At 35.0% G+C, this 115,343-nt stretch carries 81 protein-coding genes, 3 tRNA genes and 1 other RNA gene (2 of these 85 cut by a window edge); 40 read left to right on the top strand and 45 right to left on the bottom strand.

Translation table 11 applies throughout. The features are described 5' to 3' along the window. The 6 genes from LNP19_RS09830 to LNP19_RS09805 all read right to left on the bottom strand — a co-directional run. A protein-coding gene (locus LNP19_RS09830; RefSeq protein WP_230061755.1) for a sulfotransferase family protein crosses the window boundary here: on the bottom strand, positions 1-725 show its 5' portion. 235 nt of this gene lie to the left of the window's left edge; 725 of the gene's 960 nt are visible here — the first part of the coding sequence; it begins with the start codon at positions 723-725; its stop codon lies beyond the left edge, outside the window. 10 nt (positions 726-735) lie between these two features. Then, positions 736-1,419, bottom strand: coding sequence for an aspartyl/asparaginyl beta-hydroxylase domain-containing protein (locus LNP19_RS09825; protein WP_230061754.1), 684 nt, complete (start codon positions 1,417-1,419; stop codon positions 736-738). Between the two features lie 122 nt (positions 1,420-1,541). After that, positions 1,542-2,075: an adenylyl-sulfate kinase gene (gene cysC / locus LNP19_RS09820; protein WP_230061753.1), complete on the bottom strand. Its 534-nt coding sequence runs from the start codon at positions 2,073-2,075 to the stop codon at positions 1,542-1,544. A gap of 374 nt (positions 2,076-2,449) precedes the next feature. Next, positions 2,450-2,523 (bottom strand) — tRNA-Arg (locus LNP19_RS09815). A 39-nt stretch (positions 2,524-2,562) separates the two neighbouring features. After that, positions 2,563-2,637 (bottom strand) — tRNA-Pro (locus tag LNP19_RS09810). A gap of 14 nt (positions 2,638-2,651) precedes the next feature. After that, positions 2,652-2,735 (bottom strand) — tRNA-Ser (locus tag LNP19_RS09805). A 241-nt stretch (positions 2,736-2,976) separates the two neighbouring features. On the opposite strand from LNP19_RS09805, the gene LNP19_RS09800 reads away from it, so the two are divergent. Next, entirely contained in the window at positions 2,977-4,155 is a 1,179-nt protein-coding gene (locus LNP19_RS09800; RefSeq protein WP_230061752.1) for an acetyl-CoA C-acyltransferase, read from the top strand. Between the two features lie 84 nt (positions 4,156-4,239). Next, positions 4,240-5,001: a C40 family peptidase gene (locus tag LNP19_RS09795; protein ID WP_230061751.1), complete on the top strand. Its 762-nt coding sequence runs from the start codon at positions 4,240-4,242 to the stop codon at positions 4,999-5,001. 58 nt (positions 5,002-5,059) lie between these two features. Here LNP19_RS09795 and LNP19_RS09790 read toward each other — a convergent pair whose 3' ends face one another. Next, complete coding sequence (locus tag LNP19_RS09790; RefSeq protein WP_230061750.1) at positions 5,060-6,328, bottom strand: tetratricopeptide repeat protein; 1,269 nt, start codon at positions 6,326-6,328, stop codon at positions 5,060-5,062. 53 nt (positions 6,329-6,381) lie between these two features. Continuing rightward, positions 6,382-9,003, bottom strand: coding sequence for a DNA gyrase subunit A (gene gyrA, locus LNP19_RS09785; RefSeq protein WP_230061749.1), 2,622 nt, complete (start codon positions 9,001-9,003; stop codon positions 6,382-6,384). Between the two features lie 254 nt (positions 9,004-9,257). Here gyrA and LNP19_RS09780 point away from each other — a divergent pair, with 254 nt between their 5' ends. From LNP19_RS09780 to LNP19_RS09760, 5 genes are all read left to right on the top strand, one after another. Further along, positions 9,258-11,807 carry an ATP-dependent Clp protease ATP-binding subunit gene (locus tag LNP19_RS09780; RefSeq protein ID WP_230061748.1) on the top strand — a complete coding sequence of 850 codons (2,550 nt, stop codon included), beginning with the start codon at positions 9,258-9,260 and terminating at the stop codon, positions 11,805-11,807. A gap of 139 nt (positions 11,808-11,946) precedes the next feature. Then, a complete protein-coding gene (rimK, locus tag LNP19_RS09775) occupies positions 11,947-13,317 on the top strand; it encodes a 30S ribosomal protein S6--L-glutamate ligase (protein ID WP_230061747.1) in 1,371 nt (456 codons plus the stop codon). Positions 13,318-13,392: 75 nt separating this feature from the next. Then, the gene (locus tag LNP19_RS09770; RefSeq protein ID WP_230061746.1) at positions 13,393-13,908 is read left to right on the top strand and encodes a DUF421 domain-containing protein; all 516 of its coding nucleotides are present in this window, start codon (positions 13,393-13,395) and stop codon (positions 13,906-13,908) included. Positions 13,909-14,100: 192 nt separating this feature from the next. Further along, positions 14,101-14,991, top strand: a complete 891-nt coding sequence (locus LNP19_RS09765) for a pirin family protein (RefSeq protein ID WP_230061745.1) — start codon at positions 14,101-14,103, stop codon at positions 14,989-14,991. Next, positions 14,988-15,386, top strand: coding sequence for an OsmC family protein (locus LNP19_RS09760; RefSeq protein WP_230061744.1), 399 nt, complete (start codon positions 14,988-14,990; stop codon positions 15,384-15,386). The genes LNP19_RS09765 and LNP19_RS09760 overlap by 4 nt, the downstream gene beginning before the upstream one ends. A 177-nt stretch (positions 15,387-15,563) precedes the next feature. On the opposite strand, the gene LNP19_RS09755 is transcribed toward LNP19_RS09760, so the two are convergent. Genes LNP19_RS09755 through hutH form a run of 3 tightly spaced genes read right to left on the bottom strand, consistent with a single transcriptional unit; the run spans position 15,564 to position 19,148 of the window. Continuing rightward, entirely contained in the window at positions 15,564-16,910 is a 1,347-nt protein-coding gene (locus LNP19_RS09755) for an inorganic phosphate transporter (protein ID WP_230061743.1), read from the bottom strand. A 30-nt stretch (positions 16,911-16,940) separates the two neighbouring features. Then, a complete protein-coding gene (locus tag LNP19_RS09750) occupies positions 16,941-17,585 on the bottom strand; it encodes a DUF47 domain-containing protein (RefSeq protein ID WP_072937988.1) in 645 nt (214 codons plus the stop codon). Positions 17,586-17,633: 48 nt separating this feature from the next. Beyond that, positions 17,634-19,148, bottom strand: coding sequence for a histidine ammonia-lyase (gene hutH / locus LNP19_RS09745; protein ID WP_230061742.1), 1,515 nt, complete (start codon positions 19,146-19,148; stop codon positions 17,634-17,636). 614 nt (positions 19,149-19,762) lie between these two features. Here hutH and thrA point away from each other — a divergent pair. The 4 genes from thrA (at position 19,763) to LNP19_RS09725 (ending at position 26,473) form a co-directional block, all read left to right on the top strand. Then, positions 19,763-22,210, top strand: coding sequence for a bifunctional aspartate kinase/homoserine dehydrogenase I (gene thrA / locus LNP19_RS09740; protein ID WP_230061741.1), 2,448 nt, complete (start codon positions 19,763-19,765; stop codon positions 22,208-22,210). 101 nt (positions 22,211-22,311) lie between these two features. Continuing rightward, the gene (locus LNP19_RS09735; RefSeq protein ID WP_230061740.1) at positions 22,312-23,232 is read left to right on the top strand and encodes a homoserine kinase; all 921 of its coding nucleotides are present in this window, start codon (positions 22,312-22,314) and stop codon (positions 23,230-23,232) included. A gap of 66 nt (positions 23,233-23,298) precedes the next feature. Then, the gene (gene thrC, locus LNP19_RS09730) at positions 23,299-24,588 is read left to right on the top strand and encodes a threonine synthase (RefSeq protein ID WP_230061739.1); all 1,290 of its coding nucleotides are present in this window, start codon (positions 23,299-23,301) and stop codon (positions 24,586-24,588) included. A gap of 460 nt (positions 24,589-25,048) precedes the next feature. Next, the gene (locus LNP19_RS09725; protein WP_230061738.1) at positions 25,049-26,473 is read left to right on the top strand and encodes a hypothetical protein; all 1,425 of its coding nucleotides are present in this window, start codon (positions 25,049-25,051) and stop codon (positions 26,471-26,473) included. Positions 26,474-26,556: 83 nt separating this feature from the next. Here LNP19_RS09725 and LNP19_RS09720 read toward each other — a convergent pair whose 3' ends face one another. Further along, positions 26,557-27,465 carry an SH3 domain-containing protein gene (locus tag LNP19_RS09720; RefSeq protein WP_230061737.1) on the bottom strand — a complete coding sequence of 303 codons (909 nt, stop codon included), beginning with the start codon at positions 27,463-27,465 and terminating at the stop codon, positions 26,557-26,559. A gap of 369 nt (positions 27,466-27,834) precedes the next feature. Between LNP19_RS09720 and LNP19_RS09715 the strand changes: the two genes are divergently transcribed. Next, a complete protein-coding gene (locus LNP19_RS09715) occupies positions 27,835-28,344 on the top strand; it encodes a GNAT family N-acetyltransferase (protein ID WP_230061736.1) in 510 nt (169 codons plus the stop codon). Positions 28,345-28,425: 81 nt separating this feature from the next. Here LNP19_RS09715 and LNP19_RS09710 read toward each other — a convergent pair whose 3' ends face one another. The 3 genes from LNP19_RS09710 to LNP19_RS09700 form a co-directional block, all read right to left on the bottom strand. Next, entirely contained in the window at positions 28,426-28,809 is a 384-nt protein-coding gene (locus LNP19_RS09710) for a DUF3037 domain-containing protein (protein ID WP_230061735.1), read from the bottom strand. After that, on the bottom strand, positions 28,787-29,581 hold the full coding sequence (locus LNP19_RS09705; protein ID WP_230061734.1) for a HipA family kinase: 795 nt from the start codon (positions 29,579-29,581) through the stop codon (positions 28,787-28,789). The genes LNP19_RS09710 and LNP19_RS09705 overlap by 23 nt, the downstream gene beginning before the upstream one ends. Before the next feature lie 75 nt (positions 29,582-29,656). Continuing rightward, the gene (locus tag LNP19_RS09700) at positions 29,657-30,514 is read right to left on the bottom strand and encodes an NAD(P)H-hydrate dehydratase (protein ID WP_230064225.1); all 858 of its coding nucleotides are present in this window, start codon (positions 30,512-30,514) and stop codon (positions 29,657-29,659) included. 216 nt (positions 30,515-30,730) lie between these two features. Between LNP19_RS09700 and LNP19_RS09695 the strand changes: the two genes are divergently transcribed. From LNP19_RS09695 to LNP19_RS09675, 5 genes are all read left to right on the top strand, one after another. After that, the gene (locus LNP19_RS09695) at positions 30,731-32,266 is read left to right on the top strand and encodes a S10 family peptidase (protein ID WP_230061733.1); all 1,536 of its coding nucleotides are present in this window, start codon (positions 30,731-30,733) and stop codon (positions 32,264-32,266) included. A gap of 187 nt (positions 32,267-32,453) precedes the next feature. After that, the gene (gene gcvT / locus LNP19_RS09690; RefSeq protein ID WP_230061732.1) at positions 32,454-33,536 is read left to right on the top strand and encodes a glycine cleavage system aminomethyltransferase GcvT; all 1,083 of its coding nucleotides are present in this window, start codon (positions 32,454-32,456) and stop codon (positions 33,534-33,536) included. 93 nt (positions 33,537-33,629) lie between these two features. Next, on the top strand, positions 33,630-35,663 hold the full coding sequence (locus LNP19_RS09685) for a S41 family peptidase (protein ID WP_230061731.1): 2,034 nt from the start codon (positions 33,630-33,632) through the stop codon (positions 35,661-35,663). A 105-nt stretch (positions 35,664-35,768) separates the two neighbouring features. After that, on the top strand, positions 35,769-36,482 hold the full coding sequence (locus LNP19_RS09680; RefSeq protein ID WP_230061730.1) for a YebC/PmpR family DNA-binding transcriptional regulator: 714 nt from the start codon (positions 35,769-35,771) through the stop codon (positions 36,480-36,482). An 82-nt stretch (positions 36,483-36,564) separates the two neighbouring features. After that, entirely contained in the window at positions 36,565-37,422 is an 858-nt protein-coding gene (locus tag LNP19_RS09675) for an EamA family transporter (protein WP_230061729.1), read from the top strand. A gap of 108 nt (positions 37,423-37,530) precedes the next feature. Here the strand turns inward: LNP19_RS09675 and capA are convergent, their stop codons facing one another. Then, a complete protein-coding gene (gene capA, locus LNP19_RS09670) occupies positions 37,531-38,571 on the bottom strand; it encodes a cysteate synthase (RefSeq protein WP_230061728.1) in 1,041 nt (346 codons plus the stop codon). 69 nt (positions 38,572-38,640) lie between these two features. Continuing rightward, a complete protein-coding gene (locus LNP19_RS09665) occupies positions 38,641-40,716 on the bottom strand; it encodes a S9 family peptidase (protein WP_230061727.1) in 2,076 nt (691 codons plus the stop codon). 125 nt (positions 40,717-40,841) lie between these two features. Between LNP19_RS09665 and LNP19_RS09660 the strand changes: the two genes are divergently transcribed. Continuing rightward, the gene (locus LNP19_RS09660) at positions 40,842-41,162 is read left to right on the top strand and encodes a YbaB/EbfC family nucleoid-associated protein (protein WP_230061726.1); all 321 of its coding nucleotides are present in this window, start codon (positions 40,842-40,844) and stop codon (positions 41,160-41,162) included. Positions 41,163-41,269: 107 nt separating this feature from the next. On the opposite strand, the gene LNP19_RS09655 is transcribed toward LNP19_RS09660, so the two are convergent. Continuing rightward, positions 41,270-42,289, bottom strand: a complete 1,020-nt coding sequence (locus tag LNP19_RS09655) for a threonine aldolase family protein (protein ID WP_230061725.1) — start codon at positions 42,287-42,289, stop codon at positions 41,270-41,272. An 88-nt stretch (positions 42,290-42,377) separates the two neighbouring features. Between LNP19_RS09655 and prfB the strand changes: the two genes are divergently transcribed. Then, a protein-coding gene (prfB, locus tag LNP19_RS09650; protein WP_230061724.1) for a peptide chain release factor 2 occupies positions 42,378-43,476 on the top strand; the annotation gives its coding sequence in 2 pieces (ribosomal slippage) (positions 42,378-42,440 and positions 42,442-43,476; 1,098 coding nt in all). A gap of 204 nt (positions 43,477-43,680) precedes the next feature. Here the strand turns inward: prfB and LNP19_RS09645 are convergent. Then, a complete protein-coding gene (locus tag LNP19_RS09645) occupies positions 43,681-44,286 on the bottom strand; it encodes a hypothetical protein (protein WP_230061723.1) in 606 nt (201 codons plus the stop codon). 457 nt (positions 44,287-44,743) lie between these two features. Here LNP19_RS09645 and lpxD point away from each other — a divergent pair, with 457 nt between their 5' ends. From lpxD to LNP19_RS09625, 4 genes are all read left to right on the top strand, one after another. Then, positions 44,744-45,742, top strand: coding sequence for a UDP-3-O-(3-hydroxymyristoyl)glucosamine N-acyltransferase (gene lpxD / locus LNP19_RS09640; RefSeq protein WP_230061722.1), 999 nt, complete (start codon positions 44,744-44,746; stop codon positions 45,740-45,742). Positions 45,743-45,906: 164 nt separating this feature from the next. Beyond that, positions 45,907-47,535, top strand: a complete 1,629-nt coding sequence (locus LNP19_RS09635) for an acyl-CoA carboxylase subunit beta (protein ID WP_230061721.1) — start codon at positions 45,907-45,909, stop codon at positions 47,533-47,535. Between the two features lie 364 nt (positions 47,536-47,899). Next, entirely contained in the window at positions 47,900-48,520 is a 621-nt protein-coding gene (locus LNP19_RS09630; protein WP_230061720.1) for a hypothetical protein, read from the top strand. A gap of 153 nt (positions 48,521-48,673) precedes the next feature. Then, a complete protein-coding gene (locus LNP19_RS09625) occupies positions 48,674-49,096 on the top strand; it encodes a DoxX family protein (RefSeq protein WP_072938035.1) in 423 nt (140 codons plus the stop codon). Between the two features lie 57 nt (positions 49,097-49,153). On the opposite strand, the gene LNP19_RS09620 is transcribed toward LNP19_RS09625, so the two are convergent. Further along, positions 49,154-50,200: an AMP-binding protein gene (locus LNP19_RS09620; RefSeq protein WP_230061719.1), complete on the bottom strand. Its 1,047-nt coding sequence runs from the start codon at positions 50,198-50,200 to the stop codon at positions 49,154-49,156. 21 nt (positions 50,201-50,221) lie between these two features. After that, a complete protein-coding gene (locus LNP19_RS09615; RefSeq protein ID WP_230061718.1) occupies positions 50,222-51,142 on the bottom strand; it encodes a CPBP family intramembrane glutamic endopeptidase in 921 nt (306 codons plus the stop codon). A 111-nt stretch (positions 51,143-51,253) separates the two neighbouring features. Between LNP19_RS09615 and arsC the strand changes: the two genes are divergently transcribed. Further along, the gene (gene arsC, locus LNP19_RS09610) at positions 51,254-51,595 is read left to right on the top strand and encodes an arsenate reductase (glutaredoxin) (protein WP_230061717.1); all 342 of its coding nucleotides are present in this window, start codon (positions 51,254-51,256) and stop codon (positions 51,593-51,595) included. A gap of 98 nt (positions 51,596-51,693) precedes the next feature. Continuing rightward, positions 51,694-54,156: a TonB-dependent receptor gene (locus tag LNP19_RS09605; RefSeq protein ID WP_230061716.1), complete on the top strand. Its 2,463-nt coding sequence runs from the start codon at positions 51,694-51,696 to the stop codon at positions 54,154-54,156. Between the two features lie 143 nt (positions 54,157-54,299). On the opposite strand, the gene LNP19_RS09600 is transcribed toward LNP19_RS09605, so the two are convergent. Then, positions 54,300-54,464 (bottom strand): hypothetical protein, encoded by a 165-nt coding sequence (locus tag LNP19_RS09600; protein ID WP_106357380.1) that lies wholly within the window; start codon positions 54,462-54,464, stop codon positions 54,300-54,302. 191 nt (positions 54,465-54,655) lie between these two features. Here LNP19_RS09600 and fumC point away from each other — a divergent pair, with 191 nt between their 5' ends. After that, positions 54,656-56,041, top strand: a complete 1,386-nt coding sequence (gene fumC, locus LNP19_RS09595; RefSeq protein ID WP_230061715.1) for a class II fumarate hydratase — start codon at positions 54,656-54,658, stop codon at positions 56,039-56,041. A 68-nt stretch (positions 56,042-56,109) separates the two neighbouring features. On the opposite strand, the gene LNP19_RS09590 is transcribed toward fumC, so the two are convergent. Next, entirely contained in the window at positions 56,110-57,312 is a 1,203-nt protein-coding gene (locus LNP19_RS09590) for an NAD(P)-dependent oxidoreductase (protein WP_230061714.1), read from the bottom strand. A gap of 244 nt (positions 57,313-57,556) precedes the next feature. Between LNP19_RS09590 and LNP19_RS09585 the strand changes: the two genes are divergently transcribed. From LNP19_RS09585 to LNP19_RS15495, 3 genes are all read left to right on the top strand, one after another. Continuing rightward, complete coding sequence (locus LNP19_RS09585; protein WP_230061713.1) at positions 57,557-58,756, top strand: serine hydrolase domain-containing protein; 1,200 nt, start codon at positions 57,557-57,559, stop codon at positions 58,754-58,756. Positions 58,757-58,843: 87 nt separating this feature from the next. Then, positions 58,844-59,240, top strand: a transfer-messenger RNA (tmRNA) gene (gene ssrA / locus LNP19_RS09580). A 246-nt stretch (positions 59,241-59,486) separates the two neighbouring features. Next, complete coding sequence (locus LNP19_RS15495; protein ID WP_428979027.1) at positions 59,487-59,624, top strand: hypothetical protein; 138 nt, start codon at positions 59,487-59,489, stop codon at positions 59,622-59,624. On the opposite strand, the gene LNP19_RS09575 is transcribed toward LNP19_RS15495, so the two are convergent. From LNP19_RS09575 to LNP19_RS09550, 6 genes are all read right to left on the bottom strand, one after another. Then, entirely contained in the window at positions 59,611-62,052 is a 2,442-nt protein-coding gene (locus tag LNP19_RS09575) for a DUF4982 domain-containing protein (protein ID WP_230061712.1), read from the bottom strand. The genes LNP19_RS15495 and LNP19_RS09575 overlap by 14 nt on opposite strands. Before the next feature lie 60 nt (positions 62,053-62,112). Further along, positions 62,113-63,360, bottom strand: coding sequence for a glycoside hydrolase family 27 protein (locus LNP19_RS09570; protein WP_230061711.1), 1,248 nt, complete (start codon positions 63,358-63,360; stop codon positions 62,113-62,115). Positions 63,361-63,445: 85 nt separating this feature from the next. Next, a complete protein-coding gene (lacZ, locus tag LNP19_RS09565; protein ID WP_230061710.1) occupies positions 63,446-66,562 on the bottom strand; it encodes a beta-galactosidase, LacZ type in 3,117 nt (1,038 codons plus the stop codon). A 526-nt stretch (positions 66,563-67,088) separates the two neighbouring features. Continuing rightward, on the bottom strand, positions 67,089-68,450 hold the full coding sequence (locus LNP19_RS09560; protein WP_230064224.1) for an amidohydrolase: 1,362 nt from the start codon (positions 68,448-68,450) through the stop codon (positions 67,089-67,091). 18 nt (positions 68,451-68,468) lie between these two features. Further along, a complete protein-coding gene (locus LNP19_RS09555) occupies positions 68,469-69,062 on the bottom strand; it encodes an ankyrin repeat domain-containing protein (protein WP_230061709.1) in 594 nt (197 codons plus the stop codon). Between the two features lie 229 nt (positions 69,063-69,291). Continuing rightward, positions 69,292-70,164 carry an AraC family transcriptional regulator gene (locus LNP19_RS09550; protein ID WP_230061708.1) on the bottom strand — a complete coding sequence of 291 codons (873 nt, stop codon included), beginning with the start codon at positions 70,162-70,164 and terminating at the stop codon, positions 69,292-69,294. A 761-nt stretch (positions 70,165-70,925) separates the two neighbouring features. Here LNP19_RS09550 and LNP19_RS09545 point away from each other — a divergent pair. The 10 genes from LNP19_RS09545 (at position 70,926) to nagA (ending at position 87,091) form a co-directional block, all read left to right on the top strand. Beyond that, on the top strand, positions 70,926-74,297 hold the full coding sequence (locus LNP19_RS09545) for a SusC/RagA family TonB-linked outer membrane protein (RefSeq protein ID WP_230061707.1): 3,372 nt from the start codon (positions 70,926-70,928) through the stop codon (positions 74,295-74,297). 11 nt (positions 74,298-74,308) lie between these two features. Continuing rightward, positions 74,309-75,805, top strand: a complete 1,497-nt coding sequence (locus tag LNP19_RS09540) for a RagB/SusD family nutrient uptake outer membrane protein (protein ID WP_230061706.1) — start codon at positions 74,309-74,311, stop codon at positions 75,803-75,805. 227 nt (positions 75,806-76,032) lie between these two features. Then, positions 76,033-77,265, top strand: a complete 1,233-nt coding sequence (locus LNP19_RS09535) for an ROK family transcriptional regulator (protein WP_230061705.1) — start codon at positions 76,033-76,035, stop codon at positions 77,263-77,265. A 379-nt stretch (positions 77,266-77,644) separates the two neighbouring features. Continuing rightward, a complete protein-coding gene (locus LNP19_RS09530) occupies positions 77,645-78,565 on the top strand; it encodes a dihydrodipicolinate synthase family protein (protein ID WP_230061704.1) in 921 nt (306 codons plus the stop codon). 77 nt (positions 78,566-78,642) lie between these two features. Further along, the gene (locus tag LNP19_RS09525) at positions 78,643-79,776 is read left to right on the top strand and encodes a galactose oxidase (RefSeq protein ID WP_230061703.1); all 1,134 of its coding nucleotides are present in this window, start codon (positions 78,643-78,645) and stop codon (positions 79,774-79,776) included. Positions 79,777-79,851: 75 nt separating this feature from the next. Then, on the top strand, positions 79,852-81,096 hold the full coding sequence (locus LNP19_RS09520) for an MFS transporter (RefSeq protein ID WP_230061702.1): 1,245 nt from the start codon (positions 79,852-79,854) through the stop codon (positions 81,094-81,096). A 162-nt stretch (positions 81,097-81,258) separates the two neighbouring features. Next, complete coding sequence (locus tag LNP19_RS09515; protein WP_230061701.1) at positions 81,259-83,349, top strand: GDSL-type esterase/lipase family protein; 2,091 nt, start codon at positions 81,259-81,261, stop codon at positions 83,347-83,349. Between the two features lie 102 nt (positions 83,350-83,451). Further along, positions 83,452-84,636: an AGE family epimerase/isomerase gene (locus tag LNP19_RS09510; protein WP_230061700.1), complete on the top strand. Its 1,185-nt coding sequence runs from the start codon at positions 83,452-83,454 to the stop codon at positions 84,634-84,636. 117 nt (positions 84,637-84,753) lie between these two features. After that, positions 84,754-85,899 (top strand): sialidase family protein, encoded by a 1,146-nt coding sequence (locus LNP19_RS09505; protein ID WP_230061699.1) that lies wholly within the window; start codon positions 84,754-84,756, stop codon positions 85,897-85,899. A gap of 73 nt (positions 85,900-85,972) precedes the next feature. Continuing rightward, positions 85,973-87,091 (top strand): N-acetylglucosamine-6-phosphate deacetylase, encoded by a 1,119-nt coding sequence (gene nagA / locus LNP19_RS09500; protein ID WP_230061698.1) that lies wholly within the window; start codon positions 85,973-85,975, stop codon positions 87,089-87,091. Positions 87,092-87,187: 96 nt separating this feature from the next. On the opposite strand, the gene LNP19_RS09495 is transcribed toward nagA, so the two are convergent. The 16 genes from LNP19_RS09495 to LNP19_RS09420 form a co-directional block, all read right to left on the bottom strand. Beyond that, positions 87,188-88,417, bottom strand: a complete 1,230-nt coding sequence (locus LNP19_RS09495) for a purple acid phosphatase family protein (RefSeq protein ID WP_230061697.1) — start codon at positions 88,415-88,417, stop codon at positions 87,188-87,190. A gap of 383 nt (positions 88,418-88,800) precedes the next feature. Further along, complete coding sequence (locus LNP19_RS09490) at positions 88,801-90,465, bottom strand: sodium/sugar symporter (protein ID WP_230061696.1); 1,665 nt, start codon at positions 90,463-90,465, stop codon at positions 88,801-88,803. Between the two features lie 109 nt (positions 90,466-90,574). Further along, entirely contained in the window at positions 90,575-91,591 is a 1,017-nt protein-coding gene (gene galE, locus LNP19_RS09485) for a UDP-glucose 4-epimerase GalE (protein WP_230061695.1), read from the bottom strand. A 79-nt stretch (positions 91,592-91,670) separates the two neighbouring features. After that, positions 91,671-92,723, bottom strand: coding sequence for a UDP-glucose--hexose-1-phosphate uridylyltransferase (locus LNP19_RS09480; RefSeq protein WP_230061694.1), 1,053 nt, complete (start codon positions 92,721-92,723; stop codon positions 91,671-91,673). A 1-nt stretch (position 92,724) separates the two neighbouring features. Then, complete coding sequence (galK, locus tag LNP19_RS09475; RefSeq protein WP_230061693.1) at positions 92,725-93,894, bottom strand: galactokinase; 1,170 nt, start codon at positions 93,892-93,894, stop codon at positions 92,725-92,727. Positions 93,895-93,951: 57 nt separating this feature from the next. Continuing rightward, positions 93,952-94,959: an aldose epimerase family protein gene (locus LNP19_RS09470; RefSeq protein WP_230061692.1), complete on the bottom strand. Its 1,008-nt coding sequence runs from the start codon at positions 94,957-94,959 to the stop codon at positions 93,952-93,954. Between the two features lie 455 nt (positions 94,960-95,414). Next, positions 95,415-96,791, bottom strand: a complete 1,377-nt coding sequence (locus LNP19_RS09465) for a Gfo/Idh/MocA family protein (RefSeq protein ID WP_230061691.1) — start codon at positions 96,789-96,791, stop codon at positions 95,415-95,417. Positions 96,792-96,891: 100 nt separating this feature from the next. After that, the gene (locus LNP19_RS09460; protein ID WP_230061690.1) at positions 96,892-98,217 is read right to left on the bottom strand and encodes a DUF3472 domain-containing protein; all 1,326 of its coding nucleotides are present in this window, start codon (positions 98,215-98,217) and stop codon (positions 96,892-96,894) included. A 340-nt stretch (positions 98,218-98,557) separates the two neighbouring features. After that, on the bottom strand, positions 98,558-100,753 hold the full coding sequence (locus tag LNP19_RS09455; RefSeq protein ID WP_230061689.1) for a TonB-dependent receptor plug domain-containing protein: 2,196 nt from the start codon (positions 100,751-100,753) through the stop codon (positions 98,558-98,560). 48 nt (positions 100,754-100,801) lie between these two features. After that, positions 100,802-101,311 (bottom strand): hypothetical protein, encoded by a 510-nt coding sequence (locus LNP19_RS09450; protein ID WP_230061688.1) that lies wholly within the window; start codon positions 101,309-101,311, stop codon positions 100,802-100,804. A gap of 125 nt (positions 101,312-101,436) precedes the next feature. After that, complete coding sequence (locus LNP19_RS09445) at positions 101,437-102,129, bottom strand: hypothetical protein (RefSeq protein WP_230061687.1); 693 nt, start codon at positions 102,127-102,129, stop codon at positions 101,437-101,439. Continuing rightward, the gene (locus tag LNP19_RS09440; RefSeq protein WP_230061686.1) at positions 102,126-106,154 is read right to left on the bottom strand and encodes a discoidin domain-containing protein; all 4,029 of its coding nucleotides are present in this window, start codon (positions 106,152-106,154) and stop codon (positions 102,126-102,128) included. The genes LNP19_RS09445 and LNP19_RS09440 overlap by 4 nt, the downstream gene beginning before the upstream one ends. Before the next feature lie 308 nt (positions 106,155-106,462). Beyond that, positions 106,463-107,884 carry a DUF4998 domain-containing protein gene (locus LNP19_RS09435; protein ID WP_230061685.1) on the bottom strand — a complete coding sequence of 474 codons (1,422 nt, stop codon included), beginning with the start codon at positions 107,882-107,884 and terminating at the stop codon, positions 106,463-106,465. A 21-nt stretch (positions 107,885-107,905) separates the two neighbouring features. Further along, positions 107,906-109,099: a DUF5000 domain-containing lipoprotein gene (locus LNP19_RS09430; protein ID WP_230061684.1), complete on the bottom strand. Its 1,194-nt coding sequence runs from the start codon at positions 109,097-109,099 to the stop codon at positions 107,906-107,908. 29 nt (positions 109,100-109,128) lie between these two features. Then, positions 109,129-111,021, bottom strand: a complete 1,893-nt coding sequence (locus tag LNP19_RS09425; RefSeq protein ID WP_230061683.1) for a RagB/SusD family nutrient uptake outer membrane protein — start codon at positions 111,019-111,021, stop codon at positions 109,129-109,131. A 9-nt stretch (positions 111,022-111,030) separates the two neighbouring features. After that, entirely contained in the window at positions 111,031-114,252 is a 3,222-nt protein-coding gene (locus LNP19_RS09420) for a SusC/RagA family TonB-linked outer membrane protein (RefSeq protein WP_230061682.1), read from the bottom strand. Between the two features lie 857 nt (positions 114,253-115,109). Between LNP19_RS09420 and LNP19_RS09415 the strand changes: the two genes are divergently transcribed. Beyond that, on the top strand, positions 115,110-115,343 hold the beginning of the coding sequence (locus tag LNP19_RS09415) for a sugar-binding protein (protein WP_230061681.1). It continues 417 nt past the right edge of the window; 234 of the gene's 651 nt are visible here — the first part of the coding sequence; it begins with the start codon at positions 115,110-115,112; its stop codon lies beyond the right edge, outside the window.

The raw sequence follows: 115,343 nt of genomic DNA, 5'->3' as shown, positions 1-115,343 counted from the left end.
AAAACATTTTGATCTGTTGCATAAAAATCAAGAAATGCCTGGAAATATTTCTCTAAAACTAATGCACCATACTGTTTGTAGCTAATTTCTGTAATAATCAGAGAGGGAATACCAAAAACACTGTGCGGTATTAATCCGGGAACCATATGCATTCCAATCATTTTTTGATGAGATTTTAAGACCTCTGCTGGTTCTCTATAAAGCAACATAAAAGGTAATTCCGGAAAGATCAATCTAAATTGGGCAACATTAAATATATGCCACGCGTCCAACTTTATAATTAAATTTTTTTGTTCTGGAAATCGTTTTTGACCTAGAAGCCTTATAACTGCTTCAACAAGAACACACTTTTGTTTGAAATCAAAAACAGTAGCACGTAAAATTTGATCTATAAGCGGAGCTTCAGAAATCATTATATTTCCTGAAGAAGTAACTAAAGACTGACTCACCATGGTAGAGCCGCAGCGCGAAACATGAAATACTAACGCTTTTAATTCGATAGAAATCAATTGCTTAGACCAATCCAAAAGATTCTCTATAGTACTTACTACTCTAACTACTTTTGAATTATAGGGATGGCTTTTACATTTAGAAATAGTTTCTTCAAAAAACGGATCCGTATATTTTCTATCTCCTAGATAGATCCATTCAAAATATACATCATTATCTTTTTCAATTAACTTATAAGGAATCCAATGTAAAAGAGGATGATCTATGTTTTCCATTTTATTAAATCTATTTAGCTTGCAGACTTGCTATAATTTTGGCATTTATCTCAGATGGAGTTCTGGAGAGTTCAGCAATAATTTGTCGTTTAACTTCGTCTGAATACTGGTTTTTCTTTGAAGAATAATGAATATCAAAACCCATTTTTGTAAATAAGTCATCTGACCACGCGTTTCTGACACAATCCAGAGTGAGGTGAATTCTGGGTTTCAATCCCTTATTTTGCACACTATGAGGAAGCTGAAAATTGGCGTACCAGCACTCACCCATCCTCATAGGAACAAGTTCATGGTTAACATAAAAAAAAACTTCAGAATTTGTTACAATAGGTATGTGAATTCTAAAAAAACCATCCTCATAGGAAGTATCATTATCTACGTGCTCTTTTATTTCACTTTGTGGATCTAAACGAAGTAACCGTATAGCTTCTTTGTCACATTTAAACCAATTTATAATTTCGGTAAAATAAGGACAATGATCAAGTAAACTAGTATTATGGTATTCTTTATTTGCAAAAGATAAAATGTCATTTACCTCGCCAGAAGCTGATCTCAAAGAAATACTGGTCCAACTGCCTTCATAGCGTTGTGTATTGAAATGGGGAGTCCACAGATCATTTTCACATACAGCTAATTCACTTTGCAATTTATCTATCGAAAAGGAAATTGGGAGTTTAATAGAAAAAGGATTCATATTCTTTTAAAAGATTAAATTAGAAATCATTTCTTTTGCGCTGTAAATATATAAATTTTGTGAAGGCTTTGTCAACGAAGAAATTAATATTTTTTTCGTTTCATACATCTGCTTTTTAACAATTAAGAGCAATTGTATAAATTTTCAATGATAAAATTATACAGTTTATTAGTAGATAAAGACACGGTTTCTAAATCCGTTTTTAATACCAAGTCTGCTCTTAAAGGGATCTCAAAAACAGCACTAATTCCTGTGAAATTATTTATTTTATTACTATCATTATCTGGCAGTAATGCCTTTTTATACAATCCTTTAGGGTCTCTTTTGATCAAATTTTCTATCGAACACTCCAAAAATACAGTCCTGACAAATTTATGTGCTCTCAATTCATTTCTTAGATTTTCGTATGGATTAATTACCGACATCAAAACGATAGTATCTGCTTTAACAAAATCTCGTCCTACTTCAAAAAGACGTCTGATATTTTCACATCGATCTTCTTTTGAAAATCCTAAATCTTTACAAATAGTTGTTCGATAAACATCACCATCAATGACTTCAACTTTATAGCCTTCTGCTACTAACAACTGATGAACATTTTCAGCTAATGTTGTTTTACCCGAACCAGATAATCCTGTAAATTGTATTAGTACCATCCTACGAATAAATTTTTATGATCAAAAAAATATTTTTTCACCACATTAAGTAGCAATTAAAATATAATCTCGCAATTATTAAAAAGAGTTTTTACCATAAATTAGAAGGATTAAACAGATTTTTAAAGCTTGATTAATATAGCAAGACCAAAAAAAAACAAACGAGCGAAGATCCAAAAGAAAAATAGCATGTGAATTAGCCAAAACAAAACATAAACTTCAATGCTTTTCATAATTATTAATCTTAGTTTACTCAAACATAAGAAAAAATAATTATAGAATCAATTACTTTATTTGACTATAATGTTCGTCAAATGTTCGTTACAAGGCATAAAAAAAGCCCTTACAGATTTGTAAGGGCTTGATTTTCAATGTGAAGGCAGAAGGATTCGAACCTTCGACCGCCTGCTTAGAAGGCAGGTGCTCTATCCAGCTGAGCTATGCCTCCATTTTTCTTTTAAAACTTAAATGGAAAAAGTTTATTTAGTCGGGGTGGCAGGATTCGAACCTGCGGCCTCCTGCTCCCAAAGCAGGCGCGATAACCGAGCTACGCTACACCCCGAGTGTACAATTAAGCGGAGAGACAGGGACTCGAACCCTGGCGACGATTACTCGTCGACAGATTAGCAATCTGCTCCATTACCGCTCTGGCACCTCTCCAAGCTCAAAGAACGTGTCTTGTTTTGCGGTTGCAAATCTAACACTTCATTACGTTTCTCACAACTATTTAGAGTACTTTTTTCAATATTTTTTCATTTTTTTACAAAATCAATTCACAATCAAACACATAGGCCTCAATAAAAATTGCATTTATTTTTGAGAAAAATATAATACCCAAATCAAAATCAGATTTTATCTAAAAATGATTAAATTTGCTAGATAAACTAACATAATATAAATCATGAACAAAAGAGTTGTTATCGTTTCTGCCGTTAGGACACCCATAGGAAGTTTTATGGGAGGATTATCCACTGTTTCTGCCCCAAAACTAGGTGCAGCAGCTATTAAAGGTGCTATAGACAAAATAAAATTAGATCCGAATTTAGTTGACGAAGTATATATGGGTAATGTTGTTCAAGCAGGCTTAGGACAAGCTCCAGCTCGTCAGGCAGCTTTGTTTGCCGGTTTACCAAATTCTGTTAGTTGTACTACTGTAAATAAAGTTTGCGCCTCAGGGATGAAATCTGTGATGATGGGAGCACAAGCCATTCAATGCGGAGATGCTGAAATCGTCATTGCTGGAGGCATGGAAAACATGAGCTTGATACCACATTACATGCATTTGAGAAACGGAACTAAATTTGGACCTACCACAATGGTTGATGGCATGCAAAAAGACGGCCTCACGGACGCTTATGATAACAATGCAATGGGTGTATGCGCTGATTTGTGCGCCGCTGAGTACAACTTCACCAGAGAAGATCAAGATCAGTTCGCCATCCAATCCTATGAGCGTTCTGCAAAAGCATGGGAAAACGGAAAATTTGACAACGAAATTATCCCTGTAGCTGTACCACAACGAAAAGGAGATCCAATAATAATATCTAAGGACGAAGAATTTACCAACGTAAAATTGGATAAAATCCCAACATTAAATGCTGTTTTCACCAAGGACGGAACCGTAACCGCAGCCAATGCTTCAACAATCAATGACGGAGCTGCAGCAATGGTACTAATGAGCGAAGAAAAAGCACTATCATTAGGACTAAAACCTTTGGCTTACATACGAAGTTATGCAGATGCCGCACAGGAGCCAAAATGGTTTACCACAAGTCCCGCAAAAGCTCTTCCTAAAGCCTTAGACAAAGCCGGAATAAGTATTGGCGATGTAGACTACTTTGAGTTCAACGAAGCTTTTGCTGTGGTAGGATTAGCTAATTCTAAAATTTTAGGTTTAGACAATGATAAAGTCAACGTTAATGGAGGTGCTGTTTCATTAGGACACCCTCTTGGCTGTTCTGGAGCAAGAATCATTGTTACTTTATTAAACGTTTTGGAACAAAATAATGCAAAAACCGGAGCTGCAGCTATATGCAATGGTGGCGGTGGAGCTTCAGCAATTGTTATCGAAAGAATTTAAAAATAAACATTATGGTCTTTGGCTTTGTTCCTACTAATGGAAACAAAAACAAAGACCATTTTTTTTCAATATAAAAACATCTAAATGTTCGGAATTTGTAATCTGGCTATAATCCCGCTTCGGTTTGAACCTAGCGATAAAAGCGAAATTGTCTCCCAAGTCTTGTTTGGTGAACATTTTGAAATTTTGGAAAAGGCAAAACAATGGTCTCGTATTAAAACACAATATGACGCTTATGAAGGCTGGGTAGATTCTAAACAATACCAATTAATCTCTGAAGAGAACTACAATCAACTATCCGATGAAGAGATTGTATTGAACTTAGATTTAATAGAATACATCACCGCTCCTTCTAATTTATTATTGCCAATTCCATTAGGTTCCTCCTTATCTTTTTTAAAAAATAAGGAAATAAACACCGCTCAATTTCATTTTGAAGGCACAACAACCCAAGGCATTAAAGACAAAAAAGAACTAATAAAAACTGCTTTTTTATACCTTAACGCTCCTTATCTTTGGGGAGGAAAAACTCCTTTTGGGATAGACTGTTCCGGTTTCACACAAATGGTATATAAACTCAACGGTTATAAATTATTCAGAGACGCATCGCAACAAGCCGTTCAGGGCGAAGCTTTAAGTTTTATAGAAGAAAGTGAACCGGGTGATTTGGCCTTTTTTGATAATGAAGAAGGAAACATCACTCATGTAGGCATCATAATGGAAAACAATTACATCATTCATGCCAGCGGAAAAATAAGAATTGACAGATTAGATCATTTAGGGATTTACAACGCCGAAATCAATAAACACACACACAAACTTAGAGTCATTAAAAAAATAATATAAAAAAAGCCTGTTTGAAAATAATTTCAAACAGGCTTTTTTTATCAACATCAATTAGCTTTTACATTTTAGCTTTCAACGCTTTATATTCTGTAGTCATCTCCAAAGCACTATAAACATTCAAAAGAGTTTTAGCTACATCCTCGTTTTTAGGATCTAATTCGTATCCTTTTTTAAGGAATGGGATTACACTCTTAAACACATTTTCTCTCTTTAACTTCAACTCATCATAACGCTTCATATCTTTTGTAGAAGTACCTAATTTATTCATTTCATCAATAATAGGTCTTTCAGCTTCCAGTTTCAAAGCAGCTAAATTGATATAAGCATTGATATAATCTGGCTTAATCTCAATTGCACGTAAGTAATATTTTTCAGCCTCAGCCTTGTTATTTGCATTTCCGCTGATTACTCCTAAATTAAAAACTAAATCAGCATCATTAGGACTCTTCTCTAAAACCTCTCCAACTAACTTTTTGTAAGTTTCAAAATCTTTAGTTTCTAAATATAAATTAGCTTCTGTTAAAACTAATGAAGAGTCTTCAGGGTTTAATTTTCTAGCTTCAGAAACTGCTTTTTTAGCTTCTTCAATCTTTCCATTTTGGACCAAAATCAAAGCAATATTTTTGTATATTTCTCCTCTTTTTGAAGGAATTGCTTCAGTTGTTGGTTTTTCATGCGTCCCCAATTTCACCATTTTATCTCTTTCTTGCGCAGTAGCAAAAAGATCTTCCTGACCACTTACTTTATTAACTGCTAAATAATTTGTAGCCTTTCCTGAATAATTCAGTTTTTTCAAAACATCATACAATTCCAATGCTTTATCATACTCTTTAGAATTAACATAAGTAGATGCAGCATAATACAAATTGATGGTGTCTTTTTTGTCTAACAAATAAGCATCATGTAATTTTTTGGCGCTTTCAGAATGTTTTTCAACCTTAGAATCAGCAATAGCACCATTGATCAACTTATTTTTTATATCTGCTATAGAAGTTGCAGCCTGAGTAGAATATTTTACTTTACCAGACTCTTTTTCTACAGCAATCAGCTCCTGATAAGCCGCAGCAGCGGTACTTAAATTTTTATCAGTATCAATATTTTTATTAGCCAATTCCAAAAACGTATTTCCTTTTATAAAGAAAAACAACGCTTTCTCTGCCTCAGCAGCATTGGTAACTAAATATTCTGCACCTTGCAAAATTGTTGCGGCTTCTTGAGCCTCACCTTTTTTTAGCGCTTTTTCAGCAGCTTTAATTTGATCCTTTTGAGCAAAAGTAGCTACCGATATCAATAAAGCTGACGCTAGTATTACATATTTACTTTTCATAAAATTCAATTTTTGTATTTAATAATTATTCTTGTTTATTCAATATTAACAGATTATGCTTCGTCTTCAGAATCCTCTTCATCAACTTCTTCATCTAGCTCCTCCTCTTCATCATCTTCGTCTTCATCCTCTTCTGAAACTCCTTCATCTTCTAAAACTTCCAATACCGGTTTTACTCTTTCGATTGCTTCGGTTTCCACAACATTACCGTCTTCATCTACCACCACTTCAGCAACATCATCTTTCATCACTTTTGTAACAGCTGCAATGGAATCTTTACCTTTAATATTAATCAACTTAACCCCTTGGGTAGCACGTCCCATAACCCTTAAGTCTTCAACAGCCATTCTAATGGTTAATCCTGATTTATTAATAATCATTAAATCATCAGCATCCGTTACTGCATTAATAGAAATTAGTTTTCCTGTTTTTTCGGTAATATTTAATGTTTTTACTCCTTTTCCACCTCGGTTAGTAATTCTATACTCATCAAGACTAGAGCGTTTTCCGTAACCGTTTTCAGCCACAACTAAAATCTCACTGCTCATATCATTTACAGTAACCATACCAATTACTTCGTCAGTATCATCTTTAAGAGTAATTCCACGAACTCCTGATGCTGTTCTTCCCATCGGACGGGTTTTAGTTTCCTCAAAACGAACTAATTTACCAGATTTTACTGCTAAAATAATTTGGCTTTCACCATTCGTTAATTTCGCTTCTAATAACTCATCACCTTCCTTAATAGTGATAGCAGCAACACCATTTACTCTAGGTTTAGAATATTTCTCTAAAGATGTTTTCTTAACCTGACCTTTTTTAGTGACCATAACTAAGTTATGACTCTTAATATACTCCTGGTCTTTCAAGTCTTGAGTACAAATAAATGCTTTTACTTTATCGTCACTTTCTATATTAATCAAATTCTGGATTGCTCTACCTTTGGCTGTTTTACTTCCTTCCGGTATTTCATACACGCGCATCCAGAAACATTTTCCTTTTTGAGTAAAGAACATCATATATTGGTGATTGGTAGCCACAAACATGTGCTCTAAGAAATCTTGATCTCTTGTTCCGGCACTTTTTTGACCAACTCCACCTCTATTTTGGGTTTTATATTCAGACAAATTAGTACGTTTGATGTAACCTGCATGAGATATTGTAATTACCACATTCTCATCAGCAATTAAATCTTCAATACTCACATCTCCTCCTGAATATTCAATAATAGAACGACGCTCATCTCCGTATTTATCACGAATTTCAACCAGCTCTTCTTTGATTAAATTGGTTCTTAAAACAACATCGGCTAATAAAGCTTTCAAATGCTCAATTAACTTCATCAACTCTTCGTACTCTGCTCTTAATTTATCTTGCTCCAGACCTGTTAACTGACGCAAACGCATCTCAACAATAGCACGAGCTTGAATATCAGATAATTTAAATCTTTCGATTAATTTTTCACGAGCTTCTTCTGTATTCTTAGAACTTCTAATTAAAGCAATTACTTCGTCAATATTATCCGAAGCAATGATTAAACCTTCCAGAATATGCGCTCTCTCTTCGGCTTTTCGTAATTCGAATTGTGTTCTACGAACCACAACATCATGACGGTGCTCAATAAAATAATGAATCATATCTTTTAGATTCAACATTTGTGGGCGCCCTTTTACTAATGCAATATTATTAACACTAAATGAAGACTGTAGCTGTGTATACTTATAAAGGGTATTTAAAACAACATTTGGAGTTGCATCTCGTTTCAAAATATAAACGATACGCATCCCGTTTCTATCTGATTCATCACGAATATTAGCAATTCCCTCAATTTTCTTTTCATTAACCAAGTCAGCTGTACGCTTAATCATATCAGCTTTATTAACCTGATATGGAATTTCAGTAACAATGATTGATTCCCTTCCGTCTACTTCTTCAAAACCAACCTTGGCACGCATAACAATACGACCTCTTCCTGTTTTAAAAGCTTCACGTACGCCTTCATAACCATATATAACACCTCCAGTTGGAAAATCTGGTGCTTTAATATGATTCATCAATTCGTCTATTTCAATATCATTATTATCTAAATACGCTAAGGTACCATTGATCACTTCTGTTAAATTGTGTGGAGGCATATTAGTTGCCATACCTACAGCAATTCCAGTCGCTCCATTGACCAATAAAGTTGGAACTCTCGTTGGCATTACTTTTGGCTCATACAAAGTATCATCAAAGTTTAGTTGAAAATCAACTGTTTCTTTTTCGATATCTGCCATGATTTCTTCCGAAATCTTTTTCATTCTGGCCTCAGTATAACGCATGGCTGCCGGGCTATCACCATCAACAGAACCAAAGTTACCTTGACCATCAACTAATAAATAACGCATGCTCCATTCTTGAGCCATACGAACCATCGCGTCATAAACGGATGTATCTCCATGCGGGTGATACTTTCCTAAAACTTCTCCGACAATTCTGGCGGATTTTTTATGGGCTTTATTTGAAAAAACTCCTAAATCATACATTCCATAAAGAACTCTTCGATGTACTGGTTTCAAACCATCTCTAACATCTGGAAGCGCCCTTGATACAATTACTGACATTGAATAATCAATGTAAGCTGATTTCATTTCATCTTCTATGTTAATAGGAATTAACTTTTCTCCTTCAGACATAAGTTGTTATATTAAAAAATTATATTAGTTTCAAAACGTGCCAATATACGTCTTTTAGAAATTTTTAAAGGCATATTTACTCATTAATTTCAAGGATTTATTAACAAATTAACATTGTTTTTGTTTACTAAATTAAGGCCGTTTTCCTGTTATTCTATTGTTTTTTTTTGTCTCTTAGCTGACATGATTCAACAAAGGAATGATTTTTGTTTTTAATTTGTTAAATCACTAAATTTACATATACCAAATATATTATGGATGATAATTTTTCACCTAGAGTAAAAGACGTTATTACCTATAGCAAAGAAGAAGCTTTGCGATTGGGGCATGACTTTATAGGAACCGAGCATTTAATGCTAGGTATCCTCAGAGATGGTAATGGTAAGGCAATTCAAATATTAAACAACCTTTCAGTCGATTTAGATCATTTACGTAGAAAAGTAGAAATCTTAAGCCCTGCAAGCCCTAGCATAGATACTAATATCGAAAAGAAAAACCTGCACCTGACACGTCAGGCTGAGCGTGCTTTAAAAACCACTTTCTTAGAAGCAAAAGTTTTTCAAAGTTCCTCCATTAGCACGGCACATTTATTATTGTGCATTTTAAGAAATGAAAACGATCCAACAACCAAGCTGCTCAACAAATTAAAGATTGATTATGATGTAGCTAAAGAACAATACTTAAATATGACTCCAAACGAAGACGATTTTTTAGAGAACTTGCCTAAAGCGAGTGACTCTTATAATGACGATTTAGGACAAGATGACAGTCTGAAAGAAGGGAATTTTAATAATCCGGCTAACAAATCAAACAAAAAATCCAAAACACCTGTTTTAGATAATTTCGGAAGAGATTTGACCGAAATGGCCGAAGAAGGAAAACTAGACCCTGTTGTAGGACGCGAGAAAGAAATTGAGCGCGTTTGTCAAATTTTGAGCCGTCGTAAAAAGAACAACCCCCTTCTTATCGGAGAACCTGGAGTTGGAAAATCGGCCATTGCCGAAGGTTTAGCCTTACGCATCATACAAAAGAAAGTTTCCCGCATCTTATTCAATAAACGCGTGGTAACTTTAGATTTAGCCAGCCTTGTCGCCGGAACTAAATACCGCGGACAATTTGAAGAGCGCATGAAAGCAGTGATGAATGAATTGGAAAAAAATGACGATATCATTCTTTTTATTGACGAAATTCATACCATTGTTGGTGCTGGCGGAGCTACAGGTTCATTGGATGCTTCGAATATGTTCAAACCCGCTTTAGCAAGAGGCGAAATCCAATGCATCGGAGCAACAACCCTAGACGAATACAGACAATACATTGAAAAAGACGGCGCCTTAGAAAGACGTTTTCAAAAAATAATTGTCGAACCAACATCTGTTGAAGAAACGATTACCATTTTAAACAATGTAAAAAACAAATACGAAGACCATCACAATGTTACTTATTCGCCAGAAGCAATTGAAGCTTGCGTAAAGCTAACAGATCGCTATATGTCTGAACGATTCTTACCGGACAAAGCTATCGATGCTTTGGACGAAGCGGGTTCACGCGTTCACATCACCAATATTGAAGTTCCAAAAAAGATTCTTGATTTAGAGCGTCAATTAGAAGATATTAGAGAATTGAAGAATGTAGTCGTTAAAAAACAAAAATACGAAGAGGCAGCCAAACTTCGCGATGACGAGAAACGCATTGAAAAAGACCTCGCTATTGCCCAAGAACAATGGGAAGAAGATGCTAAAAACAACCGTATTGAGGTTACAGAAGATAATGTTGCCGATGTAGTTTCAATGATGACGGGAATTCCGGTCAATCGTATCGCACAAACCGAGAGCAATAAATTAGCTAAATTACCAGAGTTAATCGAAAGCAAGGTTATTGGTCAAAAAGAAGCGGTTTTAAAAATTGCCCGTGCCATCCAAAGAAATCGTGCCGGTTTAAAAGACCCAAACCGACCAATAGGTTCGTTTATTTTCCTTGGACAAACAGGAGTTGGAAAAACACAATTAGCCAAAGTACTAGCCAAAGAATTATTTGATTCTGAAGATGCATTGATTCGAATTGACATGAGCGAATACATGGAAAAATTTGCCATTTCACGTTTAGTTGGAGCACCTCCGGGATACGTAGGTTATGAAGAAGGCGGTCAATTGACTGAAAAAGTCCGCAGAAAACCTTATTGTGTAGTTTTATTAGATGAGATTGAAAAAGCACATCCAGATGTCTTCAATATGTTATTGCAAGTATTGGATGATGGCTATTTAACCGATAGTTTAGGTCGAAAAATTGACTTCAAAAACACTATAATCATCATGACTTCTAATGTTGGAGCCAGACAATTAAAAGATTTTGGACAAGGTGTCGGATTTGGTACTGCTGCAAGAACTGCAAATGCCGAGGACAACTCTAAAAGTATTATTGAAAGCGCTTTAAAGAAAACCTTTGCTCCAGAGTTTTTAAATCGAATTGATGATGTAATCGTATTCAATACATTAGAAAAACACGATATCGATTTGATCATCGAAATTGAATTGAAAAAATTATATGCCAGAATAGCCGATTTAGGATATCATTTAAGTCTTTCCGATAAAGCCAAAGCATTTATTGCTGAAAAAGGATTTGACAAGCAATTTGGAGCAAGACCGCTAAAAAGAGCCATTCAAAAATATGTAGAAGATGCACTTGCCGAAGAGATAATCACTTCTAAAATTGCTTCTGGCGATGAAATTTTTATGGATATCGAAGATGGCGTTCAAGAATTGACAGTAAAAATAAAAAAAGCAATTGAACCAACTAATCTATAGTTAATTCTATCTGCAACAAGCCAATCAGCCCGTTACGTTTTTATAACATAACGGGCTGATTCTTTATAGAAATTAAACATTTTTTTAAAAACAAATATTTACATTTGGTTTTTATAAAAAGTCTAAACAAAATTGATATATGTCTCAAAACAAAGTTATACTAGGCAGTGAAGAATGGTGTTCATTTCCTGAATTAGGAATTCCTACAATCAAAGCCCGTGTAGATTCAGGAGCTAAGACCTCTGCTTTACATGCCATAAACATAGCTCCGTTCATTAAAAACGACACTAATTGGGTGAAATTTGACATTAATCCTATCCAAAACAACTTAAAGACAGTAATCCATTGTGAGGCGCCGCTAATTGACAAAAGAATCGTAAAAAGTTCTAGTGGATTTAGAGAACAACGTTACGTTATTCAGACTTCCTTGAAGATTGGGGATTCAAATTGGCCTATAGAAATGACATTAACCAATAGAGACTCTATGGGTTTCAGAATGCTTTTGGGCAGAGAAGCCATGAGCGGAAGGGTTCTTGTTGATCCGGAACAAAAATACCTTTTAGGACAGCCCAGCTCAGACAACCTCAAAGAATTATATAAAAACTCCGAGAAAGCCAGTTCAGGTCTTCGCATTGGTGTTTTAGCAAGTAATCCTGAACTGTACAGCAACAAACGAATCATGGAAGCTGGCGAAATGCGTGGACACGAAATGCATTTTTTGAACATCAAGGAATGCTACATGAAACTAGATGCAAAAACACCTGAAATTCACTATCGAGGAGGAATAATTTTAAATCAATTTGATGCTATTATTCCAAGAATAAGACCTAGTATCACTTTTTATGGTTGTGCTTTAACAAGACAATTTGAAGCATTAAAAGTCTTCTGTTTAAATTCAGCATCAGCAATCACCCAATCACGTGATAAATTATTTTCATTACAGTTACTACTCAATAGCGGAATAGGAATACCAACAACCGGTTTTGCTAATTCTCCTTTAGATACCAACGATTTGATAAAAATGGTTGGAGGCCCACCTCTAATTGTAAAATTACTCGAAGGAACTCAGGGAAAAGGTGTTGTATTAGCCGAAACTAAAAAAGCTGCCGAAAGTGTAATCAACGCTTTCAAAAGCTTAAATGCCAACATATTAGTTCAAGAATTCATCAAAGAAGCAAACGGAAAAGACATTCGCTGTTTTGTAATAGACGGCAAAGTAGTAGCCTCCATTCAGCGTGAAGCCATGCCAGGAGAATTCAGAGCCAACATTCACCTTGGCGGAACAGCATCAGTAATAAAAGCAACCAGCGAAGAAAAGCGCATCGCCATAAAAGCAGCCAAAGCAATGGACTTAAAAGTGGCCGGTGTTGATATCATTCGTTCTTCTAAAGGTCCTTTATTACTGGAGGTAAATTCTTCCCCAGGTTTAGAAGGAATAGAAGGAGCTACAAACAAAGACATTGCCGGTGAAATGATTAGAGCCATCGAGAAAAATTTCAAACTAAAATAGTTTTAAACTGTTCAGTCTCAGCTGCAGTTCTCAGCCTGCTACGGATTTGAACACCGAGACTGAACACTTAAAAATATGAACCCCTATCTTGACATTATTATCCGAAGTACAAGCGTATACCTATTTATGCTGATTGCGTTGCGCTTATTTGGCAAAAAAGAATTATCACAGCTCAACACGGCCGATGTTATTCTGATTTTACTGATAAGCAACGCCGTTCAAAACGCCATGGTAGGAAACAACAGTAGTCTTTGGGGCGGTATAGCAGCTGCAACAGTTCTTTTTACAATCAATTTTGTTTTCAAAAAATTGATGTATAAATATCCTAAACTAAGTAATTTAATGCAAGACAAACCCGAAATCCTCATTCACAACGGAAATCTGGATTTTAAAACCTTAAGCAAACTAAATATCACATCCGAAGAATTAAAAGAAGCCATGCGGGAACATGGAGTCGAACATTTTACAGATGTAAAACTGGCCATGCTTGAAATTGACGGAAACATCAGTATTATTTCTGGAGAAAAAGACCTTCGCCAAACCCACTTTAAAAGAAGGCGCATCCATAAAAATTTAAGCGGAATCAATTAAAAAGAGCTTTCAATACGAAGCAAATCTAACTGACGAACAATAACTTTAGTTCTAACTACTAAAACTAGGAGAAAAGTCATGATTTGCACATGACATTTTATCAAAACTATCCAACCGAAAATCATCTTACTATTCAATAATCTAAATATAGAAGATTAATTTCTTAAATTTATAGTTCAAAAAACACCCAAAATGTCAAATATAAAAATGATAATAGAAGAACGTCCAAGTAATATTGGTAATTTTATGGTAGGACGATTGCTTCCCTTTCGAGAAAAAAGAATGGTAGGACCATTTGCATTCATTGACCACATGGGACCAACTTGTATGAGTAATTACGAAAATCTCGATGTTCCACCGCATCCTCACATTGGACTTTCCACTTTGACTTACTTGTTTGAAGGAAGTATTATGCACAAAGACAGTCTGGGAACCGAAATAGAAATCAAACCCGGACAAATCAACTGGATGACTGCAGGAAAAGGAATTGTCCATTCAGAGCGAACACCTGAGTATTTACGTGATTCCGATAAAATGTTACACGGTCTTCAAATTTGGGTAGCTATACCAAAGGAATTGGAAGAAATAGAACCTTCCTTTCTTCATGTTCCTGAGAATGAAATTCCTGAATGGCAACTGGGAAATGTTGCATTTAAGCTCATCGCTGGCGAGGTTCTAGGCAAAAAATCACCAGTTCCAGTTTACAGTCCGCTATATCTTTTAGAATTAAAAAGCAGCAATCGTCAAACGGTTACTATTGGAGAACATCTATTTGGCGAAAGCGGCTTATATATTTTAGAAGGCAGCATTGAAAGTGATGGTCATATATTTGAACCCAAACAACTTTTGGTTGCTAAAGACAGTAAACTTTGCAGTTTTGATATGGCAGAAAACACAACTATCTATATTTTTGGAGGAGAAGCTTTTCCCGAAGAAAGAATTATCTATTGGAATTTTGTAGCTTCAACCAAAGAACTTATTGAAAAAGCTAAAGACAAATGGCTGGCACAAACTTTTGATAAAGTTCCCGGCGAAAATGAATTTGTACCACTTCCTGAGCAAAATAAACACTATCGATTATGACTAAAATAGCAGCGCACATTGGTACGCAACTGTACAAAACAGAAATAAAATCTCCTAATCATATCCTAATCGCTGATGAACCCGAAAGTAATGGCGGAAATGATTTAGGGTTTGACTCTAAAGAGTTGCTCGCCTCTTCGCTAGCTGCCTGTACCAGCATTACCTTACGGATGTATGCCGACAGAAAAAAATGGAATTTAACTGAGGTAAAAGTCGAAGTCACACTCGATAGAGATCCATCAGAAAATAAAACCAAAATTGAGCGTTCAATTCAACTATTTGGAGACCTGGACGCGGATCAAAAAATAAGATTATTAGCCATTGCAAATAAATGTCCGATACACCTTATTTTAAGCAATCCAATCGAAATTAAGACCGAATTACATCAGGAATAATTACAAATACAGCAACTAAATTCCAGATTTCCAATATTGAATATAAATAAAATGATTTCACCATTATAGACTACTTTCACCAAACCAATCTCTAAATCATACAATCCTATTTTGGACAAAAACAAAAAACCATTAACAATTGTTAATGGTTTTTTGTATCTGATTTTATGATCTATTTTAAAAGAATAAACTAAGGAAATAATAAATCAATGCAGCTAAAATTGCTGAAATTGGAATGGTTAAAACCCAAGCCCATAAAAGACTTACCGTAACTCCCCAACGAACCGCCGAGACCCTTTTAGTCAAACCAACACCGATAATAGAACCGGTAATTGTATGTGTTGTACTTACAGGCACCTTGAAATGCTCAGTAAAATATAAAGTTAATGCTCCGGCAGTTTCTGCAGCTACACCTTCAAAAGAACTCACTTTTGTGATTTTGGAACCCATTGTTTTTACAATCTTCCATCCACCACTCAATGTTCCTGCTGCAATAGCAGAATAACACGCCAAAGGAATCCATTCAGGCATTCTGAAATCACCCTCTTCATTTGGAAGCACAACATCCAACCAATGAGGAAGACTTTCTTGGGCAATTCCACTAGTATGGATATAGACCGTAACGGCTGCCGCTATAATACCCATTACTTTTTGAGAATCATTTCCACCGTGACCTAAACTAAAGGCAGCAGAAGACAATAACTGCATCTTTTTCAACCAAGATGCCGATTGGTGTAAGTTTAAACTACTAAATAGCAAACAAAAACTACTGATTGACAAAATAATAAAAGCAACTAAGAACCATTTTATATTGTGTGATTCGAAAACAACACTCCAAAAATGAGAATCAAAACGTGGTTTCTTAATTTGATCGTAATAAATCATCTGACTTTCAACAAACCAGATCGTTAACAACATCAAAACTGCCGTAAATATCTTAGGATAAATACTTTTTTTAGAAGCACTAAGAAGCCAAATAGAAATTAAATACGACATTAAAGCACCCAACAAAGGAGCCAAAACGATAAAAGCAACGATGACCATAACTCCCGAAGGAAAACCACCATCTTTACCGGCTGTATACCAATTTACGGTATCGTACCAATAGGCTTTGTGTATTTCTGCACCGTTAACAATGGTATATTCAAAAAAACCATGGACTGCAATGGCATGAGCAATGGCTGCACCAGCAAAACCACCAATTAAAGTATGAGAAGAACTCGAAGGAATCCCCTGCCACCAGGTAAATAAATTCCAAATAATGGCTGCTATAACACCGGCGAGAATCACTACCAGATTAATCTCAAGCGTATTGGCCGTTTTAGCAACCGTATCTGCCACTCCAAAACCAAAAACCCAATAAGCCAGAAAATTAAAGAAAGCTGCCCAAACTACCGCCTGAAAAGGGGATAAAACTTTTGTGGCAACAACGGTAGCTATTGCATTGGCCGCATCATGAAAACCATTGATGTAATCAAAGACTAAAGCCAGTACAATTATAACTATAAGTAAAGTAAATTCCATAAATGTAATTTCAGAAAGTAACTGATTAAATTAAGAATGCTTTACAGCAATTGATTCTAAAACACCTGCCACACTTTTACACTTATCTGTTGCTGTTTCTAAAACAGACAGTACTTCCTTATATTTAATTATATTTTTTGCGTCAGTTTCATTTTCAAAAATTTCAAACACTGCTTTATTGTAAACATTATCTGATTTATTCTCTAACTTGCTGATTCTCGCACAAGCTTCAGTAATATTCTTGATGTTTTTAAAGTTTTTCAATTCTTTCACCGCAGCATCAATATTCTGACAAGCCTCAAGATTAATTTCTGTCAATTTTCTGATCGACTTAGTAATCTTATCCACTTGATACAATCTCATTCTGCTTGCAGCACCTTGAAGGTTATCTGCAACATTGTCAATTGATGTAATCAAAGAGTGTATGTCTTCTCTATCAAATGGAGTGATGAAGTTTCTACTTAACTCTAAATTAGTCTGACGCGTAATATCCTCACCTCTTTGTTCTAATTTGTCTATTTTTTGAAAAAGAACTTCTCTTTCTTTTAAAGGCAAATTAACCGCTTCGTGCAAGTTTGAAGCTAATTCAATCAAGTTAGTGGATGCTTCCTCGAAAAGCGGGAAAAACTTCTTGTCCTTTGGAACTAAAAATTGGAAAATACTATTTAATGACATTTTATTTATTTTTTGGGGACAAATTTAATTCTTTATTTTAAGATAATGTTAAGCCAATGTTAACAAATCTTCTTCGATCTGAAAACTATTTAAAAATGAAACTGTTTTTTCAATGTCATAATGCAAAATTCTATCCTCTGTAACCAACGAAACTTCCTCACGATACGAGCTCAAAAACATCTCAATAAAATCACTTGAATGCAATGGTCTTCGGTATTGAATTGCTTGGGAAGCATTCATTAACTCAATGGCTAAAATACGTTCCAGATTATCCATTACGCGTAATGCTTTTGTCGCTCCATTAGCGCCCATACTCACATGATCTTCCTGCCCGTTGCTGGAAACAATACTATCTATACTTGACGGCGTGGCCAATTGTTTGTTTTGACTGGCAATACTTGCTGCTGTATATTGTGGAATCATAAAACCGGAATTCAGTCCTGGGTTATCTACTAAAAATGCAGGAAGATTACGCAATCCTGATATCAATTGATAGGTTCTACGCTCAGAAATACTTCCTAATTCAGCCAAAGCAATAGCCATAAAATCCAGTGCTAATGCTAAAGGCTGTCCATGAAAATTCCCCCCCGAAATGATCTCGTCACTTTCAATAAAAATATTTGGATTATCGGTAACCGAATTAATTTCAGTTTTAAAAACTTTTCTTACGTAATCTATCGCGTCTTTTGAAGCACCATGAACTTGCGGCACACAACGGAAAGAATAGGGATCCTGAACATGCGTTTTTTCTTGTTCAATAATTTCACTTCCTTCTAAGAATCCTTTGATACGATTAGCAGTCACGATTTGTCCTTTATGTGGGCGAATAAAATGAATCAATTCGTGAAAAGGCTCAATACGTCCATCGAATCCTTCCAATGAAATGGAAGCGATCAAATCAGCTAAATAAGAAAACTTATTCGCTTTCATCAAAATATGAACTCCATAAGCACTCATGAACTGCGTTCCGTTCAACAAAGCCAAACCTTCTTTGGATTGCAATACAATTGGTCCCCAATTAAAACGCTTCAATATTTCTGAAGAATGTACTTTTTTACCTTCAAAATAAACTTCGCCTTCACCCAGCAATGGCAATGATAAATGAGCTAATGGAGCTAAATCCCCAGAAGCACCCAGCGAACCCTGAGTATAAATTACCGGCAGAATATCATTATTGTAAAAAGCGATCAAACGCTCTACTGTTTGCAATTGAATCCCAGAATGTCCATAACTCAAAGATTGAATCTTAAGCAATAGCATCAGTTTTACAATTTCGCTAGGAACCTCTTCACCTGTTCCACAAGAATGGGATTTAACTAAATTTTCCTGAAGTTTAGATAAATTTTCATTGGATATTTTCACATTACACAAAGAACCAAAACCCGTATTTATCCCATAAATTGGTTCAGAATGTGAAGCCATTTTTTTATCCAAAAAGTCTCTACACTTTTGAATGTTTACTTTGGCTTCTTCAGACAATTCTAATAATTTATGTTGCGAAATGATCTCTTGAACTATTTCTAAAGAAAGTACAGCGGTACTTATATAATGCATATTATCCATTAGGTATCGAATTTAAAAAGCCAAAATTCCACAAATCAACATTAAAAAGCAACATATATTAATGATAATTTAAAATTCTTATCAATAAACAATAATTTAACAAATTTAATACGTTTTAAACCTAAATCTTATTCTGAATTAACGTCCAATTGATTTATAAATATCGTATTGTCTATACTAGATGTACCTAAATGATGGAATAAAAACTAGAAAAAGCACCACAAAACACTTTTAGAAAAACCTTCAATTAAATCTAAAAATAATGATAGCTCTTATGAAAGGCTTGTAAATTAAGAAATAGACAACTGGAGTCCAATTAAACTTCTTATTTTAAAATATTCGCAAAAACACACTTACTCGCTTCGAATTTACAAAAAAAGTGTACATTTGAAATATCATAATGTCAAGTAACAGAACCACATATCACTCTTCGATTACAACTCAAATTTGGGTTGCAGCTTCTGCTATTTCTACAATTACTACAACAACTACTACCCCTTAGGGGTATACATTTTACATATAAACCTATTATTTATATTTTTCTTTTTTTTAGAAAGAAGAGAATCGAACGTATAAATAGCCTCCCTTTTTTTTCCAAAATAAAATCAACAAGAATGAAAGTATTAAAATTTGGCGGTACTTCGGTAGCCAATGCACAAAACATAAAATTAGCCTTAAATATAGTTCTCAATCAAGCAAGCAAGGACAAACTAGTTGTAGTGGTATCGGCACTTAGTAAAGTGACCGACTTGCTTCAATTGGCAGCTGCAAAAGCCGCCGCAAAGGACGAAAGCTACAAGGAAATTGTAGCCGAAATAGAGAAAAAACATTTAGACACTTTAAAAGAATTGATTCCAGTAAGCCAACAAAGTAGTTTATTGAGTCATGTTAAACGAATCATCAACCATCTCGAAACGCTATTGGACGGCTGTTTTCTTTTAGGAGAATTATCTCGTAGAACTTCGGATACTATTTTAAGTTTTGGCGAATTATTGTCTTCCTATATTATCGCCGAAGCACTGAAACAAAATTTAAAAAACAGCAGCTATAAAGACAGTCGAGAATTGATTAAAACCAATAACAATTTTGGCAAAGCGGCGGTAAATTTTGAAGTTACAAACCAACTTATTGGTGATTTTTTTACTTCAGATGAAAGTCAAGTTGTTGTGATACCAGGCTTTATTGCTTCCTCTCTCGACGGAATCACCACTACTTTAGGCCGCGGAGGTTCTGATTATACTGCTGCGATAATCGGCGGGGCATTAAATGCCAGCGATTTGGAAATCTGGACTGATGTAAACGGAATGTATACCGCCAACCCGAAAATAGTAAAACAAGCCCAACCTATTGCTTCCATTTCTTATCAGGAAGCGATGGAGTTGTCGCATTTTGGCGCCAAAGTGTTGTTTCCTCCTACTATTCAGCCGGTTTTGAAAAAAAACATTCCCATTCATATTAAAAATACTTTTGAACCGGAAGCCATCGGTACTTGTATTTCTAATAACGTGTTTCAGCATACGAATCCTGTGAAAGGAATCAGCCATATAGACAATATTACTTTGATTACCCTTGAAGGCCCTGGTATGATAGGAGTTTCGGGTTCCTCAAAAAGACTTTTTGAGGTATTGTCTCAGGAAAATATCAATGTTATTTTTATTACTCAAGCCTCATCAGAACATTCTATCTGTATCGGAATTCTGAATACTGATGCCGAAGTTGCCAAAAATGCCATCAATAAGGCTTTTGAAATTGAGATTTTACAAAATAAAATAGATTCTTGTATCGTAGAAAAAAATCTATGCATCGCTGCTCTGGTGGGCGAAAACATGAAAAATCATCAAGGTTTGAGTGGCAAAATGTTCAGCACTTTAGGAAAAAACAATGTCAACATTCGAGCGATTGCCCAAGGTGCGTCCGAAAGAAACATATCAGTAGTAATCAACGAAAGAGATGTAAAAAAAGCGCTGAACAGCCTTCACGAACGTTTTTTTGAAGACAATACCAAACAATTGAACCTCTTTGTGATGGGAGTTGGAAATGTGGGCGAAAAATTTATCGAACAAATAAATCAGCAAAAAAAATTCCTGAAAGACAACCTAAAAATAAACCTCAGAGTTATCGCTTTGTCCAATTCGAGAAAAATGCATTTTGATGAAGATGGAATTGACTTGAAATCATGGCAATCCGTTTTAGAAAATAGCGAGGAAGCCAACAAAGAGTTATTTATCGAAAAAGTAAAAAAATTGAATTTACGCAACAGTATTTTTGTAGACATCACCGCCAATGAAACTGTTTCCAGAACATACGAACACTATTTAAGAGAAAATGTGGCCGTGGTTACTTGTAACAAAATCGCCTGTTCCTCTGCTTTTGACAATTATAAAAATCTCAAAAATTTATCCCGAAAATTCAACTCTCCTTTCCTTTTTGAGACCAATGTTGGCGCGGGATTACCTATCATTGATACGGTAAAAAACTTAGTAGCATCTGGCGATAAAGTCAATAAAATCCAAGCCGTTTTATCAGGAAGTCTGAACTTCATCTTTAATAATTTTGATGAAAAGAGTTCTTTTCACGACGTGGTAAAAGAAGCCGGCGTGCAAGGCTTTACAGAACCCGACCCAAAGATTGATTTGAGCGGAATTGACGTAGCCCGTAAAATTTTGATCTTGATTCGCGAGAGTGGCTACCAAATGGAAATTGAAGAAATTGAAAATAAATCCTTTCTTCCCGCAGCATGTATGGAAACAGCAGATAACGAGGATTTTTTCAAATCGCTAATTGAGCATAAAAGTCATTTCGAAGGAATTTTGGCGGAAGCCAAAGAAAAAGACAGCCGATTGAAATTTGTGGCCCAATTCGAAAATGGCAAGGCAAGCGTTGGTTTGCAATTTATCCCAAAAGATCATCCTTTTTACAATCTGGAAGGAAAAGACAATATCGTTTTATTCTACACAGATCGTTACGTCGATCAACCGTTGTTGATAAAAGGGGCCGGAGCCGGAGCTGCCGTTACGGCTTCTGGAATTTTTGCCGATGTAATTAGAATAGGAAATGTATAAATAGTAAGTCACAGAGTTTCAAAGTCACAAAGCATAGTCGCTTGTCATTAAATACTAGCTTAAAAAACTCTGAAACTCTGAAACTCTGAAACTTTTAAAAAATGAACGAAATAAAAATATTTTGCCCAGCCACAATCGCTAATCTATCCTGTGGATTTGATGTTCTGGGACTTTGCTTAGACAATGTAGGCGATGAAATGATCATCCGAAAATCAGCTGCGAAAGGAATTCGCATCACTAAAATAGTTGGTGCCGATTTACCGCTGGAAACCGAACAAAATGTAGCTGGTGTAGCCGGATTGGCTTTATTGAACGCTGTTGAATCTGACTTTGGATTTGATATCGAAATTTACAAACATATTAAAGCCGGAAGCGGAATTGGCAGCAGTGCTGCGAGTGCTGCTGGAGCTGTTTTTGGAATCAATACCTTGTTGGGAAACCCTTTCGAAATAAAAGATCTGGTACAATTTGCCATGCAAGGCGAAAAATTGGCCTGCGGCAACGCCCATGCCGACAATGTAGCTCCTGCCCTTTTGGGCGGTTTTACCTTGGTAAGAAGTTACCATCCTTTAGATATTATAAAAATAAAAAGCCCCTCGGAATTATACGTCACGGTAGTACATCCTCAAATAGAGTTAAAAACATCCGACGCGCGTTCGGTATTAAAACAAAACGTTTCTCTAAAAAGTGCCATCATGCAATGGGGAAATGTGGGCGGATTAATAGCAGGTTTATACACTCAGGATTACGACTTGATAGGTCGTTCGCTACATGACGAAATTGTGGAACCCATTCGCAGTGTCTTAATTCCGGGTTTTGATTTAATCAAACAGACTGCCTTAGAAAATGGCGCTTTGGGTTCTGGAATATCCGGATCTGGCCCCTCTATTTTTGCTTTAAGCAAAGGAGAAACTACCGCCAATAAAATTGCCAAAGCTATGAGCATTGTTTATGAAGAAATGAAATTGCCTTACGAAATTCATGTCTCGAAAGTGAATGACCAAGGAATGAAAATAATATAAGATATTAGAAATACAATGTCAGAATTCTAAAATTGTATTTCTAATATCATAAATCGTAAATTAAAAATGAAATATTACAGTTTAAATCATAACGCACCCAAGGTTTCTTTCGAAGAAGCCGTAATACAAGGATTAGCAACCGATAAAGGATTGTATTTTCCAGAAACCATTACTCCTTTAGCTCAAGATTTTTTTGATAACATCGAAAACTTAAACAATGAAGAAATTGCTTACCAAGCGATAAAACAATTTGTGGGCGATGAAATTCCAGAAACCACACTTAAAGAAATCATTGCCGAAACCTTGTGTTTTGATTTTCCGGTGGTCGAAGTCGAAAAAGGCATTTATTCCCTTGAATTATTTCACGGACCTACGATGGCATTCAAGGACGTAGGCGCGCGCTTCATGTCTCGTTGTTTGGCGTATTTTAACAAAGACAAAAAAGACAGCAAAAACACCGTTCTGGTCGCAACATCCGGAGACACCGGCGGAGCGGTTGCTAGTGGTTTTCTTGGCGTTGAAGGCGTAGAAGTCGTGATTCTTTATCCTTCGGGCAAGGTGAGCGACATTCAGGAAAAACAATTAACGACTCTTGGACAAAACATAAAAGCCTTGGAAGTTGATGGTGTTTTTGACGATTGTCAGGATATGGTTAAAAAGGCGTTTTTGGACGAAAGCCTACGACACAAAAACCTGACTTCGGCAAATTCTATCAATATCGCACGCTGGTTACCCCAAATGTTTTATTTTTTCTTTGCCTACAAGACTTTGAAAAAGCAAAACAAAGAACTCGTTTTTTCCTGTCCGAGCGGAAATTTCGGGAATATTTGTGCCGGAATTATGGCGAAAAAATTGGGTCTGCCTCTACTCCATTTTGTGGCTTCGACAAATATAAATGATACGGTACCAAGATTTTTAAAAAGCGGGATTTACGAGCCAAAACCATCCAAAGCAACTATTTCGAACGCAATGGACGTTGGGAATCCGAGTAATTTTATTCGGATTCAGGAAATGTATCATAACGATTTGGAGCAATTCAAAAAAGATTTTTCTTCCTATACTTTTACCGATGCGGAAACGAAAGCTGCGATGAAAACCATTTTTGACACCGACGGATATATTGCAGAACCCCACGGAGCTGTTGGTTATTTGGGATTAAAAAAAGAACTGAAAAACTACCCAAATGCGATTGGCGTATTTTTGGAAACGGCACATCCTATCAAATTCCTAGATGTTGTTGAACCTATTTTAAACGTAAAATTGCCCATTCCTGCACAAATAGAAAGCGTGATGAATAAGGAAAAAGTGAGCTTTAAAATTAAAACTTATAAAGAATTAAAAGATTTTTTAGGTTAAAAAACATCTTCCCAAAGCAAAAAAACCAGCTATCAAAATAAATTTTGGTAGCTGGTTTTCCATTAAAATTACTCTAGCAAACATCGTGAGTGAATTCTCTTTTAAAACACAAAAAAATAAAATCTACAAGGCTTCACGGATAAATCCTATATCCATGATTATAAACTTTTTAAAAAATAAAGAATAAGAATTTTTGCAGTAAAAAAATAAATACCTAGATCTAAAAATATAACTTGAATATGATTTATATTATAACTACTTTTGCAAAAAAATTAAGTTGCAAATATTCAATCCTTAGATTATTAGAAAACAACTTGAAAGCAAAAAAAACAAGTATTAAGTCCCCTTCTTGAATCTTAACTAAAAAGGAATTCAACAGATTAAACAATACTTCAAAAACTACCTGATAAAGTAGCTTCCCATATCAACATAATTTATTAAAAGAAGGAGAAAAAAATTTATGACGAATCATAGCATGAATGATGTTAGTTTTGAAATTGAATTATTAGACAAACATAAAGAGTATATCAATCAATATCAATCAAACGATTTTTATTGGGGAATTGGTATCGAAAATGAATGTTATTTAGAGTTTGAAAAACGCCGAACGGTGGATAAAGATTTTTTGCTAACTAAAGGACTGCATGAAAAGTATAGCGTCAATCATTTTAAAAATTACAAGGAAAACGTATTCGAAAATTCGTTGCAGAAAATCTTAACGGATAAAGAATATCAGCTTCCTGTATTAATGAATTCGCATTCGTTTACAAAAACTGATGTAAACAATGAACATGAAACTTTGGATTTTATAGATAAGGAACCAAATCCAGCATATTCAGGGGAAAGTATATTCGATAAATTACAAAAAAACAATAGTTATTTCGTAGATGAACTTCAAAAAAAATTCATTTTTGATGGCGATACTATTGAATTTGTTACTCAAGATTTCTATAAAAAAGATGTAGATTCTGTAATTGCAGAGCTAGCAAACATTAAGCAAGAGTTTTCAACAAACTTGCAGCGCGGAATGGAAAAAGAAAATATATTTCCGGAGTTTGGCAATATCAAAATTTGTTCAGAAAACCATCCTTTTGCCATATTTGTTTCCAATAATGACAATTATTCTGTTTTCAATAACATGACTTATCATTTTAATTTAACCATTCCGACAGAGTTGAACAAGGAAGGTGAAATTAAAGACAAAATAGATTTTATAAAAAAACATCAGCGAACTATACGCTTGTTTCAATGGTTAAGTCCGTTGTTTATGATCAAATTTGGCTCTTCTGATTACTTATCCCATCATGACGATAATGTCAATCTAACCAAAGCATCGCAACGATGTGCCATGTCAAGATACATCGGGATTGGTACTTACGACACCAATGTGATGAAAACCGGAAAAATTGTCCAGATGAATTTTGATGAGCATCCAATGCATGAAAATCCATTATGGTGGGTGAATCGTTATTCTGAAATATCAGATTACGAAAGAATTGAAAAAATTGGACTTGATGTAAATTTCCACAAGCACAAAAATCATGGTATTGAGTTCCGAATGTTTGATTATTTTGACGAAAAATACCTACAGGAGGTTTTGAATTTTCTTGTTTTCATTATGGATCATGCCATATTAAATGAAATTGAAAACCCGATTTGTGATTTAGAATGGAATAACTTTGTTTATGAATCTATTATAAAGGGCAAAGAAACCTGCGTACCATCAGGTCTTATTGCACTTTTAGAAAACATTTTGGCTATTAAAATAGAATCGAATGACCCTATAGCAATCTACAATCAAATATACGCGAATTTACATGCTACCTATTACGAAAGTGGTTTTTGTAGTTCCTTGCTGATTAAAAAAAGTGCGGTAGTAGTATAAACCTGATTAAGCTTTTTAAAATATCTTATAAAAAAAGACTTCTTGCAGACAAACAATCCTAAAGAAGTCTTTTTCATTTTTATCTAATCATGATAATAAAAGATGGCTGAGGAATAGCCTTTTTCCGGATCTTTATTGTTCCACCAATCCTTTCTTATTTCGGAAAAATAATTATAATTATTCATTCCCGCTTGAGACTGCAACGGATAAACAACTTTTCCGTCAACTCTATACGCTTTTTCGGTATCCGTTTCTGGAACTACCACTACAACATGCCCTGATTTATTCAAAATGAATCGTTTAGCGCAGATGATTCCTACTCCGCCATTGGTGTTTACCATCTTTTGAAGCGCATCAACATTATCTATTTTTTTCCATCCAAAATCACTAGCTGATTTTACAAACCAGTCATAGATATAGTTCGAGTAAAAAGGCCTCACCGTATCGTCAAAAGCCACTCTTACCTCATTTCCTTTTTCTAGTTCTTCGATTGCCTTATCGGTCCATCTTAGCCTTGGAATATAAGCTCTGGCAAAAAAACAATAATCAAAAGTATAAATATTACAATAGGTATCCGCCTCATCTTTTTGATACCTGAAGCTTTTAGAAACGTCCAGTTTATCGATAATATTCCTAATGGATGTCAATTTTGTTTCCAAACTTGTAAGGTCTCTAAAAGGGATTGACGGGTCGGCCATTGGCCTATAGGTTTCTTCTTTATTGTCAAGACTTCCTTTTACACCGGGTTCAAAATTAGGCACTTCAATGTCTGATTTTTTTTCCGTTGTTTCGTCAACGATTTCAATATCTTTTGAAAATACAAATCCTTCTTTTTCTGTGTTTAAAAGCTTTACTTTCCACCAATCTGTTGTTGTTTTATCAATTAATTTAACGGTATGCCTAAAAGGAATTTTTGTTAAAATTCTGGAATTATTATCTGTTGCCGGAAAATCTCTGAGATTCAATGACGCAGTAGCGACTCTATATTTCATACTAATCTGTTAGTTGTAATTGATTCTAGCGCCAAAATACTAAAACCAGCCAAGAAAGCGGCAAGTTTATTCCTTTTTTTAGGACTTTTTTAGCATTCAATCTAAAAAACAATATAAAATAATTAATTACATCTTTTTTGGATAGAAAGAAACGAAAACCGAAGTCTTAACATTAGACGATATTTTTGATCATTCCGATATATTACTAAAAACGTTGGTAAATCACGAAAATTGAAACCAACAGACTAAACATTTCTCATTAAAATGCCGTAAAATAGTTTCCTATAAAGAACGAGAACGAAATCCTATTTTGTTCTAGTTTTTTTTACCTTTGAAAAATACAAAGTCAGAACTCAGGTAAATAGTAGCATGATTACAAAAGCGACAATAGAAGACGTTTCCCCATTAAATACATTGATAAACTCCGCTTATCGAGGAGAATCTTCTAAAAAAGGATGGACCACCGAAGCAAATTTACTGGAAGGAAGCCGCACAACTGAAATGGAATTAAACCAAATCCTTCAAGATTCCAAAAATACGGTCCTCAAATTTACAGAGAACCGACAAATTGTAGCCTGTGTGTTATTGACCCAGAAAGAAAATCAATTGTATTTGGGAATGCTGACGGTTTCTCCTGAATTGCAAAACAGCGGTATAGGCAAAAAATTATTGGCGCAAGCAGAAATCCATGCAACAATATTAGGCTTACCCAAAATTGTCATGACTGTCATCTCAATTCGGGCAGAATTGATTGCTTGGTACAAACGCCACGGTTACGTGGATACAGGGGCAAGAGAACTTTTTCCTGTTAGTGATATTCATATACCAATCTCAGAGCAACCTCTGGAATTTATTGTACTAGAGAAAAATATAGAATAGTTTTTGTTATTTTAATTCGTCTTTTCGATTCTATTTCAACTTTTCTATTGCTTCTTTTGCTCTAATTTGAATATAAAAAAATTACAAAACCAGCTCCTCAAACAGGCGTTGGCAGGTTTTTTCTAAATCATCACACATTCCCGGATGCGGTCTTGAGGTTTGAATTGCTGAACTTCGTAAGGCAGTCAACCAGCGGAAACGCTCGGGCATCTCAAATTGCGCAATGGGTCCGCCGTTTTTATCTCCATGACCTATTTTCTGGAAGGATTCTAAATTCAATCGCAATTGATCCAAATCTAAATCACCGGCAAACAGCCGCATTTTTGGTTCATCAATAACATAAAGCACCTTAATAAACTTTGCTTTTTTACAAAAAAGAACAATTCCAACATTGAGAAATTCTTCGCGTTCTACCCTAGGCACAACGCGTATTACCGCATATTCATATAAGTGCTTTTCTTGCATTTTGTGCTTCATTTATAAAAATTTCGGAACTACTTAAACGCATCAATAAAAACTGAAGATAAACTTCACGTATAGCCTCAGGACTTTCATCTGTATCTTGCCACTCCAACCATTCCAAAGGAATAAGATCAACAATCGATTGCAGTTTTTCGGCTGTCAAAATAGACTTGAACTGAACATCAGCTTCCTCCAACATCGAGGCTTGCGGCAACAGCACATGGTCTTTTATCAGAGCAAATGGACTTTTGGCATGTTTTTCCCAATTAGTCCAGGAATGATGAAAATAAAGACAAGCACCATGATCAATCAACCACAATTCTTTATGCCAAACCAACATATTGGTATTCCTGAAAGTTCGATCCACATTAGTGATAAAAGCGTCGAGCCAGACAATTTGCGAAGCTAATTTTGCATCAACAACCGTGACTACGGGATCATAATTTATAGCTCCCGATAAAAAATGCAAAGCCAAATTCAATCCTTGACTACCTTGCAATAAATCCTGAATTTCCTCATCGCCTTCAGTACGTCCGAAAGCTTCATCCAAATTGGCGTAGACTAATTCCGGGATTTGTAATTTCAAGACACGGGCAATTTCTCCGCCTATCAGCTCGGCAATTAAGGCTTTTACGCCATGACCGGCACCTTTGAATTTCAGAACGTATTTAAAATCATCATCGGCTTCCGCCAAGGCAGGCAAAGAACCGCCTTCTCGCAAAGGGGTAATGTATCGCGTAACGTTTACGGTTCTTAGATGGGGTTTGTTTTCCATAATCTAATTTTAATGGCACTTTTTGCGCCAATACAAACTTACAAATAACTGCGTTGGATTTTATAGCTTCTGCTGCTATTTCTGACAATTTTCCAAAGTCAAATAGGCTTTTCCAATATGTCCAATAATATCCGAAGCGATAAAAGATTGATAGCCTGTTTCTGGCAAAGCGATATCGGCGGTCAAACCGTGAAGGTAAACGCCTAAAATTGCAGCATGGATTGCCCCATAAGACTGTGCCAATAAACTACAAATCATTCCCGTCAGTACATCGCCACTTCCTGCGGTTGCTAATGCCGCGTTTCCCGTGGTGTTTTCATAAACGGTTTCACCATCAATAATATGCGTTGGCGCGCCTTTCATGACCACAATCAAATGATATTGTTTAGAAAAGGCAATCGTTTTACCAAATTTTTCTTCGTCAGAATCCCACTTCCCTATCAATCGTTCCAGTTCTTTGGGATGCGGTGTGAGAATGGTTTTGGGAGCCAATAAAGAAAGCCAAGACTTATTTTGAGACAAAATGTTCAACGCATCAGCATCTATAACCAAAGGTGCTTTATTGGTTTTTAGAAAATTATGAAATGCATTTTGGGTTAGTAATTCCAACCCTAGACCAGGACCAATCGCGATGGCTTTTGGTTTGATCTCGAATGTTATCTCTGAGATATACTTTTCTGCAGTATCTGTCAAAACCATTGCTTCTGGAATAGAAATCTGAACAATATCATAACCGCATTTGGGAACAAAAACAGTCACTAATCCACAACCCGTTTTCAAAGAAGCCTTGGAAGCCAGCACCGCAGCACCAATTTTCCCATAGCTTCCGGCAATGATCAACGCATGTCCTTGAATCCCTTTATGAGTATGGATATCAATTGCTTTATAAAATTTTAAAATTTCTTTTTGGTCAATGAGTATGGGAAGTAGCATGTTTATTTTCTTAGGATTGGATAAAATTACAATAATATAATCAATTGCAATCGCTTGTAAAATACTCACATTTGGAGAACCTAAATAATGATCGAATAAAATAAAAGCTAACATTATTTCTTACAAATATCTTCTGGCTTTTTTGTCGTTGCTATAAAAAACAATACTTTAGTAAATTCAAAATTTGACTTTCCAAAAAACCCGTTAATCAATCTCATGAAAAAAACACTATTTTTATTAATCTTAGTTGGATTTATCAAGACATCCCATGCCCAACAATCTGCCGGCCAGTCTAAAGATTCAAAAGGAACAGCTAAAGAGAATCTTTCGACTTCTAATTTAATTTTTAACCCTGACCAAAGTGTTGTCACAGAACATGCCACAACAATAAAAGGCCAAAAAGTTCCTTACAAAGCCACCGCTGGAACAATGCCCGTTTGGGACGAAGATGGGAAAGCCATTGCAGGGTTATTTTACACTTATTATGAACGCTCAGATGTTAAAGACCGTGCTACGCGACCCTTGGTAATTTCTTTCAACGGAGGTCCGGGTTCGGCTTCAGTTTGGATGCACATTGCTTATACCGGACCAACACTCTTAAATATCGATGATGAAGGCTACCCTTTGCAACCTTATGGAATTAAGGAGAATCCGTATTCTATTTTAGATGTTGCCGATATTGTTTTTGTAAACCCAGTAAACACAGGATATTCCAGAGCAACGAGTAAAGACATTCCAAAGTCTACTTTTTTTGGTGTAAATGCTGACGTTAAATACCTGGCCGATTGGATCAGCGGCTTTGTAACACGCAATAATCGTTGGGCTTCACCAAAATATTTAATTGGCGAAAGCTATGGCACCACCCGTGTTTCCGGTCTTGCTCTTGAATTGCAAAACAGCGAATGGATGTATCTTAACGGAGTCATATTAGTTTCCCCTACAACCCTAGGAATAACTCGTGGAGTGGCTTCTGATGCTGCTCTTAAACTGCCTTATTTTGCCGCTACAGCCTGGTATCACAAAATGCTGGCTGCCGATTTGCAGAATAAAGATTTGACTGCGATGTTACCCGAAGTGGAAGATTTTACCCTCAATGAACTGCTACCCGCTTTAAGCAAAGGAGGTTCTCTTGATGAAGCAAAAAGAAAAGAAATTGCGGAAAAAATAGCGCGATATTCCGGACTTTCGGAAAAAGTAGTATTACAAAACAATCTTAATGTTCCTTATAATTATTTTTGGAAAGAGCTTTTGCGGGATCAAGGTTTCACTGTAGGAAGACTCGATTCACGCTATAAAGGAATTGACCGTAAGGACGCAGGAGATCGTCCTGATTTTAATGCGGAACTCACTTCTTGGTTGCATTCCTTCACGCCAGCTATCAATATGTACCTTCGCAATAACCTGAATTACAAAACCGATTTCAAATACAATATGTTTGGTCCAGTACATCCTTGGGATAATTCAAACGATCAAACCGGGGAAAATTTGCGCCAAGCCATGGCACAAAATCCGTATTTACATATAATGGTTCAAGCCGGATATTATGATGGCGCCTGTGATTATTTTAATTCGAAATACAATTTATGGCAAATGGATCCCAGCGGAAAGCTAAAAGAAAGAATGAGCTGGAAAGGTTATGAAAGCGGACATATGATGTATTTAAGAAAACAAGATTTAGAAACTGCCAATGAGGATATCAGGGTTTTTATCAAACAATCACTTCCTAAAGACAACCAACCCGCAAAATATTAATACTCGTTTAAATTAAACGGAACCAAAAAGGCAAATCGAAACCTGCGTTTGATTTGCCTTTTTTATATTTAAACTGTCAATGAATTGAAATACAGAAAAACGAAATCGTTTGAATCTGTTTCTTTTTGCCTTTGCCACTCCATAAAAAATCAATAAATTAGCCACTTTAAATTTTATTACAAAAAACATGAAAAATACTGCGCTTACGCACATACACGAAAGTTTGGGAGCAAAAATGCTTCCGTTTGCCGGATACAATATGCCAATTACCTATGAAGGAGTGAATGCTGAACATGAAACGGTACGAAATGCAGTTGGTGTTTTTGACGTTTCTCACATGGGTGAATTCTTGCTTTCGGGACCAAATGCATTGGCTTTGATTCAAAAAGTTTGTTCTAATGATGCTTCAACTTTGACTATTGGCCGAGCGCAATATTCTTGTCTACCAAACAATGATGGTGGTATTGTAGACGATTTAATCATCTACAAAATGAAAGAAGAAGAGTATTTATTGGTTGTAAATGCTTCTAATATCGACAAAGACTGGCAATGGATTTCGGCCCACAATGATTTAGGGGTAGACATGAAAAACCTTTCAGACGAATATTCTTTATTCGCCATTCAAGGACCAAAAGCCGTTGAAGCAATGCAATCTTTATCCTCCCTTGATTTAGCTTCTATTCCTTATTATCACTTTGAAGTAGGTGATTTTGCAGGATTTGACAATGTAATTATTTCGGCTACGGGATATACCGGTTCTGGAGGTTTTGAAATTTATTGTAAAAATGACCAAGCGGAAGAAATTTGGAATAAAGTTTTTGAAGCGGGAGCTGCTTTTGGAATCAAACCAATCGGACTTGCTGCACGTGACACTTTACGTCTTGAAATGGGATTCTGTTTGTACGGTAACGATATCAGCGACACTACTTCTCCATTGGAAGCGGGATTGGGCTGGATTACTAAATTCACCAAAGAATTCACCAATTCTGAAAACTTGAAAAAACAAAAAGAAGAAGGTGTTACCCGAAAAATTGTTGCTTTTGAAATGCAAGAACGTGCGGTGCCAAGACATGATTACGAAATCGTTGATGCAACAGGAACTGTAATCGGAATCGTAACTTCGGGAACCATGTCACCATCTATGAATAAAGGAATTGGTTTGGGTTACGTAACTGTTGCCAACAGTGCCGTTGACAGCGATATCTATATCCGAATCCGTAAAAATGATGTTCCTGCCAAAGTAGTAAAATTACCTTTTTACAAAAAATAACCAATAGGTTCACTATCAAAAAATTATGCTTTTTTTAAGCCCTTTTTTTCAAAAAAAGACTTAATTTTAAGCATAATAGAGGATGGAGGACTTATGAGAAAGATTGCATTAATACTATTTTTGACGACATTTTCGCTCTTTGCCCAAAATGAAACCGAAACATGTGAAATTCTTTCTAAAATAAATACGCTTATTCAAAGCGAACATATTTACCCAAAACCGATAGACGACAGCCTATCGGTTTTTATTTTTGATAACTTTATCAATGAACTGGATCCTTCCAGAAATATTTTCCTCAAATCAGAATACGAAACCCTTTCTAAAAAATACCGTCTCCATATTGACGATTTTATCAATGCAAAAAATTGCTCTTTCCTACCAGAAATCATTGCTGTATACAAAAACGATCTTTCAAGAAATAAATCCTTTTTGGAAAAAATAAACAATCTAGACATTGATTACGAGCTCAAAGATACGGTACGATTTTACAAGAAACACTTCCCTTTTTACCTGCAAGAGAATCAAGTAGAAAAAGTTTTGACAAAAAAAATAAAATATGAAATTCTTAATGACGTTGCTTCCAAACACAAAAATTTAGATTCTATAAAAACTAATTTTAAAACATTGGAATTGACTTCAAAAAAAGCAATTATTGAAAATGAGCTTTGTAAAATAAATACCTTATTGCAAAAGGAAACGGATTACAGCGAAAACATATTCAATTATTTTTGTAATTATTTTGACCCGCACACTAGGTATTTCAACATCAATGCAAAATCTAGTTTTCTAGCCTCCTTATCAAAAGAACATCTTTCGCTGGGAATGAATGTAAGTTTGAATGAAAAAAAGGAAATTATTGTTTATGAATTGAACCCAAACGGTCCCGCTTTTCAAACGGGCAAAATAAAAAAAGGAGACCAAATTGTTTCTATTTCAAATTTAAAGGAAACGGTGGACGTTTCTTGTGCTACTTTGGATTTAATTTCGAACATGATCACATCAGACACCAACAAGAAAATAAAACTGACCCTCAAAAGAACTCCAGGCAAAATTTTTGATGTATTGGTAGAAAAACAATTGTTAAAAGATGAAGAAAATACCGTTTATAGCTTTATCATTGAACATAAAAACGAAAAATTTGGTTATATAAAAATCCCTAGTTTTTACACCGATTATGACAGAAACAGCGGTAAAGGTTGTGCCGAAGACGCTGCCTTGGAAGCTTTAAAGTTACAAAAAGACAATATCAAAGGACTGATTATCGATCTGACTGATAACGGCGGCGGCTCTATTGACGAGGCGATTAAACTAGCCGGAATGCTGATCGATTCGGGGCCAATTTCAATCATAACCGACAATAAAAAAATCCAGATGGCAATAAATGATCCTTATGAAGGGATGATTTATAAAGATCCAATTGTTTTACTTATAAACAGTAATTCGGCTTCGGCAAGCGAGTTTTTTGCCTCTATAATGCAAGATTACAATAGAGCTTTACTGATAGGGACTTCCACCATAGGCAAAGCGACCATGCAAACCATACTCCCATTAGAAAAAGATAAGAACAACATTTTTATAAAATTAACTATCAACAAGTTTTATAGAATAACTGGTAAAAGCGATCAAGCCGTGGGAATTATTCCAAACGTTCATCTTCCTGAATTATTTGAAACAATCTATTCTAAAGAAATTAACAGTCCCACTGCTTTTAAAAACGACAGCCTACTAGTGAATTTGGAATTCAAACCGTATTCAGACGATACTTTCGTTCAAAAAATAGCAAAAGAAAGTATGGAAAGAGTAGCCGTCAATTCTTATTTTAACGAAATAAAAAACCTCAACTCAAAATTAGAGAACATTCTTAAGCAACCAAAACCACCAATGCCATTAACAATTGACGTTTTTTTTAAAGAGCAAAAAGAACTGAATTTCCTGTGGGAAGATATTCATGCCTTTGATTCAAAAACAAATGGTCTGGACATTCACAATTCAAACTTGAATCAGTTTCTTCTGACGCTTTATCCTTTGGAAAAAACAACCAACCAATTTCAGCTGGAAACTCTTAAAAAAAATCATTATCTCAATGAGGCAATTACCATATTAGAGAATTATAATAGCAAAAAATGAGTTTTCAAAGTAATTATCGGTCTCTTTTCATAAAAAGAAGATAATTTGATTTTGGTAAAAAAAACTAATAACCGTATTTTTGCGATTCAAAATAACAAATTAGAAATGGGAAGAGCATTTGAATTCAGAAAAGGTAGAAAAATGAAACGTTGGTCAGCAATGGCTAAAGCATTTACCAGAATTGGAAAAGATATCGTAATGGCTGTTAAGGAAGGTGGACCTAATCCGGATGCCAACTCTAGATTGAGAGCCGTTATTCAGAATGCAAAGGCTGCCAACATGCCTAAAGATAACGTAGAACGCGCGATTAAAAAAGCAACGGATAAAGATACTGCCAACTATAAGGAAGTTCTTTTTGAAGGTTATGCACCACATGGAATTGCGCTTTTAATCGAGACCGCAACTGACAACAACAATAGAACGGTGGCTAATGTTAGAAGTTATTTTAACAAATGCAATGGAGCAATGGGAACTCAAGGTTCTGTTGAATTCATGTTTGATCATACTTGTAATTTCCGAATTCCGGCAAACGGAATAGATCCTGAAGAGTTAGAATTAGAATTAATCGATTTTGGTGCTGAAGAGGTTTTTGAAGACGAAGATGGCATTTTAATTTACGCTCCTTTTAATAGTTTTGGAACCATCCAAAAAGAACTAGAAAACAGAAATATAGAGATCCTTTCCTCTGGTTTTGAAAGAATACCTCAAATCACCAAAAAACTTACAGAAGCTGAAATGGCCGATGTTGAGAAATTGATCGAAAAATTAGAAGAGGATGATGACGTGATGAACGTGTATCACACCATGGAAGAAGCTTAATTATCTCTTCTTATAAAACTTTTTAAAACTCCAGTTATGCTGGAGTTTTTTATTAGCAAAACCTTAACTTAAAAAAACCACGATGCTATTTCTCATCCTAAGTATTTTATGTAGTGTAACTGTAGGGATTATTTTTAAAATCTCGCGCAACTACACGGTAAATATTAAACAAATTATAAGCTGGAATTATATTTTTGCATTGCTGCTTTGTTATACATCATTTAGTCCCGATTTGAAAGCTATAGATAGTACAGCGCCTTGGAATATCTATATTCCGCTTGGGATCTTACTTCCTGCGGTTTTTCTTATTCTGGCGATGTCAATAAAGCAGATGGGCATTGTAAAAACAGATGCCGCCCAACGTCTTTCCCTATTCATTCCTATTTTGGCCGCTTGGCTACTTTTTGAAGAAGAATTCAATAAACTCAAAATAATTGCTTTTTTTATAGCCTTAGCAGCTTTATTACTTATTTTGTCTAAGCGAGAAGAAAACGCAAACAATAAATGGATCTATCCGGCCTTAGTATTGCTTGGTTTTGGAATCATAGATGTGCTGTTTAAACAAATTTCTTTATACACCAGCCTGCCTTACACTAGCTCTCTATTTATAATATTTTGCATCGCAATGACACTAATGGCACTGGTCATAACCTATGAAGTTGTCTTCAAAAAAACGAAGCTGAAAGCAGTAAATTTTATTTTCGGTGGTTTAGTTGGGGTTTTTAACTTTGGCAATATTCTTTTCTATCTAAAGGCACATAAAGCGTTTTCCGATAATCCATCAACTGTTTTTGCAGCAATGAATATGGGGGTTATTATTCTGGGAAGTCTTGCAGGTATTTTTTTGTTTAAAGAAAAATTGAGTAAAAGGAATTATTTAGGTTTGTTTTTGGCTTTAATAGCAATTGTACTAATTGTGTTGTCACAAATCTACAACTGATGATTCTCTAAATTGAAATTACGCTTCGATTGAAATAACCCAAAGTATATAAACAAAAAACTCCAGATTGCTCTGGAGTTTTTTGTTTATGGCTAAAAATAGAATAATCTATTTTATAAGTTCAATTTTTTGAGCTTCTTCTTCATTAACGCTGTCAAAGAAACCTTGCTCGTTCATCCAGTCATCACTAAATACTTTACTCATATAACGAGAACCGTGATCTGGGAATATGGCAATTACATTGCTGTTTTCGTCAAATTCGCCTTCTTCTGCATATTGTCTTATCGCTTGCATTACTGCTCCTGAAGTATAACCTACAAATAAGCCTTCTTTTCTTGTAATCTCTCTTGCAGAATGGGCACTCTCTTCATCAGTTACTTTCATGAACTTATCGATCATATCAAAATCTGTAGCCGATGGAATAAGGTTTTTTCCCAAACCTTCAATTCTATACGGATAAATTTCGTCGTTGTCAAATTCTCTTGTTTCATGGTATTTTTTTAATACCGATCCAAAAGCGTCAACTCCAAGTACTTTGATATTAGGATTTTGTTCTTTTAGGAATTTTGCTGTTCCTGAAATCGTTCCTCCAGTACCACTACAGGCAACAAGGTGTGTGATTTTACCATTTGTTTGTTTCCAAATTTCCGGACCTGTAGAATTATAGTGTGCATCAATATTCAGTTGATTGAAGTATTGATTGATATAAACCGATCCTTTGGTTTCTTCGTGTAGCCTTTTGGCAACATTATAATAGGAACGTTCATCATCGGCAGAAACATGGGCAGGGCACACATAGACTTTGGCGCCTAAACTGCGAAGCATGTCAATTTTATCTTTGGAAGATTTTGAACTAACAGCTAGAATACAATTATATCCTTTTATGATACTTACCATTGCTAAACTAAAACCGGTATTTCCTGATGTGGTTTCAATTATGGTGTCTCCTGGTGATAATATTCCTTTTTTTTCTGCCTCTTCAATAATATATAATGCGATTCTATCTTTTGAGGAATGTCCCGGATTAAAAGCTTCTACCTTTGCATAGAAATTACCTTCTAAATTTTCGGTTACTTTATTTAGTTTAATAAGTGGTGTATTACCTATTAATTCTAAAACGTTATTGTAAGCGTTTATTTCTTCTTTCATAAAAAAATAGTTAATCTAAGCCTATTTTATTTGACTTCGATACGTTGCAAATTTAACAAAAAAATCCAATTACTTATTAATTTTCTCTAAATCTAACAAAAAACTGAATTCTTTTGATAGTTCTTTAAGTGCCTCAAATCTCCCGGAAGCCCCGCCATGACCTGCATCCATATTTGTATCTAGATATAAAACATTAGTATCTTTTTTTGTTTTTCTCAGCTTAGCTACCCATTTTGCCGGTTCCCAGTATTGCACTTGAGAATCATGAAGTCCTGTAGATACATACATATTGGGATAATTTTGCTCTTTAACATTGTCATAAGGAGAATAAGATCTCATGTAATCGTAATATTTTTTCACATTTGGATTTCCCCATTCGTCATACTCACCTGTAGTCAATGGAATAGTATCGTCAAGCATTGTAGTCATAACATCCACAAAAGGCACTTGAGCAATAACCCCATTATACAACTGTGGCGCTGTATTTACAATCACTCCCATAAGCAATCCTCCTGCTGAACCGCCTTCGGCATACAAATGTTCCGGAGAAGTATATTTTTGCGCTATAACATGTTTAGAACAATCGATAAAATCCGTAAAGGTGTTTTTCTTTTTTAACAGTTTTCCATCTTCGTACCATTTTCTTCCTAGATCTTCTCCTCCACGAATGTGTGCAATAGCATAAATAAATCCTCTGTCTAACAAAGACAATCTTGTCGATGAAAAATAGGCATCCATAGAATGTCCGTAAGAACCATAAGCATACAACAGCAAGGGATTCTTGCCGTCTTTTTGGATTCCTTTTCTATAAACCATCGAAATAGGAACTTGAGTCCCATCAGTTGCGGTAGCCCAAACACGTTCTTCAGTATAATTATTCTTATCAAACTTCCCTCCTACAACCTGCTGCTCTTTTTTGATTTCTTTTTCTTTGGTTTTCATGTTAAAATCAATCACCGAAGCCGGCGTTGCCATCGATTGATAACCATATCGAAGAATATCCGTGTCAAAATCAACGTTGGTTGTAGTATAAGCCGTATAAGTTTCGCTCTCAAAAGGCAAATAGTATTCGTCTTTACCGTTCCAAGGCATAATGCGAATCTTATTTAAGCCATTACTCCTTTCCGAAACCACCAAAAAGTCTTTAAAAATATCAATATCTTCCAGTAAAACATCCTCTCTGTGTGGGATTAGATCTTGCCAACTTTCCTTTGAGGTTGCTCCTTCTGGCGTTTTCATCAATTTAAAATTGGTCGCTTTGTCTTTATTGGTCAAAACATAAAAACTGTCCTTATAGAACGAAATGCTGTATTCTAGTCCACGTTTTCTCTTTTGAAAAACTTTAAATTTTCCGTCCGGATTGTCAGCTAATAAAGTTCTGAATTCCGTTGTCATCGTACTCGAAGAGCTGATTAAGATGTATTTTTTTGATTTTTCTTTACCAACACCTACGTCAAAAGTGTCGTCTTTTTCAAAATAAACTAATTCGTCCTTTGATGATTCCTCACCCAATTTATGTTTTAAAACAGAATCCGAACGCAAGGTTTTCTCATCTTGTTTGGTGTAAAAAATCGTCTTATTATCATTAGCCCAGGTCGAACTTCCTGTAACATTTTCGATCTTATCTGCCAGAATTTCTCCCGTAAAAAGATTTTTCACATGCAAAGTATAAATTCTTCTCCCCACTAAATCTAAAGCAAAGGTCGCATATTGATTATCAACACTAATACTCAATCCGCTTAATTTAAAATACTTGTGCCCTTTCGCTAATTCATTGCAATCAAACATGATTTCCTCTTTCGCCGAAAGGCTTTCCTTTTTTCTGGAATAAATAGAATAATCCTTCCCTTTCTCAAAACGGGTAATATAGTAATAGCCATTATAAAGATAAGGCACTGATTCGTCATCCTCTTTAATTCTCGCCTTCATTTCCTCATAAAGATCTTTTTGAAAATCTTTAGTATGAGCGGTCATTTCTTGATAATACTCATTTTCTTTATTCAGATAATCAATAACTTCGGGATTCTCTCTGTCATTCAACCAAAAATAATCATCGACTCTTACGTCTCCAAACTTTTCAAACTGCGTAGGTATAATTTTAGCCACTGGCGGCTGTATTTTCTCTGTCATTTGTTGTGCTTTCATATTTGTAAAAGAAGTTACAAAAATAACACAAAGACAGCTTAAAATGAGTGGTTTTTTCATCTAATAAATTGATTATTGTATCAAATATAGTAATTTCGTACTCCAATAATTTAAAAAACAGCAAAATGGATTTAATGGGAATGATGGGTAAATTGAAAGAAACCCAAAATAAAATCGAAGAAACAAAAAAACGTTTAGATACCGTTCTTGTAGATGAACAAAGCACTGACGGTTTACTAAAAATAACAATCACTGCCAATAGAAAAATCAAAGCAATCACAATTGCTGATGAATTATTGCAAGACAAAGAACAACTAGAAGATTATATGATCTTGGTATTAAACAAAGCCATAGAAAAAGCCACCAAGGTAAATGAAGCCGAACTTGACGCTGTTGCTAAAATGGATATGCCAATGATTCCGGGTATGGATAATTTATTCAAATAATCAATCAAAATAGAAATCCTGAATTATAAGCTTTCATTGAAAACTCATAATTCAGGACTTTTTTTTTTAAAACATTCAAAATAAGTTATGACTGCAACTCAACAAACTCATAACTTAGACAAGGTCTCCAGTACATAAGTATGCATCACTTCCCTATAATCGAGATGCGTTACAATCCTAAGTTTTCCATGCCCCATAGAACTTATTGAAATGTTTTTCTGTTTTAATTTTTCTATCAGCAATTGATCGCTGTAGTTTTCAGCTAATGAAAAAATCAAAATATTGGTTTCGACGGGTTCAACAGAGGCCACCCAACTTTTAGTATTTAATACATTTGCCAATTCTTTTGCTCTACGGTGATCCTCTGCCAAGCGACCTAAATTATGGTCTAAAGCATAAATTCCGGCAGCAGCCAGATAACCCACTTGTCGCATTCCTCCACCCAATATTTTTCGGATCCTTAAAGCGCGGTGGATTGTTTTTTTATCTCCTAATAGCATCGAACCTATAGGCGCTCCAAGACCTTTTGAAAAGCAAACAGAAATGGTATCGAATATTTCCCCAAAAGACTTAGGATTTTGTTTTTTGGCTACCAAAGCATTCCAAATTCTCGCACCATCCATGTGGAATTTGAGATTATTGGCCACACACACTTCTTTTATTTTCTGCAAATCTTCCAATTCATAACAAGCACCGCCACCTTTATTGGTTGTATTTTCTACACATACCAAACTTGTTAGCGGACTGTGATAAAATTCAGGATCGTTAATCGCCGCCGCCACTTGTTCTGCAGTAATCATCCCGCGATTTCCGTCAAGCAAGCAACAGGAAACTCCACTATTAAAAGAAACTCCGCCGCCTTCATAATGATACACATGTGCATATTTGTCAGCAATTAATTGTTCTCCCGGTTGGGTATGCAATTTTATAGCCGCTTGATTTGCCATAGTTCCCGATGGAAAAAATAGTCCCGCTTCCATTCCAAACATTGCAGCAACCCTTGCCTCAAGTTCAATAACTGTTGGATCTTGTTTGTACACATCATCCCCTACTTGGGCATTAAACATGTACTGCAACATTTCATATGTTGGTTTGGTAATCGTATCGCTAACTAAATTTATTTCCATCTATTTATTTTTATTTTAATCCAAACAAGTTCCACTTGTTCCTGAGCGAAAAATTTTCTTATTTTTGCTGCACAAAATTACATAATTTATGACAACTACCGAACAAATAAAAGGTATTGTAGAGCGCCTTGGTGCGTTGAGGAGGTATCTTTGACGTTGATGCCAAACTAATCGAAATTTCTAACGAAGAAGAAAAGACTTTTGCTCCGGATTTTTGGAATAACGCCAAAGAAGCCGAATTAATTGTAAAGAATCTTAGAAACAAGAAAAAATGGATCGAAGATTACGATAAAGCAGTCGAAATGACTGATGAATTGCAATTGGCTTATGAATTTTACCGAGAGGGAGAACTCACGGCAGAAGAACTTGACGAACAATACAATCTTACCGAAAAACATATCGAAGCCATCGAATTCAAAAACATGCTTTCGGATGAAGGTGACACCTTAAGTGCTGTTTTACAAATCACAGCCGGTGCCGGTGGAACCGAAAGTTGCGATTGGGCATCGATGCTAATGCGTATGTACATGATGTGGGGCGAAAAATATGGCTATAAAATAAAAGAGCTCAATTATCAAGAAGGCGATGTCGCAGGAATAAAAACCGTAACACTGGAATTTGAAGGCGATTATTCTTTTGGTTATTTAAAAGGAGAAAACGGAGTACATCGCTTGGTGCGTATTTCCCCTTTTGACAGCAATGCCAAACGCCACACTTCTTTTGCTTCGGTTTATGTGTATCCGCTTGTGGATGACAGTATCGAAATTGACATTAATCCTGCCGATATTGAAATTACAACTTCAAGATCTAGTGGTGCCGGTGGTCAAAATGTGAACAAAGTGGAAACCAAAGTACAACTGTATCATAAACCTACCGGAATTCAAATTCAATGTTCAGAAACCCGTTCTCAACAGGACAACAGGCAGCGTGCGATGCAAATGTTGCGTTCTCAACTGTACGAAATTGAGTTGAAAAAGAAACAGGCACAACGCGCCGATATTGAAGCCGGAAAAATGAAAATAGAATGGGGTTCCCAAATCAGGAATTACGTCATGCAACCTTACAAACTGGTCAAAGATGTCCGTACTGGCTATGAAACCAGCAATGTTGATGGAGTGATGAATGGGGAAATTGACGAATTCTTAAAAGCTTATCTGATGATGATGGGACAAAAAGAAGAGGAATAGTTTTCAGTTTGCAGTGGTCAGTTTGCAGTATTCAGTGAACCTAAACTCAAATTATAAAAATCCCTCTACGCATTTTGATTAAAAATGCGTAGAGGATTTTTTTATTTATAAAACCAAATAGCAATCTTAATAAAGAAAGAAGTTGAGTGGTTTTACTCAATCGCAGCTATATTGTTGGCTTTTCAAGCCCAAGGAACTTTTTACTTATTTATTTATCGCAAATTCGTTATTTCCACGGATTATTGTTTGTTTTGATTTCTTTATGTTCTCTTCTGTTTTCGTAATCAAATTGATGAAATTCACGTTTAATTTTTCTTCTTTATTTTCATAATTTTCAACAATAATTTTCAAAATAAATTTCTCATCGATTATAAAATTGTCATAATTTGAATTTACTATTTCATTGTCAATTTTAAAAATTGTTTGGTTTCCACTTAGGTTCGTATATTTAGCTTTTAAATTATTCAATGATATTAATTTTGGACTATAACTACTTTTAAGTTCAATTTTAAGTTTTCCAAAATATTTTACATTATTTATTACAAAGTCGCCTTTTTCTACATTGACTGTTCCAATTTCACTCGGATTTAAGGTTCTTAAAATACTTTCGTTAGTCAATTGTCCATTTAGGAAGTAAGCTGGTTTTTTATTATTTTCCATTTCCTTTTTATAAACAACTTTTATAATTGAATCTTTTTCGGTACTAAGTTCAATATTTACTCTTTTTAGTTCATCAACTTTTTCCGATTTCACTTGTGCAAAACAATTTGTTGCTAAAAATAACATTGTAACAAATAATGTGTTTTTCATAATTTACTATTTTTACGTTTTTTGGGTTTAATTTGCCACTAACCAGTATACAACCGAAATAAAGCTTTGTTTCCCCTATCTGCTTATTTCCAAATATATTTAAAAAATCCCTTACAAATAATCAAAAGAAATTCTTACATCTTGAATTTCTTTTTGTTCACAAGAAAAAACAACCACAGTCTATTGTCGGAAAATTCAGGATAAGCTATGGTTAATGTTCATTTCTGCAAAAAAAGATGCAAAAAATGGTCTTTCATGCATTTATGCTGAGATACTTTTACAAAAACCAACATTGACTCCTAAAAAAACCTTCAATAATTGCTAATGTTCTTCATTTATTTTAAAATTTTTTCACAATACCATTTTATTGTTGTTAAAGAATCTTCAAATATTAGGAATTCCAAACCTAAATCATTTTATTTGAAAAATTTTAATCCAAAATCTAACATTACACTTAATGAAATCCTATTCAGTTCAAGAAATCAATGAAGTCCTCAAGGGAACCATTTTAGGTAATACCCTACAATCTATAACGGCGCCAGAACAATTGGAAGTCGCCATGGAAACTGAAATTTCATTTATAGGAAATAAAAAATACGAGAAACTTTGGTCAAGCTCAAAAGCCTGCGTGGCGGTTGTTAACGAGGATATTTCAATCGAACCAGGAGAGAACAGAGCTTTCATAAAAGTAAAAAATGCCGATTTGGCCATGTCACAAGTTCTCAACCTTTTTGCACATCCGATGCCGGAATTTTATATCGACATTCACCCAACGGCGGTTGTAGACAAATCGGCAATTATAGGAGTGGGCTCAAAAATTGGTGCCGGAGCCTATATTGGTCCTAAAGTTAAAATAGGCGAAAACTCTATTATTTATCCTAATGTGACCATTCTTGATGAATCTACCATAGGAAAAAACAGCGTGATTTGGTCCGGAACAGTGGTTAGAGAACGTTGTCATATTGGTACTGATTGTATTATTCATCCCAATGCGACAATTGGCGCCGATGGATTTGGATTTCGTCCTTGTCCCGAAAGAGGCTTGGTCAAAATACCTCAAATTGGAAATGTAATTATTGGTAACGGAGTAGAAATAGGCGCTAATTCTTGTGTAGATAGAGGAAAATTCAGCTCTACCGTTATTGGCGATGGTTGCAAAATTGACAATTTAGTTCAAATAGGTCATAACAGTAAACTAGGTCGTTTTTGTATCATGGCCGGACACAGCGGACTTGCTGGTTCAGTGACTTTAGGCAATGGTGTAATCATTGGCGGAAGCGCTTCTATAAAAGACCACGCAACCTTAGGTGATGGTGTAATTGTAGGTGCCGGTTCAGGTGTTACCTGTGATGTGCCAGCCGGAAAAACAGTTTTAGGTTATCCAGCCGTTGAAGCTCGGGATGCCTTAAAACAATGGGCTATCTTAAAAAGATTGGTCAACGATTCAAAAAAATAAATATTTATTATTAATCATATCAAAAAAGGAAACAGAAGTAAATTTCTGTTTTCTTTTTTTTTTGCATTTATAGCAATTCTACATTCTAAATGAGTCAATGCATTGAATTATTAGGATGAATTTCGTACTTTAGCCATCTATTTTCTTACAAACATTACAATATTATGGATTTAAACTTCAATAAAAACGAAGATCACAATAAACTTCTATTATCCCAATTAAAGAAAAATTTTACCAAAGTAAAATTGGGAGGTGGCGAAAAAAGAATTGAAAAATTGCATGCTGAAGGTAAAATGACCGCACGCGAACGAATTGATTATTTACTTGACGCTAACGCAGAATGCATTGAAATTGGAGCATTTGTAGGAGAAGGAATGTATGCCGAACATGGCGGTTGCCCTTCGGGAGGAGTTGTTGTAAAAATAGGATACATCAAAGGAAAACAATGCATTGTTGTGGCCAATGATGCTACCGTAAAAGCGGGTGCTTGGTTCCCAATTACCGCCAAGAAAAACCTAAGAGCACAGGAAATTGCGATGGAAAATCGTTTACCAATCATCTATTTGGTAGACAGCGCCGGTGTTTATTTGCCTTTACAAGACGAAATATTCCCTGATAAAGAACATTTTGGACGCATTTTTAGAAATAATGCTCAAATGAGTAGCATGGGAATTACCCAAATTTCAGCGATTATGGGCAGTTGCGTTGCCGGTGGCGCTTATTTACCCATTATGAGTGACGAAGCCATCATTGTTGACAAAACGGGAAGTATTTTCTTGGCGGGAAGCTATTTGGTAAAAGCCGCTATTGGTGAAACTATCGATAACGAAACTTTAGGTGGAGCCACAACGCATTGCGAAATTTCGGGAGTTACCGATTATAAAGCCAAAGACGACAAAGACGCCTTAGACAAAATAAAAAACATCGTTGATAAAATTGGGGATTATGAAAAAGCCGGTTACAGCCGAGTGAAACCTGAAAAACCTGCTTTAGACGAAAAAGATATCTATGGTATTTTGCCAAAAGCCCGAAATGAACAATACGACATGATGGAAATCATCAATCGTTTGGTTGACAATTCCGAATTTGAAGCCTACAAAGACGGCTATGGTCAAACCATAATCACGGGTTATGCCAGAATTGACGGATGGGCTGTTGGAATTGTTGCCAATCAACGAAAAGTGGTAAAAACCAAAAAAGGAGAAATGCAATTTGGCGGTGTCATCTATTCCGATAGTGCCGATAAAGCTACCCGTTTTATTGCCAATTGCAACCAGAAAAAAATCCCTTTGGTATTTATACAAGACGTTACCGGTTTTATGGTGGGATCGAAATCAGAACAGGGAGGAATCATAAAAGATGGTGCCAAGATGGTGAATGCTGTAAGTAATTCGGTAGTACCAAAATTCACCGTAATTGTAGGAAATTCTTATGGTGCCGGAAACTACGCCATGTGCGGTAAGGCTTATGACCCGAGATTGATTTTTGCCTGGCCAAGTGCCGAATTGGCCGTTATGGGAGGAACACAAGCCGCCAAAGTCTTGGCGCAAATTGAAGCTTCTTCAATGAAAGCTAAAGGTGAAACTGTTGACGAAGCCAAAGAAGCTGAATTATTCGCTAAAATCAAGGCAAGATATGACGAACAAGTTTCTCCTTATTATGCTGCCTCCCGATTATGGACAGATGCAATAATTGATCCTCTTGACACCAGAACTTGGATTTCAATGGGAATAGAAGCTGCTAATCACGCGCCTATCGAAAAGCCATTCAATTTAGGGGTTATTCAGGTATAACAAACATTTTTATTTATATACTATTCTACCTCCGTTTTTCACTAGTTTTATTTACTACTAGTGAAAAATGGAGCTAAAAACATCTGCTTGATAAACCATTGGAAAATATCATTTTCTTATTTTTATTCCAACCTCTTTTTATACTGTTTATTCTTTTTTATTAAAATTCAAAACCATACTTTTTTTAAATAAAAAAAGACAGTTTAACACTCATTAACAACTACTTACACTTATTTTTCCTTATCTTTATTAGTGATTAATAGACCTCTAAAAACTAAAATAATCCGCTCTTTAAAAACACCTTACATTTAATTTATACGGAAAATAAAACTGATTAGAATGAATCATTAATACCTAAAATCAAATGAAAACTACATCAACTATATCTTTGATTGTGATGTTGCTAGTTTTTCAATTAAGCTTCGCGCAACAAAGTTTTAATAAAGACAACAGTTTCGAAAAGAACAAATCCATTTTTATAGAAGCTGGTGTAAATGTATCGCTTCCAGTACATATCCAAATGTTTCGAACACATCGATATGCAATCGGGGTTAATTTTAGAGCTTTCAAAAAAATAACTCCAAAAACAGAAATTGGTCTTAAGCTAGATTATGATTATCGTTTTGCTCGAAATATTCCCGACACGATAGATACCGTAAAAGAAAGAGCTTCCCATCGCAACTTTAGCCTAATTGCTCTTAAACCAAATGTTCAATTTAATTTTAATTGCAATTGGTTTTTTGGTGCCGAAACAGGAGTTGGCTATGCTCTTTCTGACGAAAACGGCGCCATAGGACTTGGTTTTGTTTCTGAATATGGTGGTAATACCAAATTTGGTTCCTGCTCTGGATTGTACATTGGTAAATATTTATCAATTGGTCATAATAACAACAATTTTCAAGCATCCATGAATCTGACTAATTTTCTTCATAAAGGCCATGCCGAAAATTCGCTTGGTTTACGCTTTAATTATTGTTTCAACTAATAGAAATTTTGGCTGAATTCAACATCACAAAAATAACACCTGATTTAGCTAGCAAATCAAAAAATGAGATGAGTTTATCATTTTTAAAACAAGAACAATCTTATTTATTTAAAAATCACTAACTTAGTGCAACCATTTTAAAATCAAAGCGATATGAATACCGTAAAAGAATTAAATAAATGGGCGAACTCGCACACTTATTTCACTTTAGATTTAGTACGAATTGCACTTGGCGTATTTTTGTTTGTAAAAGGAATCACATTCATTACAAACATTCAATACTTAGCTGATTTGATATCTCCAATTGATAAAATTGGAGGAGGGATGTTTATGGTTCACTATATTGCTCCTGCTCATATGATCGGAGGAATAATGATTGTTTTTGGATTGTTGACCCGATGGGCTATTATTGCACAATTACCCATACTAATTGGAGCAATTATTGTCAATTTCATGGGAGAAATGCATTCGCAAAATTTATTATTGGCAATAGCTGTTCTTGCAGTTTGTGTGTTTTTTCTATTTTATGGAAGTGGGAAACACTCGGCCGATTATTATTTTAAAATGCAAAAATAATCTAATAAAAAAAGAGGTTGCCATTTCACGAGTAACCTCTTTTTTATTCTTATTATTCTAAATACTTTCCAAAATCTCTTTTCTTCTTATCTTTCCGTTTTGGGTTTCACTAAATATTGGAATATAAAATACTTCCTTAGGCTTTTCATATTTATCAAGATTTTTAAAAAGGTTTTTGTCCAAATCTTGCTGTTCTCCTTCTATTACCAAAACTAATTTCTCTCCTAAAACAGTATCTGTAATTCCTCCTACAAAAAAACGGGACTGAATTTTGCTAGCTAATTTTTCTTCAATTTGTTCCGGTATCAACTTGACTCCTCCACTATTAATCACGTTATCGATACGTCCTAAAAAAATAAATTGGTTTTCACTAATGATTTCCACAAGATCATTGGTAACTATAGCTTCATTTGATATTTTCAAAGCCTCAATTACCAAGCAATTCTTATCATTCTGAGAGATTTTAACATTCGGTAAAACAGAAAAAGCTTTTTCCCCGACTTTCTTGGCCGCAATATGAGTAATCGTTTCTGTCATTCCATAAGTCTCATAGACTGCTGTTTTTGTATTTAACAGTTTTTTTTCGAGAGCTTTACTCATTTTAGCACCCCCAACAATTATTTTCTTCACGTTTTTCAATTCCTGTAAAGAATTTTCTACTTGTAAAGGGACCATTGCTACAAAATCATATATAGTGCTATTATGCAATATCGGAAAGGAACTTGGAGCTACATAATCAAGATCAAGGCCTAAAACAATGCTTCGCACCAGCATCATTTTACCAGCAATATATTTGGTAGGCAAACAACATAAGGCTTTATCACCTGGATTTAATTCGAAAAAACTCCCCGTAGCCAAAGCCGAATCAATCATTGCTTGTTTACTTGTTCTGATATTTTTAGGAATTCCTGTTGTTCCTGAAGTTTGCAAATTTATATAGCTTTTAGCATCAAACCAATCTAACAAAAACGCTCCTGTTGTTTGTTCTGATTCGTCTCCCTCTTTGATTAGGCTATAAGCAGCTTCACATAATCTCTCCTTATCCATTGGAAATCCATTCAGCTTAAAAAAATTGTGTACAGTAGTATAATTCACTTCTTTCATAATGATGGAATTTGTTTAAAATTAGTATTCCTTGTGTAGTACTTCAATTTTTCCGATCAGTTTTTCTTTCCAGTTGGTCCATTGGTATTTTCTACTAAAGATATATAAAAGTATCGGGTAAATTATAACCACTGGCATAATTATATCAATCCCTGCCTGTGGCTCAGAAATATCCTTAAAAATAGAATGTGTTTGAAACGCAGACCAATCAGAAGTGACTAACAAGGCGCCAATCAAATTATTAGCGGCATGAAAGCCCAAAGCCAGTTCCATACCTTCATCCATTAAAGTAATAATTCCAAGAAAAAAACCCGTTCCTATATAATAAACAAAAATAATATTCCCCATTTTTGAAACTTCCGGATTAGATAAATGCATGGCTCCAAAAACAACTGAAGTCACCACTAACGGAATCCATTTATTTTTGGCTAAATTAGCAAAACCCTGCATCAAATACCCTCTAAAAACATATTCCTCAGTACTGGTTTGAATAGGAATCAACAGCACACTAATCACTACTAATATTGCAAAAGGAAGTGGTTTAAAATTAAGCACTAAACCATCAGGATTCGTTAAAGTGGAAACAATCATAAAACCAGCCCAAATTGAAAATGAAAAAAATATTCTTCCCCAATCTACTTTCTCTCTTGATGTAGTTACCGAAAGTAATGTTTGCTTATGCCAATAGCGGACTACAAAAAAAATCCCCAACATAGCGAAAACAAAAGATATTAAAACCAAAAATAAAGTCAAATTAGGTTCGAAAAACTGCATCATTTGTTCATTATCCAAAGGATAAGCTTTGCCTTTAGAAAGAGTTTCATAGAAAATGGCTACCAACAAAGGAATTTGACCTACAATTGAAGCCATAAAAATCAATCCTAAACCCACTAAATACTTCCAAAACCTATTCTCTGGATTTACACCTTGCTCTATAAACATCTGTTAATATTTAAATTATAATTCTGAAATTTGACTCTCAAAGCCTATTTTTGTTTCTTCTAAATTAGTTTTTTAAATTCAATTTCCTACACTTCTTAAAAAATAAAACCCATGATACAGGTATACCATAATCCGCGTTGCGGAAAATCAAGAAACTGCCTCGCTTTCCTGACTCAATCAGGTCAAGAATATGAAATTATCAATTATTTAGACAATCCTCCAAGTTTTGATGAATTGGTTGCTGTACTTAATAAATTAGAAAGCAAACCATTGGATTTAGTTCGCCAAAAAGAAAAAATATGGATCGAAAATTTCAAAAACAAAGCACTTACCGATTCTGAAATTATTCAAGCGATGGTTTCTCACCCCATTTTGATAGAAAGACCTATTGTTATAAAAGGCAATAAAGCGATCATTGGCAGAGACTTAGACCGACTAAATTCATTCCTTTAGAGACTCGATAAATCATTTAACAGAATATTATGATTTAGCCTTTAAACCAATCCCATTTTTTGCAATCCTACCCGCAATAATTTTTAATTTAAACTAAAATGAAATACCAGTTAAAGTACTTCTTTTCAATTAGCCTTTTATTTACATTTCTGATCAGTTTTGCCCAGCAAAATGCGCCATCCAAAGAAAGAATAAAAATTACAGGTACGGTTATTGAAAAAATAAGCAAGCAACCTCTAGAATATGCTACGGTAACTTTTATAAATTCAAAAAATCCAAAAGCAATCGCTGGGGGCATTACCAATGCCAAAGGTGAATTTGCAATTGACGTTATCGCTGGAGTTTATGACATAAAAATCGAGTTTATTTCTTTTAAACTAAATGAAATAAAGCAAAAAAATCTTCAGTCTAGTACTAATCTAGGTAAAATTGCCTTAGAAGAAGATGCTGCCCAACTTAACGAAGTCATTATCCGTGCCGAGAAATCGACTGTAGAGATAAAACTAGACAAAAAAGTATATAATGTAGGAAACGACCTTATGGTAAAAGGTGGAACTGTTAGTGATGTTTTAGACAATATCCCGTCTGTTTCTGTAGATGTCGAAGGAAACGTAAGCCTTCGTGGAAATGAAAATGTTAGAGTGCTTATAGACGGAAAACCATCCAATGCCATTAACATAGCCGAGGCTTTGCGATTAATCCCTGCCGATGCCATTGATAAAGTTGAAGTTATTACAAATCCATCTGCCCGATATGATGCCGAAGGTGGTGGAGGTTTATTAAATATTATTCTGAAAAAAGGAAAAAATCAAGGCTTAAACGGTACTTTTATTGCCTCAACCGGAATTCCTGACAATCATGGTCTAAGCGGAACATTGAGCTATAAATCTAAGAATTTCAATATTTTCACAACCCAAGGATACAATTACCGCAACAGTCCGGGAAGTGCAATCACTAATTCACGTTATTTGAATTCGGATAATTCGACTAAAAATTACGTCAATGAAACAAGAGAAAATGACCGATACAATAAAGGTTATAATGGTAACTTTGGTGTAGAACTCTATTTAAATGAAAGCACTTCATGGACTAACATCCTGAACTACCGAAAAAACAAAGGAGATAATGTAGATGATGTTTTTCAAAAAAATTATGATCAAAACTATGTTTATGATTACACCCGTAATCGTACGAATGAAGAAAATAGTGACAGTGAAAATGTTGAATTCTCTACAAATTTTACCAAAAAATTTAAAAAAGAGGGTCATAAATTAACCATCGACGGGTCCTTTTCTACAAATAATGATTTAAATGATGCTATAATAACAGATAAATCTACGAATAGCAACCAGATTAAATTTGACAATACTATTAATAATCAGGATCAAAACAGAAATTTAATCCAAATGGATTATGTTTTACCTCTTGGAAAAGGAAGTCAGTTTGAAGCTGGGTATCGCGGTGATTTCAATAAATTGATTACTGATTATAGAGTAGAAAATGATGGTGTAATCAACAATAATTTCACCAACACCCTAGAATACAAAGAGAAAGTAAATGCCATTTACACACAATATGGTATGAAAATTAATAAATTTTCGGCTCTTTTCGGATTGCGTTTTGAAGACTCTAATATTAACATCAACCAATTAGCCACCAATGATTTCAATACTAAAAAATACAGCAATTTCTTTCCAAGTGCCTTTTTTACTTATGAAATTTCGGATGAAAGCAGTGCTTCTTTAAGCTATAGCCGAAGAATCTCAAGACCAAGAGGAAGAATGTTAAATCCATTCAGCAACTTATCCAGTAACATCAATATCTTCACCGGAAATCCAGATTTAAATCCTGCTTTTACCGATGCTCTTGATTTTGGTTATATCAAACGTTGGGACAAATTGACTCTTAACACTTCCTTATATGTAAATAAAACAACCGATGTTTTTCAATTTGCTAGAAGAGAATCGGGTGATTTTGTCAACGGAACACCTATTATCATTAGCTCTCCAATAAACTTGGCTACTGAATATAGAGCAGGTTATGAATTTACTTTAAATTATTCTCCTTACAAATGGTGGAAATTAAACGGTAATTTCAATTTCTTCAGAAACGAAACCCAAGGTAACTTTGTATATACTGATTTTAACAATCAAGAAATTGTTCAAAATTTTGATAATACCACTACGTCATGGTACACTAGAATAACATCAAAAGTGAGCTTGCCTTATAAAATTGACTGGCAAACAAATGCTACTTATAACGGCCCACAAAACTATGCTCAAGGTAGAAGTTTAGGAGTTTTTGCTGCAAATCTAGCCTTTAGCAAAGACATCTTAAAAGACAAAGGAACCTTATCTTTTAACATTAGTGATGTTTTCAATTCCAGAAAAAGAATGATGGATAGCTATCTTCCTGGTGTTGTGGATTCCTATTCTGAAATGCAATGGAGAAAAAGGCAATTTAGTCTTTCTTTCACCTATCGCATAAACAAGCAGAAAAATGAAAGAGAAAGACAACCTAAAAATGACAATAACGACAATGGTGGTGACTTTCCAGGATAAACAAAAAGGACTCGTAAAACGAGTCCTTTTTTTATACAAACCTCTAAGTTATTTCCTTATTTAAACCCAAAAACTCAGATTCAAAATTAATAGACCAAAAAAAAGGATTCGTAAAACGGATCCTTTTTTTATTAAACAATCAGTTAAACAGATTGTTCTTTCTTTGCTTTCTTTTCCTTATATCTTTCCCATAAAGCTCCTCCAATCCAATACTGAACGAAACCTACCAAGAAAAACATTAACCAAAATCCTATTGTAAGAATGGTTAAGAAAAGTAAAAAGCCTAAATACTGTGAAAATTCAAACATGTTTTCCGGAATTTTTGAATGTAGCCACAAATGTAAGTTTAATATCTTTTCTTAGCAATAAAAAAACAAATCAATTTTCATAAAATAGTATTTATACGTAAATTTAGATACAATTGTAAGGTTGTTGTGCCTTTATTTAAATTAGACCCCAAAAAAGTAAATCTCATCACTTTGAACAAATAAGCATGGAAATGAAATTCAGAATAGAAAAAGACACCATGGGAGAAGTGCAGGTACCTGCAGAAAAATACTGGGGCGCACAAACAGAACGCTCCAGAAACAATTTCAAAATAGGTCCAGTCGCTTCGATGCCAAAAGAAATTATCGAAGGCTTTGCTTATCTCAAGAAAGCGGCCGCGTATACAAATTGTGAATTGGGTGTTTTATCCATCGAAAAACGCGATGCGATTACAGCTGTTTGCGAAGAAATTTTAGAAAGAAAACTAGACGATCAATTCCCGTTAGTTATTTGGCAAACCGGTTCAGGAACCCAAAGCAACATGAACATAAACGAAGTCATTGCCAATAGAGCTCAGGTATTAAAAGGGTTTACCATTGGTGAAGGCGAACAATTTATCAAAGCCAATGACGATGTAAACAAGTCCCAATCGTCTAACGATACTTTCCCTACCGCTATGCATATCGCCTCTTACAAGGCGGTAGTTGAAGTTACGATTCCCGGAGTCGAAAGATTAAGGGACACTTTACAAAAAAAAGCCGTCCAATTCAACACCCTTGTAAAAATAGGTCGCACCCATCTAATGGATGCCACTCCCCTTACCCTAGGTCAAGAACTTTCTGGTTATGTCTCCCAATTAAATCACGGTCTAAAAGCGGTCAAAAACACCTTATCCCATTTATCAGAATTGGCTCTTGGTGGTACAGCCGTAGGAACGGGATTAAATACTCCCGAAGGATACGATATAAAAGTAGCCCAATACATCGCTGAATTTACAGGCCATCCATTTGTAACTGCTCAGAATAAATTTGAAGCTTTGGCGGCTCACGATGCCATGGTGGAAACTCATGGAGCATTAAAGCAATTGGCCGTTTCATTAAATAAAATCGCCAATGATATCCGAATGTTAGCTTCAGGTCCTCGCTCAGGAATAGGTGAAATAATTATTCCAGAGAATGAACCCGGCTCCTCTATTATGCCAGGAAAAGTAAATCCCACCCAATGTGAAGCCTTGACTATGGTTTGTGCCCAAGTTATTGGTAATGACGTAGCAATTAGTGTTGGAGGTATGCAGGGTCATTATGAATTAAATGTTTTCAAACCGCTAATGGCAGCCAACTTCCTACAATCGGCACAATTATTAGGAGATGCCTGCGTATCATTTGACGAACATTGTGCCCAAGGTATTGAACCCAACTATAAAAGGATCAAAGAACTAGTTGACAACTCATTGATGCTGGTTACGGCTTTAAATACCAAAATTGGTTATTATAAATCGGCCGAAATTGCTCAAACAGCCCATAAAAACGGAACAACTTTAAAAGAAGAAGCCGTGCGTTTAGGCTATGTAAGTCCTGAAGATTTTGATGATTGGGTAAAACCCGAAGATATGGTTTAAAATAATTATAAATTATGAGTTATAAGTTGGGAATTTATAACTCATAATTTACAATTCATAACTTTTAACTATTTCCCGTCAACATAGTCTTGTAAATAAGCAAATCTAGGGGTAAGTTTTCCTTTTTCGGTCATTTTGGCTCTTTTCAGAATACCCTCTTTATCACCATTAAAAAAGGCTGGAATCACATGTTCCATAAACATTGCTCCAAAACCTTCGCTGGCATCTTTTGGAAGCTCACAAGGAAGATTATCAACAGCCATTACCACTATGGCTGCAGGATGAAAAACATCTACTTCACGATTCTCAGAAGGCAAATATCCGTATAATGGCTCGGCAATCGTTGATGCTCTCAAAGTACTAGCAATAGGACCATTAACATCACAAGAAACATCACCAATGATTTTAATTTTACAATCATTGGCCTGAAGCATTTCTCTGCTAATAATAACCGGTGCCTCATTGGCATAAAAATGTCCCGTAATCACTATGTCAGAAACTTTAGTGAATCGTTCAAAATCAGAAATATACTCTTTTGGATTTTCGCAAAAATCTTTAAAATCCAAAACTTTTCCATCGATACGCTTATTGTAATCCAAAACATCAATTTGGACATAAACCGCTTGCGTATAATTCTTGGTCAAATAATTTTCAACAGTAACCTGTTTAATTTTTATAGCATCTAGAATTTCTTTTACTCCATTGCCTACTTTCCCTGTTCCGGTAACTACAAATTTAATTGGTGGAAAAACGATTCGTTTTAGGTGAGAAATCATTTGCTCTTTTCCTGAAAGTGTTTCTGCCTTGGGCAATTTGAATAATTCAAATTTGATTCCAAAAGCACGAATACTATTATAAGCGCCCACAATACCTGCATAACGTCCAAAACCTATTAATCTTCTATTTTCGGCATCAATAATAGTTTCGTGATCGTATAAGTCTATATTTTTTTCAAGAATAGTCTGTAGCAACTTCCTGTTGTAAGGTTGCTTTTTAATGGTGTGCGAAAAAAAGAAATACGACTTACCAGCCATTAAATACTCTACTGGAACTTCTTTTACTCCAAATAAAACATCACAATCGCTTAAATCTTCAGATACTTCAATCCCTAAATCTCGGTACTGTTCATCGGTAAAAATTCGAATGTCAGAGGATTCTACCTTAATCTCAGCTTCTTGATACAGCCCTTTCAATCTTTCTAGTTCCTCCGGCGAGAAAACGACTCTACGGTCAGGCGGATTTTTTCTCTCTCTTATAATTCCGAATTTCATACTCTTTAATGATATTTATTTATACAACTTTATTAGTGTTATTTGTTACAAATATAACATTTTAACCTACATCTATCTTTTTTTTACTACAAACATTTCAATGCTAAAAATTATTAAAAGCTGAATCACAAAATAATACAGAATTAAAAACAAACTTTAACAAAATACAACTATCAGCTTTTACGAAAAAGAATCCTTAAAAAGGGATTGATTCTATATATTTGCCTTTAAGTACCACACCAAAATGATTTTCATAAAAAAAACAAATATACTACAAATACTTGTGCTCGCACTTGTATTGAGCTCTTGTGCAAAAGAGAAAAAGAAGGTAGAATTAAGCGATGATAAACTTCCAAAGAGTACGCTACCTAAGATGAAGCCTTTAAACAATGAGCTCCCTAAATTGACAGCTTCCTATATTCAATCCAAAAAAAGATCCATTGATTCTTTTTATCGCAAAAACTGGCCAAACAATAGTTTAAATGGCAGTCTTCTCGTGGCAAAAAACGGTCAGATTATTTATGAAAAATACGAAGGTTACACCAATTTTAAAACAAAAAAACGGATTACTGCTACTACTCCGTTGCATTTAGCATCAGTCAGCAAAGTCATTACGGCTGCAGTAATATTAAAATTAATAAATGCGAAAAGAATTGATTTAGATCAAAAGGTAAATACTATTCTAAAGGAATTTCCTTATCCGGATGTCACAATAAAAACACTTCTAAATCATCGAAGCGGGATGAAAAACTATGCTTATTTTGCGGATAAAAAAGAAATTTGGGACCGTCATAACATTCTTACCAATCAAGATATTCTAACTTTAATGGCTACCAAAGACATTGGATTAGAATCTAAAACAGATACCCGATTCAGTTATTGTAATACTAATTATGCCATGCTGGCCTTAATAATTGAAAAAGTAACCAAATTGAGCTATAAAAAAGCAATGGAAGTGATGGTTTTCAAACCGCTAGGCATGAAGGACAGCTTTGTATTCGATTATGAAAACGATAAAGATAGCGTAGTTCCATCTTATAAAGGGAACAAGGTGGAAATAGGCAAAGATTTTTTGGATGCTGTGTATGGCGACAAAAATATCTATTCTACACCACGAGATTTATTGAAATTTGACCGTGCCCGAAATGCTCCCGATTTCTTAAATCCAACATTACTAGAACGGGTCTATCTGGGATATAGTAACGAACATAAAGGAATAAAAAACTATGGTTTGGGCATACGCATGATCAATTGGGATACAGGACAAAATTTCTATTTTCACAACGGTTGGTGGCATGGGAATACCTCATCGTATATCAGTTTAAGAAATGAGAAGCTAACCATTATTGCTCTTTCTAATAAATTTACTACAAAGACATATCAAGTTCGGAAAATATCTAGCCTATTTGGTGACTATCCCTTCCGTTTAGATAAAGAGGAATGATTTTTGTTGTAGAGTTTAAAGTTCATGCTAAATTATACTAGTTTTAATTGTATATTTGCAAACTCAAATTCATTTTTGAATTAAAAAGGGGTCGACTGGTTTTGACAGCAAGTCGAATTGAGAAGTAAGCACGTCGAGCATTGAGACCTTGCTCGTAAATATAAGATCTTACCATTTTAAACGGCGAAAATAACTACGCTTTAGCTGCATAATCCGAATTATAGTACGATTACGCCACGTTCCTATCAGATAGGAAAGCTGGATTCTCCTTGAAAGCCTTGGTTTGTGGCGGTCAGTACAGGGGAACCGTAAAAATAAACCTAGATTTCCATAAGCTTCGGGTGGATTTCGAAATTAAGAAGATAAGTAGTGTGTGGCTGTTTCTGGCCTGGCGCACTATCGAAAACCCAATCAGGAAATAAACGTGTAGAAAGCTTTTTAGTTGCTTGTTTGGACCCGAGTTCGATTCTCGGCGACTCCACTAGAAAGAATTAAAATTGCAGCAAAAGCCTGTAAATCGTATGATTTACAGGCTTTTTTGTTTTGACTACTATTCAAATTATTCATTAAATCTTAAAGCAAAGGTGCTAAAATCGGGTACCCTAAAAAACTAAATTCTAAGGTACCCGAATTTTACGCCAAGCCAGTAATGACAAGCTGTTCAAAAGAGGAACATCTTGACAAGAAAGATTAAATAAAGTAATTTGATTAATAATAAAGTCACCGCAAAATGTCAATACTTTTCTATGTAAAAACTTCCAAACCAGCCAAAAATGGATTCTTCCCTATTTATTTAAGAATAACTATGAATGGAGCTAGAATAGAAACTAATCAAATAAGAACAATAAACTATCTTATTTCTTTTTAGTAGTTATTTTTATTTTTGCTGGCTGCAATCCTTTTCCTGAGACTTTTAATTCGATCTCACCAGCATTTGACGCTGACTGAAGCAAAACAACCAATTTACCACTAAACAATTTCATCCTTGGCAAGTGAAATTGTTCTAGCGAAGTCGCATCACCATTACAGGCTGCGCGAAAAACACCATCTCCTTTGACATTAAATTGCAATTGATTAGTCGCTGTGGGACATGGAATACCATTTTTATCTACCACAGATACCGTTACAAAAGATAAATCCTTGCCATCTGCATCTAGTTGTGTTCTATCCGCTTCTAACACTAATTTATAGGGTTTTCCTGCAGTATGCGTTTCTTGTTCAGCAACAGCCTTTCCGTCATCGTCAAAAGCCACCACTTTTATAGTTCCAGGCTCATATTGAACATCCATCCACATTAAACGGTATCTGTTTGTAGGTGAGCTGTTGTTTTTTTTCTGAATACCCATACTTTTTCCATTGACAAAAAGTTCGGCGCTATTATAGCTTGTGTAGACAAAAACGGGGGTTACTTCGCCTTCGCGTCCTTCCCAATTCCAGTGTGGCAGCACATGCAAGGTTTCCTCTTTTATATTCCAACGGCTGCGATACAAATAATAGCGATCTTTTGGTAATCCTGCTAAATCATTAATCCCAAAATAAGAACTTCGCGAAGGCCACTTGGTATCATAAGGAGTGGGTTCACCCAAATAATCAAAACCTGTCCAGACAAATTCGCCAATTACCCAAGGCTTGTCATCTTGTAATACAAAATCTTCATCTGGAATATTAGACCAACTACAGGCTTCCAAATCATAAGAAGAAGATTGAAAATCATCATATTCCTTCATCTTTGCCGCTACAACAGGAAACTTATAAATACCTCTCGAACTCACTGTTGAAGCAGTTTCTGAACCTAGAATTAATCCTTGCGGAAAAGCCTTATATGCTTTATCGTATAAATGCACTCTATAATTCAAACCTGGAATATCCAATACCGCGCCAAATCCTGATGCCATTGTAGCCTCCACTTGATCCATCCCTACGGTTACAGGTCGGGTAGGATCTTCTCTATGAAAAATATCTTGCAACCATTTAGCACGTTTTGCGCCTTCACTTCCCCATTGATCCGGAACTTCGTTTCCGGAACTCCACATAACAATACTTGGGTGATTTCGTGTAGCGTGAACGAGGTTCACAATATCTTTTTCAGCATCCGTTTCAAAATAACGGTGGTAGCCATTTTCTACTTTGGGCTTTGCCCATTCATCAAAGCTTTCAGCTAAAAACAAAAAGCCCATTTCGTCACATAATTCCAGTTGTTCTAATGAAGGCATATTATGTGAACTTCGAATGGCATTGGCTCCCATATCCTTTAAAATGGTTAGTTGTCTGCGTAAAGCTGCTTTATTGACGGCCGTACCAATTGGTCCTAAATCGTGATGCAAACACACTCCTTTAAACTTGATAATGGAATCATTTAAACTGAATCCTTTATTAGCTTCGTATTTTATTTTTCGAATTCCGAATTTGGTTGACGTTTCGTCTTTTAAGGTATTTCCAACATAGAGTTTCGAAATGGATGTGTACAAATAAGGGGTTTCCGGACTCCATAAATTTGGCTTCTTCACCGCAATATTCTGCTCAAATTCATTGCCATAAATAGCAGATGTGCTATCAATCGCTACCGTTTTTCCAGTGGCATCTATGATGTGGTTTACTAATGTAAGATGTTCTCCGGAGACTTTGGTTTTGATGTTTACTTTCGCTAATTCTGAACTAATCGTTGGTGTAGTTATGAACGTACCCCATTGATTGATACTTTCGTTGTTTTTAACAATAAGCCGTACATTTCGATACAAACCCGCACCAGGATACCAGCGAGAGGACAAGGCTCTATTGGTTAATTTTACCGCCAAAGTATTTTCTGAAGTACCCAAGATATGTGCTGTTATATCAAAATAAAAATAACTATAACCATAATTCCAGCTACCAATTTTTTTGCCATTGATAAAAACCTCTGGCTCGCTCATCGCCCCTTCAAAAAGAAGAATTACCTTTTTATTGGAATCAAAATTGGGTATAGAAAATTCATTGCGATACCAACCAATTCCTATGTAAGGTAACGCTCCTGTCCTACCTGTTTTTTCGGTGGCTACTTTTTCTCCGTTTTGAACAATAGCTACGTTCTGTATATCAATAGCTTTATCAAAAGGGCCTTTTATTGCCCAATCGTGTGGAACAGTTACTTTTTCCCATTTGGAGTCGTTTAAAGATTTCGAATAACCATTAGCAACATCTCCGTTATGAAAACGCCAGTTTTTTTCTAAAGTGAAAACCTCTCTGGCAGTTTGCTGTCCAAATGCAGATACTGTAAAAATTAAGCCGAATAAAATAGCAGTAAATAGACTGTACTTCATCAGATATTTTTTAATAAATCTTATTTTTTTAATCTCCATACACTTAGAGGGTTAATTTCATTATTTATTCTGAAAAATATTGAACGGTTTTGATGTCCCATCGACAGTCAAGACCACAACTCCATGTTTAGGCACTTCAAAACTCAATGTCTTTTTTTCTGAACGTTCAAAATCTTTTTTAGCCCATAGATCTCGGTACGTATATCCTTTTGAGGCATCGATTCCCACTGTATTCAAGTCAAAACTGATAGTCGCTGCTTTATTAGATCTATTTAATAAGGCCACGGCAACTTTACCACTCATAGTTGAAATTAATGGTTTTGCCCAAACTTCTAAATCACCATTATCTACTAATCTTCGGGCTTGGTACACCAATGGATCTTGATTTAGTGCTATAATTTCTTTGTTGGTTAGTATCGCAATAGTCTGATCGCTCATACTTCTTAAATCATTCCCAGCCAAAAGTGGCGAGTTCATCATAGACCACATCGAGAAATGTGTTTTATCTTCTTCATAGCTCATTCCTCTTCCTACTTGTAACATATCCATATCGTTTACATGGCCTGGAGAGGCATATTTCCATAGATCTGCATTAAGATCAATAATGTGTAAAATTGAATTAAATTCATTAGAAATATCACCCGAAATTCGCCAAGAATCAGCAATTTGAAGTGCCCAAGTTCCCGGGAATTGCCATCTGCAAATGTTAAAAACTGTATTGGGTTTAATTTCTTTGATGATGTTGGCAATTTGAGTATAGCGGGTTTCTACGTCTAATCCCAACCAGTCTCCGCCACACCAATCTACTTTTATAAAATCGTAATTCCAATCTTTAAGCATCAATTTCAGGTCTTTTCTATCGTGTCCCATCAGTCCCGAACCAACGCCAATGGTATCTTTGTCCCAATGTGAAGCACAGGTATTAATTCCTGCATCTGAATAAATTCCAGCTTTCAATCCTTTGGAATGGATGTAATCTGCAATTACTTTCATTCCGTTTGGAAAGCGTTCTGGATGTACTACTAAATCTCCCTGCTTGTCTCTTCCTCCAAAAAAACCATCGTCAATATTAACGTACGAATAACCAGCAGCAGCCATACCAGAAGAAACCATAAAATCAGCTTGCGCCTTTATTACTTCTTCATTGATATTAACATGAAAGTTATTCCAACTTGACCATCCCATAATGGGTGTTTGTGGTTTTTGAACTCCTTGAGATTTTGCAGGATGCAAAACGATTTGTTGTGTTTCTTTGACCTTGCAAGAAGATAAAAACACCACCAATACTAACAGACCATATTTAATCATTTCTCCCTATTTTATAAAACAATATCGACTTATTATACTGGATAAAAAGTCGATATTGTATGGTTTTAATACTTCTATAATATATTTATTTTGCCACAGGTACCATCCAGTATGAATACGAATAATCTTTGTAAGGCAAGCGGTATTGCGGCAATGGTAATGTTCCCCAGCTGTTGATGCTTCCTAATCCTTGTTGAAAACCATCAATATTAACAAACACCTCTTTTCTAGGATCTATTTCACCGGCATGGTGCTGCCCCTTTTCGTCTCCTGTATGCAAATCATCTTCTCTAAAATTAAGAGCGGAAACTGAAAGCGGTTTTTCACTTAAAATTTTAATTCCTGAACCGTCTTCTTTAGTAAGCGATACCCAACGCACTTCTAATTTATTTCCAGTCTCTTGCGGACGGATGTACGGAAAATACTGTTCGGCTATAGTTTGTTTGTACAAACCTACTTTGGCAGCATGTTGTCTGTCAGCATAAGCCTCGAAAGGGCCTTTTCCATAAAAAGTGATGTTTTTGTAGGCTTCTGGTAAAACTAATTTATTTCCAAATTTATAAAAATCAGGATATTTTCCTTTGATTGCTTTTAAGTCGTTAGTCACTTTTACAGCCCCGTTTCCATCTACTACAAAAGTCTCAATTAATTTAGCGTCTCCACCAAACAAATCCTTTGTAAAACTAATTTGCACTTCACTTTTTGAAAGCTGTTTTACAGCTGTAGTTACTTTTGCTGATTTTCCAGCGTCTTTCCATGCTTTGTACCTTTTTTGAGTACCGGCTCCATAATCATTATCTACCGGTGCACGCCAAAAGTTAACTTCTGGACCACTTTCTACAAGGTTTTTATTTTTAAAATTAAACGTTGTTAAGGTTCCCGTTTTTTGATTAAATGCCACTTCAAATTCTTTTCCAGTTACACTAATAAGATCTCCCTTTGTTGTATAAGCAACAGCTTCAGTAGCTTTAGACGGAACTTGAACATTTGCTGCTTGTAATTTAAATTGCTCGTAAGCCACTCGGTAACCCGCTTTTAATAAAGGCTCATCTGTTTTTAATACTGCAGAAACATTTAAAAAATATTCCACATTCTTATTAAATGTCGTAGTAAAAGGAATTTTAACGGCTTTTTTCGCTTGCGGATTAAGTCCGATGTTGTCTATTGTTCCTGATTCTACTACTTCCCCATTGGCAATTACTTCCCAATTTAATTTGTAGTTTGATAGATCCCTAAAGAAAAACCAGTTTTTAACATCGATAACACCTTTGGCAAGATCATTTTCATAAAATTTGACCTCTTGTTGAATGTGCGCTACTTCATAAATATGTGGATTTGGTTTTCGGTCAGGTTGTACTAATCCATTATTTAAGAAGTTATTATCACTTGGTGTCCCTTTTGGACCAAAATCACCACCATAAGCATATATCTCTCTACCATTTTTTACGGTCTTAATTCCTTGGTCAACAAAATCCCAGATAAAACCACCTTGCAGTTTATCATATTTTTCATATAAATCCCAGTATTCTTTAAAACCTCCCATACTATTTCCCATAGCATGTGCATATTCACATTGTACTAAAGGTTTCGTTCTTTTTGGATCTTTTGCATAAGCTTCAACTTGTTCTGGTGTATCATACATTGGTACAAATAAATCTGTGTTCCATTCGTGTACGGCACGCTCATATTGTGTTGGTCTCGTCTCATCTAGCTTTTTAGCTAACAAGTATGACTCATAAAAATTATAACCATTTCCTGCTTCGTTCCCTAAAGACCAAATCAAAATAGAAGGATGGTTTTTATCTCTTTGAATCATGCGTTCTACACGAGATAAATGCGCTTTTAACCAAGCTGGATTATTTGCTAGGGTTTTATCTAAAGCATATCCCATACCATGCGATTCTATATTGGCTTCATCTATAACATAAATTCCATATTCATCACATAATTCGTAGAAATAAGGATCATTAGGGTAATGCGCTGTACGCACTGCATTGATATTAAATTCCTTAAAAATTTTAACATCCTTTAGCATGTCTTCGCGAGAAATCACGTGACCCGTGTTTGGATCATGCTCGTGTCTGTTTACACCTTTGAATAAGATTGGTCTACCGTTTACTAAGAATTGACCATTCTTTACCTCAGAAGTTCTAAATCCTATTTTCTTAGAAACAGCCTCTAAAACGTTGCCTTTTAAATCCTTGATAACAATAGTCAATTGATATAAATTTGGTATTTCGGCAGACCAGGTTTTTACCTGCGGGATATTTTTGTTGATGCTGAATTTTCCTATAGCATTCGGATTTAATTCAAATGCTGAAGTAGTACTATAAACCGACTGATTGTCTCTAGTAAGTTCAACTGAAATACTTCCCTTTTGTTTTTTAGCATCTATATTTTTAAGATCTACCGCTAAATCAAAAACACCATCAGTATAATTGTTTTCCAATCCTGCTTTTGCAAAATAATCCGCTAATTGCACTTTAGGCCTAGCATATAAATACACATCGCGTTCTATTCCTGAAATTCTCCAGAAATCCTGACATTCTAAATAACTACCATCACTCCAACGGTATACTTCTAAAGCAATAGTGTTCTTTCCTGGCTTAACAAAATTCGTTAGATTAAATTCTGCCGGAAGCTTAGAATCTTGACTGTAGCCCACTTTTTGACCATTGACCCAAACATAAAAAGCTGATTTTACAGCTCCGAAATGAACAAACACATCTTTACCATTCCAATTTTTTGGAAGGTCGAATGTTCTTTTGTAAGAACCCACAGGATTGTTCCCATCAGGAATATCAGGCGGGCTCAATTCTCCTTTTTGAAAAGGGTAAGAGGCATTCACATAAATAGGAATACCAAAACCTTCTACTTCCCAGTTGGCAGGTACTTTGATCGTGCTCCATTTCGACACATCATAATCCTCCTTGTAAAAATCAGTTGGCCTTTTTTCAGGTGAATCGACATAATTGAACTGCCAGATACCATTTAGCAACAAGTAGTTTTCTGCTTTCGCAACATTATCTTCCTTTGCCAAGGCAACTGAATTGTATGGAAAAAAACTTGATCTTGCATCTAATTTATTAATCCCTATAACATCCGGATTTTCTATAACTGGATCAAGCGTTTGGGCTTGAACTACATTTATTCCTATAAACCATAGGAAAAATACTTGTAATAAATGACTTGTTTGTTTCATTGTAACTAATTTAACGTGATTTTTGATTTGTATAGTTCCTTCTCGCACCATAAGTACATGTTAAAATGCAATAGTGCTAAAATTATTTTTCATTTGATTCATTTAAAATTTCAATTCCTTCTAAAAATACCGAGTCTTTACAAACTTCTCTATCAGAAGAAAAACAATACAATATACCTCATCCTGCATTGAAACCCACTTAAGAGAACTTTTTTAAAAGAAACACCTGACTGTATTTTTACTTGCAATAGCAATTCTCAAAAATAGAACAGTCTTCTTGATTTATACACCAGTACCTACCAGTTTATTTTGCGATATCTAAAAAAAAAAAAACAACCTTATTTAAATGAATAGCAAATCTCACTACGCATTTAAACATCTAAAACAACTCCTTTTAAACATTTAAACCAAGGTTAATTTAAAATTTGGCATAAAAAAAGAGCCAGAAGCATACTTTCCTGACTCTAAATTCAAATTTAATAAGTATTCTATTTTTAAAAACTTTATTACAGAAGACTAACCGGAATTAGCCTTTCATTTCCCCTGCAATTAATTTTCCTTTAAAAAAGACCCCTTCTCTTTTAGGCAGACGCGCCACGGCCTCAGCAGAACAACTTGATTTTACCAGAATAAAATTAGCTTCATTACCTACCGCTGGCCATACACGATCCCCTGAATCATTAAGAGGTACTATTTCGTCTGTCGTGGCAATATGCAGCGCTCGGCTTAGACTGTATTCATCGGTCCAACCATAAAGTTGTGCACACAATTTTGCTTTTTCTAACATATCGCAAGTACCAAAAGGCATCCAATGATCAACAATACTGTCAGTACCGGTCATTAGTTTTACACCGTATTTTTTCAAGGTAGGTATAGGCATAATTGTTCTACCTATTGGAATTGTAGAAACCACTCCAATACCAAGTGCTCCCATTTGTTCCGCTACTTTTTCTAATTCCTTCTGCTCCATTCTTGCAAGTGCAAAGCCATGACTGATGTAAGTTTTACCTTGTAGTTGTTTATTTTCTTCGGTCTTTTTAATAATATATTCGATTGCCGCCTTACCCGATGGCGGTGATTCATGCAAATGTATATCTATCCCTTTATTGTTATCTATCGCGATTTGACACATTGCATCAAGTGATTTTTCCAGATGACCATCAACGCTTGTTGGATCCAAACCACCAATGAAATCCACGCCCATTTCAGCCGCCTCTCTCAGCAAAGATTCAGATTGAGAATAGAGTATGCCGTGTTGTGGAAAAGCAACTATTTCCCAAGCAAAACTATCTTTGTTTTTCTCTAAAGCCGCCAACAAATGCTCCAAGCTTTTTAATCCGCTCACGGGATCAATATTACATTGGCAACGGGCAAAATAACTTCCTTGACTTTGCATCAATTTAATTGCTTCTTCGGCTTTTCTTTGAGAATCTGGCAACAATTGCGGGATCAACTTTTGCTCAAGAGTAATCATATCCTTTACGGTATACCCTTTTCTAGGTGCAGCATTCCACTTGCCTCCATAATAGGTTTTATCGATATGAATGTGCATATCACGCAAGGCAGGAAGCATTAAAAGTCCTTTGGCATCAATTGTTTTTAATTTTAAATTCAAACCCTCTTTTGCTATGCTTTTAATTTTTCCATCGGCGATATGCAAGTTGTATAAGCCTGTTTTGGTAGCTTGAACTTCCTTTTTTTCATTGTATTCAAAACCGTCTTCCAGCCTTACATTGGTCAAAATATATTCTTTCGATCCAGCAGTTTTTTCATCCTCAGGCAACACCTGTGCCATTGCCGCATTCCCCACGCCAGAAAACAAAGCCGCTCCTGTTGCGGCAGCACTCATTCCTAAAAATTGTTTTCGACTAATTTTTTTTTGTTCCATCATTATACCTATATAATTTTATCCTTTTTTTTCTAATAATTTTACCATTTCAACATACTGAAGTTTTTTAGCATGATCTAATGGAGTCATACCATTTTTATCTGCTATGTTTATATTACAACCGCCATCAATCAATGCAGCGACAATATTTACATGAACTGTACCTCCATCACTCAATAAAACAGCTTCTAATAATGCAGTCCAACCTAAATTATTGATATGATCTTTAGGAAAACCCGCAGTATTTACCAGTAATTTCACCACTTCCAGATGCCCTTTCTCGGCTGCAGGTATAAGTGCCGTACCTCCATAACGGTTGAATATATTAAAATTTGCACCATGACTTAATGCCATTTTCACCAGTTCCAAATTACCTTCGGCGCCCGCATATAAAAAAGGACTATTTTTAATATCATCCTGTGTATTAACATTAGCACCGGCATTGATTAACAAAGCGGCTATCTTGTTATTACGTTTGTAAACCGCATGCATCAAAGCGGTTCTCCCCTTTTCATGTTTCTGTTCTAAAAATGGCTTATCTTTTAAAATAGTAGTCACAAGTGTGACATTCCCACTATCAACAGCTTCAAAAAGAGCTTTATTTTTATCCATAATATCTGCTTGTTTAGATGAACAACTCACTAACGATATAACAATCAAAACAAAACCTGTTAGTAAATTACTCCTGTTTTTTAGGTGGATCATAAAACGAAATTTTTAATATTGAAAAAAGATTTTCAGCCAAAAACCTTTTGACTAATCTTTTAAATATACTAACCGCAGCTAGACATTTAATAAGATTGACAAAAATCGATTAGAAATTCAATTTCCAGCAGTATTATTAATGAGAAGAATGGTAAAAATTATAACTTTCCCTGAAATCACCTGGAGCCTTTCCCGTATGCTTTCTAAATACCTTACTAAAATAACCATTATCATTAAAACCCAACTGATAGGCTATTTCTTTCATAGATAAGCTAGTACTAATAAGTAAACGCTTAGCCTCCAGCATAATTCTGTCTTTTATAAAATCCCCTGCCGGTGTTTTTAAATATTTTTGCGAAAGGATGTTTAGATAATTTGGAGTAATATTCAACTGTTGGGCATAAAACCGCACCGAAGATTCTTCCTGAAAATGAATCTCAATGAAATCAATAAATTTTTGGACAATTTTTTCAGGTCGGACAGTAACCTCATTATCTGGAAAATGAGCTCCATAATCCTTTTGTAATAATTTGAGTAACAAATGCAAACGAAGTACCACTATTTCTTTAGTCAATACATCTTTATACGGAAGCAGTCCTTCTATTTCTTGCAATTGTTTTCTATATTCATCAAATTCTATAGCGCTCAAAGCAAGACAAGAAGGCGAAGCCAGTTGAAAAAAAGGAAAAGGAGATAAATTAGAAAATACATGTATCACTTCTTCAGAAAGCATCAATTGAAAGCCTGAAGTCCCCTCTTTTAGCGACCAATTATGCACCTGTCCCGGCCTTATAAAATAAACCTGATTATCATTTACATTGTATTGTATGAAGTCTATATCATGTAAACCTGAACCACTATCAACAAAAAAAACGAGATAAAAATCATGCTTATGGGGTTGCTCAAATTCATTTCGTCCCTTTACACTATGGCGAAACAAACTAATACCCAAAGGATTTTCTCCTAGTATATTGCCAATAGATAAAGTAGGAATGGAAAGATTATCCAAAATAAAAAGCTATTCATTATCTCACCAAAAATAAAAAATTAAGCTGATGAAAATTTAAAAAATCTAATTTTAATAAAAAATCTTTTTTACAATGCAATTAAAATCTTAAATTTATTACTGATAAATCATACTGATAACATTGTTATCTTTTGGAAATACTTATCCATGCCGCTAATAAAACTTTAGAATAATTTAAAAACAGATTAATCAAAAAAAACAGAATATTAACTATTAAAATAAATTACTAATAATTTATACAATAAAAAAAAAGCCAAACAATAACTATCCGGTAATTTAATCCACTAATCAAAAAACACTCCCTCTCTTTTTTTTTACATTATATTGTAGTTACTCACTTACAATTGTTATTAGTTCCCAAAAAAATGAAAACTAAAGCTTTAAAAAAATAAAATAAAATATTTCCCCAGTAATACTGGGAGTTTATAGTTTAAAATCTCCAAAACTAAATTTAAAGTTAAAACAAAGTTATATTTCAATTAATAAATTTTTTTAATAACTTATTATTTTAATTAAATATTTTTATATATTTGTTTATAGATTTTAAATAAAAAACGTTTTAGTAAAAATTTATACAGTAAAATTCATCATTTCTTAATTCAAAAAAGATTAAAAATACCACCATAACAATAGCAAAGAAAAGGTTCATCTAAACAATCTTGTATTAAAACCCTTTTCAAATAGCGAAAAAAACAAAAGAAACTGCGACAACAAATTTATTATTAACAAACCATCAAAAAATTATGAAAATTTTTTCCAAAAACAAGCCCCGTAATTTATGGCAGGAATCACCAGCCTGGGGGACAACTAGACTAGCTACTGTTTTACTAACAGCGCTATCGGTCCAGCTTTCAACGGCAGCTTCTTCAGAAAAAGTAGTTCCGCTAGAAAGTAACACTACTGCTAAAAAAGGCTTTGAGGCAACAACATTCAGTTTATTTCAAAAGAAAGTTACAGGAAAAGTACTGGATGCGGATGGAAATCCAATTCCTGGTGCCAATATTATTGCCAAAGGTAGCAATGCCTCGGCACAAACTGATTTTAATGGTAATTTCACGATAGAAGTCCCAGACAATGTTACTAAACTGATCATCTCTTTCATAGGTATGGAGCAACAAGAAGTAACAATTGGCAAATCACCTATAACCGTAATTTTAAAGGAAACCGGACAAAGTCTAGATGAAGTGGTAATTACAGGATATGGCAAACAAAATAGAGCCACATTAACAACTTCTATCTCTAAATTAGATACCAGAATTTTGGAAACCTCGAGTAGATCGAATGTAGCTACAGCATTACAAGGTACTATAGCAGGTTTAAGGGTAACCAATAATACTGGACAACCTGGCTCAACTCCTTCAATTGTTTTACGCGGAGGCACTAATTTCAACGGATCAGGCTCTCCTCTTATTTTAGTAGATGGTATTCCTAGTGATTTCTATGCTTTGAATCCTGATGATGTTGCATCCATTGAGGTGTTGAAAGATGCGGCATCTACAGCTATTTATGGAGCCAGATCAGCTAATGGGGTTATTTTAGTCACCACCAAAACGGGTAAAGCAGGCAGATCTTCTATTAACTACAAATATAAATTCAGCGTAAACAAAGAAAGAAACGATCAGCAGTTTTTAAGTGCTGCCGATTTTATAAAATACAATAGGCAATCGGTAGCCTATCAAAGACAAGCTGCTAATAAGCCAAATGATTTCGCTAATTTTTTAGATGGAGCAACCGCTTTTGGTACAGGAGGAAACACAACAAATTCTCCTTATACCGTTCAGTTTTTAACACCTACTAACGAGTATTTATTGAGCCAACCCGGATGGAAAACCATAACAGATCCTTTGAATGCCAGTAAACAAATTTTATTTTTAGATAATGATGTAAGCGATTTGATCTATCAAAACAGTGTAACTAAAGATCATTATTTATCATTTGATGGCGGTAACGACAAAGGAACATACTACTTAGGCCTAGGCGTTTTAGATAACGATGGTTTGGTTTTAGGGTCCGGTTTTAAAAGATACTCTGGGAAATTTAGCGGTTCATACAAGATTACTGATAAGGTTAAAGTTAATTCTAACATATTATATTCGCATTCTAACCTAAGTTTAAGCCCATTAGGCCCTGATAGTGATGTATTTCAAAGGTTTGCGGGGCAAGCACCAACTTCTAGAACCTATGACAATAATCCTGACGGAACTTTATCTAGTGTTTTGAGTCCGGGTACAAATTTTAGTTTCGGTAATCCATTGTATTATCAGGACAAGTTTATCAGAAAAAATTTAGAACAACGACTGTCTGCATCCGCCGGCTTAGATTGGGATATTATTGATGATTTAACCTTATCTCTAAAAGCTAGTCATTTTACAATTAACAATCATAAAGAAAATTTCAATAAAGCTTATATAGAAGGTGCTAGCTCGAATGCACCCATAACAACACGTTTTGCTTCTGTAAGTTTAGATAGAACACTTAGGAATCAGTTAACTGGAACTTTAAATTACACTAAAAAGTTTGGCAGTCATAATTTCAATGCCTTGTTAGGTGCTGAATATTTCAAAGACAATGTCTTTTTTAGTGGTGCAGGTACTAAAAATTCTCCAACAGATTTAATCGAAACACTCAATGCAGGTGCAGAAGTTGATGGTAAGCCATTCAGTTTTGAATCAGAACAAGTTATCGTGTCAACATTCGGAAGATTAATATATGATTATGACAATAAATATTTATTAAGTGCCACCTTTAGACGCGATGGGGCATCAAGATTGGGAAATCAAAAATTTGACGTTTTCCCGGGTGTATCTGTTGGTTGGAATGCGCACAATGAGAAGTTTTTAGAAGGTGTTAGCAAATATGTGTCAAAATTAAAACCAAGGTTAAGTTATGGGGTTAATGGTGACGTTAGTTCGATAACTAGTCCAGGACAAAGAGATTATACAGGGAATTATACAGTATTTGGATCTTATGGCTCTCAAGGTGTCTATAATGGTCAAACAGGTTATGCCAATACAGGCTTACCTACTTTAGACCTTGAATGGGAACGTTCAACTACTCTCAATGCAGGTTTAGATGTGTCTTTTTTTAATAACAGACTTAACTTTATTACGGATCTGTACTCAAGAGATGTTAAGGGTAAAATATCCCCTCTTACCTTGCCTTTTTGGACAGGATTCTCTTCTATAAGAACTAATAATGGAGTTATTAGAAACAAAGGATTCGAGCTGGAACTAAATGCAGATATTATTAGAAATGATAATGTAACATGGAATGTTGGGGCAACTTATACCGCCAATAAGAATTATGTGATAAGCCTTCCTAAAAGTAATAGAGCTTTTAACGGGCAAGATGGTACAGAAGTTTATGATCCTGCTACAGGTTTAACAAAGTGGGTAGGGGGATTAGAAGAAGGAAAACGTGTTGGATTGGATGAAATTGTAGTTTATGTGCAAGATTATATTTATGCGGATCAGGCAGCTGTAGATGCGCATGCGACACGCCAAGATGTATTATTACCGAATCATTTCAAACGTTATCCAGGAGATGTTGCCTGGAAAGATTTGAATGGGGATAATATTATTAATAGTTTGGACAGAAAAGTTATTGGACGCAGTACACCTAAATTAGTAGGTGGTTTTACCTCAAACGTAAGCTATAAAAACCTTAGTTTATTTGTTAAAACTGACTTTGCCACCGGTCATTTAGTTTACAATCATATTAGAGGTAAAGGCTATGCACAAACACAGGGAAATTTGAATCAACCAATAGAGATATTGGATTCTTGGACTCCTCAGAACACTAATACCGATTGGCCTCGTATGGTCTTTGTTGACGCACAAAGAAATGTCCTTAGGGGGGATGGTACTGTTTCAAGAAATAGCCAGTTTTGGGAAAAAGGGGATTATTTAGCCCTAAGAGAAGTTACCCTGAACTATAATTTGCCTGTTAAAAAATATTTTAAAGGTGTTATACAGAATTTTAATCTTTATGCAACAGGAAGTAACTTGCATTACTTCAAGAGTTATAGCGGCGATACCCCAGAAGTTGGAGGAGCGCAAGAAGGTGCATTTCCTATGCCTAGAACAATTACAATTGGACTTAATGTAACTTTTTAATTATTATAAAAATGAAAAAATATATATCAATATTACTGGTTGCTGTTTTTTTTAGTTCATGCGAAAGTGAGCTTGAATTAACGAGCCCTAGTGAATTAACAGCGGCTGGTTTCTGGGATACCGAAAACGGCGCAAGAGCTGCACATACAGGATTGTATGCTACTCTTAGAGGGTCTTATAATAATTTATTCTTACTGGGAGAGATGAGAAGTGATATTTGGGGTGGTACAACATTCGAAACCGCGGCCGATGTCAACCTTATAGAATCAAATATAACGGCAACTACAGCGCCTTTTGGAGGTTGGGCTGGACTTTATGGCAACATTCATAAAGTAAATGATTTTTTGAAAAATGTGCCTAACATTAGCTTTACAAATCAAGCAGATAAAAATCATCTTATGGGTCAGGCTTATGGTCTAAGAGCTTTATACTATTATACGCTTTTAAAAACATGGGGGGATGTGCCTATTTCTTTAGAGCCTGTAACAAATATAGACCCATCTTCTTTGGGTAAGGCCAGGTCCTCTCAAAATGAGGTAATGACTCAAATAAAAGCTGATATAAAAGCCTCTTTAGACGCTTTTGGCTCTAATAATAGCTTTTATAAAAACACCAGAGTATACTGGTCCAAAGCAGCGACATTAGCTCTTAAAGGGGATGTATACATTTGGTCTGGTAACTTGCTTGGTGGAGGTGCCGCTGATTTTAATGAAGCAAAAGCCGCTTTGCAACAGATTGCATCATTAGACGTAAGCTTAGCACCTAGTTCTGGTTTGTGGGGTGTAGCGAATGAAAACAACAAGGAATTTATTTTTGCGTTGCAATACAAACAAAACGAAGCTTCTAATATATATAATAGTTTTACCGGTAGAGGTACAGAAATCAATCCAAGATTTGACGACAAAGGTATTGCAATGACAAGTTTCGTAATAGCCGGAGCAAATAGATATGGTCAATCTGAGAAAACTATATTGTTGCTAGACGATAATAATGACAGCCGTAAAGATGCTACTTTTATTAGGTTATATAAAGACAACTTAGTTTATCCTACTTATAACAAAGATAAATATTTTGGTTGTATATTAAATAAATTTTTAGGAAGAGTAGCCGGAACTGAGCGAATATTCGAAAATGACGTACCTGTGTACCGATATGCAGACGTTGTATTGCTTTTAGCAGAAGCGAAAAACTTATTGGGAGAAGATCCTTCCGGAGAAATCAATCAAATAAGACAAAGAGCTTATGGCGTTAATTATGTTTCCGCAACACATGCTTATACTAACAGCTCTAAATTAGCGAATACCAATGCGATCTTGAATGAGCGCTATAAAGAATTTATTGGAGAGGGTAAAAGATGGTGGGATTTAAGAAGAGCTGGAAATAGCTTTGTCTTTGATAATGTAAGTTTTTTATCTTCGGGTGACGAATATAAATTACTATTACCTATAACAAGTGATATGATTGGTAGAAATCCTTTACTTGAACAAACAACAGGCTATACAAATTAATTTATATTTATTTGAACTAGTAATGATTAATAAAAAGGGAGACTTATTTTAGTTCTCCCTTTTTTTTTAATCATTCTGACTTACTATTTAACACTGCACATTCTCTTATTTTGAGACTGTTTTTAAAATCAATAGATCAATTGTAAGATTATATTTATATAATATTTTAAAAAAAAATATAGTAAGTTTGTGATTGAATACCTCTACATATTTTAAACATAATCATAATGAGCTTAAAAGATTTATTAGACGCTAGTACTGACAACAGCCTATCCGGTCAAAAATGGCACATGTTGAGACAATCAATAATAAAACGCCTATTATCAACCGGTAATGCTACAATTGCTGAATTGGGTTCGGAATTGCAATCCAGTGTTCCCACAGTAACCAAAGCAGTCAATGAACTTTTAGCCGAAGGCTATGTCGTAGACATGGGAAAAATCACTAATAGTGGCGGCAGACGCCCTTCTTTATACAGCATTAATCCTACTTGCGCTTATTTTCTAGGAATTGAAGTAGGCAGAAGCAGCATGTCAATTGGATTACAGAATATAAAAAATGAATTCGTAAGTATCGAATTAGGAGCTTCCTTTATTTTACAAAATACCCAAGAATCACTTTTAGAGTTATGTGGTTTAATCAACTCATTCATAGAAGACAGTTTGGTCGATAAAAATATGATTGTAGGAGCATGTATCAATTTATCGGGTCGTATTAATTCGATGGAAGGATTCAGTTATAACTTTTTTTTCAGCGAAAACAGACCTTTGACTGAAATCATTTCGGATCAATTGGGTATACCGGTTCGTTTAGAAAATGATACTAGGGCAATGGCCTTTGGTGAATATAGAGAAGGAGTTGTTGAAGGAGAGCAAAATATTATCTATGTGAATTACAGCTGGGGCGTAGCAATAGGAATAATAACCGACGGAAAATTATATTACGGGAAATCAGGCTATTCTGGAGAATTTGGACACAGTACCATATTAGACAATGGAATTTTATGCCAATGTGGAAAATTAGGTTGTTTAGAGACTGAAATATCCGGCTGGTCTCTAGTGAATCAATTCAAGGAAGCCATAAAAGAAGGAAAACATTCTAAAATAGTCCTTGACGAAAACTCAACCACCCTGCAACATCATGCCATAATTGCGGGAGCATTAAATCTGGAAGACAATTTATGTGTTGAATTAGTCTCTAAGCAAAGTGAAAAAATGGGGCGTTATCTGTCTATTATTCTTAACATTTTCAATCCGGATCTATTAGTAATTGGAGGAGATTTCTCTCTATTGGGAGATTACACCCTCTTACCTATTCAATCCGCTTTAAAGAAATATTCCCTTGGATTAGTCAACAGAGACGTTAAATTAAAAAAATCCAGTTTAGGCCGTCGCGCCGGCGTTATTGGTGCTTGTTGTGTTGTAAAAGAAAAAATGTTATCCTCCCTTATCAATAACTAACATTTATTTTAACTTTTGTTATTAAAATAATTTAATAAATACTCTTTATTTATTAAATTATTTTGTATGTTTACAACTTAATAGTAAATGTATAGCGCCATAATTTTCAATTATTCTATTCCTTTGCTGTATCAATAGAAAATACAGCAAAAATACTCCGATTGAAGAAAATCAGATTTCTACTAAATTACTATTTAACAGATTCACTATTTCAATACCGGCAACCCTAGTAGTTCCGCTTTTTAAGCATAAAAACTCTAATACGCGATTGAAAATATAGATTCCTAATACTATTGAATAGAAAATTATCTATTGGAGACACTAAAATTTAAAACTTTAGACTCCATTAAAAACTAAAGACAACTAAAAAAAATACCTCATGAAAATTCAACACTTACAAGGACTTATTTCTGCCCCTTTTACACCCTTTGACAGCAATGGAAAATTAGATGTTAGTCTAATCCCTGCTTATTATTCTTTTTTAAAACAAAATGGAGTAACAGGCGCTTTCATTAATGGTTCTACAGGAGAAGGAGTTTCTACAACTCTAGCAGAAAAGAAAGCAGTTGCTCAAGCTTGGGCTGATTGCAGTAATCATGATACCGACTTTAAAGTAATGGCATTTTTAGCGGGAACCTGCCTTGCCGATTGTATCGAACTTGCCAAACATGCTTACGAGATAGGTTTGTACGCCGTTTCTTTGACCGGCCCTTTTTATTTCAAACCCGCAAACATAGATATGTTGGCGCAAACCTGTATCGAAGTAGGAAAAGAAGTGCCTAACATGCCATTCTATTACTACCACATCCCGGTATTGACAGGAGTTAACTTCCCAATGTTTGATTTGGTAAGAGCCCTTGACGGCAAGCTTCCTAATTTTGCCGGTGTTAAATATACCCATGAAGATTTTATGGATTTCCAAAGCTGTATGAGCTATGAAAACGGCAAATTTGATATGCTTTGGGGACGCGATGAAAATATGCTATCAGCGCTTGTTTTAGGAGCCAAAGGAGCTGTAGGGAGCACTTTCAATTATGCTGCGCCCCTATATTATGACTTAATTGATGCTTTTAACGCTAATGATTTGGTTAAAGCACGCGCTTTGCAACAAAAATCAATCGATATGATTCGTTTGTTAGGAAAATACGGTGGAATCTCTGTAGGAAAAGCTTATATGAAAGTGGTTGGGCACGACCTAGGCGAATTCAGATTGCCTGTCAAAAACATGAGCGCTGAGCAATTCGAATTATTCAAAAAAGATGTAGCTAGCTTGAATTTTGACGCATTCAAGTCAAAATAATCCATTGGTACGTTTTATTTAAAAAAATAAGAACGATGACTAAATCTATTTTTTCTCTAATTTTTATATCCCTGATTATGTCTACTACTGACTCATTTTCTCAAAAAAAAGAGGTTAAGCATGTTGAATGGAAAACAGCTGCCCAATTGCAAAACCCTGATGGAAGTCTATCTATAGGCTTTGCAGGCCCTATAAATGGAGTTAACAATGACGTATTGCTTGTAGCGGGTGGCGCCAATTTTCCTGATAAAATGCCTTGGGAAGGAGGAAAAAAAAGTTATTCAAAAACAATTCATGTGTTACAAAAATGTGGCGATACTTTTTCTTGGATTGCAGCAGTAAAAAGTACCTTAGCGGAACCTATCGCCTATTGTGGGACTACTTCTACTGACTTAGGCGTAGTATATGTAGGTGGAGAAAATGAAAATGGTCTTTCTAATAAATCGTATTTATTAAAATGGAACGCGGAGGCAAAAGAGGTAGAAATAAAATCACTACCTAATTTCCCTTTGGCGATTGCCAATATAGCGCTGACTCACATAGACAATGTAGTTTATGCCGTAGGTGGCGACGAAGCCACAAAATCTTCTGATTCTTTTGCCAGTCTTGATCTAAACGAAGCAAATCCAGAATGGAAAACATTGCCAAAAATACCTTTGGCTTTGGCCAATTCAGTCGCAGTTGCGCAAAAAGGAAAAAATGGAATCGGAATTTATGTTGTGGGTGGAAGAACAAAAACGGCTTCAGGAATAAGTGATTTACATCATACCACTTTTGTTTTTGATATTAAAAAACAAAAATGGGAAAGTGTCGCAGCGATATCCGATGGAAAAAACACCACTAACTTTTCGGCTGGTGCCGGACTAGCTGTTGGGAATCATTCTGTTTTAATCGTTGGCGGTGATAATGGAGCCATTTTTCATCAAATTGAGACTTATCTCTCCCAAATAGCTCAAGCAAAATCAGAGGAAGAAAAAGCAGAGCTCATTGCTAAAAAGAATAAACTCGTTACCAATCATCCCGGATTTTACAACGGTATCTTACTATACAATACCCTAACAGATCAATGGGAAAAAATAGACGAATTGCCATTCCTTCCTCATGTTACAACCCCTGCGGTGTTATGGGATAAAAAAATAATCTTGTCAAACGGAGAAATAAAACCAGGAATTCGTACTCCTGATGTAATGTTAGGAACCCTAAAAAAATAAAAACAATACTGGTTTCTGTGCGACGCTTTCTTTATAAGCTGTTGCACAACAACTGATAAATAAAGTAGACTAAAGATGAAAGAATCAAAACATTATCCTTGGATTGTCGTAGGCTTACTATGGCTTGTTGCCTTGCTCAACTATATGGATCGCCAAATGCTGGCTACCATGCGCCCTTCGATGGAGACCGATATTCCTGAACTAGTCTCAGGTGAAAACTTTGGACGTTTAATGGCCATTTTCCTTTGGATTTATGCCTTAATGAGCCCCGTATCTGGTATTATTGCCGACAAACTGAATCGAAAATGGCTAATTGTAGGCAGCCTTTTTGTATGGTCAGCGGTGACTTATGCCATGGGACTTGCAACGACTTATAATCAGGTGTACTGGTTAAGAGCCTTGATGGGAGTCAGTGAAGCCTTATATATTCCTGCCGGTTTATCGCTTATAGCCGATTACCACCAGCAAAAAACAAGATCACTCGCCATTGGTATCCACATGACTGGCTTATACATGGGTTCAGCTATAGGAGGATTTGGCGCAACCATAGCAGCTTCATTTTCTTGGCATACTACATTTCATTATTTTGGATTAATCGGGATTGTGTATGCAGCCGCTTTAGCCTTCCTTTTGAAAGAGAAAAAAAGCAGCGAAACAACTCACAATAAAACTATTTCATCCGATAAAACAAAAAAAGAATCTGTATTCAAAGGTTTGGGAATCTTATTCACTAATATGTCTTTTTGGATTATCCTGTTTTATTTTGCCATACCAAGTTTACCGGGATGGGCTACCAAAAACTGGCTTCCTACCCTATTTTCCCAGAATCTTAATATCCCAATGGAACAAGCGGGACCTTTAGCAACCATTGCCATATCCTTCTCATCATTTTTGGGAGTTATATGTGGAGGTATATTATCGGATAAATGGGTTCAGAAAAATATTAAAGGTAGAGTTTACACCAGTGCAATTGGTTTAGGCTTGACTATTCCTGCCTTGTTGCTTATTGGTTTTGGTCATTCGTTGTTTAATGTGGTTGGAGCAGCACTTTGTTTTGGTATTGGCTATGGAATGTTTGATGCGAACAATATGCCCATTCTTTGTCAATTTGTGTCTTCAAAATACAGAGCCACCGCTTATGGTATTTTAAACATGACCGGAGTAGGATGTGGTGCTTTGGTTACCTCCTTACTAGGGAAATATTCTGATAACGGCACTTTAGGTGATGGATTTGCATTGATGGCTGGTATTGTCCTATTGGCTTTAATCGTTCAAATTGTTTTTTTACGCCCTAAAGTAAATGATTTTGTCGATGCCTAACATTTAAAATATATCAAATTAACTACCTCATTTATTAATAAGGTAACTGATTTTAAATTTTATGAGTTTTGTTTTGGTTAGAATTATCCGTTGAGGCGAAATAGCTGATTTCGCCTTGACCGATAATGTTCTAGTAAATTAAAAAACATTTAACCCTCTTCCATGAAACCAATTAAAATAAATCTTTTTTTATTTTTATGCCTAACTTTTCTCGTCTTAGGACAAGAAACAATTGCGCAAAATACAGCCATCAAAGTGGCCTGTATTGGTGATTCTGTGACGGCTGGTTATCTGCTTGCTGACCCAGCAACAGCCTCCTATCCGTCCCAGCTTCAAATCTTGATGGGAGAAAATTATGAGGTTAAAAACTTTGGTTATAGTGGAGCGACTCTTTTAAAAAAAGGCCATAAACCTTATTATAAGACTAAGGAATGTGCTGATGCTATTGCTTATCGTCCCGATATAGCTATCATTCATTTGGGTCTTAATGATACCGATCCCAGAAATTGGCCTAATTATAAAGAAGATTTTGATGCCGATTATTCTTGGTTATTGGATACCTTAAAAAAGCAAAATCCAGCCGTACAATTGTACATCTGTAGAATGACGCCTATCTTCAACGAACATTCTCGTTTCAAATCAGGAACCAGAGATTGGTATTGGCAGATTCAATCCCACATTACTCCTATTGCCAAAGCGAACCAAGTGGGACTTATTGACTTACACGAAAATTTGTATGCACGTCCTGATCTTTTCCCCGATGCTTTACATCCTACAAAAGAAGGAGCGGCAATTTTGGCGAAAACCGTTTATGGAAATATTACAAAAGATTTTGGCGGATTCCAATTAGCCTCTGTTTTCTCTGATAATATGGTTTTACAACGCAATCAGCCTATTCAGTTGTATGGAACTGCTAATGGTGGCGATGTGGTGGAAATAAGCTTTAACCAACAAAAAAAGAAAGCAATAACGGATAAATACGGAAAATGGAAAATTAGCTTTCCTGCTATGACCCATGGCGGCCCTTATAAAATGAATATCAGCTGCAATGAAAAAAACAGTACTTTGAATAATATTCTCATTGGCGATGTTTGGTTTTGTTCCGGACAATCCAATATGGCTTTTCAGCTTCAAGAATCTAAAGACGGAAAGGAAGAAATAAAAAAAGCAATCCAAAATTCAAACCTTCGTTTACTGAATTTTAAAGCAATTAAAGAAACGGATAACACGGCCTGGGATTCCCTTTCATTGGCAAAAACCAATCAATTGGAATTCTTTACTGGGAATTGGACCAATTGTGATTCATTAACAGCAAAAGATTTTTCGGCAATTGCCTATTATTTTGGTAAAAATATTGCCCTTGAGGAAAATGTGCCCGTAGGTTTGATACAGCTTGCCGTTGGCGGATCGCCAATAGAATCCTGGATTGACCGATATACATTAGAACATGACGACAAAGTGGTCGATTTATTGACCAATTGGCGTAAATCCGATTTCATCATGCCTTGGGTTAGAGAACGAGCTGGTGTGAATTTGAAAAATGCCACAAATCCTAAACAGCGCCATCCGTATGACCCCGCATACAATTTTGAAGCTGGCGTAAAAAAATTGACCCAATTTCCAATAAAAGGGGTGATTTGGTACCAAGGCGAAAGCAATGCGCACCATATCGAATTGTATGAGCATCTTTTGCCTACTATGGTTCAAAGTTGGCGCAAAGCCTGGAATTTAGATTTTCCTTTTTATTATGTCCAATTATCCAGTATCGACCGTCCGTCGTGGCCGGCATTTAGAGAAGCTCAAAATGGCATGCAAAAAATAATCCCAAATAGCGGTATGGCTGTGAGTATGGATTATGGAGATTCAACTAATGTTCACCCTATCTGGAAAAAAGAAGTAGCAGACCGCTTGGCACTTTTGGCCTTGCGCTATACCTACGGAAAATCAGTCATTGCTAATGGTCCATCGGCTTTGAAAGCGGTTAAAAAAAAGGAGTTAATTAGCCTTTCTTTCGCTTTTGCAAAAAAACTAACCACAGCGGATAAAAAAGAATTAGTTGGTTTTGAACTTGTTACTGATAGAGGAAAACACATTAAAACCAAAGCGGAAATAATCAAAAATAAAGTGAGTATCAGTATTCCAAAAGGAGAAAACATTACAAATGTCTTATACGCTTGGGAACCTTTCAGCAGAGCTAATTTAGTAAATGAAGCCGGCTTGCCATGCTCTACTTTTAGATTAGAAGTGCAATAAAATAAAAAAACAAGTATACATTTGAGAGTGTGTACGAAAACATAAATAATAAAAATAAGTAGATCGCTTTTTGATAAACCCATCTATAAAATACTTTTAAAAATGAATTATTCAACGACAGACCTCCAAAACCTAAAAGAGTTTTATCAGAATCAATTATTAAATGACACGGTTCCTTTTTGGTTCCCACGGTCTATTGATACCCAATTTGGTGGTTATCTTCTAATGCGGGATCACGATGGAAGTCTATTGGATGACGATAAAGCAGTATGGATTCAAGGCCGCGCTTCTTGGCTTTTATCCACGCTTTATAATACTGTAGAACCTAAACAAGAGTGGTTAGATGGAGCCAAATCAGGAATTGATTTTTTAAATAATCATTGTTTCGACACAGATGGACAAATGTTCTTTCACGTTACTCGTGATGGACAGCCAATCCGTAAACGTCGCTATTACTTTTCAGAAACATTTGCGGTAATTGCCATGGCAGCCTATGCAAAAGCAAGTGGAGACGAAGCTGCCGCTGAAAAAGCCCGCTATTTATTCGGTAAATGTATTGAATATTCTAGTACACCAGGTTTGTTACCAGCCAAATTTACTTCTACCCGTCCCTCAAAAGGAATTGGTACTCCTATGATTATGATTAACACAGCCCAACAGTTAAGGGAAACTATTGGGGATTCGCGTTGTGACGAATGGATTGAAAAATGGATCAACGAGATTGAACGTGACTTTGTAAAAGACGACATTAAATGTGTCATGGAACAAGTGGCTCCTGATGGTTCTATCATTGACCACATAGACGGAAGAACCTTGAATCCCGGACATGCTATAGAAGGTGCTTGGTTTATTTTGCATGAAGCAAAATACAGAAACAATGATCCCCGTTTGATTACATTAGGCTGTAAAATGCTGGATTATATGTGGGAACGAGGTTGGGATAAAGAACATGGTGGCATTTTATATTTCCGTGATGTATATGACAAACCGGTACAAGAATACTGGCAAGACATGAAGTTCTGGTGGCCGCACAACGAAGTTATTATTGCAACGCTATTAGCTTACACGATGACCGGCGACGAAAAATATGCAAAATGGCACAAAATGGTACACGACTATGCCTACAGCAAATTTCATGATAAAGTAAACGGTGAATGGTTTGGCTATTTGCATAAAGACGGAACAATTGCACAAACTGCCAAAGGAAACATGTTCAAAGGTCCTTTTCATATGCCGAGACAAGAATGGTATTGCCTACAGCTTTTGAATGAACATTTAAATAAATAATCTAAAACTTGGTTTCTAACTTTTCGGTATATTGAAACATCATGTGCCAAAAAACATTTTAAGATTATTTTGATCTAATAACCAAAAAACGCACAATAACATTAAACAATTTTTATTATGAAAAAAATTTTCACCTCGTTAATAGTACTTACTGTAATGAGTCTTTCAGCTCAAAATAAAACCCATGAAATAGCCGGAGGAGTAATCTCACATCAGGACATCTTTAATACTTCAATGGTTCAAGGAGTGAACTGCTTCCGAATTCCAGCAATTGTTACAGCTCCAAATGGTGATCTTATTGCTGCCATTGATGAGCGTGTTCCTAATTGCGGTGATTTAAACCGAAGCGGTGATATTAATATTGTTGTGAGACGAAGTGCCGACAATGGTAAGACTTGGTCTGGAATTGAAACAGTTGTTAATTTTCCATTGGGACTATCAGCTTCAGATCCTTCTATGATTGTAGATAGAGATACCAAAGAAATTATCCTTTTTTATAACTACATGGACTTTGAAAAAGAAAGAGACATTTATTATTTACACGTAGTAAAAAGTAAGGACAACGGAAAAACTTGGAGTAAACCAGAAGATATTACAAGCCAAATTGCCAAACCAGAATGGCATAAAGATTTTAAATTTATCACCTCAGGTCGTGGGATTCAAACAAGAGACGGAAAATTACTGCATACTTTGGTTAATCTAAGCAAAGGTCTATTCATTTTCGGAAGTGATGACCATGGTAAAACTTGGTACTTTATTGACACTCCAATAAAGCCAGCTGATGAATCAAAAATTATTGAATTGGCCGATGGAAGTTGGATGGTTAATTCAAGAGTGAACGGTGGAAAAATGCGTTATGTACATACTTCATCAGATAAAGGAAAATCATGGACAACTAAGCCAGAGCCTGCGCTGATAGATCCTAGTTGTAATGGTAGTATTATTAGATACACTGCAAAAGCAGACGGTTATGATAAAAACAGAATACTTTTTTCGAATGCCAAAATGGAAAAAGGACGTATGAATTTGAACGTTCGTATCAGTTATGACGAGGGGAAAACTTGGTCAGAAGGGAAAACTATTTATCCAGGAAGTTCCGCATATTCATCGCTTACTGTATTAAAAAATGGCGATATAGCTGTATTTTTTGAAAAAGATGAGCATACTAAAAATGAGTTTGTAAGCTTTTCTTTGAAATGGTTAACAGACGGAAAGGATAAGTTCAAAAAAGCATCCAAAAAAAGAAAATCCATAAAAAAATAACGTTAATTGATCCTCCATAAATTCTAAATTTATGGAGGATTTTATTTAAAATTAATTCAAAAAACTAAAGAAAATGAAACAAACTCTTTTTAATGCTACTGTGCATACTGGAGATGAAATCATTGATAACGGAGTTATTATTATAGAAAACGGAAAAATACTTTCGGTTCAGAAAGAAATACCAAATGATATTGCTAAAATTGATCTCAAAGGCAAACACATTTCCGCAGGTTTTATCGACATCCAAATCAACGGGGGAGAAAAACATTATTTTAGTCAGTTTCCTACTGAAGAAAGCATTCAAGACATTCATGATTCTAGCTTAAAATACGGAACCACCCATAGCCTGCCCTGTCTAATTTCGTCTTCTAAAGAAACCATTCTTCAGGGAATTGAAGCGGTTCAAAATTACAAATCAAAATACAATAATGGAGTTCTAGGAATGCATTTAGAAGGTCCATTTCTAAATCCTTCAAAACGAGGTGCCCACAGTATCAATCAGGTTAGAAAGCCCACAAATTCAGAGCTAGAAGAAATCATCCGCTACGGAAAAGAGGTCATAAAAGTAATTACTATTGCCCCAGAATGTTTTACCAATGAGCAACTGGACATGCTATTAGAAAGTGGTATTGTGATCTCGGCGGGACATTCAACGATGACCTATAAAGAAGCTCAATATTATTTTTCAAAAGGGATCCACCTGGTTACTCATTTATTTAACGCTATGACGCAGTTTGGCCATCGCGAACCGGGATTGGTTGGAGCCACTTTCGAAAACGAAGCAGTCTATGCACCCATTATTTTAGACGGTGCTCATTGCGATTATGCCGCAGCACGATTGGCATACAAATTAAAGAAAGATAAATTTTTCTTGATTAGTGATGCTGCCTTTTTAGGACGAAAAGTTAAAAGTTTCAAATGGGAAAACTTTGATGCGCATCTCGATAACGGTTTTTACAGAAACGAAGAAGGCAATCTAGCCGGCGCGAGTATTTCTATGCAAGAAGCCGTACAAAATGCCTATAATCATTTAAATGTATCGGCAGATGAAGCCATCAAAATGGCTACAACACGGGTTGCAAGTGCTATCAATATGGAGAATAAAATTGGAAAAATCAAAGCCGGATTTCCAGCGAGTTTTGTTCAGTTCAACGATGATTTATCAGTAATAGAAACCTTGAATTTCAATTAACTTTTAGCAAAAAAACACCATTCAAATTTAAACTTGAATGGTGTTTTTTTAAAAGAAGAAAAAGCTATTTCTTCCCAACAAAACTCTAGTCAAATTTTATCTTTTGGAATTCATGTTGAATTGACCTATTTCGGTACCGTCATCTTTGAACATTTTTAGAATTAATTTTTTAGAATTAGCTTCAATTCGAGTCAATGTTCTTGTTCCTTTGCTAGGCCCTCCGCCTATGGCAAAATGATACGAATGCTCCAGATTAGGCTCATACAATCCATATTCATGGGTGTGACCTGCGATAAATAAATCAATCTTGTACTTTTCGAATAAGGATCCAAAAACTCTTCGACATTCTAGCGTACCATGCGCATCATCTGAATGAAAATGTGGAATGTGCATCATCACCACTCTAAAAGCTGCTTTTTTAAACGCTTTGGTTTTCATTTGTTCTTCTAGCCATACCGCTTGCTCTTCCCTATATTTGTCAAAATCGATGGCTCCGCCATAAACAGGGTGCGAATCCTTTTTATCTTCGCCAGTATCTAAAACCATTGTAAATACAGGTCCCATCTTGAATGAATAGTATTCTTTATTATCGTAATTATAGTAATAATCACATAAATTTCTCGAGAATTTTCCTCTGGTTTCATGATTACCTCGAACAAGCATAAATGGTTTTGTTGTCGAAAATAAGCTGCAAGGATTTAACAAATGTTTAACAATTTGATTTTCATCAGTTTGATAATCAAACATGTCACCATTTAGAAAAACAAAATCATAAGATTTGCCGTTATTGAGTTGCATCAAATCTCTAAATGATTCCGGACGATCATGAATATCATTCATTACCAACCAATTGACTTGTTCCGCCTCTGGATTCAAGGTGGCAAAAGAATAAATTTCACTACTAATAATTTCTCCAAAAGTCATTTTATAGGGTTGGAAATCTAAGATTTGTTTCGAAAAGACCCTGTAAAAATATTGGGTATTTGGTTTTAACCCATTTATGGAAACACAATTAATTTTAGAATGGGTATTCAACATTCCATTAGTAGTTTGTTGTGCTTTTGTACCCAATTTTTCCGTTTCGCCAAATTCGACCCAATTCAGACATTTTAAATTGGTAAGCCACATTATGGTCATCCCATTTGCTGATGGCGCTTGTAAATAGGGTTTAGTCAAAAACGAATGGGAATCATCTACTGGAAGAACATCCGAATTTCTTTCTTCTGCAAAAGCAGATATAGGCAACGCGCTTGCCACCACGGCTCCTGTTACACTCGCAATGGATTTTGTTAAAAAGGAACGGCGTGTATTTTTATTAAGTTTCATAATTTTAATATGGTATTTATTGCATGCTTGATTTTAAACCAAAACAGCTTTTTTCGAACAAATTATGACGAATTTACATATTATATTTTTTTGAACAAAGAAAAACACATCAAACGTGCTCGAACACATGTTACCTGCCTCTTTAAAAGTTCCTTCATTTAAACCAAACTTATTTTTAAGAATTTAGATTCTCCTTTCTTTACAACCCCATCATCAGATTTTCCATGGAGTCCCGAACTAAAAACTAAAAAAATAACTAAAACAATAACTAATAGCCAAACCTTGGTAAACTGCAGATACAATACAGTTCACAATATAATATCGCAAAAAAAAAGAGGCCGCCCTTTTTCTCGGACAACCTCTTTTTTTGAACTAATTATTACTTATTTCCAAAAAGCAGCATACACCACCACTAGAATTAACATTATTGCAAATGCACAAATATTAAAAAGAGGACTTGTTTTAAACAACTCTTTAGTCAATGGAATTCCTTTGCTGTCATCGACTCCTTTATTTTGAAACAAACTGATAATAACAATCAATACCATCGTCAAAAGTGCTGTATATCCCATTTGATCCATCCATGGCAATGTTGGGAAAAGAGATTCAAAACCAGTCCCGGTAGCCCAAGATTTTGGTCCTACTTTGAAGAACATGGCAATTGGAATAGAAAGTAATGCACCCCAAATAGCGGCTTTGTTTGTTGTTTTTTTCCAAAACAATCCCAAAATAAATACTGCCAAAATTCCAGGACTTACAACTCCTGTATACTCTTGTATGAATTGAAATGCCTGATCTATTCCACCCAAAAGTGGTGCCATAATCACTGCAATCAACAAAGCCATAGCAGCAGAAAGACGGCCTACGTTTACAGTGGTTCTATCATTGGCATTCTTATTTATATATTGTTTGTAAATATCCATTGTAAAAATGGTCGAAGTCGAGTTCAACATCGAAGCCAATGAAGATACAATCGCTGCAGCCAGAGCCGCAAAAGCTAATCCTTTCATTCCAGCAGGCAAGAAATGCAATAACCATGGATACGCTCTATCAGCTGTACCAACACCCGGTAAATTTTCTAGACCAGCTGCTCCTAATCGAGCCATAATTGTAGGATCATTTACAATGACATAAGCAGCAATTCCAGGAATCACAACAATCAATGGAATAATCAATTTTAAGAAACCAGCTAATAATATTCCTTTTTGAGCTTCACGCAAAGATTTTGCTGCCAAAGTTCTTTGGATAATATACTGGTTGAAACCCCAATAATAGATATTTGCAACCCATAATCCACCAACTAAAACCCCAATTCCAGGAAGGTTCATGTACTCCGGATTCGACTTGTCCAAAATCATAACAAAACGTTCCGGTGCCGCCTCATAGATTGTTTTCAGCCCTTGTATCATTCCAGCACCATTAGAGACTGTATTTAAGGCTAAATAAGTCGTTACTAATCCTCCTAAAACTAAGAATATAACTTGGATTACATCCGTCCAAGCAACGGCAGATAATCCTCCGTATAAAGAATAAGCAGCCGAAAAAAGAGCCAATCCAATAATAGCATACATCATATCGACTCCCAATATGGTTTCAATAGCCAATCCTCCCAAATATAAAACCGTGGTCAGGTTCACAAAAACATATAACGCAATCCAAAAAACGGCTAAAATTGTTTTAAGATTGGTAGAAAATCGCTTTTCAACAAATTCAGGAATGGTATAAATCCCTTTTTCAATAAAAATAGGCAAAAAGTATTTTCCAACAATAATCAACGTAAAAGCCGCCATCCACTCATAGGAAGCAATCGCTAATCCCAACGCAAAGCCGGAACCTGACATTCCTATAAACTGCTCAGCCGAAATATTTGCAGCAATCAATGAGGAACCAATTGCCCACCAAGGCAACGATTTACTGGCCAAAAAATAATCTTCAGCATTTTTTTGATGACCGTCTTTTTCACGGGATACCCATAGCCCTACACCCAAAATCAGCACCGCATATGCTGCAAAAACCAAGTAATCAATAAATCCAAAATGTGTTTCCATATGCTTTTTCGCTTATAATGTTTATTTACTATATTATTTAAAAAATTAAAGTTGCACCACTAAAATAGGATATTTCTATTGTGATACTCTAATTATCTTGAATTAAAATTCAGTTTCCCCTCACTTTTTGCTCCCACTTCCAGGCACTTGCAATCGATTCTTCCAAAGTAGATTTGGCTTTCCATCCTAAAATCTTGTTAGCTTTTTCAGTATTGGCATAGGCTTCGGTAATATCACCTTCTCTTCGAGGAACAATTTTATAGGCTAATTTTTTACCGCTTACTTTTTCAAAAGCGTGAATTACTTCTAAAACAGAACTTCCTTTACCCGTACCCAGATTAAAAGTCTCCACTTTATTCTCATTCCTTTTATTTACTAATCGTTGTAAAGCAATAACGTGTGCTTTAGCCAAATCGACCACATGAATATAATCACGAATCGCAGTTCCATCAGGTGTCGGATAATCGTCTCCATAAACTGATAATTCTTTACGCAAACCGAAACCTGTTTGGGTAATAAAAGGCACCAAATTTTGTGGAACACCAATTGGTAATTCCCCAATTTCGGCTGAAGGATGCGAACCAATTGGATTAAAATAGCGCAATAAAATAGCGTTAATACTACTCACTTTTGCCACATCGGTGATAATTTCCTCACCAATTTGTTTGGTGTTTCCATAAGGAGACATTGCAGTCTGAATAGAAGCATTCTCTGTAATAGGCATGGTTTCGGCTTGACCGTACACCGTACAAGAAGAACTAAAAATAAAATTAGCATCCTCTTTTTTCTCTAATTCTTGAAGCAAATACACTAAAGCGCTGATGTTGTTTTCATAGTACAACAACGGATTTTCAACACTTTCACCCACTGCTTTCGAAGCGGCAAAATGGATAACGCCTTTAATATCTTGGTATTTTGCAAAAAAATCTTGAACTGCTGATTTCTCTCTCAAATCTAATTTTTCTAAAATAGGTAGTTTACCGGTTATAGCTACAATACCTTGCAAAACATCTTCCGAAGAGTTAGAAAGGTTATCGATAATAACCACTTCAAATCCTTCGTTTTGCAGTTCGACAACCGTATGTGAGCCAATGAAGCCTAAACCTCCTGTAACTAATATTCTCATAGTTTATTTTTTAATTAATTATAGAAACCGTCCCGTTATTATCTTTAGAAAAAACGAGACGGTCTACATTACTATTCTTTTATTTTTTATCCTTGTAGTGAATCCCGGATTGCGACCTTAGAATTTCGGCACTTTTTTCGGGAGTAATATCTCTTTGTGATTCGCCCATCATTTCATAACCAACCATGAACTTTTTGACAGTTGCTGATCGCAATAATGGCGGATAAAAATGCATGTGAAATTGCCATTCCGGATGCGATTTCCCGTCAGTTGGCGCCTGATGAATTCCAGACGAATAAGGGAATGAAGTTTCAAAAAGATTATCATATCGTATCGTCAATTCTTTCAAAATTGTCGCAAAAGCGGTAACTTCTTCCGGAGTAAAATCAGTTATTTTTTCTATATGACGTTTACTGATTATCATGGTTTCATAAGGCCAAATTGCCCAAAAAGGAACCAAAGCTACAAAATGCTCATTCTCGATTACAATGCGTTCCTTTGCCTTTAATTCTTGCTGTAAATAATCTAATAAAAGATTTGTATTGTGCTTATCAAAGTAGGTTTTTAGATTATTCTGGGTTTTCTCCACTTCGGTTGGCAATGAGGATTGCGCCCAAATCTGCCCATGCGGATGCGGATTGCTGCACCCCATAACACTGCCTTTATTTTCAAAAATCTGAACGTGATTGATGTAATCAATTTTGCCCAAATCAGTATATTCTCTTTGCCAGGTTGCAATCACATCCTCGATAGAGGCAACCTCCATTTGCGGTAAAGTCAGATTGTGCTTTGGCGAAAAACAAACCACTCTGGAAATACCTCTTTCAGGCTGAGCCTTAAAAAAAGTTTCCTCTTTACGATCCTCAAAAGCAATTTCTTCCTGCTTTAAAGCGGCAAAATCATTCTCAAAAACAAAACTGTTTTCATAAGCCGGATTTAATTCTCCATTGACACGCACATTTCCCGGACACAAATAACAAGTGGAATCGTATTCCGGTAAAGAATCAGACGGCAATACCTCATTTTGCCCTTGCCAAGGACGTTTGGATCGGTGTGGAGAAACTAAAACCCATTCGTTAATTAATGGATTATAGCGTCTATGTGGGTCTTCGTTAATATCAAATTTTCTCATTTTAATTCTGGGTATAAAGTGATGTTCCATTTCCTATTTTGACATCATAAATTTTCAATTCTATGCCAAAAGCATCCAAATACTGTTGAGTCAATTTATCTTTAATTTCTTCTTCATATCCTTTTTGGATTAAATTGATGGTACAACCGCCAAAACCGCCTCCCATTAATCGGGAACCTACCACTGATTTTTCTGTTTTTAAGGTATTGACCAAAAAGTCCAATTCGGCACAACTCACCTCATATTCTGAAGATAAACCTTCGTGCGTTTCAAACATTAATTGTCCAAGACCTTTAATGTCGCCCTTGTCCAAAGCCACGCAAGCTTTGATTACTCTGTTTATTTCTTTTACAACAAAATGACTTCTTTTAAAAACGTCATCGCTCATCTTATCTCTTAAACTCAAAACTTGGCTTTCGGTACAATCTCTATAACTGTTCACTTGGGGGAAATGGTTTTTTATGATTGCCAATCCTTCCTCGCATTCTTCTCTTCTTCTATTATAAGCCGATGTAAACAAAGAATGCTTTACATTGCTATCAAATAAAATCAGTGAATAATCACTAAAATCAGCCTTATGGTATTCGAATTCTAATGTTCTGCAATCAATTTTTATGACCTTATTTTCAAGCCCCATAACACTGGAGAACTGATCCATAATACCACAATTAATACCTACCCAATGCTCTGCTTTTTGCCCCATAAGAGCAATATCGATTGGTTTAATATTTAAATTGAAAAGTTCGTTTATTCCAAATAAAAAACCGCATTCTAATGCTGCTGAAGACGATAAGCCGGAACCAACAGGGATATTACTGCTAAAAACACAGTCGAAACCTTCGAACACAAAACCGTTAATTTTTAATTGATTGATAACAGCACGAAGATAATTAGTCCATACTTTTTCATTTAATTGCGGAGTCTCCGTCAAATTAATTTCAAATTCATCATCAAGGTCTATAGCAATTATCTTAGTGGTATTTGTACCGTTTTTCTTGAAAGCGAAACATATAATTTTATCAATAGCCGCTGGTAAAACATAGCCATCATTATAATCAATGTGCTCGCCTATAATATTTATTCTTCCCGGAGAAAGTACAACCGTTTCAGGTGTTGCGCCAAATGCATTTTGAAAATAGGCCGTCGTTTTATGTATTAAAACATCATTCATTATCTTGAATTTTCTAATTTTTTTTATTTTGTAAATGGTATAAGAAGAAATTTAGTTTTAGACCAAATCAAACTTATATCTGGTATTTTGATAGTAATTTTCCCCTTTCCTTAAAACTGCACTAGGAAAATGATTCTGGTTAGGAGCATCCGGAAAATTTTGTGTTTCAAAGCATATTCCACTTAAAGGATGATAAACAACTCCATCTTTCCCTTTTATATCTTGACAGCTTCCTCCTACATAAATATGAACAGCAGGCTGATTTGTATAGACCGTCATTTTTAAATCATTGGCTTCATTAAAAAGTGACGCTGCAAATTCATTCTTATTGTCTAACACAAAGGTATCATCTATATTGGTAGGACATTTTTTAGCTGTTTTATAATCGAATGCGCTATTTGCCAACTCTAAAAATTTTCCAGTTGGAATATTTTCATTCGTTTTTTCTAATACTTTAGATGCATTTACAATTAAATCCTGATTCAAAACAGTCGATTGATGACCGTCGAGATTAAAATAACTGTGATGCGTCAGGTTGACAACTGTATCTTTAGTAGTGGTAGCTTTATATTCAATACTTAATTCGTTGTCCTCGGATAAAGTATAAGTCAAGCTTACAGATAATTCCCCCGGATAATTTTCCTCTTTATCAGGACTAACATAAGATAGGCTTACCGATGGATTTTTACCTTGAGTTATCTTTTCTAGCTTCCATATTTTTTGGCTAAAATTATTAATTCCGCCATGCAATGAATGCCCATTATTGTTTTTGCTTAAATAAAAAGACTCCCCATTTAAATCAAACTCTCCTTTATTTATACGACCAGCAAATCTTCCCACAGTTGCTCCAAAATAAGGTGCTCCCGCTAGTTCAAATGAATCTAAATAAGATGCCAAAGTATCAAAACCCAAAACCACATCTACTAATTCACCTTCTTTATTAGGAACTTTTAAAGATATTATGGCTGCACCATAATTGATTCCCTTTACTCTCATTCCTTTTTCGTTAATCAATTCAAAAGAATTAACAACTTGCCCATCAGACAAAAGACCAAATAATTCCATTATATAATTAACTTTAAAATATGATATTAGCTTAAATTCTTCGCTTTATTTATTAAAATCTGAAAACCAAAAGTAAAACAAAGTGTTAAAAACATGTACCAGTACCTACCAGTTTTTTTTTAAAGCATATTTGTTCCAAGGAAAAAAAACAAAATATTAAGTTTTTTAAATACATTATAAAAAACTTTATTTGATTATTAGAAATTACAAATACATAAAAAAACAACCGTAAAAAAACACCCAAGCTATTTATACTTAACCGATAAGGATTTCACTTTTGAACCAAAAAAAATTCCAATTAAACTAATTAATCTAATTTTTTTAAAAAAAAAGTAATAATATTCCATAAAAAAACACCCTTATGAATTGAATTAGAATTCACAAAGGTGTTTTTCAATTGTTGTTTAAGAAGGAAAAACTCTATAGAAGTTATTTATTTTCTTAATACCAGTTTACTATTGAGCAAATTCAAGTCTTTTTAACTTGTTCCACCCTCCACGAGTAAAATCAGGGATTTCAACTGGGGCAGAATTATTATCAAGAGAAATTTCAGTCAATGGTGCAAGACAAGACCATTCTGCTAAATCATAAACATCCATATCTAATGGAAGACCTTTTTGAAGACAGTAGATCAAACGGTAATCCATAATGAAATCCATACCTCCGTGACCACCTACTTTTTTAGCTTGTTCTTCTATATCTTTAACGATAGGATGCTTGTATTTTTCCATCAAAGCTTTTTTCACTTCAGCAGGAACAAAACTATGAGCATTTAAATTTTCATGGTTTGGAGCCACTTCAGTTCCGATTGTTTTTGAATCTAATGCATATCCTTCTTGCGGGTATTTATTAGCAAAACCTTTAGTTCCGCTTAATTGATACATACGGCTGTATGGACGAGGAGAAGTTACATCGTGTTGAATTTGGATCGTTTTTCCTTTTTCGGTACGAATCATAGTCATTGTGTGATCTCCATTTCTGAAGTCTTTCACATCTTCACCTGTTTTTTCTTTGATGTAAGCGGGATTTCCAACTGCTTTAGTATCCATAGAAACTAAATAGTTCATTTTATCTCCACGGTGAATGTTTAATGCTTGTGCAGCTGGTCCCATCCCGTGCGTAGCGTATATATCCCCACGGTGTTTCTTGTTGTAATCCATTCTCCAGTTATCCCAGTAAGCTCCCCAGAAAGGTTGTAAACCGTGAATATAAGCCCCTTCAGCATGTAGGATTTCTCCAAACAAACCTTGTTGAGCCATGTTCAAAGTAGTCAATTCAAAGAAATCGTATACACAGTTTTCTAACATCATACAGTGCTTACGAGTTTTTTCGGAAGTGTTGATAAGATCCCAGATTTCCTTCATTGTCATAGCTCCAGGAACTTCGATTGCTACGTTTTTACCGTCTTTCATTGCTTGAACTCCCATTTCTGCATGGTGTTTCCAGTCTGTTGCAATGTAAACAAGATCAACATTAGGCAAAGCAGTTACTTTACGCCACCCCTCTTCTCCAGAAAATTCTAATGCTTTTGGAAGACCTGCTTTAACTAAAATCTCATTTGCTTTTTGCGTTCTGTTCTCTAGCAAGTCGCAAAGAGCAACAATTTCAACACCAGGAATGTGTGTCATACGCTCAACGGCACCTGGTCCACGCATTCCCAAACCTATAAAAGCCACTCTTACAGTTGGAATAGGATCAACTGTTAAACGCAACACATCGGTTTGACCCTTTGGGCGCTTAGGCGTAGGGGTTTTAATCATTTGGGCAGAGGCATTAGCCCAACCCACTAATAGACAAGCTATCAGGAAAAATTTAGAAATACTACTTTTCATAATTTTGATTTAATTTATTTAGTTTTAATAATAGGAATGATACTTATGATGGTATCATTTTTATGTTTTCTACCTTTACTTTCAAAAATATAAATCTTTTCTAAGGCAGACTGTTAAAATCTATATTTGGGCTTTTATTTGTAAGGGGTCTGCTGAATGTAGTTCCTGGAACAGAAAATTCATTGTAAAAACCTCCATTTTTAAGATAAAAACCATCTGGGTTTAAACCACCTGAATAATCCATTCTATACCCCTGTTTAGCGGTGTTGTCTACAGAAAATTTTGCGCTATTTAATTCATTCCAATTTCCTTTGTCATCACAAAACCATTGATTATTGAATACGACCATTCGAGAAAAATCTCCTTGAGCGGGAATAAAATTCTCTAAAAAAGAATGAAAACGTTTCAAGTAAGTATTAGTCTGAGGTCTATTAAAACTAGCAATTAATTGCCATTGCCCCGTCTCTGGAGCAAAAAAATAGGCGGTATAGTTTGTTGAATTATTGCCTTGAGGTGTACCTCTAAGCAAGAATTTGTAAGTTGTACCGGCTATCCAATTGTATTTCAAATAACTTTGTCCACCTGAACCTTCGTTGCCAAATTCACCTGTGGTTACATTATTCCCTTTTTTTAACAATTTAATTTTGTGCGATTCCGGAATACTATTAGGATCATCTGTCGTGAAAGGACTCCAGACAGAAAACAAAACTCTTCTCTCTTTATCGGAATTTACTTGAATACCAAAATAGCCTTCACCAAAACCATTGGCCATAAAATAAGAACCTATTTTATCCTCGCCTACAGGAATGGTCATTTCATTATAATACCATTCAGCATTTACATTTTCAGGAGCTTGATAATTTAAATGTACCGATGGCCCACGTCTTCCCCAATGATAAAAATCACCTTCATTATTAGGAACATAAGCTATTTTGCCGTCATAATCAGTACTGCTGATAGTCAAACGGCTAATGGCAGGAAAGTTTGTTCCCGATTTATTTAAACCTTTAATTACAATTGCAACATAACCTTCTTTGGTAATTTTCCAATTTCCCACTACAATGGCTTTCTTTTGGGCAGAAGCATTTAGTTTTACCCTCTTTGATTCCTTATTGATAGAAAACTCCAATTCTGATTTACCCGAAATTACAACTGATTCCTCTATAGTAACCTGGAAAGTCCCTGGATTAGAAACCCTAAAATAAGCTGTAAAATACTCTTTCGAATCAGTCCAGTTTTCTATTCCATTATCAGTAATCGTCCTGCTATCTAAATGCATAGAACTGTACGCATTACCGGCTAATGGCAATGAAATTTGAACTTTTGGATTTTTTTTGCTAATTGTTTTTTCTGAACTGTCATTGTTATTAGCCCTAGAAATTGTCACTGATAAAAAAGCAAAAAATAAATAAACTACTTTTTTCATTTTTTTTGGTTAAATAGTTAATGGCGATACGAAAACTGGGGTAGATTATTACTTTTTAAAACTCAAATACTATTGATTTCACACCTGTTTTGTTATCAATCTTTTCCTTAAGAAAGACGAAAATATATATTAAATTTTAATAAAACAAGAAAATGAAATAAAAATGTGTTCGAACACACAATATTAACATTTTGCATCGATTAAAAAAAGACATTATTCATTTTTTAGAAAAACTAATGAAGCTTTCCCAAAAAAAGAGCTTTAATTTCTTACTAATAACTAAAAAGTTCGAATAGTTGAAACTATTCGAACTTTAAAAAAAAACATTATACTCGTTTACTTAAAATCCATATTTGGCACCTAAATAAACATTTCGTCCAGCTGCATTAATTCCTGAAGCAAAAGTTCGGTATTGAATATCAAAGATATTTTCTATGCCAGAAAAAATCTTGAAATTTTTAGCTACGGAAAGCCCTCCTTTTAAATTCAATGTTGTCCAAGACGGCATTCCTCCTTCTGGAGCATACTGCTCATTGTCTTCCCCATTTAGATAATAATCGTTAATTCTTTTTTTACCATTATAAAGCAAGTAAAAATCCATATTAAGCTTCTTGTTTTCGAAACTCAAACCTACTTTTCCATAAAAAGGAGGAATATGATCCAATGGTTTATCTCCATTTTTATCTTTTATAACTCCGTTAGTGAAGTTGAAAGATCCGTAAAACAATAAAGGTTTTGTGATAAGCACCTTCAAGCTTGAAGTTATACCCGCTATACGGGCTTCTCCTTTATTTTGATTTGCAAAAACCTCACTTAACACTCCTCCATAATCAACTGTACTTTGTCCGTTAAACAAAAAATGATCGTTAACAATCGCATCAAATAAACGGGTATAATATAAGGTGTTTTCAAAACGAAGCTTTTTCCCTTGCCACAAAGCAATACTAAGATCAGCAGTTACTGATTTTTCTGGTTTAATATTTGGATTCGGCACAATTAACATTCCTTCACCTGACTCGAACACTTTTCCTAAATCATCAATATTTGGCACACGAAAAGCGGTAGATAAATTAAAAGCAATTCTAGATAACGCATTGTTATTTACAATTCCCACTGCCCCACTATAAGTAAAATTATCTTGATGAATTGAGTTGAAAGGCAAACTAAAAATAGAATTATCAGCAATAGTACTTTTTAGAGTCACATAACCCGCTCTGACTCCCAAATTATAAGAAGTATTTTGGGTAATATTAGCATTATAGGTAGCAAACAAATCCGTTCTTAGGGTATAATTATATCCGTTTGGATATCTGGTATCAGCTGCAGATGTAGTATTAGTTACTCTATTTACCTTAGTCGCACTCGAATTCACATTATCATGAAAAGCTTCTAAACCATAAAGAAAATCACCGTTCCCTATTTTAGTTTTGAAATCAGCATTTACAGAAAAAACATTTACTTTTTCAAACTGGCTTTTAGTAATATCATCATTAAATTTTCTGCTGATTCGGCTTTCCTCCACATTTTGATAACTCAATCCTAAAGTCATATTACTATTAAATAAAGCCTTTTCTTTAGTCAATTTATAAGCTGCCAAAAATCTGTTTTGCGGTCCATAATACCAGCTCGCATACTTTAATCCGCTTCCTTTAGGATCTGTCAATCGATCGTATCTAGGTACATCCGAGCTAGTAGAATATTGTAGATTCAAACTGTGCTCAGTGGTTTCATTAGGTTCAAAAATCACTTTCTGCATTGCATTGTATTGCTTGTATCCTGAATTTTTTTGAATGTACTTATTCGAATTTGCCACTAATTTATCGACATTGTTTTCAGTTTCTACATAGTAAGGTCGCTCGCCAAAATGATCGTTCTTACCATTTTTATGACTTCCCATTCTTAGATCTCCAAAATCATTGAAAGAAACAGCAGTCAAAGCTCCCCATTTATTTGCTGCAAAATTAAAATCTACATAAACTGATTTTTCCTTATTAGCTGTACTATAACGTGAACTGGCATTTCCTGATAAAATTTTATTTCTTGTTTCCGATAAAAGCAACGGATCTTTAGTCTGTAAATTAATTGCTCCTCCAAGGGCATCACTACCAAAAGCGGTAGAAGATGGTCCAAAAAGCACATCCACTTGTTCTAACATATTTTCATCAACCGTAATCACGTTTTGCAAATGTCCTGCTCTAAAAATAAGATTGTTCATCCGTATTCCGTCAACCAATACTAAAATTCTATTGGCTTCAAAGCCTCGAATAACAGGGCTTCCTCCTCCTTGTTGGGATTTCTGGACAGTTACTGTTCCACTATTAGCCAAAATATCGGCTGTGTTTTGAAAATTTTGAAGTTCAATCTCTTTTTGAGAAATTGATACTATTTGCTGCGTCGTTTTCTTATTCGATTTGTTATAACGATACAAACCGAGTTTAACTTCTTTTAAGTGAATTGTTTTGACTGTATCCGTTTGAGTCTGTGCAAAGCCAGTCATGGTAACCAAACAGCTTACTAGAGATAATATTTTTTTCATAAATTAAATTCGTTGATGAGTACTTTTATTCTTTTTAAAACCAACAAATTAACAAGGCGGCCGGTCAATAAATTCAATTACTTTATTTTCTTTTCCAGTAAGATATAATGAAAATAAAATAATTGAAAAACGGGGAATATAAGTCATAAGCTCACTTTTATTAAGGGTCCTTAATGTCATCCATTTATAAGAATTCAAAGTTTTCTTTTTATTCGAATTTAAAACTTTATTATTGTTTAAAATATTTTGAAATGATATTCTCAGACTACTTTCAAAATCATCTTTTGCTACTTGAACAATTACCTTTTGAGCGATTATCTTAAAAGAAATCACATCATAAAAAGTATTATTGATTTTGATTTCTTTTTTATCATCCAGAAGCTCCCAATCCTTTAATGCAATTTCTTTATGTAACTCCAAATACTTTTTTGAAATTTGATTCTTAGCTCTAAACTGTTGCATATTTACAATTAAAGTTCTGGGAAAAACAAGACACAATTGCAAAATATACAATAGCGTTATAAAAATTAGGATAATATGCTTGTTATTTTTTTGCATTTGCTTTTAAAAACAGTTCAATTACAAAGACACTGGTACTATTTTAAATTTATTAAATAAGGCCTCGGAAAACAATTCCTTAGCCTTATTTATCAAACCATAATCATTATATGACAATAGCTTATTTAATTCACGTTGAAACTATAAACATCCGAAACAGAAACATTACCAGCAAGGTCTTTAGTTAGTACTTTCCAATAATATTTTTTTCCTGATTCTACCGGAACTGTATTTAAAACACTTTCCACCACATTTGCTTTAAATAATAAAGGCGGGTTAGTCGTTCCTAAATAGACTTCATAACTAGCTATATCATTATCAATATCAGTTGCAGTCCAATCAAGAATAATTGAGTTCTCCTTAACACTTTCATTCATTTTAGGACTTACAGCTTCGGCAGGAAATGGAGCATATGAACTACTTCCTTCAGCTGCATTATAAAACTTCCATGTCTCACTAGTCGCCTTAACAGTAGAACTGGCAGAACTTGAAATCACATACCAAGAATACGCAACTCCCCTTGTGAGTTGCAATTCATAGAAGCTTTTCGTAGTGCTATAAGTTGTACTCACACCGGAATCCAGGTTTTTTACAATCAGTCCAAAATATTCAGAACCTTCACCAGGAATCCATTCAAACTTTATATTACTCTGCGTTGGAGTTTTATTTGTGCCCTCAGTACACTCGCTATTGGCATTTGGAAAAACTAGCTTTGCAACTATTGGATCTTTTTTGGCCGGCACTGTTTCGCCATCTCCACCTCCACTACTGCAGGCAAAAATGGAAATAAATATACTTAGAAATAAGATTTTTTTCATTGTTTAACGATTTTAAAACTGTTGTTAATGTTATCTGATTCTACTTTTACAAGATAAGTTCCTTCTGGGATATAGCTTCCGTCAATTCTTACTTCTCCATTTTTTACAGGTAAATCTCTTAGTTGCATTAATTTTCCGCCCATTGCGAAGATTCTAACCGCTACAATTTTATCTGGACTATTGCCTATATTGATAACCAAATAGTCAGTAAAAGGGTTAGGATATGCTACAATAGTTTCTGAAAGTAAAATTGTTTTTTCGAAAACACCTTGACAATCTTTACCAGTAGTAACTCTCAATGCGTTTTCTCCTTGTTTTAAAGGTAATTCAATATCACCCTCATTAGTTGTGTAACTAACACCGTTTAAATCAATATAATACTTATCACCGTTAATTAATTTTAGTGAAATTGATTTTTTATCGTTGTCAATTTTTGCCAAAACAGCTAAATCCACAGGTTCAGTAATAACCAAATCAAAACAACGTTTGAACTCTCCTTCAGATTTTCCTTCAATAGTTATACAAGCAGAATAAACACCCGATGGCAAATCAATTATTTCACCTTTATCAGTAAACACTACTGACTTAACAGCAGTTCCATCTTTACTAAGTATAACTTTATAACTATAAGAAGTATTAATCGCTGTGATGGCTACTTTTCCATTGTTGCTGCTTCTGCAAGTTTCTGAAAAAGTCTGGGTTTTAAAATTATCTACTGGTAAAGTAAACAAACTACAGCCAAAAGTATCCACTTTATCAGTCAATGGGGTATTAGGACAATTGTCATTTATATCCAGTACGCCATCATTATCATCGTCATCATCGCAAGCATCGCCTATTCCATCAATATCAAAATCAGCTTGATCTGGATTATCTACATCAGGACAATTGTCACTTACACATCCGGTTAATGTCAGTTCAGCAATTGAGGTAAATGCAGCGTCGTTTACTTCAGAAAGTGCTTTTAACCTCATATACCTAGCTTTTATAGGAGTTGCAAACTCTACAATTTGCGGAGCTGCAGTATTTTCAGAAGTACCAATATACTTGGCTGTTCCCCAGTTTGTTTTATCATTACTAAAATACAACTCGTATTTTTTAATTCTTCCATTAGCACCCGACTGTCTTGGTAAATAATTAAATTTACTTATTGCATAATTATTTCCTAAATCAATCTGAATTTCATGAGGAATTGGATCCACAGATGGACTCCATCTCGTATGCCAAATCGTACTTGGATTTCCGTCAAAAGCATTTGTAGCTGGTCCATCTCCTTGCTGACTGTCTGCATAAATCAGTTTCCACTCACTCTTAGGCAATTCAGCTGGATTCCCACAATCTGTTATAGAAGGACAAGTAGTTGTTGTAACCATTTTTTTTATAGTTTTCGAATAAGCTACTCCATTCACGGTTACTGTTAATGTAACATCGTAGCTTCCAGGAGTTCCTAGTCGTACTTCCGGATTTCTGATATTTGCATCATTTATATAAGCTGGTGTAGGAGAAATATCCCATTTCCAACTCGCCCCTGTATGATTTAAAATAGAATGATCATCAAAATGAAGTAGGTTATCCATACAATTATTAGTAGCAGTTTCTACCCAAGGAGTGATAATTGGAATATAATTTTGCACCTGTAAAGGTGATTCCCAAACTCCACCATCACCAGCAAGTCGCATTTTCCCATCTCTAAAAAATGGCATTACTGTATTGATCTCAAAAGCGCCAGGATAGTTGTTAGAAAAGGTTTTCCATGCGGTATCCGTACTATTTCTGTAATACGCTTTTGATTCGTCTCCTTGTTTTGCTGTTGAAAACAAATACACTAAATCATTTCCGTCCTCACCTGGCTGTACTACTAGACACTTGGTATAGACATCAACGGTTCCTGTCCAATTTACCCATGTACTTCCTCCATCTGTTGATTTAAAAACCATTCCTTTAGTTGCACCCCAAAGTCCGTTAGAGTAACAAGCATATACAGTATTTTCATCATATAAAGAAAGAGCAATATTGGTGCGTCCGCTCATCTTTGTCCCCCCATTAGCATTGGTACTCAATGAGGGCTTATAAACCCATGTTACTCCCTGATCTTCACTTCTGTAAAATCCAGCCCCAGCAACATCGGCATAAATTACATTTGGATTCACTCTACTTATTTGCACGCAAAGAACATCTCCTGGAAAAGTATAAATTGATTTAAAACTTTTTCCATTATCAGTACTCTTCCAAAAACTTTTTCCTTGTCCTAAAAACAACACATCATGATAATTAGGATGATGAATTAAACTTCCTCGTTGCCCTCCGTATTCAAACATATTAGGGTATTTACCGAAAGAAAACCTACCTTCAGGCGGTCCTTCTGCTGTGCTTGGTAAAACCCAACCTCCTCCAAGATCATCAAAAGCTACTTGACGGCTTTTGCCCTTCAGTACCCAACCTGTGGCGGATTCTGCTCCACCCATTCTTAAAGCTTTTCCGTTATAGAAATCGGCAAGGGCGGTATTTCCATTATGGTACCTTCCGCCTACAATAATATCTTCGTTCCAGCCTTGATCAAAGCCCCACATGTCAGAACCAATCAATCCATTAATTCTGGCTTGAAAATCAGTTTCAAAACCATCTGTAGAATAACTCATTCCCCCATCAGTAGCTACCCAAACGGAACCATCTGACAACCATTGCATATCTTGAATATCAGGATGAATATTAAACCTTCCAAAATAACCTCCAATAGCATCAAAACTCTGTCCCCCATTATTAGTTTTAAACAAGGTGGTTGTTCCTACCATATATTGATTTTCATCTGTTGGTGACATTTCCAAAACTAAGTCATAGTACCCCTGACCATTATTATAAGGAAATGAAGTTGTATTACAATCTTTAACCTTTGACCAAGTCCATGTTCCATTACTTACAATTCCTCTATATAATTGCGGTGTATTATCTGAACTTAACATCGTTGCTAAAACCAAATTTGGATTTGCTGCAGTCACAGCTATTAACCCCCCGGACTGTTCAGATATTCCGGCTGGAAATCCAACAATTGAAGTAAATGTATTTCCACCGTCTAGAGATTGTTGTGCATCGAAATTACCTGTTGAACTTTTAACTATGGTATAAATTGTATTACTATCACCTAGTTTAAACTCAAAGTCAAATGTTTTGATTGTTGATTTTTGTGTCCATGTAATACCTGCATCTATAGATATAAAAATTCCGTTATCAGCAGATGCTACAATTTTATTGTGATTACTAGGATCAATGAGAATATGATTTGCTGAAAATTTAGCATTAGGAGCTAACATTGCAGTCCAGCTCTCACCCCCATCAGCAGTTTTATGAATCTGTCCCCCGCCCGAAGCATATACGATATTAGAATTTGTAGGATGAATAGCTATGTCCATAACTCCATTAAAAATGTAATTCTGAGCAAGTAATGTCCAATTTTTCCCTCCATCAGTTGTTTTATTTATATAACCCGTTTCGGTTCCACAATATAAAATGTTGGAATCTCCTTTAAAAACATCAAAGGAATAGACATTTACCTGCCAAGGAGCCACAGCTTGAGCGCCAGTGTTATTAGATTCATTTAACCAAAAGGTATTTTTTGGTCCCAAAAAAGACCATTGCGAATTGGAAGCGTCCGCTGTTCTAGCAGTTATTTTTTTTGCTTTTTCAAAAGCCTTTCTTTGTTCTTTTGAACTTGGTAATTTAATAAACCCATTCGCATCAGCATATCCAGAAACAATAGGTCTCCAAAGTTTATAATAACGGATAATGGCATTCTTTTCACCTTCGTGTTCCTTTATATACAATTGAAACTTTTGTTCAATTTCATTATAATTTATAGGATATTGGTAAAGCATTTTAGCCCAATCAGGATAACTCTCACTGTATGACGGCTTATTGATACTCATTACCCCCGGTAATTGATCATAAGGAGTGACCTCTATTTGTGCATGAATTTTGAGACTTACCCCAAAAAACATCATAATTAATAAAATTTTCAGTGTATTTTTCATAAAAAGATAGCTTAGGATTAATGTAAATCCTGATTTTTTTTTTAAGTATAAAGATTTAAAATTCCACTTTGAATTTTACTAATATAAGGGTGTACAACAAACACAAAACTATCTTTTGATATTATGTATTTTATAGTAGTAAAAATGGGAATTAAAAAGCGTTTTCTTACTGACAAGGCATTCATTAATAATAGTTGAATGCTGATTGTGTTTTCTTAACATAAAGATTATGCAAAAAAGATCAAACTATAAGGAGAGGGCTGTCACCAACCCTCTCTTTAATTTAAAAAAAGTTTAAAAAGGCCTTCCTATTCAGCACCGTAAACATTAATTTCGCCCAAATAAGTAAAGGTATTAGGCCCAGCAGTGGCTAAATATTTTACATACCTCCCTTTAGTATTTGCAGCAGCAGACACTGTATAAGCATTATTTGTTGTTAAAGCACCCGTATAAGTTGCGGCTTTTGTATAAGTAATATTATCATTACTTACCCAAAACTCATGTACAGTAGCTCCTCCTCCCTGACCTTGTCTTCTAAAGATCTCAAAACTAGAAATTGATTTAACAGCCCCCATATCAATTATAAAATAATGGGGAAATACAGGTTGGCTTTGAGCCCAAGCTGAATGCCAAAATGTAGCCAGATTTCCATCAATTGTCGCTGTTGCAAGTCCATTTGGTGCTCCTTCTGCAGGTTCTTCAGAAGAGAAGCCAGCAATTGTCCAAGATGTTTTAACCAATTTTACAGCTGCAAGTGGTGCAGTAGTAAAGGATCTGGGCCCATAAGAATTAGCATAGGCATCTGAAACAGCCACATTAACTACCTGACTAACATACAATAAGCCAGACACAATAGTACTTCCAGCAGTCGCAGTCGAATTAACTACCACATTTTTTGTCGTCCCATTAACATAACTTATAGTTACATTAATATTTTTATTTGTAGGGTTAGACCAGTTTACTTGAATACCTCCTAATACTGGAGTAATAGTAGTACTTGCTAATATCGGTTCCAATTGTGGCATAGTGTAGGTTTTCCAATCTGAATCAAATAAATCCAAAGAAGTTTCATTCCCTAATTTGTCTTTAATAGATGGTACAAAAAACGTTCTATAATGTATTGGACGAGAATTATCAATCTCACTTATAACCAGATCAGATTGGGTACTTTCAATAATTTTCACTAGTTCCACACCACTCATATTGAAATATTTAACCTCAGTATTTCTTGTGAATTCATCTACTGGTTTAAAATTGATAGTAGCTGAATTATCTATACCAAAACTGGTCTTATTAATCTCTCTTGCACTTAAGTTTGATCTATAATTATCTCCATATACATTCCCATAAGTCACCATCTTAACAGAAGTATCATTAGTAGAATTTTTAGAATACACCTCAAACTGATATGATTTTTCTTCTAGGTTATCAACAATCAATTCTAATTTATCTACTTTACTTACTGATTTGACATAAGGAAATCGCTGACTATTTTTTCCTTTATTCCAATAAACGACAATTTCATCAACATTGAATGCATTTGAAATATAGCCTACTATTTTTACTCTGTTTTTACCAGAAACAGTTGACAATGAATCTACTTTGTTCGTATAAGCTATTTCTCCTCCTTTTAGATAGTCTTCATGTACTGAATAGGTATCGGTACATGAAATCAAAATAGAAAAGAAAGCTATGCTAAGTGCTAAAGCATAATATTTATATATTTTCATACTCTTTTATTTTAAATTTTATTATTTTACAATATTTCCCCAAAAGGTTAATTCAGAAAAACTGATATATCCTGCACCATCCCAAGTATCATAAACTACAAAACGGAAATATCTAATTTCAGGGGCATTTTCAAAGGTATATTCATCGCCAGCCCAGAAGTGAGCAACATCCTCATCTGTTTTCTGGCCTATCGGCAACCCAGATGGTTTAATCGATTCACAATCGCGTAATTTAATCCAATTAGCTAAATTTCCATCAGGTCCCGGTAGCTCTTTAGATCCATAGACAGCATATTTTTTAGGATTCCCATGGGTATAAGCAAAACCTAAACCTAAACCATCCGCTCTTTGCAAAACATTAATTCTACTAAGATTTACAACTACACCTAAATCAACAGTTAGAATACTTGGTCTAGGTATATTCCCTTGGGTATGTACAATAGTTCCATTTTTATCGTCAAATAACCCCCAGTAATCCCCTTCCCAGGCATCCCAATTGTCATCATTTTGTAATACTACTTTCTTAAAAATAGTTTTGTCTAACCTTTCTTCATGAAGAGGTACCAACATTTTATCAGCTGTTCCTGCATAAATAGTATCCGAAAAATTATCGTAACGGTCTCTAATTACAGCTGCAAACTTGGTAGGAACTGATGGATAACCTCTTAAAGAAAAAGAAGAAGCAATTTGTTCAGTATATTGCGTATTAACTAATTCAAGTTTTCCCTTTTCATTTGGAGCAAACAACTGGATTGCAATTGGTGTTTTCAATGCATTATTCCACTTGAATTTAGCACCCCCAAAATCAGTAGTAATCTCAAAATTTTGTTGAATCATGTCCACTGGTGAAATTAGTGGAGTACCTGACACCACTACGGCCTCTGAATTAGTTTCTGCACGATTTACTGAATATAGTTTTACAGATACTTCTGCAACATCCTTAAAACCTAAAATTTGAATTTTGTTGTTGAACACAGAGGTTTTTACCTCTGATTCAACTCCTTTACTATTCATATAAACAGCCTTTACATACAATACATTTTTGTCTTTAGGCAAGTCATACGTAATTTCTAAACCTCCATTAATAGGTGTAATTACTACATTCTCAACTTTAGCTGGATTCCCTGAAGAGGAATCAGTAGGTCCATGTTCAAATTCAGAACATGCAACGAAAACAAATAAAGTCAACGCTATTATTAATTTAAAATATTTCATTAGTTTACTTTTTTTTGGTTATAAATTAATTACCATCCAGGGTTCTGGATCAAGCTCGGGTTTCTTATTATTTCATTTTCTGGAATTGGCCAGAAATAGTCTCTCTCTGAAAATGTTGGATTAAACAATGTTTTAACCGTATAATAATTGTCAACACTATTTTCTAAAACATTCCATCCTTTAATAGGTTTACTCATATATTGTTTTGCCAATTTCCATCTTCTCAAATCCCAAAATCTATTTCCTTCAAATGCCATTTCAATCATTCTTTCGTGCTGAATAATATCTCTCATTCCACTTTTTGTTAATGGTTTTGATGGATTAGTTGACGAAGTCGCCCAGCTAGTTACTACAGATTGTAATCCTGCTCTTTGACGCACTAAATCTATATATTCATAAACGGAAGCATCAGGTGTTCCTCTAGATTCATTTAAAGCCTCTGCATAGTATAAATACAAATCAGCTAGACGGATAATAGGAAAAGAATATCTTTTAGTAGACAATTCATTTCCGTTCTTCACCTGCGTACTCATGGCTATTAACTTTTTAGGCCAATAACCTGTTACAGAATATTGAGAAATCTCAAAAACAGAAGCAAATTCTCCTCTTCTGGCACGAATAATCCAAGGATCAGTATCAGTAGTTTCTTTTCCATTCCCAAACCAAACAGCTCTATCAAAAGCTAAATCTGCATAAAAACGGTCTTCACGGTTAAAATTTAAAACTGCAGTTATATCTCCTTCACCAACATCATATTTGTCATTTGTTGTAGCAACCCTAGTCTTAAATCTATTGCTGTAATCAAAATTAACATCCTCTTCTATAGGTACTCCATTTCTAGAATAATACATCTCAGCAATTCCTATCGGAGCACAATGTCTTGAAGCAACAGGATTTGTTAGATAACTGTACAAACGAGGCATTGCCTCAGACTGAATATTTGCAGTATTAGCAGTATGTCCCCATATAATTTCAGAATTCCATTTTTCTGTTACTCTTCCTCTCAAAGAAGCCCTTAATAAAGTAATATCATTTTGTGGGAAAGAGTTTAGATAATCCGATTTTTCATGTAATCTTATTCCTGCTTCATGACAGATATCAATCGCTTCCTTTGCAGCAACTGCTGCTTTTTCCCATTTGGTCGCATCGTATTGCATTGGAAAGAAATTAAGCCCTTCTTTGTTTACAAAATCGCTATAAACACTATTCCCATTGAATAATGGACTAGCATAAGTAACTAAAACTCTTGCCTTAATTGCGGCCGCAACTGGTTTTGTAATTCTTCCAACATCTTCACTTGGAGTTTGCAAAATTACAGGCAAATCAACTATAGCTTTGTCTAACAACCCGACAATATAAGTAAAAGACTCGTCTATTGTATTTCTAACCGCTTTCACATTACTTGTAGATTCATTGATTGCTACCGCCTCATCATTGATCACTACTGGTCCATACATGCTAACCAAATAAAAGTGGTAGTATGCTTTTAAGAAGTTAGCCTCCGCCTTCCATTCTTTCTTCTCATAATCACTTAATCCTTGAACTCCATCTATCTTGCTCAAGAAAATATTACAGTTACGAATTCCAACGTATAAGGCAGCATTGCCTTGTCCCAACCATTTATCGCCATAAGGACCAGTTACATTCTGAAAGCCTTGAGCAATTCTGGCTCCTGTTAGACCATCTTCTGACTTAGGATACCATATTTCATCAACTCCGTTTAATGCAGGATTATTACGGTCTCCAGGAGCTGGGATCGCCATATACAATGTGTACAAAAATTTCTTTGCATTATACCTGTTTGAAAAGGCATTGTCTATAGTTGCTATGTTATCAGGAACAACATCTAAATAATCTTTTTCGCAAGAGAAATGCATACTTGCTATTAAAATTAATACAATATATTTTATTTGTTTTTTCATCTCTATTTTTTAAAAAGTAACATTAATACCTAAATTAAAAACTCTTTGGTTAGGATAACCTAAACCATTTCCAGCCAATTCAGGATCCCACAACTTGAATCTACTCAGTACAAAAAGATTTGTTCCGCTTGTATAAATTCTGACTTTCTCCATTTTCAGTTTTGCAGTTAGTTCATCTGAAAGTGTATAACCTACTTCAGCTGTTTTCATCCTTAAAAATGCACCATCCTGCATAAACCATGTGTTCCATTGGCTATTATTTGCTACCAATTTATCTGATAATCTTGGCCACATTGCATAAACATTTCTATTTGTTTCAGACCAATGATCATCAGCATATGCTTTTATTAGCTGTTGTTGGTTATAGAAAGGAGCTGTAGCTGCTGTATTGATCCAAAAAGAAGAATTTGCTGCTCCTTGAAAAAAACAAGACAAATCAAAACCTTTGTAACCTGTTGAGAATCCAGCTCCGTAAACAATTTCCGGAACAGTAGGATTACCAATTGGTACTTTGTCTAACTCAGAGATACGACCATCACCATTAATATCACGATATTTAATATCTCCTCCAGAATATTCTCCAAAAGATTGTATAGGTGAGTTATTAACTTCATCTTGATCTACAAATAATCTTTCAGCAACATAACCCCAAACTTGGTTGATAGGTTGTCCTACTCTAGATAACCACGGTGTAGCTGAATAATTTGGTTCTTCAATTTTTGTGATTTTATTAGTTGCATAGGTAAAATTCCCTCTTAATTGCAACCAAGCTCCATCTCCTAAATCTTTAGAATAAACTAATGAAGCATCAACACCTTGGCTTCTAGCTTCTCCAATATTAGCTCTTACTCCAGATTGTAAACCCATTGAAGAAGGCAAAATTCTATCTGCTAAAATATTGGTACGATCTTCTCTAAATATATCAGCATTTAACTCTAAATTTTTGAAAAGTTCAATCTCTACACCAAAATTCAATTTCTTACCTATTTCCCAAGTAATTTGATCATTGGCATAACGCTCAATAGCAACACCATTTATCGTATTATCAAAATCTTCCCCAGTAGTAAAACCACCACTATTCATATTCACTTTAGACAAATAAAAGAATCTGTCATCAGCACCTCCAATTTGGTCATTACCTACTAAACCATAAGTTCCTTTTAATTTAAATTTAGTTACTACATCTCTAATTCCACTAAAGAAATCTTCCTCAGATACTAGCCAACCCAGTCCTACTGCTGGAAAGAATCCCCAACGATTATCTTTCGAAAATCTTTCAGATCCGTTGTAACCAAAGTTAAATTCGGCAAAATATTTCTGATTATTTGCATAAGTAAAACGACCCGACATACCCATATTTCTATATGGTAAGGATTGTTCTAAACTTCCTGCATTAGAAAACAATCTATTATTTAAGGTAAACACTAACATACCACTTACCTCGTTTGCCTCATTAATACTCTTATTATAGGTAAAGTTTGATTCAATATAAGTAGAAGAGTACAATGTTTTAGCACCTTCATTGTAATTCAAATATTCAGTCCCACTTGATTCATTTAATGGATTTAAAGAAATCACTCCTGTTTCTCTATTTAAAAGAGGGGTATAATAATAAGGATTATAAAAACGATTCACAGAATATTCAGATTGTCTGGTCCCATTAAGGACAAATTTAAAATCCAACCCTTTTGTCAAGAAATCCATTTTTTGATTGAACTCAACTTGGGCAATAATTTTAGATTTAGTTCCATCTTGGTAACCACTCACCATTTGCGCATAAGGATTCAAATAGTTTCCAGTTCCGTAATTTCCAAATAAAATATGATTTGTAAATTCATTTGCGGCATCTTTTTCATAGAAAGGCTTAAATAGTACAGGGTTACTTCTCATCACCATACTGTAGATTTCTCCTCCCCCTTGTCTAGGACCTTGGTAATCATCAAAATTCACATTGAAACTCAACTTTAACTTAGATGTTTCCGTTAGGTTAATATTGGTATTTGAACGCAAATTATATTGCTTGTAATCAATATTACTATTGAAATTACTCACTTTTGGAACTTGTAATATACCATTATCCTGACTTCCTGCTATGGATAAGTAATAACGTGCCGTTTTTCCTCCCCCATTCAAACTGAAATTAAAATGCTTATTCATGGTGTATTCCTTAAACAATTCTTTGTACCAATCCGTTGTTGGGTACAATATTGGATTAGTCCCTGCTATAGTGTTGTCAATCTTTTCTAAAGAATAAGGCAAAAGTCCTAATGGATCTCTTGTTCTAACTGCTTCATTACCTAATTTCATATAAGTAATAGGATCTGACAATTCAATATTACGGGTAGGCGCAGAAACATTAGATTCTATTCTCAAAGAAACTTTCGCCGCTCCTTCTGTCCCTTCTTTAGTAACAACATAAATAACCCCATTAGCACCTCTGGCACCATAAAGAGCAGTGGCTGTAGCATCTTTCATAATAGAAAAAGAGGCAATATCATCAGGATGAAGTCTTCTAAGATCATCAACCCCTAACTCAACTCCATCTATCAAAATCAATGGACTAGAGCCGTAACCAAAAGTGGTTACCCCTCTAACAAAGAAATTAGCATTATCTCTTCCTGGCTCACCCCCTCTTTGGTAAGCAATTAAACCCGCAACTCTACCAGCTAATGCAGTAGTTAAATTACTTGAAGAAACCCTAAGCTCTCCTGGTTTAACAGTAGTAATGGAAGAAACTACAGCCTTCTTTTTCTGCTTACCGAAACTAACTATCTGAACTTCATCCATTGCCGTAGCTTCCTCTTCTAATAAAATATCATCTAAATTTGTAGCTTTAGTAACTTTTATTTCTTGAGTCAAATACCCAATATAACTTATAACTAAAATCCCTCCCTTTTCAGGGATTTGTATTGCAAATTTACCGTCTAAATCAGTCAAAACACTTTTACTGCCATCTTTTAACTTCACAGTAGCTCCTTTCATGCCTTCTCCTAAGGCATTAATTATTTTTCCGGTGATGGTAATATTATTTTGTCGAAAATTATATCTTTCAAATTTCTTGTTATTATTTAATTTTTTCAGAGAGTTAACAGATAAATCTTCAGTACTTGCAAAAGCCGAGATGTTGAATAACACAACACACAACATCGTCGACCTCTTTAACATCCAAGGGACTAATCTCTTTTTCTCCTTAAACATTTTAGACTCTAGCGAGTGTAATTTTTGTTTCATAAATTGGTTTGGTTAATGGTTAATTAATAGCTCTTTTATTTTAGAGTTTTTTTTTAGTGTAATTCTAGCAATCTTTTAAAAACATTAATTCATAAAAAGTCATCGCCTTTTAAAAAAACAAAAAATGCTTCTTTTTCTTTACTTTATTTCAAAGACTATATTGTTTTTCATAAAATCAAAACAACCTACTCCCAAAAAACAATCATTACCTATTCCTTTTTACTCCATCTCTAGAAAACACACCGATTTACTTATGTTTTCCCACTCAAATAGGTATAAAAACCAACCTCATTAACACAATTTGTAGAGGCAAATTCTTATTTTTTAACGAAACTATATATTAAATTTTAATAAAGCAAGTAAAAATGTTAAAAATGTGCACGAACACATGAAATATATGTTATCGAGCACATAAAAAAACATTATACGTTTTAATTGTGATAAAATAATACGTTATCTGTAACATAATTAACATTTAAAACACAATCTACCAGCGCATCTCTATAATATTAGATATACTTAACAGTACGTTAGATATAAATGTTTAAAAAAAACAACAAATAAAATATTAACTAATTATCAATACATTACTTCATTAATAAAATAATTTATAAATATTTATTACTTAATAAAATTTAAAAATTTAAATAATAGTTACTTGTTTTACAAAAAGATTAAAATATAGTTTTAAGTTTTTTTTAACACTGTATAAATTATTAACTTAATTGTAAAAAAAATAATCTATAAATATGTTTTATTTTAAAATTTAACTTCTTTTGTAAAACAAATATGCCGTTCAGAACACTTGTATCTGGTCGAAAAATTATCTTTCAAGAACTAAAAAAAAAAAAAAAAGAATGGAACAGGGCGCTAATAATTACGAAGTACATTTAATTGCAAATGAAAAATTAAAAATTACAGGAAAAGGAGACAGCATCTTATGGAAAGACGCCGTAATTCTATCAGACTTTAGCTCTCCCTGGACTACAGAAACACCATCAAAGATTGAGTTTAAAGCTTTGTGGGATAAAAATTATTTGTTTTTTTACTTTAAAGTATATGACACAAACATTCATATAGACAAAAAAGAT

This window comes from Flavobacterium acetivorans (assembly GCF_020911885.1).
Taxonomy (GTDB): Bacteria; Bacteroidota; Bacteroidia; order Flavobacteriales; family Flavobacteriaceae; genus Flavobacterium; species Flavobacterium acetivorans.
The sequence above is the reverse complement of the archived record's forward strand: the minus strand, read 5'-3'. Positions and strand labels throughout refer to the sequence as shown.

Excerpts from the sequence above, each read along its gene's own strand:
- LNP19_RS09825 (WP_230061754.1), bottom strand. The coding sequence starts at position 1,419 with ATGAATCCTTTTTCTATTAAACTCCCAATTTCCTTTTCGATAGATAAA.
- LNP19_RS09585 (WP_230061713.1), top strand. The coding sequence starts at position 57,557 with ATGATTTTCATAAAAAAAACAAATATACTACAAATACTTGTGCTCGCA.
- gyrA (WP_230061749.1), bottom strand. The coding sequence starts at position 9,003 with ATGTCTGAAGGAGAAAAGTTAATTCCTATTAACATAGAAGATGAAATG.
- LNP19_RS09470 (WP_230061692.1), bottom strand. The coding sequence starts at position 94,959 with ATGGAATTATTTGGTCTTTTGTCTGATGGGCAAGTTGTTAATTCTTTT.
- LNP19_RS09680 (WP_230061730.1), top strand. The coding sequence starts at position 35,769 with ATGGGAAGAGCATTTGAATTCAGAAAAGGTAGAAAAATGAAACGTTGG.
- capA (WP_230061728.1), bottom strand. The coding sequence starts at position 38,571 with ATGAAAGAAGAAATAAACGCTTACAATAACGTTTTAGAATTAATAGGT.
- rimK (WP_230061747.1), top strand. The coding sequence starts at position 11,947 with ATGTCTCAAAACAAAGTTATACTAGGCAGTGAAGAATGGTGTTCATTT.
- LNP19_RS09760 (WP_230061744.1), top strand. The coding sequence starts at position 14,988 with ATGACTAAAATAGCAGCGCACATTGGTACGCAACTGTACAAAACAGAA.
- LNP19_RS09435 (WP_230061685.1), bottom strand. The coding sequence starts at position 107,884 with ATGAAAATATATAAATATTATGCTTTAGCACTTAGCATAGCTTTCTTT.
- LNP19_RS09445 (WP_230061687.1), bottom strand. The coding sequence starts at position 102,129 with ATGAAAAAAATCTTATTTCTAAGTATATTTATTTCCATTTTTGCCTGC.
- LNP19_RS09535 (WP_230061705.1), top strand. The coding sequence starts at position 76,033 with ATGAGCTTAAAAGATTTATTAGACGCTAGTACTGACAACAGCCTATCC.
- galK (WP_230061693.1), bottom strand. The coding sequence starts at position 93,894 with ATGAATGATGTTTTAATACATAAAACGACGGCCTATTTTCAAAATGCA.
- LNP19_RS09750 (WP_072937988.1), bottom strand. The coding sequence starts at position 17,585 with ATGTCATTAAATAGTATTTTCCAATTTTTAGTTCCAAAGGACAAGAAG.
- LNP19_RS09605 (WP_230061716.1), top strand. The coding sequence starts at position 51,694 with ATGAAATACCAGTTAAAGTACTTCTTTTCAATTAGCCTTTTATTTACA.
- nagA (WP_230061698.1), top strand. The coding sequence starts at position 85,973 with ATGAAACAAACTCTTTTTAATGCTACTGTGCATACTGGAGATGAAATC.
- LNP19_RS09450 (WP_230061688.1), bottom strand. The coding sequence starts at position 101,311 with ATGCAAAAAAATAACAAGCATATTATCCTAATTTTTATAACGCTATTG.
- LNP19_RS09545 (WP_230061707.1), top strand. The coding sequence starts at position 70,926 with ATGAAAATTTTTTCCAAAAACAAGCCCCGTAATTTATGGCAGGAATCA.
- LNP19_RS09505 (WP_230061699.1), top strand. The coding sequence starts at position 84,754 with ATGAAAAAAATTTTCACCTCGTTAATAGTACTTACTGTAATGAGTCTT.
- LNP19_RS09720 (WP_230061737.1), bottom strand. The coding sequence starts at position 27,465 with ATGAAATATAGAGTCGCTACTGCGTCATTGAATCTCAGAGATTTTCCG.
- LNP19_RS09685 (WP_230061731.1), top strand. The coding sequence starts at position 33,630 with ATGAGAAAGATTGCATTAATACTATTTTTGACGACATTTTCGCTCTTT.
- hutH (WP_230061742.1), bottom strand. The coding sequence starts at position 19,148 with ATGGATAATATGCATTATATAAGTACCGCTGTACTTTCTTTAGAAATA.
- LNP19_RS09615 (WP_230061718.1), bottom strand. The coding sequence starts at position 51,142 with ATGTTTATAGAGCAAGGTGTAAATCCAGAGAATAGGTTTTGGAAGTAT.
- LNP19_RS09645 (WP_230061723.1), bottom strand. The coding sequence starts at position 44,286 with ATGAAAAACACATTATTTGTTACAATGTTATTTTTAGCAACAAATTGT.
- lacZ (WP_230061710.1), bottom strand. The coding sequence starts at position 66,562 with ATGAAACAAACAAGTCATTTATTACAAGTATTTTTCCTATGGTTTATA.
- LNP19_RS09570 (WP_230061711.1), bottom strand. The coding sequence starts at position 63,360 with ATGATTAAATATGGTCTGTTAGTATTGGTGGTGTTTTTATCTTCTTGC.
- LNP19_RS09705 (WP_230061734.1), bottom strand. The coding sequence starts at position 29,581 with ATGGAAAACAAACCCCATCTAAGAACCGTAAACGTTACGCGATACATT.
- LNP19_RS09635 (WP_230061721.1), top strand. The coding sequence starts at position 45,907 with ATGGATTTAAACTTCAATAAAAACGAAGATCACAATAAACTTCTATTA.
- LNP19_RS09460 (WP_230061690.1), bottom strand. The coding sequence starts at position 98,217 with ATGAAAAAAGTAGTTTATTTATTTTTTGCTTTTTTATCAGTGACAATT.
- LNP19_RS09510 (WP_230061700.1), top strand. The coding sequence starts at position 83,452 with ATGAATTATTCAACGACAGACCTCCAAAACCTAAAAGAGTTTTATCAG.
- LNP19_RS09530 (WP_230061704.1), top strand. The coding sequence starts at position 77,645 with ATGAAAATTCAACACTTACAAGGACTTATTTCTGCCCCTTTTACACCC.
- LNP19_RS09515 (WP_230061701.1), top strand. The coding sequence starts at position 81,259 with ATGAAACCAATTAAAATAAATCTTTTTTTATTTTTATGCCTAACTTTT.
- LNP19_RS09560 (WP_230064224.1), bottom strand. The coding sequence starts at position 68,450 with ATGGAACAAAAAAAAATTAGTCGAAAACAATTTTTAGGAATGAGTGCT.
- LNP19_RS09630 (WP_230061720.1), top strand. The coding sequence starts at position 47,900 with ATGAAAACTACATCAACTATATCTTTGATTGTGATGTTGCTAGTTTTT.
- thrC (WP_230061739.1), top strand. The coding sequence starts at position 23,299 with ATGAAATATTACAGTTTAAATCATAACGCACCCAAGGTTTCTTTCGAA.
- LNP19_RS09520 (WP_230061702.1), top strand. The coding sequence starts at position 79,852 with ATGAAAGAATCAAAACATTATCCTTGGATTGTCGTAGGCTTACTATGG.
- LNP19_RS09490 (WP_230061696.1), bottom strand. The coding sequence starts at position 90,465 with ATGGAAACACATTTTGGATTTATTGATTACTTGGTTTTTGCAGCATAT.
- LNP19_RS09715 (WP_230061736.1), top strand. The coding sequence starts at position 27,835 with ATGATTACAAAAGCGACAATAGAAGACGTTTCCCCATTAAATACATTG.
- LNP19_RS09495 (WP_230061697.1), bottom strand. The coding sequence starts at position 88,417 with ATGAAACTTAATAAAAATACACGCCGTTCCTTTTTAACAAAATCCATT.
- LNP19_RS09600 (WP_106357380.1), bottom strand. The coding sequence starts at position 54,464 with ATGTTTGAATTTTCACAGTATTTAGGCTTTTTACTTTTCTTAACCATT.
- cysC (WP_230061753.1), bottom strand. The coding sequence starts at position 2,075 with ATGGTACTAATACAATTTACAGGATTATCTGGTTCGGGTAAAACAACA.
- lpxD (WP_230061722.1), top strand. The coding sequence starts at position 44,744 with ATGAAATCCTATTCAGTTCAAGAAATCAATGAAGTCCTCAAGGGAACC.
- thrA (WP_230061741.1), top strand. The coding sequence starts at position 19,763 with ATGAAAGTATTAAAATTTGGCGGTACTTCGGTAGCCAATGCACAAAAC.
- LNP19_RS09790 (WP_230061750.1), bottom strand. The coding sequence starts at position 6,328 with ATGAAAAGTAAATATGTAATACTAGCGTCAGCTTTATTGATATCGGTA.
- LNP19_RS09430 (WP_230061684.1), bottom strand. The coding sequence starts at position 109,099 with ATGAAATATTTTAAATTAATAATAGCGTTGACTTTATTTGTTTTCGTT.
- LNP19_RS09675 (WP_230061729.1), top strand. The coding sequence starts at position 36,565 with ATGCTATTTCTCATCCTAAGTATTTTATGTAGTGTAACTGTAGGGATT.
- LNP19_RS09755 (WP_230061743.1), bottom strand. The coding sequence starts at position 16,910 with ATGGAATTTACTTTACTTATAGTTATAATTGTACTGGCTTTAGTCTTT.
- LNP19_RS09725 (WP_230061738.1), top strand. The coding sequence starts at position 25,049 with ATGACGAATCATAGCATGAATGATGTTAGTTTTGAAATTGAATTATTA.
- LNP19_RS09425 (WP_230061683.1), bottom strand. The coding sequence starts at position 111,021 with ATGAAAAAACAAATAAAATATATTGTATTAATTTTAATAGCAAGTATG.
- LNP19_RS15495 (WP_428979027.1), top strand. The coding sequence starts at position 59,487 with ATGTCAATACTTTTCTATGTAAAAACTTCCAAACCAGCCAAAAATGGA.
- LNP19_RS09770 (WP_230061746.1), top strand. The coding sequence starts at position 13,393 with ATGAACCCCTATCTTGACATTATTATCCGAAGTACAAGCGTATACCTA.
- LNP19_RS09665 (WP_230061727.1), bottom strand. The coding sequence starts at position 40,716 with ATGAAAGCACAACAAATGACAGAGAAAATACAGCCGCCAGTGGCTAAA.
- arsC (WP_230061717.1), top strand. The coding sequence starts at position 51,254 with ATGATACAGGTATACCATAATCCGCGTTGCGGAAAATCAAGAAACTGC.
- LNP19_RS09590 (WP_230061714.1), bottom strand. The coding sequence starts at position 57,312 with ATGAAATTCGGAATTATAAGAGAGAGAAAAAATCCGCCTGACCGTAGA.
- LNP19_RS09695 (WP_230061733.1), top strand. The coding sequence starts at position 30,731 with ATGAAAAAAACACTATTTTTATTAATCTTAGTTGGATTTATCAAGACA.
- LNP19_RS09525 (WP_230061703.1), top strand. The coding sequence starts at position 78,643 with ATGTCTACTACTGACTCATTTTCTCAAAAAAAAGAGGTTAAGCATGTT.
- LNP19_RS09625 (WP_072938035.1), top strand. The coding sequence starts at position 48,674 with ATGAATACCGTAAAAGAATTAAATAAATGGGCGAACTCGCACACTTAT.
- fumC (WP_230061715.1), top strand. The coding sequence starts at position 54,656 with ATGAAATTCAGAATAGAAAAAGACACCATGGGAGAAGTGCAGGTACCT.
- LNP19_RS09735 (WP_230061740.1), top strand. The coding sequence starts at position 22,312 with ATGAACGAAATAAAAATATTTTGCCCAGCCACAATCGCTAATCTATCC.
- LNP19_RS09555 (WP_230061709.1), bottom strand. The coding sequence starts at position 69,062 with ATGGATAAAAATAAAGCTCTTTTTGAAGCTGTTGATAGTGGGAATGTC.
- LNP19_RS09660 (WP_230061726.1), top strand. The coding sequence starts at position 40,842 with ATGGATTTAATGGGAATGATGGGTAAATTGAAAGAAACCCAAAATAAA.
- gcvT (WP_230061732.1), top strand. The coding sequence starts at position 32,454 with ATGAAAAATACTGCGCTTACGCACATACACGAAAGTTTGGGAGCAAAA.
- LNP19_RS09655 (WP_230061725.1), bottom strand. The coding sequence starts at position 42,289 with ATGGAAATAAATTTAGTTAGCGATACGATTACCAAACCAACATATGAA.
- LNP19_RS09765 (WP_230061745.1), top strand. The coding sequence starts at position 14,101 with ATGTCAAATATAAAAATGATAATAGAAGAACGTCCAAGTAATATTGGT.
- LNP19_RS09540 (WP_230061706.1), top strand. The coding sequence starts at position 74,309 with ATGAAAAAATATATATCAATATTACTGGTTGCTGTTTTTTTTAGTTCA.
- galE (WP_230061695.1), bottom strand. The coding sequence starts at position 91,591 with ATGAGAATATTAGTTACAGGAGGTTTAGGCTTCATTGGCTCACATACG.
- LNP19_RS09800 (WP_230061752.1), top strand. The coding sequence starts at position 2,977 with ATGAACAAAAGAGTTGTTATCGTTTCTGCCGTTAGGACACCCATAGGA.
- LNP19_RS09710 (WP_230061735.1), bottom strand. The coding sequence starts at position 28,809 with ATGCAAGAAAAGCACTTATATGAATATGCGGTAATACGCGTTGTGCCT.
- LNP19_RS09455 (WP_230061689.1), bottom strand. The coding sequence starts at position 100,753 with ATGAAAAAAATATTATCTCTAGTAAGCTGTTTGGTTACCATGACTGGC.
- LNP19_RS09780 (WP_230061748.1), top strand. The coding sequence starts at position 9,258 with ATGGATGATAATTTTTCACCTAGAGTAAAAGACGTTATTACCTATAGC.
- LNP19_RS09420 (WP_230061682.1), bottom strand. The coding sequence starts at position 114,252 with ATGAAACAAAAATTACACTCGCTAGAGTCTAAAATGTTTAAGGAGAAA.
- LNP19_RS09440 (WP_230061686.1), bottom strand. The coding sequence starts at position 106,154 with ATGAAAAATACACTGAAAATTTTATTAATTATGATGTTTTTTGGGGTA.
- LNP19_RS09575 (WP_230061712.1), bottom strand. The coding sequence starts at position 62,052 with ATGAAGTACAGTCTATTTACTGCTATTTTATTCGGCTTAATTTTTACA.
- LNP19_RS09465 (WP_230061691.1), bottom strand. The coding sequence starts at position 96,791 with ATGAAAAGTAGTATTTCTAAATTTTTCCTGATAGCTTGTCTATTAGTG.
- LNP19_RS09620 (WP_230061719.1), bottom strand. The coding sequence starts at position 50,200 with ATGAAAGAAGTGAATTATACTACTGTACACAATTTTTTTAAGCTGAAT.
- LNP19_RS09700 (WP_230064225.1), bottom strand. The coding sequence starts at position 30,514 with ATGCTACTTCCCATACTCATTGACCAAAAAGAAATTTTAAAATTTTAT.
- LNP19_RS09795 (WP_230061751.1), top strand. The coding sequence starts at position 4,240 with ATGTTCGGAATTTGTAATCTGGCTATAATCCCGCTTCGGTTTGAACCT.
- LNP19_RS09480 (WP_230061694.1), bottom strand. The coding sequence starts at position 92,723 with ATGAGAAAATTTGATATTAACGAAGACCCACATAGACGCTATAATCCA.